The sequence below is a fragment of the Vibrio plantisponsor genome, assembly GCF_013041605.1.
Lineage (GTDB): Bacteria > Pseudomonadota > Gammaproteobacteria > Enterobacterales > Vibrionaceae > Vibrio > Vibrio plantisponsor.
The window spans coordinates 173015-275298 of sequence record NZ_JABEQC010000006.1 but is presented as its reverse complement, the minus strand read 5'-3'; the positions used below and the strand labels follow the sequence as shown (position 1 = coordinate 275298).

The 102284-nt window shown below is 43.9% G+C and carries 108 protein-coding genes and 1 riboswitch (1 of these 109 cut by a window edge); of the genes, 63 read left to right on the top strand and 45 right to left on the bottom strand.

The genetic code is table 11. The features are described 5' to 3' along the window. Positions 1-16: 16 nt before the first annotated feature. Together HKI82_RS20525 and HKI82_RS10985 are read left to right on the top strand one after the other, a co-directional pair. On the top strand, positions 17-712 hold the full coding sequence (locus tag HKI82_RS20525; RefSeq protein WP_240956706.1) for a hypothetical protein: 696 nt from the start codon (positions 17-19) through the stop codon (positions 710-712). After that, positions 696-1124, top strand: a complete 429-nt coding sequence (locus HKI82_RS10985; protein ID WP_171138007.1) for a hypothetical protein — start codon at positions 696-698, stop codon at positions 1122-1124. The genes HKI82_RS20525 and HKI82_RS10985 overlap by 17 nt, the downstream gene beginning before the upstream one ends. Positions 1125-1349: 225 nt before the next feature. Here HKI82_RS10985 and HKI82_RS10980 read toward each other — a convergent pair whose 3' ends face one another. Next, entirely contained in the window at positions 1350-1682 is a 333-nt protein-coding gene (locus tag HKI82_RS10980; protein ID WP_102941935.1) for a PBPRA1643 family SWIM/SEC-C metal-binding motif protein, read from the bottom strand. 134 nt (positions 1683-1816) lie between these two features. Between HKI82_RS10980 and HKI82_RS10975 the strand changes: the two genes are divergently transcribed. The 8 genes from HKI82_RS10975 (at position 1817) to HKI82_RS10945 (ending at position 6620) form a co-directional block, all read left to right on the top strand. After that, entirely contained in the window at positions 1817-2107 is a 291-nt protein-coding gene (locus HKI82_RS10975; protein WP_171138006.1) for a YkgJ family cysteine cluster protein, read from the top strand. Positions 2108-2311: 204 nt separating this feature from the next. Beyond that, complete coding sequence (locus tag HKI82_RS10970) at positions 2312-2929, top strand: HAD family hydrolase (protein ID WP_171138005.1); 618 nt, start codon at positions 2312-2314, stop codon at positions 2927-2929. A 68-nt stretch (positions 2930-2997) separates the two neighbouring features. Beyond that, a complete protein-coding gene (locus HKI82_RS10965; RefSeq protein WP_171138004.1) occupies positions 2998-3537 on the top strand; it encodes a hydrolase in 540 nt (179 codons plus the stop codon). Between the two features lie 90 nt (positions 3538-3627). After that, a complete protein-coding gene (locus HKI82_RS10960; RefSeq protein ID WP_171138003.1) occupies positions 3628-4158 on the top strand; it encodes a lipocalin family protein in 531 nt (176 codons plus the stop codon). Between the two features lie 50 nt (positions 4159-4208). Beyond that, positions 4209-4634 (top strand): N-acetyltransferase, encoded by a 426-nt coding sequence (locus tag HKI82_RS10955; RefSeq protein ID WP_171138002.1) that lies wholly within the window; start codon positions 4209-4211, stop codon positions 4632-4634. 151 nt (positions 4635-4785) lie between these two features. Further along, on the top strand, positions 4786-5244 hold the full coding sequence (locus HKI82_RS10950) for an exoribonuclease R (RefSeq protein WP_171138001.1): 459 nt from the start codon (positions 4786-4788) through the stop codon (positions 5242-5244). Positions 5245-5596: 352 nt separating this feature from the next. Next, complete coding sequence (locus tag HKI82_RS20620) at positions 5597-5722, top strand: hypothetical protein (protein WP_261881165.1); 126 nt, start codon at positions 5597-5599, stop codon at positions 5720-5722. An 82-nt stretch (positions 5723-5804) separates the two neighbouring features. Continuing rightward, positions 5805-6620, top strand: a complete 816-nt coding sequence (locus HKI82_RS10945; protein WP_171138000.1) for a PhzF family phenazine biosynthesis protein — start codon at positions 5805-5807, stop codon at positions 6618-6620. A 35-nt stretch (positions 6621-6655) separates the two neighbouring features. Here HKI82_RS10945 and HKI82_RS10940 read toward each other — a convergent pair whose 3' ends face one another. The 22 genes from HKI82_RS10940 to pduA all read right to left on the bottom strand — a co-directional run bounded on the left by HKI82_RS10940 (position 6656) and on the right by pduA (position 25259). Further along, entirely contained in the window at positions 6656-7519 is an 864-nt protein-coding gene (locus HKI82_RS10940) for a GHMP family kinase ATP-binding protein (protein ID WP_171137999.1), read from the bottom strand. Then, positions 7512-8591 carry a threonine-phosphate decarboxylase CobD gene (gene cobD, locus HKI82_RS10935; protein ID WP_171137998.1) on the bottom strand — a complete coding sequence of 360 codons (1080 nt, stop codon included), beginning with the start codon at positions 8589-8591 and terminating at the stop codon, positions 7512-7514. The genes HKI82_RS10940 and cobD overlap by 8 nt, the downstream gene beginning before the upstream one ends. Positions 8592-8602: 11 nt before the next feature. Continuing rightward, positions 8603-9388 (bottom strand): uroporphyrinogen-III C-methyltransferase, encoded by a 786-nt coding sequence (cobA, locus tag HKI82_RS10930; protein WP_171137997.1) that lies wholly within the window; start codon positions 9386-9388, stop codon positions 8603-8605. Next, positions 9385-10581 carry an acetate/propionate family kinase gene (locus HKI82_RS10925; RefSeq protein ID WP_171137996.1) on the bottom strand — a complete coding sequence of 399 codons (1197 nt, stop codon included), beginning with the start codon at positions 10579-10581 and terminating at the stop codon, positions 9385-9387. The genes cobA and HKI82_RS10925 overlap by 4 nt, the downstream gene beginning before the upstream one ends. 5 nt (positions 10582-10586) lie before the next feature. Continuing rightward, entirely contained in the window at positions 10587-11057 is a 471-nt protein-coding gene (locus HKI82_RS10920; protein ID WP_240956698.1) for a EutP/PduV family microcompartment system protein, read from the bottom strand. After that, positions 11058-11411: an ethanolamine utilization microcompartment protein EutS gene (eutS, locus tag HKI82_RS10915; protein WP_102941949.1), complete on the bottom strand. Its 354-nt coding sequence runs from the start codon at positions 11409-11411 to the stop codon at positions 11058-11060. A gap of 10 nt (positions 11412-11421) precedes the next feature. After that, positions 11422-11970, bottom strand: a complete 549-nt coding sequence (locus tag HKI82_RS10910) for a BMC domain-containing protein (protein ID WP_165311464.1) — start codon at positions 11968-11970, stop codon at positions 11422-11424. A gap of 3 nt (positions 11971-11973) precedes the next feature. Then, the gene (locus tag HKI82_RS10905) at positions 11974-13356 is read right to left on the bottom strand and encodes a 4Fe-4S dicluster domain-containing protein (protein ID WP_277349814.1); all 1383 of its coding nucleotides are present in this window, start codon (positions 13354-13356) and stop codon (positions 11974-11976) included. Further along, positions 13353-14465, bottom strand: a complete 1113-nt coding sequence (locus HKI82_RS10900; RefSeq protein WP_171137995.1) for a 1-propanol dehydrogenase PduQ — start codon at positions 14463-14465, stop codon at positions 13353-13355. The genes HKI82_RS10905 and HKI82_RS10900 overlap by 4 nt, the downstream gene beginning before the upstream one ends. A gap of 17 nt (positions 14466-14482) precedes the next feature. Further along, positions 14483-15889, bottom strand: a complete 1407-nt coding sequence (locus HKI82_RS10895; RefSeq protein WP_171137994.1) for an aldehyde dehydrogenase family protein — start codon at positions 15887-15889, stop codon at positions 14483-14485. Between the two features lie 9 nt (positions 15890-15898). Beyond that, positions 15899-16891, bottom strand: coding sequence for a cob(I)yrinic acid a,c-diamide adenosyltransferase (locus tag HKI82_RS20660; RefSeq protein ID WP_171137993.1), 993 nt, complete (start codon positions 16889-16891; stop codon positions 15899-15901). Between the two features lie 11 nt (positions 16892-16902). After that, positions 16903-17187, bottom strand: coding sequence for a EutN/CcmL family microcompartment protein (locus HKI82_RS10885; protein ID WP_102941954.1), 285 nt, complete (start codon positions 17185-17187; stop codon positions 16903-16905). After that, a complete protein-coding gene (pduM, locus tag HKI82_RS10880) occupies positions 17178-17693 on the bottom strand; it encodes a PduM family microcompartment protein (RefSeq protein WP_171137992.1) in 516 nt (171 codons plus the stop codon). The genes HKI82_RS10885 and pduM overlap by 10 nt, the downstream gene beginning before the upstream one ends. Further along, positions 17690-18325 carry a phosphate propanoyltransferase gene (locus tag HKI82_RS10875; protein WP_258004315.1) on the bottom strand — a complete coding sequence of 212 codons (636 nt, stop codon included), beginning with the start codon at positions 18323-18325 and terminating at the stop codon, positions 17690-17692. The genes pduM and HKI82_RS10875 overlap by 4 nt, the downstream gene beginning before the upstream one ends. Before the next feature lies 1 nt (position 18326). Continuing rightward, positions 18327-18926 carry a BMC domain-containing protein gene (locus HKI82_RS10870; RefSeq protein ID WP_171137991.1) on the bottom strand — a complete coding sequence of 200 codons (600 nt, stop codon included), beginning with the start codon at positions 18924-18926 and terminating at the stop codon, positions 18327-18329. Between the two features lie 113 nt (positions 18927-19039). After that, positions 19040-19420, bottom strand: coding sequence for a glycerol dehydratase reactivase beta/small subunit family protein (locus tag HKI82_RS10865; protein WP_171137990.1), 381 nt, complete (start codon positions 19418-19420; stop codon positions 19040-19042). Next, the gene (locus HKI82_RS10860) at positions 19413-21245 is read right to left on the bottom strand and encodes a diol dehydratase reactivase subunit alpha (RefSeq protein ID WP_165311458.1); all 1833 of its coding nucleotides are present in this window, start codon (positions 21243-21245) and stop codon (positions 19413-19415) included. Before HKI82_RS10860 ends, HKI82_RS10865 begins: the two co-directional genes overlap by 8 nt. A 41-nt stretch (positions 21246-21286) precedes the next feature. Continuing rightward, complete coding sequence (pduE, locus tag HKI82_RS10855) at positions 21287-21802, bottom strand: propanediol dehydratase small subunit PduE (protein ID WP_171137989.1); 516 nt, start codon at positions 21800-21802, stop codon at positions 21287-21289. Positions 21803-21816: 14 nt separating this feature from the next. Then, on the bottom strand, positions 21817-22473 hold the full coding sequence (locus tag HKI82_RS10850) for a propanediol/glycerol family dehydratase medium subunit (protein ID WP_171137988.1): 657 nt from the start codon (positions 22471-22473) through the stop codon (positions 21817-21819). Positions 22474-22485: 12 nt separating this feature from the next. Beyond that, positions 22486-24150, bottom strand: coding sequence for a propanediol dehydratase large subunit PduC (gene pduC / locus HKI82_RS10845; protein WP_112404360.1), 1665 nt, complete (start codon positions 24148-24150; stop codon positions 22486-22488). A 21-nt stretch (positions 24151-24171) separates the two neighbouring features. Beyond that, positions 24172-24978 carry a propanediol utilization microcompartment protein PduB gene (gene pduB, locus HKI82_RS10840; RefSeq protein ID WP_102941962.1) on the bottom strand — a complete coding sequence of 269 codons (807 nt, stop codon included), beginning with the start codon at positions 24976-24978 and terminating at the stop codon, positions 24172-24174. Further along, positions 24975-25259, bottom strand: a complete 285-nt coding sequence (gene pduA / locus HKI82_RS10835) for a propanediol utilization microcompartment protein PduA (protein WP_102941963.1) — start codon at positions 25257-25259, stop codon at positions 24975-24977. The genes pduB and pduA overlap by 4 nt, the downstream gene beginning before the upstream one ends. Positions 25260-25844: 585 nt before the next feature. Between pduA and HKI82_RS10830 the strand changes: the two genes are divergently transcribed. From HKI82_RS10830 to HKI82_RS10715, 24 genes are all read left to right on the top strand, one after another. Further along, on the top strand, positions 25845-26663 hold the full coding sequence (locus HKI82_RS10830; RefSeq protein WP_102941964.1) for an MIP/aquaporin family protein: 819 nt from the start codon (positions 25845-25847) through the stop codon (positions 26661-26663). Between the two features lie 192 nt (positions 26664-26855). Then, a complete protein-coding gene (locus HKI82_RS10825; RefSeq protein WP_171137987.1) occupies positions 26856-27938 on the top strand; it encodes a glycerol dehydrogenase in 1083 nt (360 codons plus the stop codon). Positions 27939-28255: 317 nt separating this feature from the next. After that, complete coding sequence (gene pocR / locus HKI82_RS10820; protein WP_102941966.1) at positions 28256-29161, top strand: transcriptional regulator PocR; 906 nt, start codon at positions 28256-28258, stop codon at positions 29159-29161. Between the two features lie 286 nt (positions 29162-29447). Then, positions 29448-29647, top strand: a riboswitch (cobalamin riboswitch). Between the two features lie 102 nt (positions 29648-29749). Continuing rightward, positions 29750-31117, top strand: a complete 1368-nt coding sequence (locus HKI82_RS10815; RefSeq protein ID WP_171137986.1) for a cobyrinic acid a,c-diamide synthase CobB — start codon at positions 29750-29752, stop codon at positions 31115-31117. Then, positions 31114-32067 carry an adenosylcobinamide-phosphate synthase CbiB gene (gene cbiB, locus HKI82_RS10810; protein ID WP_206361873.1) on the top strand — a complete coding sequence of 318 codons (954 nt, stop codon included), beginning with the start codon at positions 31114-31116 and terminating at the stop codon, positions 32065-32067. The genes HKI82_RS10815 and cbiB overlap by 4 nt, the downstream gene beginning before the upstream one ends. Positions 32068-32077: 10 nt before the next feature. Beyond that, on the top strand, positions 32078-32713 hold the full coding sequence (locus HKI82_RS10805) for a cobalt-precorrin-8 methylmutase (RefSeq protein ID WP_171137985.1): 636 nt from the start codon (positions 32078-32080) through the stop codon (positions 32711-32713). Further along, a complete protein-coding gene (gene cbiD, locus HKI82_RS10800; RefSeq protein ID WP_171137984.1) occupies positions 32710-33846 on the top strand; it encodes a cobalt-precorrin-5B (C(1))-methyltransferase CbiD in 1137 nt (378 codons plus the stop codon). The genes HKI82_RS10805 and cbiD overlap by 4 nt, the downstream gene beginning before the upstream one ends. Further along, positions 33843-34448, top strand: coding sequence for a cobalt-precorrin-7 (C(5))-methyltransferase (locus HKI82_RS10795; RefSeq protein WP_171137983.1), 606 nt, complete (start codon positions 33843-33845; stop codon positions 34446-34448). The genes cbiD and HKI82_RS10795 overlap by 4 nt, the downstream gene beginning before the upstream one ends. After that, a complete protein-coding gene (locus HKI82_RS10790) occupies positions 34435-35007 on the top strand; it encodes a decarboxylating cobalt-precorrin-6B (C(15))-methyltransferase (RefSeq protein ID WP_171137982.1) in 573 nt (190 codons plus the stop codon). The genes HKI82_RS10795 and HKI82_RS10790 overlap by 14 nt, the downstream gene beginning before the upstream one ends. Next, positions 35000-35764 carry a cobalt-precorrin-4 methyltransferase gene (locus HKI82_RS10785; RefSeq protein ID WP_171137981.1) on the top strand — a complete coding sequence of 255 codons (765 nt, stop codon included), beginning with the start codon at positions 35000-35002 and terminating at the stop codon, positions 35762-35764. The genes HKI82_RS10790 and HKI82_RS10785 overlap by 8 nt, the downstream gene beginning before the upstream one ends. Then, a complete protein-coding gene (locus HKI82_RS10780; RefSeq protein WP_171137980.1) occupies positions 35751-36821 on the top strand; it encodes a cobalt-precorrin 5A hydrolase in 1071 nt (356 codons plus the stop codon). Before HKI82_RS10785 ends, HKI82_RS10780 begins: the two co-directional genes overlap by 14 nt. Further along, positions 36821-37546, top strand: a complete 726-nt coding sequence (locus HKI82_RS10775; RefSeq protein ID WP_171137979.1) for a precorrin-3B C(17)-methyltransferase — start codon at positions 36821-36823, stop codon at positions 37544-37546. Before HKI82_RS10780 ends, HKI82_RS10775 begins: the two co-directional genes overlap by 1 nt. Continuing rightward, complete coding sequence (locus HKI82_RS10770) at positions 37543-38424, top strand: precorrin-6A/cobalt-precorrin-6A reductase (RefSeq protein ID WP_171137978.1); 882 nt, start codon at positions 37543-37545, stop codon at positions 38422-38424. The genes HKI82_RS10775 and HKI82_RS10770 overlap by 4 nt, the downstream gene beginning before the upstream one ends. Beyond that, positions 38421-39227: a sirohydrochlorin cobaltochelatase gene (gene cbiK / locus HKI82_RS10765; RefSeq protein WP_171137977.1), complete on the top strand. Its 807-nt coding sequence runs from the start codon at positions 38421-38423 to the stop codon at positions 39225-39227. The genes HKI82_RS10770 and cbiK overlap by 4 nt, the downstream gene beginning before the upstream one ends. Beyond that, a complete protein-coding gene (locus tag HKI82_RS10760) occupies positions 39224-39937 on the top strand; it encodes a cobalt-factor II C(20)-methyltransferase (protein WP_102941977.1) in 714 nt (237 codons plus the stop codon). The genes cbiK and HKI82_RS10760 overlap by 4 nt, the downstream gene beginning before the upstream one ends. Positions 39938-39950: 13 nt before the next feature. Next, positions 39951-40691: an energy-coupling factor ABC transporter permease gene (locus HKI82_RS10755; RefSeq protein ID WP_102941978.1), complete on the top strand. Its 741-nt coding sequence runs from the start codon at positions 39951-39953 to the stop codon at positions 40689-40691. Continuing rightward, positions 40688-40972 carry an energy-coupling factor ABC transporter substrate-binding protein gene (locus HKI82_RS10750; protein ID WP_171137976.1) on the top strand — a complete coding sequence of 95 codons (285 nt, stop codon included), beginning with the start codon at positions 40688-40690 and terminating at the stop codon, positions 40970-40972. The genes HKI82_RS10755 and HKI82_RS10750 overlap by 4 nt, the downstream gene beginning before the upstream one ends. Continuing rightward, positions 40956-41633, top strand: a complete 678-nt coding sequence (gene cbiQ, locus HKI82_RS10745; RefSeq protein ID WP_171137975.1) for a cobalt ECF transporter T component CbiQ — start codon at positions 40956-40958, stop codon at positions 41631-41633. The genes HKI82_RS10750 and cbiQ overlap by 17 nt, the downstream gene beginning before the upstream one ends. Further along, on the top strand, positions 41630-42445 hold the full coding sequence (locus HKI82_RS10740) for an ATP-binding cassette domain-containing protein (RefSeq protein ID WP_171137974.1): 816 nt from the start codon (positions 41630-41632) through the stop codon (positions 42443-42445). The genes cbiQ and HKI82_RS10740 overlap by 4 nt, the downstream gene beginning before the upstream one ends. Then, complete coding sequence (locus HKI82_RS10735) at positions 42442-44016, top strand: cobyric acid synthase (RefSeq protein WP_171137973.1); 1575 nt, start codon at positions 42442-42444, stop codon at positions 44014-44016. The genes HKI82_RS10740 and HKI82_RS10735 overlap by 4 nt, the downstream gene beginning before the upstream one ends. Next, positions 44013-44780 carry an adenosylcobinamide-GDP ribazoletransferase gene (gene cobS / locus HKI82_RS10730; protein ID WP_102942060.1) on the top strand — a complete coding sequence of 256 codons (768 nt, stop codon included), beginning with the start codon at positions 44013-44015 and terminating at the stop codon, positions 44778-44780. Before HKI82_RS10735 ends, cobS begins: the two co-directional genes overlap by 4 nt. A gap of 84 nt (positions 44781-44864) precedes the next feature. Continuing rightward, positions 44865-45926, top strand: a complete 1062-nt coding sequence (gene cobT, locus HKI82_RS10725) for a nicotinate-nucleotide--dimethylbenzimidazole phosphoribosyltransferase (protein WP_171137972.1) — start codon at positions 44865-44867, stop codon at positions 45924-45926. 165 nt (positions 45927-46091) lie between these two features. Then, positions 46092-47021, top strand: coding sequence for a homocysteine S-methyltransferase family protein (locus tag HKI82_RS10720; protein ID WP_206361872.1), 930 nt, complete (start codon positions 46092-46094; stop codon positions 47019-47021). Between the two features lie 370 nt (positions 47022-47391). Then, on the top strand, positions 47392-48129 hold the full coding sequence (locus tag HKI82_RS10715) for an EAL domain-containing protein (RefSeq protein WP_240956701.1): 738 nt from the start codon (positions 47392-47394) through the stop codon (positions 48127-48129). A 104-nt stretch (positions 48130-48233) separates the two neighbouring features. Here HKI82_RS10715 and HKI82_RS10710 read toward each other — a convergent pair whose 3' ends face one another. After that, complete coding sequence (locus HKI82_RS10710) at positions 48234-48431, bottom strand: hypothetical protein (RefSeq protein ID WP_171137970.1); 198 nt, start codon at positions 48429-48431, stop codon at positions 48234-48236. Positions 48432-48982: 551 nt separating this feature from the next. Here HKI82_RS10710 and HKI82_RS10705 point away from each other — a divergent pair. The 11 genes from HKI82_RS10705 to HKI82_RS10655 all read left to right on the top strand — a co-directional run bounded on the left by HKI82_RS10705 (position 48983) and on the right by HKI82_RS10655 (position 63254). Further along, positions 48983-49687 carry a GntR family transcriptional regulator gene (locus HKI82_RS10705; protein WP_171137969.1) on the top strand — a complete coding sequence of 235 codons (705 nt, stop codon included), beginning with the start codon at positions 48983-48985 and terminating at the stop codon, positions 49685-49687. A gap of 10 nt (positions 49688-49697) precedes the next feature. After that, a complete protein-coding gene (gene prpB, locus HKI82_RS10700; RefSeq protein ID WP_171137968.1) occupies positions 49698-50585 on the top strand; it encodes a methylisocitrate lyase in 888 nt (295 codons plus the stop codon). Between the two features lie 235 nt (positions 50586-50820). Beyond that, a complete protein-coding gene (prpC, locus tag HKI82_RS10695; RefSeq protein WP_171137967.1) occupies positions 50821-51960 on the top strand; it encodes a bifunctional 2-methylcitrate synthase/citrate synthase in 1140 nt (379 codons plus the stop codon). A 118-nt stretch (positions 51961-52078) separates the two neighbouring features. Then, positions 52079-54658, top strand: a complete 2580-nt coding sequence (gene acnD / locus HKI82_RS10690) for a Fe/S-dependent 2-methylisocitrate dehydratase AcnD (protein WP_171137966.1) — start codon at positions 52079-52081, stop codon at positions 54656-54658. Positions 54659-54668: 10 nt separating this feature from the next. Next, complete coding sequence (prpF, locus tag HKI82_RS10685) at positions 54669-55853, top strand: 2-methylaconitate cis-trans isomerase PrpF (protein WP_171137965.1); 1185 nt, start codon at positions 54669-54671, stop codon at positions 55851-55853. A 63-nt stretch (positions 55854-55916) separates the two neighbouring features. Then, complete coding sequence (locus tag HKI82_RS10680; protein ID WP_171137964.1) at positions 55917-57794, top strand: propionyl-CoA synthetase; 1878 nt, start codon at positions 55917-55919, stop codon at positions 57792-57794. Positions 57795-58079: 285 nt separating this feature from the next. Continuing rightward, positions 58080-58517 (top strand): MarR family winged helix-turn-helix transcriptional regulator, encoded by a 438-nt coding sequence (locus HKI82_RS10675; RefSeq protein ID WP_102954912.1) that lies wholly within the window; start codon positions 58080-58082, stop codon positions 58515-58517. 18 nt (positions 58518-58535) lie between these two features. Continuing rightward, a complete protein-coding gene (locus HKI82_RS10670) occupies positions 58536-59606 on the top strand; it encodes an HlyD family secretion protein (RefSeq protein ID WP_171137963.1) in 1071 nt (356 codons plus the stop codon). 13 nt (positions 59607-59619) lie between these two features. Further along, on the top strand, positions 59620-61143 hold the full coding sequence (locus HKI82_RS10665) for a DHA2 family efflux MFS transporter permease subunit (protein WP_102941994.1): 1524 nt from the start codon (positions 59620-59622) through the stop codon (positions 61141-61143). Between the two features lie 130 nt (positions 61144-61273). Then, positions 61274-61756: a GNAT family N-acetyltransferase gene (locus HKI82_RS10660; protein ID WP_102941995.1), complete on the top strand. Its 483-nt coding sequence runs from the start codon at positions 61274-61276 to the stop codon at positions 61754-61756. 31 nt (positions 61757-61787) lie between these two features. Further along, positions 61788-63254, top strand: coding sequence for a bifunctional NUDIX hydrolase/phosphatase PAP2 family protein (locus HKI82_RS10655; protein ID WP_261881139.1), 1467 nt, complete (start codon positions 61788-61790; stop codon positions 63252-63254). A 32-nt stretch (positions 63255-63286) separates the two neighbouring features. On the opposite strand, the gene HKI82_RS10650 is transcribed toward HKI82_RS10655, so the two are convergent. Next, positions 63287-64393 (bottom strand): M20/M25/M40 family metallo-hydrolase, encoded by a 1107-nt coding sequence (locus HKI82_RS10650; protein WP_171137962.1) that lies wholly within the window; start codon positions 64391-64393, stop codon positions 63287-63289. 241 nt (positions 64394-64634) lie between these two features. Here HKI82_RS10650 and HKI82_RS10645 point away from each other — a divergent pair, with 241 nt between their 5' ends. Beyond that, positions 64635-65105 carry a Dps family protein gene (locus tag HKI82_RS10645; protein ID WP_102941997.1) on the top strand — a complete coding sequence of 157 codons (471 nt, stop codon included), beginning with the start codon at positions 64635-64637 and terminating at the stop codon, positions 65103-65105. Positions 65106-65351: 246 nt separating this feature from the next. Next, complete coding sequence (locus tag HKI82_RS10640; protein ID WP_171137961.1) at positions 65352-65822, top strand: NanQ anomerase/TabA/YiaL family protein; 471 nt, start codon at positions 65352-65354, stop codon at positions 65820-65822. A 79-nt stretch (positions 65823-65901) separates the two neighbouring features. Here the strand turns inward: HKI82_RS10640 and HKI82_RS10635 are convergent, their stop codons facing one another. From HKI82_RS10635 to HKI82_RS10610, 6 genes are all read right to left on the bottom strand, one after another. After that, the gene (locus HKI82_RS10635; protein WP_171137960.1) at positions 65902-66609 is read right to left on the bottom strand and encodes a glycerophosphodiester phosphodiesterase family protein; all 708 of its coding nucleotides are present in this window, start codon (positions 66607-66609) and stop codon (positions 65902-65904) included. 36 nt (positions 66610-66645) lie between these two features. Then, positions 66646-67404: a DeoR/GlpR family DNA-binding transcription regulator gene (locus HKI82_RS10630; protein ID WP_171137959.1), complete on the bottom strand. Its 759-nt coding sequence runs from the start codon at positions 67402-67404 to the stop codon at positions 66646-66648. A gap of 8 nt (positions 67405-67412) precedes the next feature. Next, positions 67413-68561, bottom strand: a complete 1149-nt coding sequence (ugpC, locus tag HKI82_RS10625) for a sn-glycerol-3-phosphate ABC transporter ATP-binding protein UgpC (RefSeq protein ID WP_390632436.1) — start codon at positions 68559-68561, stop codon at positions 67413-67415. Positions 68562-68568: 7 nt separating this feature from the next. After that, the gene (gene ugpE, locus HKI82_RS10620; RefSeq protein WP_171137957.1) at positions 68569-69411 is read right to left on the bottom strand and encodes a sn-glycerol-3-phosphate ABC transporter permease UgpE; all 843 of its coding nucleotides are present in this window, start codon (positions 69409-69411) and stop codon (positions 68569-68571) included. Positions 69412-69420: 9 nt separating this feature from the next. Continuing rightward, positions 69421-70302 carry an ABC transporter permease subunit gene (locus HKI82_RS10615; protein ID WP_171137956.1) on the bottom strand — a complete coding sequence of 294 codons (882 nt, stop codon included), beginning with the start codon at positions 70300-70302 and terminating at the stop codon, positions 69421-69423. A 65-nt stretch (positions 70303-70367) separates the two neighbouring features. Then, positions 70368-71660 carry an extracellular solute-binding protein gene (locus HKI82_RS10610; RefSeq protein ID WP_042482264.1) on the bottom strand — a complete coding sequence of 431 codons (1293 nt, stop codon included), beginning with the start codon at positions 71658-71660 and terminating at the stop codon, positions 70368-70370. A 330-nt stretch (positions 71661-71990) separates the two neighbouring features. On the opposite strand from HKI82_RS10610, the gene HKI82_RS10605 reads away from it, so the two are divergent. The 9 genes from HKI82_RS10605 to HKI82_RS10565 all read left to right on the top strand — a co-directional run bounded on the left by HKI82_RS10605 (position 71991) and on the right by HKI82_RS10565 (position 79845). Further along, the gene (locus HKI82_RS10605) at positions 71991-72944 is read left to right on the top strand and encodes a lactate/malate family dehydrogenase (RefSeq protein ID WP_102942003.1); all 954 of its coding nucleotides are present in this window, start codon (positions 71991-71993) and stop codon (positions 72942-72944) included. Between the two features lie 225 nt (positions 72945-73169). Further along, positions 73170-73937 (top strand): DUF3450 domain-containing protein, encoded by a 768-nt coding sequence (locus HKI82_RS10600; protein WP_171138019.1) that lies wholly within the window; start codon positions 73170-73172, stop codon positions 73935-73937. A gap of 1 nt (position 73938) precedes the next feature. Continuing rightward, on the top strand, positions 73939-75306 hold the full coding sequence (locus HKI82_RS10595) for a MotA/TolQ/ExbB proton channel family protein (RefSeq protein ID WP_171137955.1): 1368 nt from the start codon (positions 73939-73941) through the stop codon (positions 75304-75306). 9 nt (positions 75307-75315) lie between these two features. After that, positions 75316-75858, top strand: coding sequence for a MotA/TolQ/ExbB proton channel family protein (locus tag HKI82_RS10590; RefSeq protein ID WP_171137954.1), 543 nt, complete (start codon positions 75316-75318; stop codon positions 75856-75858). Beyond that, on the top strand, positions 75855-76259 hold the full coding sequence (locus HKI82_RS10585; protein WP_042482271.1) for an ExbD/TolR family protein: 405 nt from the start codon (positions 75855-75857) through the stop codon (positions 76257-76259). Before HKI82_RS10590 ends, HKI82_RS10585 begins: the two co-directional genes overlap by 4 nt. Next, positions 76259-76879, top strand: coding sequence for an energy transducer TonB (locus tag HKI82_RS10580; protein WP_171137953.1), 621 nt, complete (start codon positions 76259-76261; stop codon positions 76877-76879). The genes HKI82_RS10585 and HKI82_RS10580 overlap by 1 nt, the downstream gene beginning before the upstream one ends. Further along, positions 76879-78054, top strand: coding sequence for a BTAD domain-containing putative transcriptional regulator (locus tag HKI82_RS10575; RefSeq protein ID WP_171138018.1), 1176 nt, complete (start codon positions 76879-76881; stop codon positions 78052-78054). The genes HKI82_RS10580 and HKI82_RS10575 overlap by 1 nt, the downstream gene beginning before the upstream one ends. A gap of 86 nt (positions 78055-78140) precedes the next feature. Continuing rightward, entirely contained in the window at positions 78141-78911 is a 771-nt protein-coding gene (locus HKI82_RS10570) for a siderophore ferric iron reductase (RefSeq protein ID WP_240956697.1), read from the top strand. Between the two features lie 97 nt (positions 78912-79008). Further along, positions 79009-79845 (top strand): patatin-like phospholipase family protein, encoded by an 837-nt coding sequence (locus HKI82_RS10565; RefSeq protein ID WP_171137952.1) that lies wholly within the window; start codon positions 79009-79011, stop codon positions 79843-79845. 171 nt (positions 79846-80016) lie between these two features. Here the strand turns inward: HKI82_RS10565 and HKI82_RS10560 are convergent, their stop codons facing one another. After that, positions 80017-81387 (bottom strand): MATE family efflux transporter, encoded by a 1371-nt coding sequence (locus tag HKI82_RS10560; RefSeq protein WP_102942010.1) that lies wholly within the window; start codon positions 81385-81387, stop codon positions 80017-80019. Between the two features lie 110 nt (positions 81388-81497). On the opposite strand from HKI82_RS10560, the gene HKI82_RS10555 reads away from it, so the two are divergent. Next, entirely contained in the window at positions 81498-82106 is a 609-nt protein-coding gene (locus tag HKI82_RS10555; protein ID WP_171137951.1) for a riboflavin synthase subunit alpha, read from the top strand. A 29-nt stretch (positions 82107-82135) separates the two neighbouring features. On the opposite strand, the gene HKI82_RS10550 is transcribed toward HKI82_RS10555, so the two are convergent. Both HKI82_RS10550 and HKI82_RS10545 read right to left on the bottom strand, forming a co-directional pair. Further along, positions 82136-82339, bottom strand: a complete 204-nt coding sequence (locus HKI82_RS10550) for a CPXCG motif-containing cysteine-rich protein (protein ID WP_102942012.1) — start codon at positions 82337-82339, stop codon at positions 82136-82138. A 169-nt stretch (positions 82340-82508) separates the two neighbouring features. Then, entirely contained in the window at positions 82509-83375 is an 867-nt protein-coding gene (locus HKI82_RS10545) for a fructosamine kinase family protein (protein WP_102964191.1), read from the bottom strand. 386 nt (positions 83376-83761) lie between these two features. Between HKI82_RS10545 and HKI82_RS10540 the strand changes: the two genes are divergently transcribed. After that, positions 83762-84103 (top strand): DUF3802 family protein, encoded by a 342-nt coding sequence (locus HKI82_RS10540; RefSeq protein ID WP_042482288.1) that lies wholly within the window; start codon positions 83762-83764, stop codon positions 84101-84103. Position 84104: 1 nt separating this feature from the next. On the opposite strand, the gene HKI82_RS10535 is transcribed toward HKI82_RS10540, so the two are convergent. Beyond that, on the bottom strand, positions 84105-84641 hold the full coding sequence (locus HKI82_RS10535; protein WP_240956696.1) for an NlpC/P60 family protein: 537 nt from the start codon (positions 84639-84641) through the stop codon (positions 84105-84107). Between the two features lie 57 nt (positions 84642-84698). Between HKI82_RS10535 and HKI82_RS10530 the strand changes: the two genes are divergently transcribed. After that, positions 84699-86732, top strand: a complete 2034-nt coding sequence (locus tag HKI82_RS10530; protein ID WP_171137950.1) for a methyl-accepting chemotaxis protein — start codon at positions 84699-84701, stop codon at positions 86730-86732. Positions 86733-86747: 15 nt separating this feature from the next. Here HKI82_RS10530 and HKI82_RS10525 read toward each other — a convergent pair whose 3' ends face one another. Continuing rightward, positions 86748-87539, bottom strand: a complete 792-nt coding sequence (locus HKI82_RS10525; protein WP_171137949.1) for a sterol desaturase family protein — start codon at positions 87537-87539, stop codon at positions 86748-86750. A 170-nt stretch (positions 87540-87709) separates the two neighbouring features. Between HKI82_RS10525 and HKI82_RS10520 the strand changes: the two genes are divergently transcribed. Together HKI82_RS10520 and nagK are read left to right on the top strand one after the other, a co-directional pair. Further along, positions 87710-88441 carry a tRNA-uridine aminocarboxypropyltransferase gene (locus HKI82_RS10520; RefSeq protein ID WP_171137948.1) on the top strand — a complete coding sequence of 244 codons (732 nt, stop codon included), beginning with the start codon at positions 87710-87712 and terminating at the stop codon, positions 88439-88441. Positions 88442-88685: 244 nt separating this feature from the next. Next, positions 88686-89597, top strand: a complete 912-nt coding sequence (nagK, locus tag HKI82_RS10515; RefSeq protein ID WP_042482296.1) for an N-acetylglucosamine kinase — start codon at positions 88686-88688, stop codon at positions 89595-89597. Positions 89598-89659: 62 nt separating this feature from the next. Here nagK and HKI82_RS10510 read toward each other — a convergent pair whose 3' ends face one another. From HKI82_RS10510 to HKI82_RS10485, 6 genes are read right to left on the bottom strand one after another with little or no spacing between them, the layout of a single operon-like run. Beyond that, positions 89660-89938, bottom strand: a complete 279-nt coding sequence (locus tag HKI82_RS10510) for a DUF2960 domain-containing protein (RefSeq protein ID WP_171137947.1) — start codon at positions 89936-89938, stop codon at positions 89660-89662. A 31-nt stretch (positions 89939-89969) separates the two neighbouring features. Further along, on the bottom strand, positions 89970-91739 hold the full coding sequence (locus HKI82_RS10505) for a bifunctional molybdopterin-guanine dinucleotide biosynthesis adaptor protein MobB/molybdopterin molybdotransferase MoeA (protein WP_171137946.1): 1770 nt from the start codon (positions 91737-91739) through the stop codon (positions 89970-89972). Further along, positions 91736-92323, bottom strand: a complete 588-nt coding sequence (gene mobA, locus HKI82_RS10500; RefSeq protein WP_102942018.1) for a molybdenum cofactor guanylyltransferase MobA — start codon at positions 92321-92323, stop codon at positions 91736-91738. Before mobA ends, HKI82_RS10505 begins: the two co-directional genes overlap by 4 nt. Then, a complete protein-coding gene (locus tag HKI82_RS10495) occupies positions 92301-93011 on the bottom strand; it encodes an energy-coupling factor ABC transporter ATP-binding protein (RefSeq protein WP_171137945.1) in 711 nt (236 codons plus the stop codon). The genes mobA and HKI82_RS10495 overlap by 23 nt, the downstream gene beginning before the upstream one ends. Positions 93012-93019: 8 nt before the next feature. Then, positions 93020-93718 carry an ABC transporter permease gene (locus HKI82_RS10490; RefSeq protein WP_171137944.1) on the bottom strand — a complete coding sequence of 233 codons (699 nt, stop codon included), beginning with the start codon at positions 93716-93718 and terminating at the stop codon, positions 93020-93022. Between the two features lie 9 nt (positions 93719-93727). Further along, positions 93728-94546 carry an ABC transporter substrate-binding protein gene (locus HKI82_RS10485; RefSeq protein ID WP_261881140.1) on the bottom strand — a complete coding sequence of 273 codons (819 nt, stop codon included), beginning with the start codon at positions 94544-94546 and terminating at the stop codon, positions 93728-93730. A gap of 291 nt (positions 94547-94837) precedes the next feature. Here HKI82_RS10485 and HKI82_RS10480 point away from each other — a divergent pair, with 291 nt between their 5' ends. Together HKI82_RS10480 and HKI82_RS10475 are read left to right on the top strand one after the other, a co-directional pair. Further along, positions 94838-96292, top strand: coding sequence for a sigma-54-dependent transcriptional regulator (locus HKI82_RS10480; RefSeq protein ID WP_171137942.1), 1455 nt, complete (start codon positions 94838-94840; stop codon positions 96290-96292). Then, complete coding sequence (locus HKI82_RS10475; protein WP_171137941.1) at positions 96282-98309, top strand: sensor histidine kinase; 2028 nt, start codon at positions 96282-96284, stop codon at positions 98307-98309. The genes HKI82_RS10480 and HKI82_RS10475 overlap by 11 nt, the downstream gene beginning before the upstream one ends. A 75-nt stretch (positions 98310-98384) precedes the next feature. Here the strand turns inward: HKI82_RS10475 and HKI82_RS10470 are convergent, their stop codons facing one another. The 3 genes from HKI82_RS10470 to fdhD form a co-directional block, all read right to left on the bottom strand. Then, positions 98385-99263: a mechanosensitive ion channel family protein gene (locus HKI82_RS10470; protein ID WP_390632438.1), complete on the bottom strand. Its 879-nt coding sequence runs from the start codon at positions 99261-99263 to the stop codon at positions 98385-98387. A 24-nt stretch (positions 99264-99287) separates the two neighbouring features. Beyond that, positions 99288-101636, bottom strand: coding sequence for an AAA family ATPase (locus tag HKI82_RS10465; protein ID WP_171137940.1), 2349 nt, complete (start codon positions 101634-101636; stop codon positions 99288-99290). A gap of 194 nt (positions 101637-101830) precedes the next feature. Continuing rightward, a protein-coding gene (gene fdhD, locus HKI82_RS10460) for a formate dehydrogenase accessory sulfurtransferase FdhD (RefSeq protein ID WP_171137939.1) crosses the window boundary here: on the bottom strand, positions 101831-102284 show its 3' portion. The gene runs 386 nt beyond the window's last position; only the last 454 of its 840 coding nucleotides appear in the window; its start codon lies off the right edge, out of view; its stop codon occupies positions 101831-101833.

The following is a 102284-nucleotide window of genomic DNA, read 5'->3' as shown; positions in this document are numbered from 1 at the left end:
TTTCACCTGTCATTCTATGAAGTGTATCTTAACACCTCTAATCAGGTGGCCAAATTCACTATGCCACTACACTCATAAGATTTTGCACAATATATGGTTGGAGTATGGTCGCGATGCTGCTGTCCTTGCCACAAGCATCAATACTTCTAAATCATGGTTCAACCATACAGAACCAATGTTTAATGCCCATTCTATCGCTAAGCAATTTGGTGATATGGGTATTAAAGCAGATTTAGTTGAGAGTAAAGGAAAAACCTTTGTGGCATTTGCTGGTACGGATAAAAACGGCAAAACCCTAAAACATGCCTTTGTTAACGGTACTCGTATCAATATGAACGGCAAAAAGTATCCACTGAACTCTTTCAAATCTATGCAAGCAGGATTCAGTCCCAAATCAAAAGCGTCCGACTTTAAAGGTGCAGCCGCATTAACGTTTGTGGTGTCTGCAAGCTTAGCGACATCGGATCTTGTGTTTAAGGATGACTATCACTTGGTTAATTGGTTTGGAAATGTGGGCTCCGACATGTTTAAAGCGTTAGTACAATTTGGGGCTGGAGAGGCTGCGTTGTGGATCGCGGCTTCCTATAGTGCTCCTATTCTTATTGGTGCAATAGCATGTGTTGCCGTCTACACTCTAATCGAGATGGCTTGGAGCGATCTTAAGATTTCCGATCATTTAGTGGAGACCTTAGAAAATGTCATCTCAAATTAAAGTTCGCCTAGCGGGATTTGCTCTAATTGCTTTGATGCTAACCTGTTGGGTCTATCCTTCCTACGGGGTATTTTGCGATTATTTAGATTTATTGAACAATGAGGTAGTGGTAAGGGTATCTGTTTTAACTCTTTGGGCTCCTTTTGGGTGTCTAGGTGCAGTGCTTTGCTTACTTTGGATGTCGCCAAAAGCTCTCTATTATGGGAAAGGAATTGGAAAAGTTTATTCTCCTAAAGCGATGCAACTGGCTAACAAGGTTTGTATGTACTTTGCATTGATAGGTATAGCCTTCGCGGTAGGTTGGACATATCACTCTATTGATTTATTAGAACGATATGGGTATGTCTACAGCAGAGATCTAACAAAGATAACGCCAACGGGTATTCATTTAATGTATGTTCGACCAAATTAAAACGTACAACGTGTAGGCACCAACATCACTAATAGTTAGCTGAAATGTTCAAGTTTGGGTTTTGTATTTACGATGCAAAGATTTAAAGGTTTCTATGGTGGATAGTGGTGTTTGTTTCTTAATGTAGCTTTTTACGAATTCAACTAATACGCTAAGTATCAAGTGAAGTCAGAAGATCTTAAAAAACCGTCGCAAGACGGTTTTTTTAACGTAATTAGAAAGAGCTTAAGCACAGCACTTTTTGTACTTTTTCCCGCTTCCGCAAATGCATGGTTCATTGCGGTTTGGTGTTTTGTCAAAGGTAACAGTTTTAGGTTTATTCAATAGCGTATCTAATTCAACCGTGTTCTCTGGTTGCTCAGAGTCTACGACAATATTCGCCACAATTGAGTGCTCAGAAAGCAACGTTTCAATCTCTGCTTTACGAGTTTCGCTTGGAACGACAACATTGATTGGAGCTTCCTCAGTGCCTGCTTTTACATCACGTTTTACGTTGTAGCCTGAAATGACGTGGTTTTGCCTAGCATCGATTCGACCTTTGAAAAATAGTTTGGACATTTGAAACTCACTGATAGGTTGGTGTGGCGTAATTTTGGTCGCGATTATACGGAACTATTCCAATTGATAAAGAAGTTCCTACCATATGTATTGGATTACGGTATCATGCACAATTGCCCAAATTGTAGTACTTCATGATTATACCAACTAAAAATCTCCCTTCCTCCGATGTATCTTGTTCGAACTGCAAAGCATGTTGTTGCCGTCTTGAAGTTATGATTATTTCAGATACTGGCGTGCCAGAAGAATTTATCAAGCGTGACCAGTATGGTGGTGAGACAATGATGCGCCTGCATGACGGCTGGTGTGCTGCCTTAGACAGAGACACATTTATGTGCACGATTTATGAAAATCGCCCTTGGATATGTCGTGAATTCGAAATGGGTTCAAATGAATGCCTGGACGAACGAATTGAACTCCAGTAAGACTATCATTTGATTATGCAACCCGTTTTTTAATGTATGATTTCTTTGTTTACCATGAATTTGAATACTGCTGCTTGGGGTATCACTCAAGCTAGTTCGGGGTTGGAAACCTGCTTCAATGAATGAGCGGTAATTAATAACACTAGTAATGGCTTGTTAGTTTCCGGTGTTTTTTTGTTCGTCAATTTTAAGAAGGGATCTTAAATGAGTTCTGTTGAGATTAAAAACGTAGTCTTTGATATCGGCAATGTTGTCGTTCGTTGGGCTCCTTTGGAGATTATCAGGCTCACATTTGGAGACAACGACGCTGTTGAAGAGAAAGCAAAATCGATCTTTCAGTCTGAAACTTGGCTAAAGCTGAATAAAGGCCAAATCACAGAAAATGATGCGAAAACTCAATATAAGGAAGCTCTGGGGCTTACTGAGTTAGAGTGTGAGCGGCTGTTTTATTACGTTAAGCAAACTCAAATACTCATTCATGGTTCTGTTGACCTAATAAAGCGCTGCAAATCTACCGGTTATAATGTTCTAGCGTTAACTGATAATGTTCATGAAATTGTTTCCCACTTAAAATCAACCTACACGTTCTGGGATTTGTTCGACGGTGCAGTAGTTTCTGCAGACGTTGGATTATTGAAACCTCAGCCAGAAATCTACCAGACTCTGCTTTCTCAATATGATCTAAAAGCGTCACAAACTGTGTTCATCGATGATATGCCACATAATGTGAGAGGAGCGGAATGTGTCGGTATCGCCGCAATCCAGTTTGCAAACGTTAGCCAGTGTGAACAAGCATTAAGGTCTTTAGGTGTGCAAATCTAATTGCATAACTATAAACTTTTCGAAAAATCTAGGTGACTAATAGTAATAGGTTTGGCTAAGGAGTGCTCATGCTTAATAAGGAAAATACTGGGCTTATTATCGTAGATGTTCAGGGGAAGCTGGCCAGATTAGTGTCTAACAGTGACGTGGTGATATCAAACTGTGCAAAACTAATTCAAGGGGCCCAAGTCCTTGGTTTACCGATAATCTGGTTAGAACAAAATCCAGAAAAACTGGGGCAAACCGTTAATGAGTTGCAAGCTCTACTGATTGATCACAGCCCTATAGCTAAATTTACTTTTGATGCCTATCGAGATCCCAATTTTGTCGAAGCTATTAAAACATCCGGTAAAACCTCTTGGCTGATTTGTGGAATTGAGGCGCATATATGCGTCTATCAAACGGCTGTCCACCTCAAAAACATGGGTTTTGAAGTGAATCTAGTCTCTGATTGTGTTTCTTCTCGAGACCAATCGAATAAAGATCTCGCGATACACAAGTTAGCTGGTTCAGGTGTCGATATCACAGGATTAGAAATGTGTCTCTACGAGTTAGTTGAAGATTGCCGCGCACCAGAGTTTAAAGAGATACTTAACTTAATTAAGTAGATAGTGTTTTACTATCAATTGGTTGCGAGTAACCTTAATCTCTGGATTGATTGGGTGATCGTAAGCAATACCTAGGTTTTGGAGACTTCAATGAAAAAATGTTTGCTCATCATTAGTGCGTTAATTTTAGGTGGCTGTTTGGGAATGCCGCAAACAGTAAAGCCTGTTACTGGCTTTGAACTTCAAAACTACCTTGGCAAATGGTATGAAATAGCACGTTTAGATCACTCTTTCGAAGAGGGATTAAGTCAAGTGACTGCTGAGTACTCTCTTCGTGATGATGGCGGTGTGTCTGTGCTAAACAGGGGCTATTTGGCAAGCGATGATGAATGGAAAGAAGCAGAAGGGAAAGCTTACTTTGTAAAAAGCGAATCAGAAGGCTATCTCAAAGTTTCTTTCTTCGGCCCTTTTTACGGCTCTTATGTGGTCTTTGCTTTAGAGCGTGACAATTACGACTATGCATTTATCTCTGGCCCTAATACTGACTACCTTTGGCTATTGGCGAGAACGCCAACTGTAGAACCTGAAGTGATAACTCAATTTGTCCAAATGGCGAAAGAGCGTGGTTTTGATACAGATAAGCTAATTTTTGTTGAGCAGGAACAAAGCCTGTTTGACTGAAATGCTATGCCAAGACTGTTCTCAATATGTCGATGAAATAGAGTTTAAAAATGATTAGAAAATACAGCGATAACGACCTAGATTCCGTCATCGAAATTTGGCTAGAAGCTTCGATTAAAGCTCATAGCTTTGTAGCAGAAGATTTTTGGCGCTCGCAAATAGGCAATATGCGTGACCTCTACATTCCTGCTTCAGAAACCTACGTTTATGAACTTGACTCTGAAGTCGTTGGCTTTTATGCATTGTATGAGAACAACCTAGCTGCAATCTTTGTCAAACCAGAACTGCAAGGTAAAGGTATTGGCAAGCAACTCATCAATCACGCTAAAACTCTACGCCAAACAATAAATCTTAATGTGTATAAAGAAAACCAAGCGAGCTATGACTTTTATCGATCGCAAGGTTTCAAATTGGTGAACGAACAAACCGATCCTCATACTGGACATCAAGAATTCACCTTGAGTTTTAATGGGTAAGCGGTAAATGACGTTAAACTGTGAATTATTCACTCTCTGCTGAGCTTGATTTTATGTGTTGTTAAACGAGCTACAGCTGCAAAAAGGGTGGTAAACCTAACACTAACGATTAGAATACGCGCTCAGAATAACTATCCGCCAGAAGGCCACTATGCTTCGTGACTATACTTTTGACTGCCTTGTAACCATGCCTCGCCACGAACTGGAAGAATTCGCCGTTCGAATGATCAGTAAAATGGTTCCAGAAGACGTGATGAGCGAAATTTTTACTTTCGAACAGGAAGAGGTCGACAGTGAAGAGCGCATGATGTCTGCACGACTAGACGCAATGCTTCGCATGACTGCAATTGCACTGAGTGAAATTCAGCAAGCGTTTGATGATTCAGACAACGCGAAACAAAACAGTGAAAGAATGACCCGCTTAGTGCTTTGGCATTTCTACGCCATCTCTTTCAATTTGGAGCAAGCTATTACGCTTGAAACTCATTGTGAATTGGTTGAAAAGCTGCTGGTAAATGCGCCTGTAGATGCATTCGGTTGGGTGAATACGTTAACCGAGCTGTTGCACACCTATGCTGATATCAATGCTAAAGAAAATTCACAACCATAATGGCGCGGATGGTTAAAATTTCAAATATAGCGAACTGAAGAGTGATTCCAGAAAAAATTACCTTCCATGGAACTCTTATTAGAACGATAAGAAACTAACAACAGAGAGGATAATCGACTCTAATATGTCTGTTGTTGTAAGTATTACAGCGGTAATAGTGGCTTTAATTGTTAGCACGTAAGTCATGAAAGTATCAGTGTTCATTTTCATTCGAGCAGTTCTCTAGTTAGCTATAGTTTCAGTATTTACTGGTGTTGTATCAGTCGTAAAATTGGACTCAGTGAAGGCAGCGAGTTTGTTAATAGCCTGAATCGCTGCTTGCCCTGAACTTAACTAAACCAAAGAAAGTACAATGGCTGATACCGCCAAAATTGCAGATTTCATCGCTACTTGTTCTCCTAAAGATCAACGGAAGAACAAGGCTATTCTTAAAGTGCGTTTAATGGTTGTTATTAAAATTAATAATATTTATTCATAATAAATTCAGTTGGTTGTAAGGTTTGTGTTAAGGCAACTTCTTGCTCGCTATGAAGGCGCTTTTCTCAGTTAAAGGAGTTCTTGTGGAAGTTAACGTATATCAAGTCGATTCATTCACATCTGAAGTGTTCAAAGGGAATCCTGCTGGTGTATGTATTACAGACTCTGCTCTTGATGAGTCCCAGATGTATGCAATTGCCGCGGAAATGGCGGTATCTGAAACCGCTTTTCTAGCCATGGATACGATGCAGCTTCGCTGGTTTACGCCCGAAGTGGAGGTCAAACTTTGTGGACATGGCACGTTGGCGGTTGCGCATATCTTAAAACAACTGGATTTATATAAGACAGGTGACACTATTGGATTTCATACCTTGTCAGGTTTGCTCACCGCTGAGCTGGATATTGATGAAATTCATCTTACCTTTCCTGCACCAGTTCTAGAATTCGATGCTGAAATCAACGTGGAGCTGATTGAAAGAATCGGACTACATAAATCTAACATCTTGGATTATGGGATTTTTGACACTAAACAGTTCATAGTGATTAGCGATGAAGCACTTCTTTATCAACTTGAGCCTGATTTTAGCTCAATGGCAAAATTGCAAGGACGAGGTGTGTTGATTACGACTCAAAAGAGTCAGACTAACGAAATTGAGGGTGTTGATTTTGTTTCACGCTACTTTGCACCTTGGGTAGGCGTTAACGAAGATCCAGTAACAGGTTCAGCGCATTGTGCATTGAGTGTCTATTGGTCAAAAGCTCTCAATAAAACAAAGTTAAAAGCGTATCAAGCATCGCGTCGAGGTGGTTATGTCGACGTAGAGCAGCTTGACGCAAACACCGTCAAACTTTCAGGAAAAGCAGTCACTGTTCTACAAGGGCAGATGCGAATTGCTTAAGAAAAAGCAGTTTAGTGGTGTTCGCTTGATTGATACTAGCGAACACCGCCGTCAACCATCTTGCATTGATGAAAATGGGGATAACAATCTCTTATTCCCAGATTTTCCATATCGAAAATAGCGTGTTCAATATCGTGTATTTTCGCGTCAAAAAGTAGCCCAACCACACTGCCACTGTGAGCAACATTCAACCCGTACAGGTCGTGTTTTTCAACGATGTTGAGTAGTTGTTCAAAGCGGGGTTTAGGCAAAATGATCTGGCTTTCAATAGCGCTGGCAGTTGCTGCTCTGCCAAGTTGACTCGGGTTGTGCAGTTTAATGGCATCTGCCAGATCAGTGTTCGCCGTATCTAATCTCAATGAAGAGCTCATCAATGAATGGCGGTGATCCACCTTGTGGTATGCCGCCGTATCGAGCTGTATTGGGCTTTCTAATACCAACACATCAAGACTTGTCATCGAACCGTATTGCGCTGCCACAACTCCTTGGTTGTGATCAAATAAGGTTAGGGCGTTGAACATGGTGCTGTCGGTGGGTTCGAGTTGAGCGCAAAGTGAAGCAAGGTGTTCTGCTGTGTAGTCACATTGAAAGTAGCGATAGGTTGCAGCGACTGCGGCTGCGATATCGGCGGTGCTGCTTGCCATTCCTTTTGCTACGGGAATAGTAGAGTGAAAGTCGATCTTTAATTGCTGAGATTCTGCGCTTGGTATATTGAGCTGCTTTAGGGTTAATTCCAGCGCTTTGCGCATCATCGGTCTTTGATTACTTAGTGTAGCCAAACCAGAGCTGACTTCGACGGTACTGAACCAATCAATAGGGCAAGACACCAGCTTTTCACCACCGGAAATCCACCCTTGAATTAGTTCTCCGCACGAAGCTGGGCAGCTCGCTTCAGCCATGATTAAACACCTTCTTAAGGGCCGACACTAGACGCTCATTGTCTGCTCTTGATTTGATTGCCACACGGTAAAAGCTCTTGTCCAAACCTAGGTAGTTAGCGCAACTACGAATCAAAATGCCGTGTTTCATTAGCTGTGATTGCAGCGCCGACTGATTATCCAAGTGTTTAAAAAAAATGTAGTTCGCTGAAGGTTTATAGAGTTTGATTTTTTCAAACTGTTGCAATTCACCTAATAGATAAGTTTGCTCTTTGAAAAGCCAGTTGTAGGTTGCTTGGTGATAGGTGATGAAATCAAACAGCACTTCTCCTGCTAATGCAGCAAGGGCATTGATAGTCCAAGGTTCTCTTTGCTCGCGGATCTGTTGTAAAAGCTCTGCGTCGGAAGAGAGCATGTAGCCTAAACGTAAACCGGGCAGGGCATAAAACTTGGTCAGTGAACGCAAGATGTAAAGATTGTCGTGACAGGGCAGATACCTACAAAGACTCTTCGTTTCGGGCATAAAGTCGAGAAACGACTCATCAACAAACAGCTTGATGCCCATAACGTCACAACGATTTAAGATTTCAGTCAACAAGTCTGGGTCAGGTTGCAGACCTGTCGGGTTATTAGGTGTACACAAGAATAAGCAATCAAGATCGGGCGAAAGAGCAGTAAGAATACGTTTGGTAACGCGAAACTCTTCCTCTTCACACAGCAAGTAGTTGGTGATTTTGCAACCAACGCGTGTGAGTGCGCGGCGATACTCGCCAAAACTTGGTTCCACAAGTAGTGCTTTTTGGGGTTTTACGTATTGCGCCCAAAGGAAGATCAGCTCAGTTGCGCCATTGCCAGCAATTACATGGCTTTGTGAACACTGATGGTGACGAGCCAACTGACGATGCAGCAGGTGGTAATCAATATCGGGATATTGCTCTAAGCGCGATAAGTTTTCTACAAGCAGATGCTTTAATCCTCCGGGCATACCCAGAGGATTGATGTTTGCACTGAAATCAATGACATCGCTGGGAGCGAGACCAAATTGATTTGCCATTTGCAGGACATTACCACCGTGTTGTCCACTTATCGCCATATTGACTGCCTTTAAGCTAAATCGAGTTGAAGTTGTGCTAACTCGCTAATTTGACGACATGTGGCTTTAAACGAAAGTGTTGCGTGTTTCTGAGCAACGCCGCCAATCACTATCAAGGCTGGCGAAGTAATGCCTTCTTCTTTCACGCGCTGTGCTATATCAGTAACGGTTCCTGTAACCACTTGTTGGTTATCACGGCTAGCATAACGAACCACCGCTGCGGGAGTATCCGTAGCTTTGCCGCTGTCGACCAATTGCTGACAGATGTTTTCGATTTGACTCATACCCATCAAAATAACGAGAGTGCCATCTAGTTTAGAATACAAAGACCAATCGAGTGGATCTTTACCTTGCTTTAGATGTCCTGTTACTACGTGAAAGGAGGAGGCATGATCTCTGTGAGTGACAGGGATACCCGCATAAGCTAAACCACCAATGGCAGAACTAATTCCCGGAACCACTTCAAATTCAATTCCGTGTTCTACCAAGGCATCTGCTTCTTCACCACCACGACCAAACACATAGGGGTCACCACCTTTCAAACGCACGACATTGTAGCCCTGTTGGGCGAAATTCACTAAGGTTTCATTGATGTCATCTTGAGGAATTGGGTGAAAATTCGGTAACTTACCCACATTGACCATTTGGCAACTGCTTGGTGCTTGCTGCAATATCTCTTTGCTTACCAGCCTATCGTAAACAATGACGTCAGCCTCACGGATACAATACAGCGCTTTTACTGTTAATAGTGTTGGGTCGCCCGGACCTGCACCCACTAACCAAACTTTCCCTTTCATAGTGATACCCTCATGACGTCTTTAGCAATCATTAGTTCTTCATTAGTCTCAATTACCGCTAAAGAAATTGAACTCTCTTGTGTAGAAAAAATCGTTGATTTAGAGCGGTTTTTGTTCACATCGACGCATATTCCTAGTGGTTCTAGCGAACAACATACACTTTCTCGGATATCGGTAGAGTTTTCCCCGATACCTCCGGTAAATAAAATGGCGTCAACACGACCTAGCTTAACCAGATACTGACCAACATAAGCTCGGACACGTTCGACAAACATATCCAACGCTAACTTGGCTTGTTGATCGGTTTTTGATGCTTGCTGTATATCGCGGCAATCGTGAGATAGTTCTGATACTCCCAGAAAACCTGAGCGGCTATTCATCATCTCGTTTAACTGAGACAAAGTTAGCGATTCTTTTTCAGCTAGGAACGGCAGAATAGAAGGATCGATGTCTCCACAACGTGTCCCCATCATTACTCCAGCAAGCGGTGTAAATCCCATCGAAGTATGAACCGATTTACCACCTTTAATGGCACAAATACTGGAGCCGTTTCCTAAATGGCAGGTGATGAGATTCAATTCAGTAACGGGTTTGCCAATCATTTCGGCATAATGGTTCGCCACGTACTTGTGGCTCGTGCCATGAAACCCATAACGACGAATACCGTGCTTACGGTAATACTCATACGGAATAGGGTAGATGTAATCAGGTTTTGCCATGGTCTGATGAAAAGAGGTGTCAAATACGGCGACTGCTTTTGCATCGGGCAACGTCTGTTTAAACGCGTGTATTCCGGTTAAGTTGACAGGGTTATGTAACGGTGCCAAGTCACTTAATCGAGTGATTTTTTCAATCGTGTCTTCATTGATGATGGCGCTATCAGGGAAGTATTCTCCTCCGTGTGCCACTCGATGACCCACTCCTTGTATCTCTTTTAAATCAGCAACAATTCGGTACTCAATTAAACTGGTAAGCAGCATATCCACCGCTTGCTGGTGGTTGGCTATGCTGATGGTCTTACTCACTTTTTGTCCGTTGAACTTCATGGTAAAAATCGCATCGGCTAAACCTATACGTTCAACCAAACCTTGGCATAGAGAAACTTCATCAGGCATTGAAAACAACTGAAATTTAAGAGAAGAGCTGCCAGCGTTAATGGCGATAATTTTCTGAGATGCTTCGTTAAGTGACATCGTGCTTAATTCCTTTCTGTAACAAGTGCTAAAGCTTGTTGATCCTTAGTTTCACTGAGGTAATCCACCAAATCGTCAATACCATCGCCATTGAATGAGGAGGTAACAAAAATGGGGTCTGCACCTGCATTAGCTAAATGGGCGATGGCTTCTCCAATACTGGCATCAGGGGCGTCGGCTTTAGTGACAATACCGATCACAGGCTTGGTGAAAGCACTGGAAAACAAAGGGGAGAACATTTGTTGAATGGCTGTTGCGCTGTGAACTAAACCTATGATGTCGGCATCGTAGGATGTGGTGATCAGAGCGCTGTTGAGACAGCGATTTTCCAAGTATTCCCCAGGGGTATCAATGGACAGATCTTCACATTCCAACGACTGAGTTTTTTGATAACGTAATGGTAAGCCGCGTAGTTTTTGCAGCAGCGTGGTTTTGCCACTCAGTGTTTGACCTACCAACATCAGACGTTTCATCATTTAGGTCCTAGTAATGTCGCATGGGGTGAACTTGAGTTGATTGCTCAGCACATGAATCACCTGTTTAAGCGCATATTCCACCGCAGATACGTCGCCGGTGATCACTACCGCACCGGTGAAACGGTCAATAAAGCCGATTTCGACATTGCCGGATTTGGTCGTTACATCACTGGCGATGATTGCACCTTCACTAGGCGTTATCGTCATAATACCGATAGCATTTGCGGCTTCATTCAGTCCAAGTTTCTTGTAAACCGCTTTATTCGGATTGGCGATAAGATGCGCCAGTGTCACCTGTTTACCCGGTACGTATTCCTGAATAACGCGCTCTTTTTTTTCTAAGTTATCGAACATAGCAACCTCGTTACATCAACTGACGCCATAACTCAGGGTGTGGTTTTGCAATCACAGAGCCGTGAACCAGTAAGCCTTTGTCGCTTGCTCGGTTACTGCCGACAGTGACGGCGGTTTGCACATCAGAAACATCACCATTTACGACGAAATAGCATTTACCACCTATACCAAACGCCATATGAATTCTGAGCAGTTCGATGTTGGAGGCTTTAATAGCAGCGTCTGCGGCTTCAATACAAGTTGCTACGCTGTAGGTTTCCACTACGCCAATAGACTGCTTATGGTCGGTGACTGTGACACCGCTTAAAGCGGGTAGAATAGAGGCGTGAACGTTAGGCAGCACAAAGCTATCAATTGCCATGTGTTCACCTTGTCGTTCTCCATTTTCTACCGACTGTTTTACAGCAGCGATTTCTCCGCCAACCATAATGATGTATTTACCCGGACAGATGGTTTTCGCTGTCAATAGCTCTACATTGGCGCTTTTTAGCATCGTATCGGTAACTTCGATTCCTTTGGCGATACTGTTGAGTTCAACTAATCCAATTGCATGATGCATACATTACCCCCGACGCATTGTGATAACTTTGGTGCCAACTTCTGTTATGGTGCCTGTGATACTGGCATGCTGAGCAACGCTGAGCGCATCAGGTGCTGCTTTTGCAATACAATCTCCGGCTTCAACATGATCACCAACACTGACAACAGGAACAGAAGGAGCACCGATATGCTGTTGCAGTGGGATGGAAACAAACTCTGGTTGCCACAAAGGTTCAACCATTGGTGCTTCATGGTAGTAAGGCAGTAAATTAAGACGCTTAACCAGACGTCCGATAGGGACTAAACGATGTTCAGCCATCGGATCTTGTGGCTCTATTTCACCTTCGTATCTTGCTTTTTGAGCGCGTAATTCACCTTTTAAGATCTGGTTAATACGCATAGGCGAAATCTCAACAGGGCATGCGTAGCTTTCACAAACACTGCATTCCGAGCAGGTTAGCGCCGATAGCAAGGTTGATGGTTTAGCAAACTGTTTGTAACTCATCGACTTAACCAGTTCATGCGGTGATAGTTCATGACCGATGATGTGTCTTGGGCATAAGTCGGTACAAAGGCGGCATTGCTCGCACACGGTTTTCGCCATCGCGATGATCTGTTGATCGGTTTTAAGACGACGCTGAATAAGCAGATGTTCTCTGGGAAATACCAAAATTCCCCCTGTGGTTTTAGTAACAGGAGCATCGATATCAGAGATGTATTTGCCCATCATGGGACCACCATTGATGAACTCTGGATGGTCGACAGTGCAACCTCCAGCTAGCTCAATCAACTCACTCATTTTTGTACCGATAGGAACAGTAAGCGTCATTGGTTTGTTTACTGCACCATTGATGGTGAGCGTTCTATGGGTGACGGGCTTTTCTTCATCAATCGCTTTGGCTAGGTTAATTAGGGTTTGAACATTGTTTACTACTACGCCAATGCTGATCGGAATTTGTGCCGGTGGCACGCGTCGACCTGTAGCAAGCCAAATGGTGATGACTTCGTCTCCCGCAGGGTACACATCTGGCAGAATGTGGATACGGATGTTGTCGGTAAGCAGAGGGGTAAGTGTGGCAATTGCTTTTTTGTATTTAGCTTTGAGAGCAATGATGCCTTCTTTCGCACCAGTTGCTTTCATTCCATAACGAATGCCTTGAATCAGCTTACGGGCGTGGCTCACCATGAGCTGTTGGTCGACTTTCAGCATCGGTTCACATTCAGCGGCATTGACCAGAAATATTTCAGCTTTCGATTGCAGCTTCACATAGGTCGGAAACCCCGCGCCTCCTGCACCGACGATGCCAGATTCACGCGCAATATCCGCGATTTTTTCAGCGGATAGAGATTTCATTTCACGTAACGGTGCTTCCTTCGTTTCCGTCATACTATTAGTTAGGGTCATAGGATTGCCTCTATGATTTGTTTCACCTGCAGCGGGTTCGCTTTATACGGAGTAGTTGTCATGGTGGAATCTTGTAATGTGGATTCCACTAACGCATCCATTTGGGCGAGAACGTCTCTGCGGGTAATTTTTAATACGTGTAATGAAGTGGCTATCTTCACTTCTTTTTGTAATCTGACGATGTTGTGGATCAGTTGATTCACAGCGGCTTCAGCGGACGCATCTGGATGACAGAAGCGGCACGCTTTTGCGATGCGTGCGTAACGTTTGCGAGCGCGAATATCGTTTTTGGCGTTGAAACGAATCACGTGGGGCAACAAAATTGCGTTCGCCAACCCATGAGCAACGTGGAACTTACCACCTAACTGATGCGCGATAGCGTGGTTTATTCCTAAGCCTGACTGGCTAAATGCCATGCCTGCCATGCACGATGCGTTGTGCATTTTTTCCCGTGTTTTCTCACAATTGCCTTTGACACAAGCGGTGGGTAGGTACTCAAACACTAAAGATATGGTTTTCTCTGCTAAAGCATCGCTAAAGTCATTGGCTGTGGTCGATACATAAGCTTCGATGGCGTGTGTTAGCACATCCATCCCCGTATTGGCAGTGATATGGGGAGGCACAGTAACGACAAACGAAGGGTCCAGTATCGCTTCATCAGGGTAGATAGTGGCATCAAATATTGGGTATTTAATGCCTTTGTTTTCATCGGTGATCACGGTTGCATTAGTGACTTCAGAGCCTGTACCGCTGGTGGTTGGTATGGCGATGCAACGTTCAAGCTTGATATCGAATTTGGTGGCGAAGAAGACCATCGCTTTAGCTGCATCAATGGCAGATCCTCCACCAAAACCGATCACTACATCAGGTTTAAACGCGATGAGGTCTTTCATGCCTGAAACAACCGTCAACACATTCGGATCAGGCTGAATATCGGTATAGACTCTGATTTCATTGCCTTTGAGTTCCGCTTTGACACGCTCAATAGGCGTGCCTTTAGCGAGAAACTCATCGCAGACAATCCAAACGCGCTTGTTCTGATATTTGTTCAAGCGTTTCAGGCTGTTTTCACCACTAAATATGGCGGTTGATATAGAAAAACGTTTCATGGTAGTCGCCACCAAAATCAACGGATTGAAAAGCCGTTAGTTAACGTGCAACGTCTTAGTCGGCAGAAGGTTCTGGCAGACGTTGTTCCTTCACCCGTTGGCGTTGCAATCGTAAAGGTGTTAAACCCTTCAGCTCCGAAACCGATACCTGCGTATGAAGGTCCGTTTTTAACAAATATCGATGTTTGCATCAGCTGTGCGACTTTGTTTAAACGCGACACGTTCTGTGAATGCATGACCGCAGTGTGGTGCAGTCCGTTTTCGACTTTGAGCGATATCGCTAAGGCTTCTTCAAAATCTTTTGCTCGAACTATTGGCAACACTGGCATGAGCTGCTCATGAATCACAAGTGGATCATCTTTTGCGGTTTCGACGATGATCAGTTTTGGCTCTTTTAATGGAACTGGCAGACCTGCTGCTTCAAGAATGGTTGTGGTGCTTTTACCAATCAGTTTTTTATTGATTCCACCGTCAATAATGCAGGCTGCATTAAGCGCTTTGACATCTTCTGCACTGCGAATCAGCAGGGCTCCGTAATCCACCATCTGCGTGATGAGTTCGTCGGCGACTTGATTGACTACCACAACCGCTTTTTCTGCAATACATGGGATGTTGTTATCAAGGGAAGCGCCAGAAACGATGTCCTGCGCGGCTTTAGTAATCTCGGCAGTTTCGTCAACTAAGCACGGCGGGTTACCCGCTCCGGCGCCAATAGTTTTCTTACCGCTTTTTAGACCCATGGTTACAATTGCAGGTCCACCGGTAATGGCTAATACAGCAATATCGGGGTGCTGCATCATTAACTGGGTGTTCTCAAAACTTGGCGTAGAAACCGTTACGACTAAGTTATGAACACCGCAGGTTTTATAGATTAGGTTCTCAATACGTTTGATTAACCAGATTGAAAGATTTTTCGCACCCGGATGAGGGCTGAAGTAAATCGCATTACCCGCCGCGAGCATACTGATACTGTTGTTGATGATAGTTTCCGTTGGGTTGGTACTTGGTGTGATTGAACCAATCACGCCAAATGGCGAATATTCAAATAACACCATACCGTCATCGCCAGTCAGCGCTGTGGTTTTGAGATCTTCAATACCCGGTGTTTTTTCCAGAGCCAGTTTGTTCTTTAAGATCTTATGACCCACATTACCCATACCAGTCTCTTTGACGGCTTCTTCTGCAAGATAAGGAATGTCAGCATCCAGCTCTGCGCGTAGCGTTGCGATGATTGCACTACGGCATTTCAATGGCAGTTCATGGTAACGACGATAGGCATCGTTAGCCGCTTTGATTGCGCTGTCAACATCGTCAAAGATAGCGATGCTTTTAGGCGCTTCACTGTTTGATACTTTCCCTGTTTCACTGGCAAGCTTTTCAGTCAGGATGGTACGAATGATTCCTTCGAGTTCTGTGCTATTCATAATAATTCCTTAGAGTCCTTTTAATGCGGCTTGCGCTATTTGCATATCTTCTTCAACCGAGCCGCCACTAATACCAATGCCGCCTATGATTTTTCCATCAGCGAAAATAGGGTAGCCGCCACCGAAAGAGACCAATTGATCACTGCAACTGGCTTCGATTTGGAACAGAGGTTGACCCGGTTGAACAAGGTTATGTAATTCGTGAGTTGCCATTTTTAGAGCCACGGCGGTATAGGCTTTTTTGAGCGCCAATTCGCTGCTGACTAAGAGAGCGTGTGGCATGCGATAACTTAAAATGGTGTTGCCATGGGCATCGACCAGCGCAAAAACAATAGGAATGCCGATCTGTTTGGCTTCTGCTATTGCGAGCTGTAACAGTTTCAACGCAGTCTGTGTTGCCTTGTCTTGAGCCGAAGAGTGGTGTACGCCGTTTGCTGTAAGCGTTTGGTAACGCTGAGCAACTTTGCTAATCACACATTTAATTTGATTCTCGTGGTCTTCGAGTCGCGCTAAGGCATAGAGCGCATCAGAGAGTCGATTGAGATATTTCATTAGCTCTGGGCGAACAGGCTTGATTTCGTTCACTGCCAGTACTCTTCTTTCTGCACGGCGAGATACTGCGCGAGCAAGATGCATTTGGCTCCCTGAAACCGAACTTCCCGGTAACACAAAGCTGTGCAGTGCTGGCACTTGAGCCATAGCAGCATCAATTGCGTCTTCTAATGCTTTGATCTCTTGTTCACCCACTTGCTGCTGATTGTCTGATTTAACGTTGAGATCTGGGGAAGCTAGCTCAGCGCCGATATAGAACAGTTGATATTGAATGCTATCAAGCAGCTGTTTTGTGCTTACAACCGTCGCCATTTTCTGAGCGACACTGATGTTGGCATTGAGTTCATCGACGGTTCCGTAAGCTTCAACCTGTATGTCGGTTTTTGCTATGCGAACGCCACCTACAAGAGAAGTAGTGCCTTTGTCTCCGGTTTTGGTGTAAATGCCCACGAGACTTCTCCTTACTTATCCGACACAGACAAAGAGTCTAAGATGGCAACCACACATAAATCGGCTGCGGAGCGATCGTTATTCAGGCAAGCTCTGGCTGACGATCCTCTGGTGAGCAGCACAAATTCACCGTCACCTGCGCCCACACAATCAACGGCTACTTCAGGTGGAAAACCGGGCATTTTAGGGCTCTGACCGTCGGTTCCAACTGGCTGTACAAGCAGCAATTTGCGTCCAACTAAGCTTTCTGATTTTTGAGTCGAAACCACTGAGCCGACTACTTTTGCTAAATCCATAATGTGTCCTCCGAGCAGGACCAAATGATGTGATTTTTGGTCATTACGTCTTTTGCCATTGCTGTAACTATGGTGTTTGGTCTGGTTACCACGACGGAATGGGTAAGTTGGCAGACATCGCCGTAAGCCAGAACAGAACGCCCCCATAAAACAACGGGCTGACCATCTTTGGTTTGCCAAATAAATGGCAAGTTAGTCAAAGCCTTAACAGGCAGCATTGAACAAAGAGAAGGGTGGATGACTAAAGTAACCTCAACACCAAAACTGACGACTTTCAGTAAGTGTTTCACTTCTGGTGTCTCTGTTTGGCAACGAGCCAGTGCCAAAATGCTATTGGCATCAACAGACTCGACCATCATCTTGCCATGACGAGCGAGAACACCGAGTTCAACAGGAGAAGCCAGCGCTGGAAGTGTGGTGGTGTAGACAGCATGTTCACGCTCGCTTAGTAGGATTGCGATACGTTCAACAATGGCTGCAATAACTTTGTCATCCAGTTTCATCATGATGACACCTTCAATATTTTGGCGAACGCTTTCGGATTGTCCGCGTCCGCAGCGTTGGCTTCATCAGTATCGAGGTGCATCTCTAACACCATATCTGGAGACACGCGAATCGATACTTCTTCAAACACAGTTCCTCTTGGTGTGCCTTCAATAGCAACCGATACTGAATCACCGTGTTTTACCCCAAACAACAAAGCATCAAGAGGCGACATGTGAATATGTCTTAGCGCGACAATGACGCCTTTAGTCAGGTTCACTTCACCCATATCGCTGACCAGCTTGATTCCAGGAGTATCGTTAAGGTCACCAGACAAACGGATCGGAGCAGGAATACCTAAGGTGCGCGCATCGGTTTTGGATATTTCTACCTGAGTAGAGCTACGCACAGGACCAAGAATACGAACCTTTTCCAATTTTCCTTTTGGACCAACGAGCGTTACGGTTTGATCCGCAGCGTATTGCCCAGGTTGCTTTAACTCTTTGCGAACCGACATCGCTTGGTTTGGAAACAAGCAGTCGTAATCGCGTTGAGACAGATGCAAATGGCGATTAGAAATACCCACGGGGATCGGTCTTTCTCGCATCTGGGTCAACACGTTGCAAACTGCTTGTTTAACTTCAACAATATTCACGTTATTTCACCTTGGTATTGTGGATGCACTTGGTGTGAGGTTCGCCTTTCACGCGTTCACAAAGCGGGTCTCCACATAAATTACAAGTCGCTTCTACACTTGCTGGTGGTTGATTTTCAGCAATAACTTCTTCGACAACGATGTCATATTCCGAAACGGGTTCGTTTTCAGAAACTGGTTCGTTTTTGGAAACACTTTCGTTTTTAATAACAGGAGCATTTTCTAGAACAGGTTCGCTGTTTTCAGTCTTTTGAACATCAGTAGGTTCAATGGCTTGCTCAACTTTAGGAGGCGTAGTTTTTGGCTTTTTCAACTCAGCTTTTTTTACTGGCGTGCCCCACGTATCCATAATGGTTTGATCGGGTCTGGAGAGCGTTTTCATTGCTACGAATGCGTTGTGACGTTTTGCCAGTTCACAACCAGAAGAAAGTGATGCTTGAACTGCTGCCACATCACCCACCACCTTGATGGTTTGCCAACCGCCACCTTTACAGGTTTCGATCCCCACAATAGTGACAGATGCGGTTTTAGCCATTGCATCTGCTACTAAAATAGCGCTAGCTAACCCTTTGATTTCTAATAATCCTAATGACTTTCTCACACGTGCCTCCTTGGTTTGAATGTCACGTTATTGGTTGCTAGGGAAGAGGGTTTCAAAATGCTTAAATATGTTGTTCATCTCGTTCTCCTAGAGCGCTCTTAACTTAAATAGCTTCACTGGTTTGCATCGTTCACAGGTTTAAAAGGCAGACCTTTTACTAAACGGGCAGCATTACAGCCTAGATTGCGTAACTGGTTGTAAAGCTCGCCTTGAGCGCCGAGTGTGTGCAGTGAAACTTGAAATAGCGGGTTTTCAGGAGTGAGGTTGCGCGAGTGCACCACGATCTCCTGATGAGTACATGCAATCCCAACCGCTAGAGGTGAGAGTGATGCCGCGTTATGTGCTTCTTTTCTTATGTCGGTTATCTGTTTTTCAGTTGTTTTGAAGGGAATGCCTTCTTCTTCTATTCCCCAAAGCATCTGATGAAGTTGTTTGTTGTCTACTTGTTCCAGATAAACCCAAATGGCTGGAACTTCTTGTAATTGGCTATGCATGGGCTTCTCCTTTGCTAGTGTGATAGGAAAGGATCAACCCAGTCGCTACAGCGTTACGTGGACCTTCAGTTCCACGAACATTGCCTCGACCAGCAACAAGGTTGTAGTGCGATAATGCATCTGTGACTAATTGTGGAACTTCAAAGTCGAGTGAAGAACCACCGACAAGGACAACAAAAGGTATATCTCGAATATTGCCTGTTGGGCTGACTGCGCGAAGCGCGCGTATAGCGTTAGTAACGAAGACTCGTTGTTTCGCCGTGCGTCTAATCATGCGCACTTTTTCAATCGATTCTTCGCCTGCTAATGGAATAAATCCGGTTTCTTTTACGACGACAACGCGTGCGAAAATTTCGCTTGGTAAAGGTTTATCAAAGAATTGCACCGTGCCGTCTTCATGGCGTAAGTGGAACAAGCTTTCTACTTTAGCCAGTGGGTATTTTTTTATGTCTTCGGCTAAATAGGTATCATCTAATCCCAGTTCGGAAGCAATGATCATCGTGACCATGTCACCTGCACCTGCTAGGTGTATGGCTGTCATTCTGCCTTGTCCGTCGATGATGGAAGCGTCTGTCGAACCTGCACCTAAATCGAGAATCGCTAACGGCGTTTGTGTACCGGGAGTTGTAAGTGCACCGAGAATAGCCGCTTCTGCTTCCGCACCGCCTATTTGGACTTTGACGTTGAGAGTGCCGTGTATTTCTTCTGCGATACGTGCCATTTGCAAGTGATCCGATTTCACCATTGAGGCGATACCGACCGCGTGCTCAAGAGAAAACTCGCCGGCTAAACCACCAGTGACATTAATAGGTACTAAAGTATCTACAGCTAACAAGTCTTGGATGTAGATTTCATTGCTAGGTTTGTTGGTCAGTTCTGCCATGGTTTGGCGAACGTTTTCCAACATACCGCCGATGTTACTGCCAGCTTCACCCGTCACGTTGTCTAATGTTTTGCAGGCAGAAACCCCTTGCATGATTTTTTCGCTGCCTTGAGCAACGTCGATGGTTGTTGTTCTACCTTCCGAATAAAGAGTGATGTGGCCCGCGGGAATCGTACGGGCTTTCACATCACCTTCAGGCGTTTTGACAACAACGGCTGAACGAGTACCGATAAGTGCTCTTGCCACTGGCACTACGTTTTTGGTTTCGTCTGCGTCGAGTTCGAACACAGTTGCAATGCCGTAGGGGTTGGATAGGGTAGAGATCACTTGTCCAGGCATGGCGACTTCAACAGCAGCGGGCATGCCCATCGGAATTCTGTCGATGTATTTCACTTCATCGACAATAGGAATAATTTTATTGAGGCGGTTACTGACCAGTACGCCGTCGTCTTTTTGCAAAATTGCAGCTTCGATTTTGTAGCCTGCTTGTGTTGCGGCATTGATCATGGCAGCAATGTCTGCGAAATCGAGCTCGCCGGGTGCGACGAGTATGTAAGCTTTACTTTTGTCGCAATGCAGTAAGTCGTTAAAGGTGATGGTGATGCCAACCCCAAGTCCTAAACCACCGGGTGTTTTGGGGTTGTGTCCGATCATTGTTGATTCAGTAATGATGGTTTCCGTAATGGTTTCCATCGCTACATCACCAATTACGGGCGTGGCTTCATTGATGCGGATTATGTCAATGTCTTCACGTGTTAAATTGGCTTTTTTAACCACCAGATCCAGCGCAGTATAGATACCAAACAAATTACGCTTGGTGCCTTTGATACCAGTTGTTTCTGTAATTGCACTTGCCACAAAGCGAGTTTCCCCGGCTTGCTGAACTGCTAATGCAACTTCGGTCGTAGAGTTACCGATATCAATGCCCACTATATACGCCATCACCATACTCCTTTAACGTCAACTTCTTATGCGCTTTCAGATTAATCATCGCCTTTGAGTTTTTTACGCTCGACGTACAAATCAGCCGCTTCACGAACGTACTGCGAACAGATCGTCGCGTGGTATTTGGATTTGAGTTCGTCAGAGATTGCAATCAGCTCTCCTTTGGTGGAGCGATAAGGGCGGAGTGCGTTGTAAATCTCAAGAACACGATCATCAGGTACAGCAGTCAGTTCTGCCGCGCGTTCAAAGTTAATCGCCAAGCGTTCACGTCCAGCACTGCGAGCGATGTCTGCCTGAATTCTTAGAATTTCAGGAGTGATACGCATGTCTGCTGATTTCACGCTGCCGTTTAACACGTTCGCGAGAGTGATATCGTCTAGTGTTTTACCTGTGCTGGTTTTAACCCAGTCAGGGTGTTTGTTCGCTAGAGGATAATCTTTAACAGTCACTGAACTGTTAGATTGAGCTGTGCTTGACGAAACCGGCGCATCGCTTGTGTTGCTCATCTTGTACAACACGTCGCGAACTAAGGATTCGATAGATTCAGAATTCATAGCATTTCCTTTCGTTAATCTAAGACCTCAAGTTCCACAGCACCTTTGCCTTGCACAACGTGTTTGGTTTCTTTGATGTGCAATACCGCAGATTTTGCTTGGTACTTAGGACGAGCCATTTGGTCGTTCAGTGTTGGAACAGGTTGTGGCGATTCACCTTTTGCATACTTAGCGGCGTTTTTCCCGATTTGACGGTAAGTTTCTAGCGTCAAAAGTGGTGCTTGTGGGAAAAGCTCTAAGTTAGAAAGCGGTGGAAGACCGTTTTGGTGAATTACCGTAGTACCTTTTGACTGGATACCGATACAAATACCGGAACCACTCAAGCGGTCACCTTCAACGGCAATAAACGCAACGTCTGAAGATTTGAAGCAGCGAATAACACGTGCTTTTAAACCTTCTTCTTCGATGCCTGCTTTGAGCTCACGAATGATTGCTTTATGCGGTGTGCCAACCATGTTGGTTGTTTGGCTTAAACCAAATGCTGGGCCAACTGCGATAATCACTTCATCCTTGCTGCTACCGTTTTTGGCTGGTGCTAACTCACGTAGGAATGAGTCTTCATTGCCAGCTGGAGCTGATTTAGCAAAAGAAACTGGCTTATCAGCGCTTGCCATTTCTCTTAGTACGTCTTCAACAATCTGACGCAACAGTGTTTCATTGATATCAACCATCTTTCGCCTTCCTTATCCAAGATCTTGAGGATCAAGGGCATTTGGAATGTTCTTAATTTCTTCCCAACGTTCACCCTGTAAACGATATCCCGTAGCGGGACCTGCGTAGTCGTTGACATCGTTAATGGCGGATAGCACTTGACCGTCACCCACGATGATGGCTGAGGTGTGCAAGTAGTCGCCTGAGATCTTCGCTTTCTGAATGTTCAGCATGTCGGTTGCCACATCTTCGAAACCGCCTTTCGCTAACGCTTTCACTACGTCTAAACCACTCAAGCTCTTCTCAATCACTTCTTGAGCTGCTTTCAAGTCTTCAACGATGTTGCGTTCTGGCATGTCTTTCGAACCGTGAGCGTAAGTCGCTGCTGTTACTTCTTCATCGGTGATCACTGGGAAACCAAGACCGGCGAATACAGCTTGCATTGCACGTGCTGCTTTATTACGAACCGCAACGACTTCCTCTTCGCGAACTGGGCGTAAGCCACCATCGACTTTAAGGTCACGTTGGATAACGTTGTAATCGTCAAAGTCTTCAGCGTCTTCGTTCGAACCTGCGAACATGTTGTCGTAGTTAGGAACAGCAGAGTAACCGGAAGAAATGAAGTCAGTACCTGGCAAGAACTGCATCAACAAACGTGCGGTACGACGCATGTCCGAGTGCGTAAATGTTTGGTCGTTACTGGATGCACATTCAAGATCGAGAGCTGCACAGATAAGGTTCTCTGCAAGTACTGCACGAATACCTGATGGCACCGCTGATGGTACACCGATACAGCTTACTGAGCCGTTTTGCAGACCTTGTACGCCAGCACCTTTAGTGATGTAAATACAGCGTGCTTCTAGGTAGAGCATGGATTTGCCTTCCGCATAACCCATTTGTACTTCAGAACCTGAGCCCGAAGTGAAGCGCATTTTCAAGCCGCGTGATGCGTAAGATGATGCCAAGAAACCTTTAGACCAAGGCGTGTCATCACCGTCGGTAAATACAGGTTCAGTACCGTAAACAGAGATAGTTTCTGCATAACAGGTGTGACCCAACATACCCAGTTTTAGCTCAGTTGCTTCTTCCAATGAACACTGAGTTAGTACGCCTGGGCGACCGACTTGAGAGCCAATAAGTAGCGCAATAGCGTTAAATGGTGCATAACGCGCAACGGCTACTGTGGTCTCTTGTTCATCAAAACCACGCAACGCACCTTCTGCTGCATCGGCAGCGATCTGCACAGGGTTGTCGCGCACGTTGGTAACGTGAGCTTGTTGAGATGGTGTACGGCGAGCACGCATTTTTTGCATGGCCATCATCATCTCTACCACGTTCATGTGCGACATGACTTCAACAATTTTTGCTGGTGTCATTGCGGTAGTGAGCGGAATGATGTCTGCGCGCTTAACGTTAGGGTCGCAAAGCATGTTCGCGACTTTAACGGAGTCCATCGCCATTGCTTTTTCTGCATTGGCAAGGTTAATACCGTAACGTGCAATATAGTGATCGATTAAATCGAATTTAGATTCGGGTTTACCATCCAGTTCAACAACCTTTCCGTTTACTATTTTTATGGATGGCGTTGGATCATTCGGGCTTTCCATTGCAATAAAGCCTTCTTCGACCCAATCTTTTACAAATCCATCTTGGTTAACTGGGCGTTTTGCCAGTGCTTCAAATCTTTTTGAACGCATGAACCAACCTCGTTAATTTGATTAGATGTAAGAAGGACGATCGTTAGTTGGCTCGTCACCCAATGCACCTAGTAGTGTTTTACCGATTTCACGAGCAGAGATAACTGCTTGGCGAACTGCGCCTGAATCACCGGAAACTACTAAGATGGCTTCGTTACTGAAACTTGTGCCGTTTGCTGGAGTGCTGTACGCGATTACGTCAACATTTGCAGATTTCACTGCAGTATCTGCCATCAAAACACCCACAGAAGCAGGAGCACCCACGATGACGCCACAAGATTTACCTAGCGGTGCGCCAAATGCTTTTTCTAGTGCGTAGCTTGCGCGAGCGGTGTATTGAAGTTCGATGTGACCAGCAGCGTTTGCATATACGTCACCGAATGTGCGATCCAATTCTTTAAGTGCAACTTCAACAGCGCGACGAACGTCAGAAACATCATCACCACCAAACACAATTAAAGAACCATGACCTGCGCCGCCTTTGGTGTCGCGAGGAAGTTCAATACAAACCACTTCAGTGTTTGTACCTTTAACTGCTTCGTCTGCTGCCATGATGTGGGGACCAGCACCAGTACGAGCACCCATGATGCCGATAGAGCGGTAGCGTTTTTCCAGTTTCATAGCATCCAAAAGAGCCGTGTCGACGTTTGCTATGACTAACCCGATGGTGTCGCCAATAGCAGTACCGACAAACTCAGTAAGACTGCATGTTTTTTTATCCATTGTTTCACCTCGATTTTTTTTCGCTGAGGAGACATCAGGTGAACCATTCTGAACCCGAGCGATCACCTGATTCATGATTTGTTCAACTAATGGGTTGTCACTCATTCGTTAAGTCCTTTTGGAAGAATTTTTTCAACGTCCGTATGAGGGCGAGGAATAACGTGTGTTGCGACAACTTCACCAACATTGGCAGCAGAAGATGCGCCTGCGTCAGTTGCAGCTTTAACCGCACCCACATCGCCACGAACAACCACTGTTACCAAGCCAGAGCCGATTTTTTCGTATCCGACAAGGACTACGTTTGCCGATTTGACCATTGTGTCTGCAGCTTCAATTGCAGCGGTTAGACCACGGGTCTCGACCATTCCTAGTGCTTCTTGTTGCATATTTATACCTCGTAGTATTTTCATAATGTTGCGCAGAGATATTAGAAAAGTCGGACGAAAAATAATGGTTTAGTTTGAGGGATTTAATTGCGACTAATTAGTGCTATATGTGAAAAAATTGCACTTTAAAAATGGAGGTATAAGTAATTTCAGGGTTCATGAGGAATAGGCTATTGGTAAAAAATTGCTATTTGGCTATTTTTTTATTGTTTATTTTTGTGACATTTAGCAAAGTTACAAATAATTTGAAGTTAGTCATAAATAACGGATTTATGGGACTTCCGTATCAATAATTGAAAATTAATCTAAGCAATTTTTTACCTTTCTCTGTGTAATATAAGTAGTTGTTATTAAACGTTATTTAATCTAATTTTGGGTATTTTTATTAATGGGTATTTAAAAAATACCTATAAAGTGTGAATTGATGGCAAAAAAGTAACAAATTAAAAAAATATACTTTATGTCGAAGTTTTTCATTTCATGAACCGTAAGTTGGCTTCGTGGAATAGGGGTTATATTTATATTTAATTAAATAAACACCTTATATAAGGCAGCGTTTATTTCTATAAAAAGGAACATAATGTCATGAGTAACCTACGAAACGAATGTATATCTGAGTTCTTCGGAACTGGGCTATTTTTATTTTTTGGTGCAAGTTGTTTGTCTGCTATCAAAGTCGCTGGAGCGTCTTATGGTTTGTGGGAAATTTGTATTGTGTGGGGCTTGGGGATCTCTCTAGCTGTTTATCTAACTGCAGGTGTCTCAGGTGCACACTTGAATCCAGCGGTAACCATTGGCCTTTGGCTGTTTGCGAACTTTGACAAACGTAAAGTGATTCCTTACAGCTTGTCTCAAACTGCGGGCGCTTTCTTTGGTGTTGCAATGTGTTACCTAATTTACAAAGACCTTTTCACCGCATATGAAACGGCAAACAATATGGTGCGTGGTTCTGAAGAGAGTCTCTACTTGGCCGGTATTTTTAGTACCTATCCTCATCCTGCCATTTCCGTTTTCCAAGCAGCCTTTGTAGAAATCATTATTACCGCAACACTTATGTCATTGATCCTTGCTTTGACCGACGATGGTAACGGTGTTCCTAGAGGTGCTTTGGCTCCGCTATTAATCGGTATTCTTGTTGCAGTTATCGGTGCATCAACAGCCCCATTAACAGGATTTGCGATGAACCCTGCACGTGATTTCGGACCAAAACTATTCGCTTATTTAGCAGGATGGGGAAATGTTGCCATGACTGGCGCACGCGATATTCCTTATTTCTTGGTGCCAATCATTGCTCCGATCATCGGCGCATGCGTAGGTGGTGCTGGCTACAAATTCTTTATTGGTAAAGGTTTAGAAGCGGAGAAACCTTCAGCAAAGGAGGTTGAGGGCCAGACACAACTTTAACGTGTACAGAAGTCGTTCTGGATTCATCGTTTTGCTAATGAGTAGAACCAACAAAATATAATCCTATGCACAGGTATTTAAAGCTGCGAGTTGTAAAAGGTGAGGCATCATTTTTTACAACAGCAGCTTTAAGTATGACGTTGAGATTACTTTTAACGTGAAACTAGGGTCTTAAAGCCCTAAGGAGCAACAATGGATAACATTATTATTTGCCCAAGTAAGTACGTACAAGGACCAAACGTGATGGATAACTTAGGGGCGTACGTTAAGCCTTTAGGGAGTTCTGTTATTGTGCTTGCCGATAACTTCGTTACTCAGTTAGTAGAAAAAAGAGTGAGCGTAAGTTTCAGTGAGCAAAATATAGAAGGGTACTTTGCACTTTTTGGTGGTGAATGTTCACAGCCAGAAATTGAACGTTTAACTGCCGTTGCAAAAGATCAGCGAGTTGAAGCTGTGGTGGGTATTGGTGGCGGCAAAACACTGGATACTGCGAAAGCCGTTGGTGCGGAGCTTAGTATTCCTGTGGTAATTGTGCCGACGATAGCGTCAACTGATGCACCCACCAGCGCATTGTCAGTAATTTATACGCCAGAAGGCGAGTTCAGCGAATATCGCTTCTACACCAAAAACCCTGACGTTGTGATTATGGATACTCAGATCGTAGCGCAAGCGCCGACACGTCTACTTGTTTCTGGTATGGGGGATGCACTCTCTACCTATTTTGAAGCAAGGGCAAACGAGCGTTCCGGCAAAGGAACTATGGCTGGCGGAGCACCAACAAAAGCGGCGCAAGCGTTAGCAAAACTCTGCTTCCAAATTCTGATGAGCGATGGGTTGAAAGCTAAAGTGGCGTGTGACAACAACCTTTCAAGCCGTGCTCTGGAAAATATTGTTGAAGCCAATACCTATCTTTCCGGAATTGGATTTGAAAGCTCTGGCTTGGCTGCTGCACATGCGATTCATAATGGTTTGACACTTCTAGAAGAGTGCCATCATTTGTACCATGGTGAAAAAGTGGCGTTTGGTACCATTACTCAGTTGGTTTTAGAAAATGCACCAATGGAAGAAATCAATGAAGTGATCGAATTCTGCTGTAATGTTGGGCTACCAACAAACCTAACCGATATGGGGGTTCTGCACATAGACAAAGATAAGCTACTCAACGTGGCGAAAGCAGCATGTGCAGAAGGGGAAACTATCCACAACATGCCATTTAAAGTGACCCCAGAATTAGTCCTTTCTGCGATTCTCACTGCTCATGAATTAGGTAGTTAAAATATTGGAATAAACGTCTATTTTATTTCTTGTCTGGGTGATATGAATAAATTTTTTCACATTTATGTCACTTAGACAGGTTTTTTAATTTCGTTATATGAATAAATTAAAGTGTTTCCTTTCTCTAAGTAAATTAGTTGCATGTAACAATTAATTATCAAAATATTAACCATCAAAGTTTCTTTACATAAATCTGACGAAATAAATTAGTTAATTTAGTTACTGATCACTTATTTGTTTCCATCTTGGTGCTACATATAAACTCGAATTTCGGGACGAAGTATTTTGTATCGTATCAATGGACTAAGAAGGTGGTTATGTCTTCTGTTACCTCATTAGACTCAGCATTAATAAGAAAGATCGCTTCAGATTTTGCACAAGCGACAGAATTAGCCGTGGTCGTCGTAAATATACATGGAGAGGAAATATCAGAACGATTTAACTTTTCAGATTTCTGTCAAAAGATCAGACAGAACCCCGAACTCTACAATCAATGCATGCTCAGTGATAAAAGAGGTGGCCTCAAAGCCTCTGTTGATAACAAACCATGTGTGTACCAATGCCATGCTGGGCTTACGGATTTCTCAATTCCTTTGATCGTTGAAGGGCACTTGGTTGGCTTTGTGTTGTGCGGACAGGTAAGACTTATCGGCCATGAAGATGAGTCCATTGAAGGGATGGCTCACACCCAAAATATGTGGGAAAAAGACGAGGAGCTTCGTCATTGCTTTGAAGATATTCCAGTCGTTGATTACCAAAAAGTCCTGGCTTCTGCCGAGTTACTGCAACTGATTGTTGAGAACTGTATTCGTAAGCACATTAACCTTGTAGTGATTGACGATACTGGCATTAACGACCAACAAAAGCTCTCTATCAATAACAATGATCATAAGATCAAAAAGGCGTTGCGCTTTATTGAGCACCATTTTAGTGACGACATTAAATTGGAAGATGTCGCTGCCCATATCTATCTTAGCCCTTACTACTTTTCGAAGTTATTCAAGAAACATCTTGGCATTGGTTTCAATGCGTACTTAAATAATTGCCGTATTATGCACGCCAAGAAAATGTTAAAAAGCAGTGGTATCCCTGTGGCGACAATTGCGAAAAATTTGGGATTTTCTCAGACCAGTTATTTCTGCAAAGTATTTAGAAAAAATTGCAGTATGAGTCCGCAAGAATATAGAGATAAACATTATCAAGATGCGGTAATTCACGATTAGTTGATCTAGAAAATAAGTGATTTAATTTTTAAGTGGCACTTGAGTTTAATAACCGGTGCCACTTAACATATTTGAATATTGCACAATGACAATAAATTACCATTTGTATGTTTTAATTAACTCTGTAAGATACTGTTTTAAATGGTTGTTTTGGTTAGCATGACAATTTATTACCATTGGAGGTGATAATTTGGCAGAAATTCATCATCATGGTAGCCAGAATTTATTTACTAGAAGCCTATAGTGAGATTTAGGAACAAGATATGTAGTTAGTTTTAGTTGTCGAAACACGATATTTCAATTTGGTTATGCCCCAGACTGGGCATATATCCCGCAAGGGATTACGGAAGTGAGGTGAGAATCCTCCGCAGCCCCCGCTGCTGTAATGCTGACGACTTGGTTATACCACTGTTTCATAGGTGAAACGGGAAGGAATCAAGAAGGATGAAGCTAAGCCAGAAGACGAATCAAGTTGAACTCAATAACTCCTTCGGTGGGAAGAGAGTGAGAGAAGTAGGTTCCTCTCTTAAGACCCTACGACTTTTCACCTGCCCACCGTCCGTTCAGAAACGTAACTGAAAGTGGACTATGAAAGCATTACTTATAGCGGGCACAAACAGCGGAAGCGGCAAAACAACATTCACATTAGGTTTACTAAGAACCTTGTGTCGCCGTGAGCTAAAAGTTCAGCCATTTAAGGTTGGCCCGGACTACATTGATACCGCTTGGCACAGCAAAGTCGCCAACGTTCCATCCCATAATTTAGATTCCTTTATGCTCGATGAGCAGACTGTTAACGCCTTATTCCATCAACAAACACAAAATGCCGACATCGCAGTGATAGAAGGTGTTATGGGGTTATTCGATGGCTATGGCACCGATCCATACTATTGCAGCAGCGCAGGTACAGCCAAAGCACTCAAATGCCCAGTGATTTTAGTTGTAGACGGTAAAGCTATGTCGACATCAGCTGCCGCGATTGTTATGGGCTTTCAGCAGTTCGGCAAAGAGATCAACATTGCAGGTGTTGTATTTAATAACGTCAATTCAGATAAGCACTACCAGCTTCTTAAACAGGCCGTAGAAACCTATTGCCACATTCCAGCGTTTGGTCGATTACCTAAGTTACCCAATATTGAACTTCCTTCTCGTCACTTAGGTTTGATGACTGCTCAAGAATCACAAGATATGGATTCTCAATGGGATGAACTGGCTGACGCTATTGAACAGTATGTTGATGTTGATGGTTTGCTTAGTGTTGCTTGCTCCCAACTTTACCAAGGTACAACGCAGACGATTTATCAAGCGATGGAAGGTAAGGGTAAAGGCTTAGTTGTGGCAGTCGCGATGGATAAGGCATTCAACTTCTATTACCAAGCAAATCTTGATCTCCTAACGAGCTGCGGTGTTGAAATTCGATATTTTAGCCCTCTAACGGACTCACAATTACCTGAATGCGATTTGGTGTATATCGGTGGCGGATACCCTGAGCTATACGCTGAGAAGCTGTCGAAAAACCGTTCGATGTTGCAATCAATCCTTGCGGCTCATCAAGCCAATTTGCCCATTTATGCAGAGTGTGGCGGATTGATGTATTTAGGGAGCTCACTTTCTGACAGTGAAGAAAACATCTATCCCATGGTCGGTATCTTGTCAGGTCAAAGCGTTATGACTAACAAGCTGAATCGCTTTGGATACTGCAATGCAAAAGCAGACGTAGACACTTTGTTGTGCCTGTCTGGAAATGAGTTACGTGGTCACGAATTTCATTATTCCGATTTTGTTACGGATATGGAGCCTGCATTCACACTGAGTAAAGTCCATGAAGGCGAAGTGCTTGCAACATGGCGTGGTGGTTATCAAGTAGGTAACACATTAGCGATGTATCTCCATGTGCATTTTGCGCAGTCTCCGGAGATGTTGCTTGAGTGGTTTAAGAGGGCGCGAAGCCTATGATGACCTTAACTCTATATTTCACCGCATTCTTTATGGATCTGTTGATTGGTGATCCTCACAGTTGGCCGCATCCTGTACGTTTGATCGGGATTTCAATATCCAATATGGAGAAACGAATCCGACAAATATTTAGCAGCAAAATATGGCTCTATATCGCTGGCGGCATTTTGTGGCTCTGGATTGTTGGCACTGCAGGTTTAATTACTTGGGCAGTGATTCATTTGAGTTATGACATCCACTGGCTACTTGGGACAGCTGTCGAGCTTTGGCTTGCATTCACTGTGCTCGCCACAGGCTGCTTAAAAGATGCGGCTTATGAAGTGCTAATCCCACTGCGTGCTCACAACCTTGAAGAAGCACGACTCAAAGTCTCTTACATTGTTGGACGTGATACCAGCCAACTGGATGAAAAACAGATCACCAGAGCGACAGTCGAAACTGTGGCTGAAAACACGGTAGATGGTGTGATTGCACCGATGCTCTATCTGTTTATTGGCGGTGTACCACTTGCGATGGCATACAAAGCGATCAATACCCTCGATTCTATGGTTGGCTACAAAAACGATCGCTACAGAGAGTTGGGTTTTGTCTCTGCGCGTATGGACGATGTGGCGAATTTTATTCCTGCTCGTATTTCTTGGCTGCTGTTTTCTTTGTCTGCTTTCCTAATGGGGTGCAATGGCAAATCTGCATTTACCGTTGGTTGGCGAGACCGATATCAACATAAAAGCCCTAACAGCGCTTGGTCTGAAGCGACGGTCGCGGGAGCGCTTGGTGTGCAACTTGGTGGTCCAAGCAACTACTTTGGTCAATTGGTCGAAAAACCTTGGATTGGAGATTTCCTTAGAGAAATCGAGCCAGAGGACATCGGTCAATCAACGCGCTTAATGTACTTAACGTCAACCTTAGCTCTACTTCTATTTTCACTCGCTTACATCATAGTTATTTAGGGATAGCCGTATGAACTTTATTCAGCAGCCACAACGAATTGAATCGACGAGTTTTGAAATCATCGACGAGATCATTGCCACTGAATTTCCTGATTATCAGTTTGCTAATGAACTTGAAAAGAAAGTCATTACTCGTGCAGTGCATACTACTGCCGATTTCGACTGGCTGGAGATATTAAAGTTCTCACCGGATGCTTTAGCGACGTTGCAAACGGCTATTTATGAAGGCTGCACATTCTACACCGATACCACAATGGCTCTCTCTGGCATCAATAAGAGCCTTTTGAAACAGTTTGACTGTGACATTAAATGCTACATCGCTGACCCTTGGGTGGCAGAGCAAGCGAAAGCGCAATCTAAAACACGCTCAATGATTGCGGTAGAAAAGGCGTTAAAAGATGAAGGCAATAAAGTTTTTGTGTTCGGCAATGCACCCACAGCTTTGTTTCAACTGCTAGAAAGAGCGGTCAATAAACCTGTCATGACCATAGGTGTCCCCGTTGGTTTTGTTGGTGCGGCAGAATCCAAACAAGCGCTTTACGAGAGCAATTTCCCGTTTATCACGGCTCTGGGCAGAAAAGGTGGAAGCAATGTTGCAGCTGCCATCGTCAATGCTGTGCTTTACCACATGCGGGAGGCGTTATGAGTCAAACAGCTGAAGCGGATATTGTCTGGCACAGAGGTAAATCTTATCGCAAGGGCTATACCACAGGCTCTTGTGCGACTGCCGCAGCCAAAGTGGCAGCACTAATGGTGATGCGTCAGCAACTCATTCATCAGGTTTCCATTGTGACACCATCAGGTGTGGCGCTAAATCTGAATGTGGAAGATGCTTCCGTGGAATTGCATAGTGCTGTCGCCGCGATACGTAAAGATGGCGGTGATGATGTGGATGCTACCCATGGAATGTTGATCTACGCCCAAGTAACGGTGAACGATACTCAAACTATTGAAATACTTGGCGGTGAAGGTGTGGGCGTGGTGACACGCAAAGGCGTGGGTTTACCCGTTGGTGTTGCAGCGATTAACAAAACGCCACGCCACACAATAGAACAAGAAGTGCGTGATGTGATTGGCCCTAACAAAGGCGTGGTTGTCACCATTTTTGCACCTGAAGGAAAAGAACGCGCTGAGAGAACCTACAACTCACGATTGGGGATTGAAAACGGAATCTCGATCATCGGTACTTCAGGCATTGTGACTCCTATGTCGGAAGAAAGCTGGAAACGCTCCCTTGCGATAGAACTCGAACAAAAACGCGCATTAGGACACAGTAAAATCGTCTTAGTCCCAGGCAACCACGGCGAGCGTTTTGTTCAGCAACAACTCAATATCGAACAAGACATTGTGGTGACGATGAGCAATTTCGTGGGCTACATGTTGCAAGAAGCGAATCGCTTGAACTTCGAACAAGTTCTTATCGTGGGACACTTAGGTAAGCTTATCAAAATCGCAGCTGGGGTTTTTCACACCCATTCCCATATTGCTGATGCACGTTTAGAAACTTTGGTCACCCACTTGGCGTTACTCAATGCGCCCCATGATTTACTTCGCCAAATCTATCACTGCTTAACCACCGAAGAAGCGCTTGAGCTGATTGAAGAACATGGCTATCAGGCGGTTTACCAAAATATCGCTCAAGAGATAGAACGCAGAGTTGTGGCAATGTTGAAGTATGCCAAGCATCAGTTTAAGTGTGACGTAGTGTTGTTTTCTTTTGATAACCAAGTGTTAGGTAGTAATCGTCCTGTTGAACAAATCGTGGAGGATTTCCAATGATTTACGTAGTAGGAACTGGGCCGGGACGCAGAGATCTTATGACTGTCGCTGGAGAAAACTTAATAGCGAAGGCCGATATCCTCGTAGGTTGGCCTCGCTTATTAAGTGTTTTTAGCGATTTCAAAGGGCAACGAATTGAACTCTCGGGAAGCATTGAGAGCACGTTAGCCACATTAGAAGAATTCAAATCACAACTGGTGGTTGTATTGGCGTCCGGCGATCCAATGTTATTTGGTATCGGTAAGCGTATTAGCGAGCATTTTGCGCCAGACCAACGCAGATGTCTTCCAGGCATAAGCTCTATTCAAATGCTGTTTTCGGAAGTAGGGATTGATATGAACGATCTTTACATTACCAGCAGCCACGGCAAACAGCCTGACTTCGACTTTCTCTTCTTACATAAAAAGATTGCTCTGGTGACAGACAAGATTCTCGGTCCTTATGAAATTGCTCAGGAAGCGATAAAACGCAATCTCAAATGCAGCGTCATCGTTGGTGAAAACTTGGGGTATGAAAACCAGACAATTTCAGTACTTAAACCTGAGCAAGTACAGCGTGAGTATGACATGAACGTGGTGGTGGTGATGAATGAGAGACAGTGAATTTCTGAGAGCAGAAAAAGTGCCTATGACAAAGCAAGAAGTACGTACCATCGTGCTTGATAAGTTGCAGTTAGGTTCTGCAAGCCGTTTTGTCGATGTGGGGGCGGGAACAGGAAGCATCGCTTTAGAAGCAGCATTAAGCTTTGAACGCTTACACGTGTATGCCATTGAAAAGAATGAGCATGCTGTAGAAATCATGCACAAAAACATGGAGCGCTTTGGCTGTAACCATATTCACCTAATCAACAAAATGGCGCCCTGTGAACTGACCGGAAAATTCGACGCGGTGTTTATTGGCGGCTCTGGCGGCAATTTAGAACAGATTATTGATTGGGCGTTAGACCATTTATTAGAGGGCGGTCGTCTTGTGATGAACTTCATTTTGCACGGCAGTCTTAACCAAGCACTAGACCATTTAAAAACGTGCGCTATCGACGAATTTGAGTGTAGCCAAATCCAAGTCTCTTCTATGACTTCTCTCGGCACTAGCTACTACTTCAAGCCAAATAATCCAACATTTATCGTTTCATGTATTAAGGGGAATCAACGTCATGGATAACTTTGATCATTCTAAAGTCTACTTTGTTGGCGCAGGTCCAGGTGATCCAGAGCTGATTACTTTGAAAGGTTACAACTTGCTAAAACAGGCTGATATTGTCATCTATGCGGGTTCGTTGATAAATCCTGAGTTGCTTAATTACTGTAAACCGACTGCCCAATGCCATGACAGTGCCTATATGCATTTGGAGCAGATCATCACCATGATGGCAGAGGGAGTAAACGCAGGAAAATTGGTGGTTCGTCTGCAAACCGGCGATCTCTCTTTGTATGGCTCAATCCGCGAACAAGGTGAAGAGTTGGAAAAACTGGGCATTGGTTTTCGTTCAGTGGCGGGTGTTTCGTCTTTCCTTGGTGCAGCGTCTGAACTTGGTGTTGAATACACCGTTCCAGAAGTCTCTCAAAGTCTCATCATCACACGTATGGCTGGCAGAACACCAACACCGGAACTGGAGTCACTGGAAAGTTTTGCTCAGCATCAAACCTCTATGGCGATTTTCTTATCAGTGAAAGGGATTGGGGAAGTCGTCGATAAGCTGATGACGGGCGGTTATCCCTCAGATACTCCAGTCTCTATCGTTTACAAAGCCACGTGGAAAGATTGCCAAATTTTGAGAGGCACACTGGCTGATATCGCACAACAGGTAACGGAAGCGGGCATCTATAAAACAGCATTGATTCTGGTTGGGCGTTTCCTCGGTGAAGAGTATCACTACTCCAAACTGTATGACGCGGAGTTCTGCCATGAATACCGTTAGGTGTGAATCGGTCTCTTTATTCACGTTAACACCGGGTGGTCAGCAGGTGGCGAATAAGCTGCGCGAACACCTGCCGATGGAGTGCTACTGCTCTGAAAAATATCTGCAGGATGGGTTCAAACCGTTTGTCGATAGCTTCAAAAACACACTGAGTCAGGCATTTCTACGTGACAGTGCCATCATAGTGATTGGAGCGTGTGGCATCGTCGTTCGAACTATTGCGCCGCTGCTTCAGGATAAGTTTACCGATCCCGCGGTGTTGGTTATTGATGAAAAAGGTAAGCATGTCATCAGCCTATTATCTGGTCATGTCGGTGGTGCGAATGAGCTAGCCCGTTATCTGTCTCACCTGATTGACGGTACGGCTGTGATTACCACATCAACCGATGTTAATCAGACATGCTCGTTTGATTTGCTAGCCAAGCAGATGTGTGCCGACACCATCGATTTTCGTGTCGCTACCAAAACCATTAACCAGATGTTGGTCAGTGGTAAGCAGGTAGGCATCATTGTTGACCCGTTTCTTGTTAACCAACTGGATTTCGATATTCACAGCTTTGATATACGTGGTTTGACGATTGTTGATGACGAGACAATTTCTCAGCATTCACTGGATGCTTTGATTGACGTGTCTATGCAATCAACACGTCCAAATTGGTCTGTACCTACATTCCAATTAATTCCTAAACGCTTAGTGGCAGGTATCGGTTGCCGCAAAGGTGTTGAACCAGACCTCTTGAAGTCGCTTTTCAATAGCCAGTTGCAGGCTTTGAATATTCATCCTAAAGCGTTGAGCATCATTGGCAGCATTGATGTTAAACGCAATGAAGATGCCATCGTTAATTTGGCGAAATCTTATGATGTGCCTTTTGAAGTGTTTAGCGCCGATGAGTTAAATCAGTGCGCAGACCGTTTTCCTCATTCTGATTTTGTTGCCAAAACCGTGGGCGTAGGTGCTGTATCTCAGCCTGCAGCGTGGTTATTGAGCAACGGCTCTCTGCTGGGTGACACCATTAAACAGCAAGGAATCACTATTACCTATGGAGTATTGAACTGATGTTATACGTGGTAGGAATTGGTCCGGGTGGACTCGACATGATGACTTACCAAGCTCGAGAAGCCATAGAAGCGGCTGAAGTGATTGTGGGTTACAAAACATACACCCATTTAGTCAAAGAGTTGGTGGGCGATAAGCCGGTAATTAAAACCGGAATGTGTAAAGAAATTGAGCGTTGTCAGACCGCATTGGAATTGGCTCAATCTGGAAAAACGGTCGCCATTATTAGCAGTGGTGATTCCGGCGTGTACGGTATGGCTGGATTAATTCTTGAAATGGTCACTAAGCAAAAATGGGACGTTGAAGTCAAAGTGATACCGGGAATGACTGCGAGTATTGCAGCAGGTTCCGTACTTGGCGCACCACTGATGCACGACTTCTGTCACATCAGTTTGAGTGACTTATTAACGCCTTGGGAGCTAATTGAAAAACGCATCATTAATGCAGCAGAGGCCGATTTCGTTATCTGTTTCTACAACCCGAGAAGTCACGGTAGAGAAGGTCATCTAAAACGTGCTTTTGAGCTGATGGCACCGTTCAAAAATCCCAATACGCCTGTTGGCATCGTAAAAGAAGCGGGCAGACGTAAAGAGGAAAAATGGATTATGCCTTTCGAAGAGATGGATTTTGAATTGGTCGACATGCGTACTTTGGTTGTTGTGGGTAATCAGTCTACTTATTTCGATCAGGGCATGATGATTACGCCGAGAGGGTATTCATTGTGAAACCAAACCATGTGCTTGTTTTTGGAGGAACTTCTGACGCTTTGATGTTGTGCGAGGCACTGGCTGCGCGCAGCATTCACTTTACGTTGTCAGTCGCAACCGAAGAAGGTAAACACAGCGCAAAACAATTTGAATCCAACGTTATCTTAGGGCGTATGGACAGCTCCGCCATGCGCGAATTTATTCAACGCAACCACGTGGATTACGTTATTGATGCTGCTCATCCCTACGCACAGGTTCTTCGACTCACGATAGTGGTGGCATGTGAAGGTATCAAGTGTCCGGTCATGCGTTATGAGCGCCCCAGCTACGAGCTTCCTAGTTACGAACGTCCTAGTTACGAGTCACAAATAACACACTCCACATTGGAGAGAGTTACAAACGAAAAGTCTCAATCTATTCATGATTCGCCTTTGGTTATCAAGGCAACCAATGTGATGGACGCGTGCAGAAAAATCACAGACAGCCAGCAACGGGTTTTACTCACCACTGGCAGTAAAGATTTGGAAACGTTCAAGCGAATGCTGAGAGACAAAGTGCTGTTTGCACGAGTGTTGCCAGTTGCAGAAGTGATCAGTGAGTGCAACGCATTAGGACTTGGTATTGAAAATATCATCGCGATGAAAGGTCCTTTTACTCGAAACATGAATCATGCGCTGTATGAAATGCTTCAGCCGGATGTCGTGATCACAAAGGAATCGGGCAGCGTTGGTGGCTTTGGAGAAAAAGTAGAGCCGTGTATCGAGCTGGGTATCCCTTGCATTGTGATCGAACGGCCAAAGACAACAACGATTAACCAATACGTGAGTTATCAGACCAACTTATCTGGCTGTGAAGAGCTGTTTGACAGTTGGCAACAAGAGGCATGTTTAGTATGAAAAAAGCATTAGTTGTAATCAGCTTTGGCACCAGCTATACCCATGCGATGAAGAAAAACATCGAACCATGTGAAGCCGAACTTGCACGGGCTTATCCTAATCGAGATTTCTTCCGAGCATTTACGTCTTCGATGATCATCAGGAAACTGGAGAAGCGCGATGGGATTCATATCGATAACCCACAGCAGGTTCTGCAACGTCTGAAAGAGGCAGGTTATCGTGATGTGGTTGTTCAGTCTTTACACATCATCAATGGTGACGAATACGAAAAGATCTCTCAGCAAGTGGAATCTTATCGCGATGAATTTGAAAACTTGCAGCTAGGTCTGCCTCTGTTGAGTTGTATGGATGACTATGATCAGCTTGTTGAAGCCATTCAACATCAAGCGCCACAACTGAAGCACGATGAACGTTTGGTGCTTATGGGGCACGGAGCAACACACCATGCCTTCTCTGCTTACGCTTGTCTTGACCACATGATGATGGCGAGAAATTTACCCTATGTTGTTGGCGCGGTGGAGAGCTATCCAGAGATCGAGAGCGTGATTTCTAGGCTGGAAAATGAGTGCGTTAACAAAGTATACCTTATGCCGCTGATGCTGGTTGCCGGTGACCACGCAATCAATGACATGGCTTCTGATGAACCTGATTCATGGAAAACACTGATTCAAAAAGCGGGCATCGTTGCCGAACCGATCGTTCAGGGATTGGGAGAAAATCCGCTTATCAGACAGATGTTTGTCGATCACTTAGCTGCTACTGAATTAGCAAATAAGCCATTGGTTAAGGAGAAAGTCGCGTGAATAAAGGAAAACTCTATGCGATTGGAACGGGACCGGGCGCAAGCGACCTTATTACTGTAAGGGCAGCTCGACTTCTTGATAAGTTGGATGTTTTGTATGCACCTGCAGGTCGCAAAGGCGGCGATAGCCTTGCACTGTCGATTGTTCGTGAATACATCGGAAAACAAGTTCTGATCAAAGAGCGCCATTTCCCCATGACCAATGATGCGCAAGAAAAGCAGCAAGCGTGGGATGACGTTGCATTCGAAATTGAAGCAGATGTGAATCACGGGAAACAAGTGGGATTCATTACCTTAGGTGACAGCATGTTGTTTAGCACCTGGGTATTTCTGCTCGAACGTCTCGAAAGCAAAATTGATATAGACATCATTCCCGGAATTACCTCTTTCTCTTGTATCGCATCACAAGCGCACTTCCCACTGTGTATGGAACAACAGTCATTGGCGGTGATGTCATGTACTGCAGAGATAGAAGTACTTCGCCGTGCTTTGATAGACCACGAAGCTGTGGTGCTGATGAAAGTCTACGGGCGTTTTGACAAAGTGCGTCAGTTGTTGATTGAGCAGGGTTTGCTTGAACATGCTGTGTTGATGGCAAACGCCTCAATGGAGAATGAGATCTTTTATCCGGATTTGTCACAAGTAGAAGAGGGTGAAGCTCTGCCTTACTTCTCAACCATAGTGGTAAACCGTAGCTGGAAACATCACTAGAAGGAGTTCGTGTATGTCACTGAAGTTCAATACCAAACGCATGGCGCTCATGGCATGGGTAGGCGCTATTGCAATGTCACCACTCAATGCCAATGCAATGCACATTATGGAAGGTTTTTTACCGCCAACATGGGCTTTAACTTGGTGGGCTTTGTTCATTCCGTTTGTGATCATGAGCGTTAGGAATCTAAAACAGATCGTTACTGATGATGCCAATAAGAAAGTACTGCTAGCCCTTTGCGGCGCGTTTATTTTTGTACTTTCAGCGCTCAAGCTTCCTTCAGTTACGGGCAGTTGCTCCCATCCAACCGGAGTTGGTTTAGCTGTTATTTTATTTGGCTTTATGGTTGTGCCTGTACTTGGCGGTATTGCTCTACTGTTCCAAGCGTTGTTGCTTGCTCATGGCGGCATTTCAACGTTAGGTGCAAACGGTATGTCGATGGCGGTCATCGGTCCGATGATCGGTTACTTCGTCTGGGTTGCCGCTAACCGTTTGAATCTGCGCAAAGATATCGCTGTATTCTTAGTGGCGTTTGTCGCAGACATCTCTACTTATGCAGTCACCTCTTTGCAGCTTGGCGCTGCATTCCCAGACCCTGAGTTTGGTGTAATGGCTTCTATGAGTAAGTTCATGGGCATATTCCTGTTCACTCAGCTACCAATCGCGATCGCTGAAGGTTTGCTCACTGTTCTTATCTATGAACAACTGACTAAACGTTCGCTCATTTCGTTTCAAGAGAGAGTATTACGATGAAAAAGAATCTAGTTCTGATGGCTATGCTGTGTGCCTTAGTCGTTGTTCCATTACTAATGAATCCGAGCGCTGAGTTTTCTGGCTCTGATGGTCAAGCAGAGTCCTTGATAACTCAAGTAGCACCAAACTATAAACCATGGATTGAACCTTTAATTGAACCTGCGAGCGGAGAGATAGAAAGTTTACTGTTTACGCTGCAAGGTTCATTGGGTGCGGCTGTGATCTTTTACATTTTAGGCTTCTACCACGGTAGAAGAAGAACCGATGCTGATCATCGATAAGTACGCCTATCAAAACCGTTGGGTTGATGTTTCGCCAAGCTATAAATGGTGGGCATATCTTGCGGTTTTGGTGACAGCCATGATGACACCGATAGCGTGGCAATTCGCTCTGTTCATTTTGCTCAGTGTCGTCACTTGTTACGCAGGCAGGTTAACTTCGAAGCAGTATCTGCAATGGCTGAGTTTACCTTTTGGCTTTTTAGCCATGAGTCTTATCGCGATGCTTCTCACATACAGCGATAACTCAGCACACTTGATTGCAAGTTTGCCAATGTTCGATGGCTATGTTGGGGTAAGTGCTCAAACAGTTGATACGGCGCTGACAACACTGTTTCGGTGTTTATGTTCTATTGCCGCGACGTTGTGTTTCGTGATTATCACGCCCTTTAATCAGTGCGTGACGTTACTAAAAAAAGCGCGTTTACCCTCGGTTTTGGTTGAGCAAGTGTTATTAACCTACCGATTCATTTTTATCTTTATCGAAGAAGCTCATGCCATTTATACCGCTCAAACACTGAGGTTTGGGTATATCAAACGTGGGTTATGGTTGAAATCATTAGCGATGTTGGTGGGTGTGTTACTGCAAAGAGTGATGATTCGTCACCAGCATATGCAAAGTGCTCTGGCAGTTAAGTTGTATCAAGGAGAATTTCATCAATGACGTTATCAGTGAGCTCAATGAGTTTTGCTTATGAAAAAGATGAACGGGTGCTGAGGAATCTCAATATGGATTTTTCCACTCATCCGGTCATTGGTGTTGTTGGTGCAAACGGATGTGGTAAATCCACTTTATTCAAGCTACTACTTGGTCTGCATACGCCAACAGAAGGCAGTGTCAATTGGTCGCAGCAACCCATTGACTACAGTAAGAAAGCACTCATCGAACATCGCAAAAATGTCACTTTGCTATTTCAGGAGCCCGACCAGCAAATCTTCTATACCGATGTGTATAACGACATTGCGTTCAGTCTGAGAAATCTTGGAGTAGCTGAACATGAAATCGAACAAAGAATTCAACGAGCGTTAGAGCTGGTGGATGGCAAGAGTTTCTCCCATAAGCCTATTCAATATCTCAGTTATGGTCAGAAAAAACGTGTCGCACTGGCAGGTTCACTTGTCATGGATTCCGATTATTTGCTGTTAGATGAACCGACAGCGGGTTTGGATCCAAATGGAACTAAGCAGATGAAAGCTCTCATACGTTCTATTTCTGATCTCGGTAAGAACGTTGTGATGTCCAGTCACGACATCAATTTGATTTACGACGTATGTGATTACGTCTACGTCATGAGTCAGGGAGAGATGGTTTCTCAAGGTGAACCACAGAACGTTTTCCTTGATAAACACTTTATTGAGCAAGTCGGTCTGGAACAGCCTTGGTTAGTAAAAATGCACCAAGAGTTTGGTATGCCATTGTTTCGCCACGAACATGAAATGGTCGCTGGGAGTAGTCTAATTAAGGAGTCGATATGAGTCGTGCAATCATGTTTCAAGGAACCGCTTCTGACGTTGGCAAAAGTGTGTTGGTGGCGGGTATTTGTCGAATTCTGGCACAAAATGGATATCGCTGTGTGCCATTCAAAGCACAAAACATGGCGTTGAATTCAGGGATCACGCGCAGCGGTGATGAAATGGGCAGAGCGCAAATCTTTCAGGCTGAAGCAGCAGGCGTAGAGCCTGATGTAAGAATGAATCCTGTCTTACTCAAACCTACTGGTGATCGTCATTCGCAAGTGATTGTGATGGGAAAAGTTCTGACCAACATGGATGCGGTGACTTATCACGAATTCAAACCCCAACTGCAACAAAAGATTTTCCGTGCATTTACAGAGCTTGCCGAGCAAAACGACATCGTAGTTCTGGAGGGAGCAGGTAGCCCAGCTGAGATTAACTTACGCGACCGTGATATCGTCAACATGGGCATGGCTGAGCTGATCAATGCGCCTGTGATCCTTATTGCTGATATTGACCGAGGTGGTGTGTTTGCTTCCATTTACGGCACGTTGATGTTGTTGTCAGAACAAGAACGGCAGCGTGTTCGAGGTGTGATTATTAACAAGTTTCGCGGCGATGTAGAACTGCTCAAACCGGGAATAAAGCAAATTGAAGCACTGACACAAGTTCCGGTTATCGGAGTCGTTCCTTATCTTGATGTGGACTTGGAAGAAGAAGATGGTGTGGCATTACAACCCGAAAAGTTACGCCATCAACTAGGAATAGAAAGTGACGCGGATAAACTTGATATCGCCGTGATCAAAGTTCCTCGTATTTCCAATTTCACAGACTTCAATGCGTTAGCTGCTCAGCCCGACGTGAATTTACGTTACGTTGCTAAAGTGTCTCAACTTGGCAATCCAGACTTGATTATCCTGCCCGGAAGCAAAAATACCTTAGCTGATCTCACTCATCTGAATGAGTGCGGTTTGTCATCTGCGATTGTCAACAAAGCGAAACAGGGCTGTGCGGTATTGGGTGTCTGCGGTGGCTATCAGATGCTTGGTAAGACACTGATTGATGGTGTTGAATCAGGCATTGATCAGATGGATGGACTTGGTTTGCTTGATACGGTGACCAAGTTCGCGCAATCCAAACACACTACGCAAGTAAAAGGGAAGATCCTCAGCCATAGTCGTGGTTTGTTCTGCGATGTTGACGGAATGGAGCTAAGTGGGTACGAGATCCACATGGGGGAAACTGAGGTGATCGGTGACATGAAACCGTTCGTTGAAATACGGTCTCGTAATCAGCAAAACGTAAGCATTTTGGATGGCGCAGTGACAGCGGATGGTTTGATTGCGGGTACGTATATTCACGGTTTATTTGACCATGGTCTTTTCACTCGACACTTCTTAAATCAACTGCGGTTAAGAAAAGGTCTAACTCAGTTAGCGGAGGATGCTTTCGATTATGCAAGTTACAAGAGTGCGCAGTTTGATCTTCTGGCGGATGGTTTAAGAGAAGTCTTAGATATCGACCAGCTAGAGAGAATCATGGATGAGTTCTCGCTAACACTGGCTAATAAAGAGCAGGAATGCATGGTATGAAGCCATTTTTAGTTACTCTGCAATTTATTACACGGATTCCCGTTCCCCAAAGATGGACCAGCGATTACGATTTTGAACAGACATATCGTGGTGTGGTGACATTTCCGATTGTCGGCGCGATTCTGGGTATTATCGCTGCCGCTATATCGGTCACCCTGTATATGGGGCTTGGCTGGAATAGCCCCCTAAGTGCAGCGACTTACGTGTTCTCACTGGCACTGTTAACGGGTGGTTTTCATCTGGACGGACTTGCGGACACTTGTGATGGAATATTTTCTGCCAGAACCCCAGAACGTATGTTAGAAATCATGAAAGACAGCCGTTTGGGAACGCATGGAGCGCTGGCACTGTTTTTTGTTCTTACGTTAAAGATTCTCACCGTCACACAGATTCTAGATACTGAGCCCGAAGAAGCGCTACTTATATTAGTGATTGCACCGTGCATTAGTCGCGCTTGGATGTCACTTCTTATGTATAAGCAAAACTATGCTCGTGAATCTGGGTTAGGACATATCTACATCAACAGAATTTCGTCCCATCAATTTTATTTCACCCTCGCTATTGGCGCTGCTATCGCGTCTTGGATGCTAGGCTGGCAAAGCCTGATTGCATTTTGTGTAACTGGGGGATTCGCTTTGATTTATCGCCGCTATATCAATAACACCATCGGTGGGCAAACTGGGGACACGCTTGGTGCTGGTAACGAATTGTTTGAATTATGTTTTTTAATGGCTATGACCAGTGTATGGACGCTTAGTATCTAGACCTTTTTATCACTAGAACGATGTTCACATACTGATGTTCAGGATCGCTATGCCCAGCCAGCATACATGGAAGGAGAATAGCTTGTGAGTACGTTATTAAATGATTTGAAAGAATCGATTATCCCTGTCGATGAAAAGGTTCGGAAACGAGCACAACATCATATTGATCAACTGTTTAAGCCAATTGGCAGTTTAGGGCAATTAGAGCAACTGGCTTGTCAGTTAGCTGCGATTTATCGCACCATCAAATGGCAGACCGGAAAGAAAAAAATCTTCGTCATGGCAGGTGATCACGGTGTCTTTGAAGAAGGTGTAGCGGTTACGCCTAAAGAAGTCACAACCATGCAAGCAGTGAATACGGTAAAAGGTTTAACGGGGGTTGCTGCGCTGAGTTATACCACGGGTGTTGATGTTGAAATGGTGGATGTTGGGATTGATTGTGACCCAATCGATGGCATCACTAATATGAAAGTGGCGCGTGGTTGTGGAAACATAGCTAAAGGTCCGGCAATGAGCTACGACCAAGCAGAGCAGCTTATTCTAGATACGGCAAACTATGTAAAACAAGTTATCGACCGTGAACAGTTAAGCGTAATTGGTGTAGGGGAGTTAGGCATTGCCAATACTACACCCGCTGCTGCTATTGTCAGTATTGTGACCAATCAGTTACCGATGCATGTGGTTGGTCTTGGCGCAAACTTGCCGAGTAGCCAACTTCAACACAAAGTCGATGTTGTTTCCGTTGCGATTGCACTTAATCACCCAGACCCTGCCGATCCTATCGATATCATGGCGAAAGTGGGCGGATTTGATTTAGCGGGTATGACCGGTGCGATTCTAGGTGCAGCTGCCATGCGTATTCCTGTGGTGTTAGATGGCTTTTTATCTTACTCGTCGGCAATGATTGCCTGCATGATTGAACCGAATGTCTGGGATTATTTGATTCCATCACATCAATCTGCAGAAAAAGGAGCAGTGGTTGCGTTAGAACATTTACGCTTAAAACCGTTTATACATATGGAGTTACGGTTAGGGGAAGGCAGCGGTGCTACGCTTGCAATGCCTTTTATTGATGCTGCGCACTCGATGATGAATCGCATGGGCATGATGCAAGATGATGGCGTCGAACTGCCGAGCCCTGCTTAATATCTATCCACATTTTCAAATCAAAGATCTACGTTTGTGGGGCTAATAATTGGTGATTATTAGCCTTTGCTATTTATTTCACTTATACAAAAGTATTGCTGTTATTGATAAATCAATTTAGTCTGCAGACGTCTATACATCTAAAAAGAATATAAGGGAGTTTGTATGTCAGGTCAGCAGTTGGTTACCATATTAGATGGCGGTATGGGCAGAGAGTTGAAGCGTCGTGGTGCGCCGTTTCGTCAACCAGAATGGTCAGCGTTGGCTATGATGGAAGCGCCAGAAGTTGTCGGCGAAGTTCACCGCTCATTCATTCAAAATGGCGCACAAGTTATTACTACCAACAGTTATGCACTTGTGCCTTTCCACATCGGACAAGAGTGCTTCGATTCTCAAGCTGAGGTGCTAGCAGACAGAGCAGGCAAGGTAGCCAGAGACGCGGTGATTGCTGAAGGTAAGCAGACGTTGGTTGCGGGTTCTATTCCTCCACTGTTTGGCTCTTATCGTGCAGATCTCTATCAACCTGAAAATGCAGAAAAGATTGCGTCGCCACTTATCAAAGGGCTTGATGCTCATATCGATATATGGCTAGCTGAAACACAGAGTTTGATTGCAGAATCCAGTACTATTTATCAGCAGGTAAGGGCGCTAGGTACTGGAAATAAACCGTTTTGGGTTTCTTTTACTCTAGATGACAGTGAGAAAACGGAAGTACCAAAGCTTCGTTCTGGTGAGACGGTTAAGCAAGCGGTTGAAGCGATGGCAGCATTGAATGTGAACGCGATTTTGTTCAATTGTAGCCAACCTGAAATTATGGAAGACGCTTTGATTGTTGCAAGAACGACGTTGGAATCGCTTGATGCTGAAGGGATTCAACTTGGCGTTTATGCCAACGCATTTCCTCCAACAACAAAAGATGCAACAGCAAATGATGGCTTAGATGAACTCCGTGATGATCTCAATCTAACTGTGTACGCAGAAATTGCAGACAAATGGCACAAACAAGGAGCGAGTTTGATTGGCGGCTGCTGTGGCATAGGTCCGGAACATATCAACGAATTGAGTAAACATTTTTCCGATTATCTGCGCCCATAAAAGCAGATTGGACAAACGAAGCCTTAAATCAACATTAGTAAGTTAGTTAAACAGCTTATTCGTTATTAATGTTGGCTGTTTATAGGGGAGAGTTAACCTGCGTAGCTCTTCCTTGTTTGCGCCCAATCATCAAGCCCTCTCTAAAGGGTTTAAATCAGTGAGGTCGAATGACCACATATACATGCCATATCAGCTACTTGGTATGTAATCCTTGTTCAATAGGTAGTTAATACAAATTGTGCTCTTTGTTGAGTGAACATCTAATAGGCTTTGCTTAAAACTCGTCTAACAGCTAACTTCAATATAAATAACGTTTTAAAAACGAAAAGATATGGTTGATAAAACAGTAAAACTTGCGGATCACGATAAGATGTCATGCAAACAGTGTTTAGAGAGAAAAGATCTTGGTTTTGATTTTACGATGGCGTTTCAGCCATTAATTCAATACTCGACCCAAACGATATTTGGTTACGAAGCTCTAGTTAGGGGAACACAAAATGAATCGGCCTTCTCTGTCATTGAGAAGGTGAATGATGAAAACAGATATCGGTTTGATCAACTTTGTCGAGTTAAGGCAATTGCTTTAGCATCAAAGCTTAATATTGATTCTGTGTTGAGTATTAACTTCCTGCCTAATGCTGTGTATCAACCTGAACTTTGTATTCGTACCACGTTAGAAGCCGCGAAGGAGTATAACTTTCCAATCGAAAACATTATGTTTGAATTTACGGAAGTAGAGAAAGTTAAAGATCATGAACACATAAAACACATTGTTGAGTGTTACAAAAACTTGGGGTTTAGGACGGCGATAGATGATTTTGGCTCGGGTTACTCAGGGTTAAATCTTCTGGCGGGTTTTCAAACAGACATCGCTAAACTGGATATGGAGTTAATCCGAAACATAGATAAAGACCCTGTTAAACAAGTGATCATAAAACACTGTTTAGCTATGTTTGCAGAATTGAATATTACGCCACTTGCTGAGGGTATCGAGACCAAGGAAGAGATGATTTTCTTGAGAGATGCCGGTATCGATTTAATGCAAGGGTACTATTTTGCCAAACCCGGATTCGAATCCCTTCCTAGTGTCGATTTTACTCTTCTTTGATTTTGTTCTTTACAAGGCCTTTGCTTTCACGCAATAGGTCTTGTCATCACGTTTATTACTATTACCTACAATTTAAGTGATGTTAAAGATACTTTATTAGTCGCTTAAGAGATGTAGTTAAAGTGTGCCATGTCACAACCAATGCGTTGTGCAGTTGTCATCACAGATGAGAACGATTCACCTTTATAGCTTGTTTTAGGCGCTTTGCTTTTGTTTTCAGATGTGAAAAATGAAGCAATGAAGTTAGCAAATTTAGTAGCTAGACGGTTTGATGCTTGGGTTTCAATATTTAAAGTGTTCATTACGCAACCTCGACTTAGTATCTATTTCTATTTTTTTGAACTAGACAATGAAGCGAAACATACTTGATGTCTTCATTGTGACCGTGTTCACACTTTATTCCTAAATATGATCGAGATCAATAGTTTAAAAGCTGTTTTTTTTGAAGTAAAACGGCTTTTCATTTAATTAACCAATAAATACAAATAGTTATATTTTAAAAATAATTTTAACGCACTCAAAAATAGTTGATTGAAAGCGAGTTCCTTTCACGACGACTTCTGTGTCCACTCTCATATTTTCCTAAAGGACAAAATCTAGTTCTACTTAAACTGTCGACATGTCGATTGTTTCCAACGCGTTGCCTAACTTGCCTATGTTAAATCTAATTTAAATATTATTATTTAAATACAGGTAGATAGAGTAAATATATTGAATTATTGAAACGATGTAGGGTTTATACCTTAGTCTAATTTGTCGACAATTATCTTGATTGTCGACAATCTGTGCATCTATAGTGTGTTCATTCCTTAGTGAGCTTCCTAAAAGAACTCGCAAGTACGATTAAGAAGACATGATGAACAGTGAATTGAGAAAACCGCTTGTTGGTGAAAAAGAAAATACCAAATCAGAAAACCTGACTGAGTATTTGATTGAAGCGATTGTAGAAGGGCAAATTGCTCCTGGTAGCAAAATATCTGAGCCTGAGCTAGCTAAGCGTTTTGAAGTAAGCCGTGGTCCTTTACGAGAAGCATTAATGCGTATCGAAGGATTAGGCTTAATCGAGCGTATTCCGCACGTTGGTGCGCGCGTCATTCAATTCTCTTCTGAAAAGCTGGTCGAATTATATGCGGTGCGTGAAGCATTAGAGGGCATGGCGGCACGCCTTGCTGCCCGTAATATTACTGAAATCGAAATTGCTGGCTTAGAAACGCTATTGTCGACACATTCTGCGCATATTGATCAAGTAGATGGTGCATCTTACTTTCATCAACAAGGCGATTTTGACTTTCACTATCGCATCATAAAGGCAAGCCGTAACAGTCAATTGATTTCATTGCTGTGTGATGAACTGTATCACTTGCTGCGTATGTATCGATATCAGTCACCACGTGCACAGTCTCGTCCGGTAGAAGCGTTGGACGAACACAAATTTATCCTGCAAGCCATTCGTAACAGAGATGAAGAGCTGGCAGAAATGCTGATGCGTCGCCATATATCAAGAAGTCGACGTTTAATAGAACAACAGATTCTAAGCGAAGCTAAAGATCTAGATTAAGGAGAATCAAATGTTAAGCCCAGGAGCAAAGTTTCGACTTGCAGTTAAAACCAATAACCCGTTGCAAATTGTAGGCACCATAAACCCATACTGCGCCATGATGGCGAAGAAACTGGGTCATCAAGCTATTTATCTTTCCGGCGGAGGTATTGCTAATGCTTCTTATGGTTTACCGGATCTGGGTATTACAACCTTGAACGATGTTCTGGTCGATGTTGACCGCATTACTAACGCCTGTGATTTACCACTTCTTGTGGATATTGATACTGGTTTTGGTGGTGCATTCAATATTGGCCGTACGATAAAAGCGATGGAAAAAGCGGGCGCTGCTGCGGTTCATATGGAAGATCAAGTGGCTCAAAAACGTTGTGGTCACCGTCCGAATAAAGCCATTGTCAGTTTGGAAGAGATGGCAGATCGCGTTAAAGCAGCGGTTGATGCGCGTCATAACCCAGAATTTGTCATCATGGCTCGTACCGATGCGCTTGCGGTTGAAGGTATGGATAGTGCGATTGAAAGAGCAATTGCCTGTGTTGAAGCTGGTGCGGATATGATTTTCCCAGAAGCTATGACGGAACTTCAACAATATGAACGTTTCTCAACGGCTCTGCATTCGGCAACAGGTAAACACGTACCAATTCTTGCCAACATTACTGAGTTTGGCCAAACGCCTTTGTACAACTGCGAAGAGTTGGCTAAATCGAAAGTCGATATGGTGCTTTATCCACTGAGTGCATTCCGTGCGATGAACAAAGCTGCTGAGATGGTGTATAGCCACATTTTAGAAAATGGTAATCAGGAAGCCATGCTCGATAATATGCAGACCCGTAAAGAGCTGTATGAATATCTGAACTATCACAGTTACGAAGACAAATTAGATCAACTGTTTAGCAAGTAGACATAATTAAAAATTAAATCCCTATTAATTGTCTTGCAGTGAGTAGGGAAGCCCAAGAAAACTGAAATAGTGTTTAGACAAGGCTTTTAAATAAGCTAAGAAACATAGAAAACGTAAAGCCTGCGTTTTCAAAAATAATCCAATAACGTGAAACCGCTGAGCTACAGCACCCAAGAGGTGGACCCAATGAGGTCGGCTTTTATAGCCCGAAGCAATGCGACAAAAGGAGTTCAACATGCCTCATTCCCCTAAAGGAGAGCTAGGCGGAGCTGGCCTACGTGGTCAAAGTGCTGGAAGCACCGCTTTATGTACGGTTGGTAAAACAGGTACAGGTCTAACTTATCGTGGTTACGACATCACAGATCTAGCCAACAATGCGCAGTTTGAAGAGGTTGCCCACTTACTATTAGTTGGGCATCTACCAAACCAAGCTGAATTAGACCAATACAAAACGCGCTTGATTGGTTTGCGCGGTCTGCCTAAACCTCTTAAGGATGTACTTGAATTGATTCCAGCCGACGCTCATCCAATGGATGTAATGCGTACCGGATGTTCAATGTTGGGCAATCTAGAAACTGAGCAAGATTTCTCACAACAAGTGGCTGCTACAGAACGCATGTTAGCTTTGTTCCCAGCGATTATCTGTTATTGGTATAGATTCAGCCATGATGGCGTACGCATTGATACAGAAGATCGCAGCGAAGATTCTATCGGCGGTTATTTCTTAAAAATGTTGACTGATAAAGCGCCAAGTGATTTGTTCAAACAGGTAATGCATACCTCTCTAATCGTTTACGCAGAACACGAATTTAATGCTTCAACCTTTGCTGCTCGTGTTTGCGCTTCTACTTTATCTGATTTGCATTCCTGTGTGACTGCTGCAATCGGCACGTTACGTGGACCACTTCACGGTGGTGCTAATGAAGCGGCAATGGAGATGATCGAGAACTGGCAGACACCTGATGAAGCGGAACAAAACATTCTGCGCATGCTGGCGAACAAAGACAAAATTATGGGCTTTGGTCATGCCATCTATCGAGAGAGCGACCCACGTAACGCACTGATTAAGCGTTGGTCAAAAGAGCTTTCTGAATTCGTTGGTGATAAACAACTTTACGCAGTTTCAGAACGTGTTGAAGCGGTGATGAAGCGTGAAAAAGACTTGTTCTGTAACGCGGACTTCTTCCACGCGTCGGCTTATCACTTTATGGATATTCCAACCAAGCTGTTCACACCTATTTTTGTGATGAGTCGTTTAACAGGTTGGGCAGCACACGTGTATGAACAACGCGCGAACAACCGAATTATTCGTCCAAGCGCTGATTACACAGGTCCTGAGCATCAAGATTGGGTTCCAATCGAAAAACGCAGTTAATCGTATACGTAGTTAACAGTATAGAAAGGCGCTGTGCTTGTAGGGAGTAGCGCCTTGTTTCATGCACCATAAAGTCACTCCTAAAAATTTGATAGGACGGAGTTAGAAGGAAGAAGCGATGAACAATACCTATAAAAAAACGCTTCCGGGAAGCCAGATTAGTTATTTTGACACTCGTGAAGCCGTTAATCAGATATCTCCCAATGCTTACGAAAAGCTGCCTTATACTTCGCGCGTGCTTGCAGAAAACTTAGTACGCCGCTGCGACCCTGAAACATTGGTCGATTCTCTGAAACAGATTATTGAACGTAAACGCGATATGGATTTCCCTTGGTATCCAGCGCGTGTTGTTTGCCACGATATCTTGGGACAAACAGCATTAGTTGACCTTGCAGGACTGCGCGATGCAATTGCCGATCAAGGCGGTGACCCAGCCAAAGTTAACCCAGTCGTCGAAACACAGCTGATTGTTGACCACTCTCTTGCTGTTGAACACGCTGGCTTCGATTCTGATGCGTTCGATAAAAACCGTGAGATTGAAGAGCGTCGTAACGAAGACAGATTCCACTTTATCGAATGGTGTAAGACCGCATTTGAGAATGTCAGTGTTATCCCAGCGGGTAACGGCATCATGCACCAGATTAACCTCGAAAAAATGTCGCCTGTCATTCAACTAAAAGATGGTGTCGCATTTCCTGATACTTGCGTAGGTACTGACAGCCATACACCACACGTGGATTCACTGGGTGTTATTGCAATCGGTGTTGGCGGTTTAGAAGCTGAAACCGTGATGCTCGGTCGTCCTTCAATGATGCGCTTACCTGACATCGTGGGTGTGAAACTGATAGGTAAGCGTAATCCGGGGATTACCGCTACGGATATCGTACTGGCTATTACCGAATTTCTGCGTAATCAAAAAGTGGTCTCCTGCTATTTGGAGTTCTATGGTGAAGGCGCCAAAGATCTTACCATCGGCGACCGTGCCACTATCTCTAACATGACGCCAGAATACGGTGCGAGTGCGGGTATGTTCTACATTGATGAGCAGACCATCAATTACCTAAAACTGACTGGTCGTGATGCTGAGCAGGTTGCTTTGGTAGAGCAATACGCAAAAGAAACCGGCTTATGGGCTGATAGTCTTACAAACGCTGAGTATGAACGTGTACTTGAATTTGACTTATCGACTGTAGAACGCAACCTAGCAGGTCCTTCCAACCCACATCGTCGTCTACCTACTTCTCAACTAGCCGCTCGCGGTATTGCCGGAAAATGGCAAGAAAAAGAAGGTGAGATGCCAGATGGCGCGGTGATCATCGCTGCAATAACTTCCTGCACTAACACCAGTAACCCTCGTAACGTGGTAGCTGCCGGTTTGTTAGCGAAAAAAGCCAATCAACTCGGGTTGGTTCGCAAACCTTGGGTGAAAACTTCGTTTGCACCAGGCTCTAAAGTGGCAAAACTCTATCTAGAAGAAGCGGGATTATTACCAGAATTAGAACAGCTTGGTTTTGGCATTGTCGGCTACGCATGTACCACGTGTAATGGTATGAGCGGCGCGTTAGATCCAGTTATTCAGCAAGAGATCATTGACCGTGACTTATACGCTACCGCGGTATTGTCTGGTAACCGTAACTTCGATGGTCGTATCCATCCTTATGCAAAACAAGCATTCCTAGCTTCTCCACCGCTTGTGGTTGCTTATGCTTTAGCTGGCACCATTCGTTTTGATATTGAACGTGACGCCTTAGGTCATGACGTTAACGGAAAGCCAATCTACCTTAATGATGTTTGGCCAAGTGATGAAGAGATTGACCAAGTTGTCAGTCAACACGTTAAGCCAGAACAATTTAACCAAGTCTATATTCAGATGTTTAAACTGGATGACGCACAAAAGAGCAGCAGTCCACTGTATGACTGGCGCCCAATGAGTACTTATATTCGTCGTCCGCCTTATTGGGAAGGTGCACTTGCGGGTGAGCGTACTTTGAAAGGTATGCGTCCTTTAGCTGTGCTCGGTGACAACATCACCACTGACCATTTGTCTCCTTCAAATGCGATTCTGGCATCCAGCGCTGCAGGGGAATACCTGACAAAGATGAAAGTGCCGGAAGAGGATTTTAACTCTTACGCGACACACCGTGGCGACCATTTGACTGCACAGCGAGCAACATTCGCAAACCCGAAACTGTTTAATGAAATGGTGAAGGAAAATGGTGAAGTGGTACAGGGCTCACTGGCTCGTATTGAACCTGAAGGCAAAGTAACTCGCATGTGGGAGGCGATAGAAACCTACATGGAGCGTAAACAACCGCTGATTATTGTGGCGGGAGCTGACTATGGGCAAGGTTCTTCACGAGATTGGGCTGCAAAAGGCGTTCGTCTTGCGGGCGTTGAAGCCATTGTCGCAGAGGGCTTTGAGCGTATTCACCGTACTAACTTAGTCGGCATGGGCGTATTACCGCTGCAGTTTAAAGATGGCGTTAATCGCAACACTTTAGCCTTAGATGGTACTGAACTCTACGATGTAGCGGGCGAGATAAAGCCGGGTGTGGATTTGGCATTAGTGATTACCCGTAGCAACGGTGAAAAATTGGATGTTGCAGTCACGTGTCGCCTAGATACCGCCGATGAAGTGAATGTGTACAACGCAGGTGGTGTGTTGCAGCGCTTTGCGCAAGACTTCTTAGCGCAGTAGGAGATAAAGAATGACTTCTCAAATCAAAGTTCCTGCTACCTACATGCGTGGTGGAACCAGTAAAGGCGTGTTTTTTAGGCTTGATGAGCTACCAAAAGCAGCGCAAGTCGCAGGTGAAGCGCGAGACAAACTTCTGATGCGTGTTATCGGTAGCCCAGACCCTTACGGCAAACAAATTGATGGTATGGGCGGCGCTACTTCAAGCACAAGCAAGACGGTCATTGTTTCGAAAAGCGATCGTGCTGACCACGATGTTGATTATCTTTTCGGTCAGGTATCTATCGACAAACCATTTGTTGATTGGAGTGGCAACTGCGGGAACTTGTCTGCAGCTATCGGTCCATTTGCGATTCATGCTGGTCTCATTCCAGAATCGCGGATTCCTGAAAACGGTATTTTGGAAGTGCGTGTATGGCAGGTGAACATCAGCAAAACCATCGTCGTTCATGTACCCATTGTTAATGGAATGGTTCAGGAAACAGGTGATTTTGAACTGGATGGAGTGACGTTTCCAGCCGCAGAAATTCAGGTCGATTTTATGGACCCAGCGGACGGTGAAGGTTCGATGTTCCCAACGGGCAATTTGGTTGATGATTTAATCGTACCTGAAGTTGGTACCTTGAATGTCACCATGATCAACGCTGGAATACCTACGATTTTTGTCGATGCTGCTGCTATTGGTTATCAGGGTACGGAATTACAAGAAGATATCAATAACGACGTAAAAGCATTGGCGATGTTTGAAAAAATACGTGCACATGGCGCGTTAAAGATGGGCTTAATCCAAAATTTAGAAGAGGCGAAAACCCGTCAACATACGCCTAAGGTGGCTTTTGTCGCCAAGCCAAAAACGTATCAATCGTCGAGTGGTAAAACCGTTCTAGAGTCAGATGTTGATGTACTGGTTAGAGCGCTCTCTATGGGTAAATTGCACCACGCAATGATGGGGACAGCTGCCGTCTCCATCGCTGCGGCGGCTTGCGTGCCCGGCACCTTAGTCAATTTGGCTGCAGGTGGTGGAGAAAAACAATCTGTTACTTTTGGTCACCCGTCCGGAACATTAAAGGTAGGGGCAAAAGCCAGTGCGACAGAACAAAGCGGCTGGAAAGTAGAAAAAGCCGTGATGAGTCGGAGCGCACGAGTGTTGATGGAAGGTTGGGTGAGAGTGCCTGCTGAAACCATCGAAACTTGTTAAGCCAGAACATTATTCCAAGTTGTCTTTGGCGATAAAACTTGGGGTATAAAAAGGAGAAGCACAATGTCTGCGTATTTGAAGGAATATCTATGGGCAAAAGAGCAACCGGAATCATTCTGGCATGCGCAAGCCCAGAAAATTGATTGGTTTGAATTTCCGCAAACTATTTTAAAGAAAGATGAAAATGGCATCGAACGCTGGTATCCAGATGGTTTGCTCAATACATCTTGGCTTGCCTTAGATTACCATTGTGAGCAAGGTCGAGGCGACCAAACTGCACTCATTTATGATTCGCCTGTAACAGGTAAGAAACAGCGTTATAGCTATTTCGCATTACGTGACACTGTAGCGCGTGTTGCTGGCATGCTGGCTGACCAAGGGGTCACAAAAGGCGATCGAGTGATTATCTATATGCCGATGATCCCGGAAGCCGCCATGGCTATGCTGGCTTGCGCACGTCTTGGTGCGATTCATTCGGTTGTTTTTGGCGGTTTTGCGCCCAATGAATTGGCTGTTCGTATTGAAGATGCAGAACCGAAAGTGATCATGACTGCTTCATGCGGTATTGAAATCAATAAGGTCATTCCATACAAGCCTATGGTCGATAAAGCAATCATGGATAGCCGCTGGAAACCTGAAAAAGTGATGGTATTCCAACGTCCTGAATGTTTAGCCGATCTCGACAACGAACGCGATTTAGATTGGAGTGCACAGTACGAGAAAGCATTGCCTCATGCCTGTGTACCAGTGTTGGCAACAGATCCGCTCTACATTCTTTATACATCAGGTACAACGGGCAAGCCTAAAGGCGTGGTTCGTGATAATGGTGGACACGCTGTTGCCATGAAGTACTCAATGAGTTGTATTTACGATATGCCGCAAGACGGCGTATTTTGGGCTGCGTCAGATGTAGGCTGGGTGGTGGGGCATTCCTACATTGTGTATGCGCCGCTTATTCATGGATGCACGACGATTTTGTACGAAGGTAAACCAGTAAGAACACCGGATCCGGGCGCTTTCTGGCGTGTTTGTCAGGAATACAAGGTGACGGCTTTGTTCTCTGCGCCAACCGCTTTCCGTGCCATTAAGAAAGAAGACCCTAATGGCGAACTTTTAGAGAAGTACAATCTGAATCATCTTAAAACCATTTTTATGGCTGGTGAGCGATTAGATCCTCCAACGCTAGAATGGGTGCAAGAGAAAACCAACAAACCCGTTATTGATCACTGGTGGCAAACCGAAACAGGTTGGGCTATTGCGGGTAACCCGACAGGTATTGAATTAATGCCTGTAAAAGCAGGCTCTGCGACTAAGCCAATTCCGGGCTATCAAGTTGAAATCTTGAACGAAGTGGGAGAGGTTCTTCCTCCCAATCAACAGGGTTTTGTTGCACTGAAAAGACCGTTACCACCAAGTTGTTTGACCACAGTTTGGCGTAACCATGATCGATTCGAAACGGGGTATTTGGCTCAGTTCCCTGATTACTATGTTTCTGGCGATGGCGGTTATCTGGATGAAGACGGATATCTGTTCATTATGGGACGAATCGATGATGTGATTAACGTTGCTGGACATCGACTCTCGACTGGTGAGATGGAAGAGATTGTTGGTGCCCACCCAGCCGTAGCTGAGTGTGCGGTTGTCGGAGTGCATGACGAACTCAAAGGCCAGCTTCCATTAGGGTTGGTTGTGTTGAAAGACGGTGTGAAAGTTGATCTCGAATCGCTGGAATCTGAACTGGTCAATAGTGTTCGTAGCCATATCGGTGCCGTCGCATGCTTTAAACATGCTTTGGTCGTGGAGCGTTTACCGAAGACGCGTTCAGGAAAGATATTGCGCCGTATTATCCGTCAGATTGCAGACGGAGAAAGTTACACTGTCCCTTCTACCATTGATGACCCAAGCAGTTTGAATGAGCTAGAGAAAATTCTGCACGTTTAATCTGCTGTTGTTGGTACATATTTTCTACTTCTATGTTCATGGCGAACGTTTGTGCTCCGATATCGGGGCACTTTTTTTGCCTTTGGTTTTCCACCTCTCTCTTATCCAGCTCGACTCTAAAAAATTTACACTTTGAAACATATGTAAAAACAGAGAGTTAGCATTTAACGCATAAATTCTATGAATCTATAGGCTTTACATATAATAAGTAATGCTTACTATATGTAATAACTTGTTACATATACCATCCTGTAAACCTCAAAAACATCCAACATAGGTAATGTTATGACAACTCCATCGATAGGGTATTTGCTTTGGGATGTGACGCGAATCGTACGAAAACGCTACGAATCTGCGTCGAGTTCTACATGCTTAACGCTCGCTCAAGCAAAAGCTTTGTCGCATATCGCTTGTCGCCAAGGTGTTAAACAGGTCGATTTGGCGGAAGTGTTAGACATCAAGCCTATGACGTTAGTCAGAGTGATCGACTCACTGGTCGAGGAAGGTTTTGTTGAAAGACGTCCTGACCCTACAGACAGACGAGCTCATCTCATCTATTTGCTTCCGGCAGCGGATGAGCAACTTAAAAAAGTGAAAAGTGTCGCCAATGGTATCTGGGCAGAAGCGCTGGACGGCCTTTCAGAACAAGAAATCGAGCAGTTTGTTAAAACGCTCAATCATATACATAGCAATCTTTCTTTAGAAAACAAACCAAAGTCTTAATTTTCAGGAACACCTCGTATGTCTAATTCCAAACCAGAGCATGAAAAACCGGTTTCAACATTAGTGCCTAAATCGCGTCGTAAAACCAAGCGTGCCGTTATGCTCTTTCTCGTCCCTTTACTCGCTGTGGCTGGCGGTGTCGCCATTTATCTGCATGGCGGTAGATATGTTGAAACAGAAAACGCTTATGTGAAAGCGGACAAAACGTCGATCACTTCCGAAGTATCTGGGCGTATTGTTGATGTGCCAGTGGAAGAGAACCAGTTAGTGAAAGCAGGGGACTTGCTGCTTCAAATTGACCCGACGTCATACAAAATTGCCGTCGAACAAGCGCGCGCCAATTTGAATGATGTAAAGACCACGCTAACGACATTGAAAGCAGAATACCAAAGCAAACTGGCTAATATTGATGTATCAAAAAGCCAGCACGAATACCTGAAGAAAGAAGAAAAGCGTCAACTTGATCTGCTCAAGAAAAAGTACACCTCTCAATCTCAATATGATTCAGCTCGTCAAAATACGCTGCTGGTTGAGCTTGAAGTGAACGCGCTTAAAAAAGGGTTAAAGCAGGTTGAAGAGAGTCTGGGCGGTGATGTTAACGCACCGATTGAACTTCACCCTAAATATCGTGCAGCGGTAGCGGCGCTAGACAAAGCGGAAAACGATCTTGCTCACGTGAATCTGTATGCGCCGGCTGACGGCGTTGTGACTAAAGTGGTTGAAAAAGGTCAGTACATCTCACCGGGAAGTTTGGCAATGATGTTGGTGTCGGATTCTGATATCTGGATTGAGGCAAACTTTACCGAAACTGAATTAACACACGTGAAAACCGGTCAAGATGTCGAAGTGAAGGTGGACTATGCACCGGGCTTTACTTGGAAAGGTACAGTGGAAAGCTTGAGTCCCGCAACTGGTGCTGAGTTCTCAGTTATTCCTGCACAAAACGCAACGGGTAACTGGGTGAAGATCGCGCAACGCTTGCCAATTCGCATTCGTTTAGAGCAAGAAGAAGGTGCGCCTAAACTGCGTGCGGGTTTAAGTGCCGTAGTCACTGTCGACACTCACCATCAACGTCACCTGTCTTTGTAAGTGGAGTTAGACGATGACTTCTCACGTCGAAACGAATGCAGATGATACCCAAGGTAGTAAACGCCTGTTTATTACCTTGTCGGTCATGCTTGCAACCATCATTCAAGTACTGGATACCACGATTGCAAACGTAGCGTTACCACATATGAGAGGCACAATGAGTGCCACTCAAGACCAAATATCCTGGGTTTTAACGTCTTATATCGTAGCATCAGCTATTGCTATGCCTTTGACGGGCTTTGTGGCGGCAAGAATCGGTCGTAAACGTCTATTTTTGTATTCAGTGCTCGGATTCACTTTTGCTTCAGTGCTTTGTGGTGCGGCACAATCTTTAGAGCAGATCATTTTATTCCGAATTTTACAGGGCATTTTTGGTGCAAGCTTGGTTCCTTTGTCACAGTCTGTGCTGTTGGATACATACCCAACCGAACAGCACGGCTCGGCAATGGCAATGTGGGGTGTAGGTGTGATGGTGGGACCGATCCTTGGTCCATCACTAGGCGGTTGGTTAACGGAGTATTACAACTGGCGTTGGGTTTTTTATATCAACGTACCGTTTGGCATTATGGCTTGGATGGGCATAGCAGCTTACGTAAAAGAGACGGCAATCGATACTACACGACGGTTCGACATGTTTGGCTTTGCTTTACTCGGGCTTGCTATCGGTAGCTTACAGATGTTCTTGGATAGAGGTGAATCACTGAACTGGTTTTCGAGCTTGGAAGTGATTATCGAAGCCTCACTAGCGGTATTAGCGTTCTATATGTTCACTGTGCATATGTTTACGCATAAAGCGCCATTTCTTGAACCTATGATGTTTAAAGATCGCAACTATGTGGTGGGTTTGCTATTCGGGTTTATGATCGGGGTCATTTTGCTTGCGACTATGGCACTGTTGCCGCCATTTTTGCAAAACTACATGGGCTATCCAGTACTCGATGTGGGGCTTTTACTCACACCTCGTGGCTTTGGAACCATGACGGGGATGATGATCGTTGGACGTGTTGCGAGAAAAGTAGATCTGCGTTACCTCGTAGCTACGGGGCTAGTTCTGATGATTATCTCTTTGTGGCAGATGACCAAATTCTCTGTCGATATTACTCGTTGGGAAATTATTTGGACGGGGATTGTTCAAGGGTTAGGCTTAGGTTTAGTGTTTGTTCCCCTTTCCACATTGAGTTTCTCGACTCTTGCACCACGCTATCGTAATGAAGCGACCGCGCTCTACAGCTTAGTCAGAAATATTGGTAGTAGTATTGGTATCTCTGTGGTGACAACCTATTTGTCTCATCGAGTTCAGATCAATCATGCTGTTTATGCCGAGCACATCAATAACTTCAATCCAGCTTTGCAGGATGCAGTTCAGAAAGGTGCCTATGATTTATCAACCACGGCTGGATTGGTTAGTTTAAATAACGTAGTGACCAACCAAGCAGCAATTTTCGGCTACCTGCAAGATTTTAGATTGATGATGTATGTGTGTATCTTTACCTTGCCTTTGCTGGTCTTACTGCGCAGACCGGGAGCCAGTAAATAACGTCTAGTAACAGAAACGTCCTTAATTGGACGTTTTTCTTTTTTAGTTTCAAATAACCGCAGTTGGCAGTGCTCTTTTGAACGTTATCTTATAAAATCCGAATAAGCTTATTTTTTAACGGCATACAAACATGTCCAACCTTTCGATTGTTGCTGCTCGCGCAGATGATTTAGAAATGCTCAATGATTTGATGTATGAGTTGCATCATGAGCACCATTCCGCTTGTCCTGAGCATTTTAAAACTGCTGAAGACATCGAACAGGAAAAAAGCATTGCTCGCTATCTCGATTCACCGGAATGTCTGGTTTATGTCGCCAAGCAGAATGATTCGATCATAGGGTTTATCACTGGCCATTTTTGCGAACTAATTTCTACAGTTAGCAAACCAGTGCCAATGGGCAGTATCGATGAACTGTATGTTTTACCGGAATTTCGAAAACAGGGTGTCGCAACCATGCTCTATAAGAAGCTTGAAACGACCTTGATAGATTATGGCGTTGAACAAGTGTTCGTAGAGGTTTGGGCATTTAATAAAAATGCTCATCGATTCTATGAAGATTCGGGGTTTGAGCCTCATATCGCATGGCTGAGAAAATCGGTTAAGCACCGCTAATATAACGAATAAATAACGTAGAGTGAGTTTAGTGTTTCAACGTCGGTTGCTAGAAGTTATTGCCGCTTTTTGGCTTTTATACCTGTTGCCTGCTTATGCTCAAGAGCAGGGGAATATTGCTGCGCCAAATATGGCGAGTCCGTATAAAGGCGCTTTGTGTCTGATTAAGGCGGACAACAAGATTGTTCTGGTCAAAGAAATCATTACCAAACAACTGTCGATTCCCGGTGGCACCATTAAACCCGGTGAGCCACCACAACTCGCTGCCCAAAGAGAAACTTGGGAAGAAACAGGTATTGTTGTTACGGTTGGGGAAGAGCTAGGTCATACCGATAAGGCCATTTTCTTCGATTGCGTCAGCTCATCAGAAATCATTGCCTATCAACACCAAAACTCGATGGGTGGGTATGAATTACCTGTCTGGTTTGCTCCCGACTATGGCGTTGAAGTGTCTAGTGCAATGCTGATAGATCCGTCCTATGTAAATTCAGAGCAATATCGTTATCCCAAAGAGTGGGATTCAACCATTGAGATGTTTCAACGGGCTACCGATCAGCCAATCAGAATTGTTGCAGATCTGATTCAGGCTGCGCCAAGTTTCCATCAATCCGAATTGAAATGGATTCAAGCGTTTCAGCTCTGGGTAAATAAGTTGCCTCAACAGTGGGGTAGCTTTATCCACAACCTGCTGTTGAGCGGCAACCTATTCGCTTCACCTGTTTGCGGCATTATTCTCTTTCCGTTGCTCTATTGGCGTTGCGGCAAGTCGGTTTGCTACAAGGTAAGTTTCGCTATCAGTATTAGTTCATTGATTTGTCTGTTTGCTCAGCAAGGTTTTACGTTTCCTCGGCCACATGTTTATCTTCCATCACTACAGCTTGTATCAAGTTACGGAAAAGGTTTTCCAAGCTTACCCGTCGCGGTATGGAGCAGTATTGGTATTTTGCTGATGACGGAAAAGGAGAGGCTAGGCGGTCATTGGTTTGGCGTAGCTTACTGGCTTTCCGCTGTTTGGTTGATACTGTCAAAGTTCTATTCAGGAAGTGCATTTCTAACGGACATGGCCGTGGGTGCGTTTCTCGGTCTGTTAATTACTTGGAATATCATTCGTTTCGACATCAAGAGAACCGAGAAAGCTCGCACCATTATGGGCTCGCGCCGCGTTTGGTGGGGGATCAGTTTGGTTGCTGCAATTTTTGCTTACTACTGGCAGCTGCCTGTTTTCTCCGCTTGGTTGGTGGTATTGATCGTAATGTCGCTTGTTACGACTACCTTGAAGAATCAAAGAGAACATCTGACCTTGTTTCAAGGTTTACTGTTTACGCTGATATTGGCCGCGGTATATATGGTGATCTCCTACCTTGCGGCACAGGTATCTTCGAGTGGCATTTTGTCTCTGGTGGTCGAAATTTCGCGATATCCGACCATTATTATCGTATTTGTTGCGATGATTAAACTTACCTCATCGGCTACAACAGAGACTAAAAAGCCCAGTTAAACTGGGCTTTTGCTTATCATTGGCAATTAGTATTAACGCGTCAGATAGGTTTTGATGAATTCACTGATCTTGATGAGATCCGCAACTGCGATGAACTCTTCGGTAGTGTGCACTTTTGACATGCCCGTTGACAGGTTAACCGTAGTTAAACCTTTTTCATTGAAGTTATTCGCATCACTACCGCCGCCTGTACTCTTAGTTCTAGGCTCAATATCCATAGACTCGAACACTTGCTTGATAGTCGCGATGTGTGGGTGACTATCATCCATAACAAAGGCGTTGTAAGAGCGCTGAGAATCGATCTCTACCGTTGCACCGTGCTTTTCAGCTACAGCTTCAAAGGTATCCACCATATGTTTTACCTGAGCGGCCAGTTTTTCGTTATTGAGAGAACGTGCTTCAGCAACGATTGTGAGTTCAGGCATTACGATGTTTGTTGCCAAACCGCCGTTTACCATACCGATGTTAGCCGTGGTTTCTTCATCAATACGCAATAAGTTCATTTGCGTAATGGCTTCCGCTGCAACGGAAATTGCGCTGATACCTTCTTCTGGCGCTAATCCTGCGTGTGCAGGTTTACCGTGAACAGTTACTTTTAGTTTTTGTTGGCCAGGTGCCGCAGTAATAATGGTGCCAATTGGGCCGCCAGTATCAAGAACAATCGCTTTGTCCGACTGAATGTAGTTCATATCAAAGTGTTTAGAACCCATTAAACCGCCTTCTTCATGAACGGTAAAAGCGATTTCAATAGTTTGATGCGCGGTATTTTCTTCTTTCAGAGTTTTAACAGCTTCAAGAATTGCAGCGATACCAGATTTGTCGTCACCACCCAAAATAGTGTTACCCGCAGAACGGATAATGCCATCTTCAATGACAGGTTGAATTCCATTTCCCGGACTTACCGTATCCATATGGCATGAGAAAACTGTGCTGCCAGCAAGCGAACCTTCTAGACGAGCATAGATGTTGTAGCCGTTTGAAACACTCTCAGGAACAGGAAGTTTGTGCACTTCGAATCCAAGGCCTTCAAGTTGAGCTGAAAGGATATCGGCAAATACCTTCTCTTTTCCTGACTCACTGTCGATTTGGATGATTTCTAGAAAGTGTTCAATAAGACGCTGATCGTTAATAACAGGCATAACATAATCTCTAAGGAAAACAGGACATGTACCATGCCTCTCGACGCTTCGCTTAGCCCTGAGTTAAATCAAGAAATGTTCGAAAAATAATGCCGCTATCGATAGTGAGTGCGAAAATGAGAGCCTCATTTAATAGTATATTCCTATTGAATTAATGGATTCATACGATTTCTATTTAACATCACGAGCGAATATTATTCTCTCAACGAAACGAAGAATATAAACATTAAGAGGTGATGTTATGAAAAAGAATCTAATTGGTCTCGATAAAGAACAAAGCCTACAGCTAGCAGAAGCACTGAACAACTTGCTGGCAAATTATCAGGTGTTTTACATGAACACTCGTGGTTATCATTGGAATATTAAAGGCAAAAAATTCTTTGAATTACATGCAAAATTTGAAGAAATCTATACTGATCTACAACTGAAGATTGATGAAATCGCAGAACGTATCCTGACTCTTGAAGTTCAGCCAGTGCATAGCTTTAGCCAGTATGTAGAGCGATCAAAAATTAGCGAACACACCAATGCTACTGATGGCGACAGCACCATGAAAGGGTTAGTGGAAGGTTTCAGCCTACTGATTGGACAACAACGCAAGGTTTTGAGTTACGCATCAGAAGTGGGTGATGAAGGCACTGCGGCATTAATGAGTGACTATATCCGTGAGCAAGAAAAGCTAATCTGGATGTTAAGTGCATGGCTTGATTAATACTTGTTTGCTCAGCAGATAATCTTTGGAACGCCAATCATTTGTTGATTGGCGTTTTTGCGTTTGCCCCTAAGTTATATCGTGTAATGCCTTGGAAATTGACCTTGTGATTGACCTACATCAGAATGTCGTCAAATAATCTCGGGCTTTTAAAATAAATTAAAACATTGTTTTAATTATCACGTTTTATCTTAGTGAATAGAGGTAAACTACGTGCAGTTGTAACACTTATATAGGATCATTGTCGTGTTTGTAGGTAAAACGTCACACCGTGAGTTTGCTGGCTTCTTAGCGCCAGAACTTAAAAAAATCATCGCATCAGTATTGGAACGTTTAGAGACTCCGCTTGAAAATGGCCGTCACGAAATTGATGGTTCCAATGTATTCTTCATGCTGGTGGATGACCACACTCAGCTTTTAGAACAACGAAAATCTGAATGCCATAGCCGCTATTTAGACGTGCAAATTCTGCTTGAAGGTAAAGAGTCGTTTGGCTACAGCCTAACGCCATTTAAAGCTTTGGATGAAGATTTCCTTGCGGAAAAAGATCTCGCATTCAGTGAGCTATTAGAGGAAGAACACTTTGCATCACTTACTGCCGGTGAGTTTATTGTTTTCTACCCTGGTCAGCCTCATCGACCGTTGGTAGCAACGGATAACAAACCGATGCCAGTGCGTAAAGCGATCATCAAAGTGGATAAGTCGCTGTTGTCGTAATTATTCAGCAACTTTAAATTAATAGAACGCCCGCAATCGCGGGCGTTTTTGCAAGCTAATAATCAGTTAACGATTTCAGTTAAATAAAGCGACTTGGCCAGTCAGAGAATATAGCATCGACTTTGTCGAGATGTTGGAAGCGTTCTGCTTCATTGACCGTATAACACCAAATTTGGTATTGGTGTTGTTTCAAATACTGGATGTGCTTTTCAGTGATCCACTTGTAGTTCAGGTTACAGCTGAAGGCACTCACTTCATCAAGCAGCGCTTTGTCTTTTGTCGATAAACGCTCACTCAATACACCCAATTTATAGCCAGAGCAGTGCTGGTGTAGTTCGCGGATGATATCGTGGCTAAAGCTCGACAACACGATCTGCTCTTTAGCGATAGGGTGCTGATCCAATTGCTGTTTGAGTTGAGAAACCACACTGGTGACATCGTGTTTATCCACTTTGACTTCGAGATTCAAACCTAACTGGTGCTGCTGAGCCAGTTCAAGTAACTCATCCAGCGTCATTATGCTTTCACCTGCAAATTGCTCAGAGAACCACGCGCCAAAATCGAAATTCTTTAGCTCTGCAAGGGTATAAGCATCCACGCGACCTTTACCATTACTACAACGATTAATGGTGTGGTCATGACAAACGATAAGTATGTTGTCCTTGGTGGGTTGAATATCAACTTCGACCCACGATAAACCCATATCGATAGCCGCTTGAACACTCACACGAGTATTTTCCGGATAGGTGCCTGCAACACCTCTGTGACCGACAACGATCAGAGACATACAAATTCCTTTATTGAAAACGAGAGCTGAACAGTTCTACGCAACCACCAGTTCGACTTGGTGAGAGTGGCATAACGTCATAAATTCATTGGTGGCTTCATCGGCAAACAGTCGCTTCATTTCTGATAGTTCACCACTAACAACGGGAGCATAGCGCCCAAATTTCGTTTTGTCTGCAACTAACCAACATTGCTGACTTTGTTCGATAATTGCACGCGTAAGCCCTGACTCTTCTGGCGTAAAATCCAGTAATTGTCCTTTATCGTTGAAGCCTCCGACACCGAAAATTCCAATTTTAATATTGAATTGTCGGTAAAAGCGGGTAGTGGTTTCACCCACGGTATCTTCATCGGAAGGGCGAACAGCGCCGCCCGCTAGATAGACAGCAATATTCGGATTGCGGCTTAAGGTTAACGCCGCATTGATGTTGTTGGTTACAACCGTTAGACCGGGATGATCAAGTAGAGCCTGCGCAACGTATTTGGGCGTCGTTCCAATACCGAGAAAAATACTGGTGCCTTCGGGCAGCTCTTTTACCACTCGTTGTGCGATTTTCTGCTTAGCAGAGAGGTTAACTAACTCGCGATTGGTGAATGATAGATTGTCATTTGGACTGGGTAGCGAAATACCACCGTGAACTCGTCGAACCATACCTTTGTCGCTCAAGTCATTCATATCTTTACGAATCGTCTGAACGGACACATCAAAGCGCTGTGACAATAGGTCGCTGGACAACACGCCGTGAGCGTGTTGCAAGTACTCCAAAATCTGTTTTTGTCTGGTAGATAAACTCACATCAATCCTTACGCAATAGCTCGTTTAGCAAGAGAGACAGGGCAGAGACGTTTGCCTTGCTCATCAAACAGATGAAGATTGGTGCGAGAGACCGAAATACTCAGCGGAGCGTTGTTATCCAGATTCATTTCAGGTGTCACGGCAATAAAACTGTCGTCGCTATCTATACTGTTTAGGCTGCCATGAACCAGTTGGTTTGGCCCGAGCGGTTCAACAACATGAATGGATAGTGTAAGTGTAATTGCATCATTACTTGAATTTGAATGCGTAATCTCCGCGTGTTCAGGACGAACGCCCAGCGTGAGATTTTCCATACTGAGACCTTCATACTCAGGAAGGAAGAATTGCTTACCAGCGACATGCAACTGACCATGAACTAAGGATGCGGGCATAAAGTTCATGGCTGGGCTACCAATAAAGCTTGCAACAAAAGTACTCGCTGGTTTGTGATACACCTCGGCAGGGGTGCCAACTTGTTCAATTTCACCCAGTTTGAGAACTACGATGCGATCGGCCAGCGTCATCGCTTCCACTTGGTCATGGGTAACATACACACTGGTTACCCCCAGTTCTCTTTGCAGCTTTTTGATCTCTAGTCGCATGTGCGCGCGAAGAGCAGCATCAAGATTTGATAAAGGCTCATCAAATAAAAATAGCTGAGGATCACGAACGATCGCGCGTCCCATGGCAACACGCTGACGCTGTCCGCCAGACAGTTTTGCTGGTTTGCGGTCGAGGTATTCTTCTATTTTCAGTGTTTTAGCAACTTTTTGAATCTTTTGCTCTATGGTGCTTTTATCAACGCCGCGATTCTTCAAACCATAGGCTAAGTTATTGTATACACTCATGTGCGGGTAGAGCGCGTAGTTCTGGAATACCATTGCAATATCGCGTTTTGCTGGTTTTTCTGTATCCACGCGACGCCCAGCCAAATGTATTTCACCGCTGCTAATGCTTTCTAAACCGGCAATTGAACGTAGGATCGAAGACTTACCACAGCCAGATGGCCCCACGAGTACCAAAAACTCGCCTTCGTTAATGGAAAGGTCTACGCCTTTCACTGCTTGATGGCCATTTTCGTATGTTTTTACTAATTGTTTGATATCTAACATTACGTTGTCCTGCTTAATGCTCGCAGAGCTATGTACGAGATGCATTGAGTTATTATTTTTCACTTTCAATTAATCCTTTAACGAACCAACGTTGGAATATCACCACAACCAATACAGGCGGTAGCATAGCGAGGATGACCATGGCAAAGGCATAGTCGTATCTTGGGCTATTGGTTTCATTGATGTTATTGAGAATCTGTTTGATGCCCATAACTATGGTGTTGTACTGCTCATCTGTGGTCATCATGATTGGCCACAAGTACTGGTTCCAACCCACAACAAACATGATGATAAAGATGGCGGTCATCATCGTTTTCGATAGCGGAAACAAGATATCGATAAAAAATCGAATTGGGCCTGCGTTATCTAATTGCGCCGCTTCCAGCAGCTCATCCGGAATGGTTTTAAAAAACTGACGAAAGAAGAAAGTGGCCGTGGCCGAAGCTATTAAAGGCAGGATTAATCCTGAATAACTGTTGAGCATGCCTAAGCTCGACACCACCTCGTAAGAGGGAATGATTCGAACTTCGAGAGGTAGAAGTAGGGTGACAAAGATCAGCCAAAACCACGCACTTGCATAAGGCAGGCGGAAATAGACCAGAGCATAAGCCGCCATCATTGAAATGATGATCTTACCTATAGCAAAACCAAGCCCCATGATGACGGAGTTGAAGATCATGGTTTTTGCAGTGACATCACCAGTAAAACCAAGGCTTTTGTTCCACGCTTCGCTATACACAGCTGACAGGTTGTTGCCGATATCCCATTGCAGACCTTGGCTCACCAGCACGTTAGGCTCATGAGTTGAACTGGCAAAAATCAACCATAGCGGCAGCAGCATAAACAGAGCGCCGAGAATCAAAATTAAATGATCGGAGAGAGAATTACTTTTCATCAGGTTCCCTTAGTAGTGCACGCGCTTTTCAACAAAACGGAACTGTATAAAGGTCAATGCCAATACCAGTAGTAACAGCACCACAGATTGTGCTGAGCTGCCGCCTAAATCTGCGCCAACAAAGCCGTCACGGTAGACTTTGTAAACCAGCGAAGTGGTTGAGCCTCCGGGGCCGCCATCGGTCAAAGTGTCAATAACGCCAAAGGTGTCGAAGAATGCGTAGGTGAGATTAATCACCAGCAGGAAAAATCCGGTTGGAGCGAGAAGCGGGAAGGTAATGGTCCAGAAGCGTTTGCTGTCACTGACGCAATCCAGTGTTGCAGCCTCTTTTACGGCGTACGAAATCGATTGAAGACCTGCGAGAAAGTAAACAAAGTTCACCGCAACCTGTTTCCACACCGAAACCAAAATGAGTGCCATGGTGGCATCAATAGGATCGGTTTGTACGCTGAATTTCCAACCCAGATGTTCTAAGAAATCAGTAAGAACGCCAATGTGTGGGTTAAATAAGAAACCACCGATGATACCAGCGATTGCCGGTGCAACCGCATACACCCATGTGAGAGTGACTTTATAGGCGCTTTGTCCGTGAATAATGTTGTCGGCTTTTACAGCTAGTAAGAGCGCAATCGCTAGTGACAAAAACGATACTAGGATTGAAAAAATGAGAGTGAATCCGAGTGATTCTAAATAGTCTGAAGACTGAAAAAGAATTTGGTAATTTTCAAACCAGACAAACGTTGAAGACATGCCCCATGGGTCTTCAAGCATGAAAGAGAGATAAACGGCTTTTGCTGCTGGATAAACGAAAAAAATAGCAATAATTGCGATTTGCGGAGCTAGCAAAAAGTAGGGCATTGGAGAGTGAAAAAATTGTTGTCGACGTTCCACAAGCTTTGTCCAATTGATAAAAAGAAATGCCCACTGAGCTAAACATTCAGTGGGCTGATACAGCGTTATTTCACTGTGCGTGCAAAACGATCCAGCAGTTTGTCACTTTCGTCTTCCACTTTGTCCAGACTCGCCTGAACGGTTGAACGACCTGCGAAAATGTTGTCGAATTCACGGTGCATTACTTCACGAATCTGTGGGTAGAAACCTAGACGATAGCCCTTGTTCCATTCACCTGAGGCTAAGCTCAACTGTTTAACGCCCACTTCCGCATCTGGTTGTTCATTGTAGTAACCAGATTGTTTAGTTAGCTCGTAAGCTGCATTGGTAACAGGCACATATCCTGTTGTTTTGTGCCAATACATTTGTACTTCTGGTTTAGTCAGGTAAGCAAAGAAGTTCGCAACACCTTTGTCTTGTTCTTTACTGTGACCACTCATTGCAAATAGCGCAGCGCCACCAATGAAGGTATGAACGCCTTTGTCATTCAGTTTTTCCCAGTAAGGAAGGTAAGTTGTGCCCAGCTCAAACTTCACGCGACTGCGCAGGCCGCCGAATGAACCTGAAGAACCCATCCACATAGCCACTTCTTGACGTTCGAATGGTGTTTGGTTTGCATCCCAGTCACTGCCGTAATACTTGAAGTAACCTTTGTCCGACCACTCTTTAAGTTTGCTGAAATGCATCACCATGTCTTTGGTGTTGAACATGATTTTTGAAGACAGATCTTTATAGCCATTTTCTTTATCAGCTAGAGGTAGGTTATGACGAGACTTAAAGTTCTCGAACATGATCCAAGGCGTGTGTGATTCTGAAAATGCAACATAGCCTTTTGCTTTAAGCTTTTCAGCTAATGCTTCTAGCTGCTCATAAGTCTTAGGTGCTTCGGCACCCACTTTCGCTAAGATATCTTTGTTGTAATAAAGAACAGGTGTAGAGCTGTTAAATGGCATGCCAACCATTTTGCCGTTTTGGTCCGCATAGAAATTGCGAACACCTGCTAAGTAGTCTTGTGCAGAGAATGGGAAACCTGCATCAATCATGATGTCCTGAACAGGTTTCGCTACGCCCGGAGCATTCATAATCGTTGCAGCGCCAGCATCAAACACTTGAAGAATGTTTGGCGATTGGCCCGCACGAAACGAAGCGATACCCGCGGTTAATGTCTCTGTGTAAGAACCTTTAAAGACAGGCGTGATTTTGTATTCGGTTTGCGAAGCGTTAAAGTCCGAAGCGATTTTGTTTACTGTTTCGCCCAGTTGTCCGCCCATTGCGTGCCACCACGTAATTTCAGTCGCTGCAAAAGAAGTTCCTGAAACTGTTGCCGAAAGCAACCCTGCTACCCATAGCTTATTCATTGACTTTATTCCTTGTTAAGTTTCGAACGATACTGTTTGTGTTTCGTTTGATGCTATGGTGGCGAAGAAATGTTTCACCTAGGTGGACGAAAAATGTCACTAAGGTTAAAGATTTATGGAACAGGTGACTTAAATCACATTAATAAACGACAGGATCGCTGCACCAATCTGGATCGTAATGATTGATTGATGAACTATAAAAGAGCGATATTGCAGCCAATAAAGCCATAATATGGCTATATTGCAAAATATAATTGGAATGAATGTTGCTAATACTAGTAAAATCTACAATCCTAAATTTGATCTTGCTAAGTTGTTCAAGGAACGAATATGAAAATTGGTGTTATTGGTGCTGGTGCTGTTGGAGTAGGTATCTGTAACTACTTATTAACCTTAGGTAGTGTGAGTGAGCTGACTATTCTTGACCTCGATGTGAAAAGAGCAGAAGGCGAAGCTTTCGATTTCAGACACACAGCGGCGCTAACTTTCTCTAAAAATACTCGTATTACACCGACCGATGATTACATGGAGTTGATTGGTGCTGATATTGTGGTCATTACCGCAGGTGCACAAATTCAACAAGGCCAGACTCGTATGGACTTGGCTGAAATCAACGCAAAGATTGGTGTCGATATTGCGAAGAAAATAGAACGTGTTGCACCTAAAGCAATACTTATTGTGGTGACTAACCCTTGTGACATTGTCACTCATAGTATTGTGGCGAACACGGGTTACAGTCCTTCGCGCGTTATTTCTGCGGGTTGTGTTATTGATACTGCACGTTTGATGGCGATTGTCGCTCATCGTGTCAACTTAGATCCTAAAAACGTGTTTGGTTACGTGCTAGGCGAACACGGCAGTGAGTGTTTTACACCTAAGAGTTTGATCAGCATTGCTGGGCAACCGGCTGACTACTACTGTGATTCAAACAATATTCCACGAATTGATGCTGATGAACTGTTGGAATCGGTTAAACAAGCAGGGTTTGAAATCTTCAAACGCAAAAACAATACCGTACATGGTATCGCTGCGAGTGTGTTCCGTATCATTCAGGCAATTATGATCAACGAACACTCAGTACTGCCAGTCGGAACACTGTTACGTGGTGAATACGGCTACAAAGATGTTGTTCTGAGCTTACCTGCTGTCATCGGTAAGAATGGGGTAGAGAAGATTCTCATCCATCCATTTACAGAAGAAGAAAAACAGCGTTTGGACGAAATCGCTGCAAACTTACGTAATCAAATGATCCATGTAGCTAAACTTACTGGATTAAGTTACTAAAATAAGCAGATTCTAAAAGGTGGTTCTTGCCACCTTTTTTCATTCCTAACCCCATAACTTATCTCTATTCTCTTTAAACACTTTCCATCGCTGCAAATTCAGCACATATTGTCTATAGCCATAAATTTTGTAAGTAAAAAAGAACGGATATTTCAAATTACAGTTGATAATGAGAGTTTTTATCATTACCATCCCAACACAACAATGCGCTATCTGATTAACATGATGAATTTTCTAAAATCCAGTTTTATCCTTATTTCTGCATCAATAGCTTTGCCCATTCACGCCAATACGCTGGATGATGCAAAAGCGATTCAAAATAAAACCAACGAAGCTTCTGCTGCAAGTCAAAAGAAAATCGACAAGAGTTCAAATTCTGCAATCGAACTGCAGGCTGAAATTGAACAGCTAAGCGAGCAAGTAAAAAACTTAGAAGTGTATCGAAATCACTTGCAGGCTTTGGTGGATAACCAGAAACAAGAAATGGTGAGTCTGGATAAACAAATTGAAGAGATCAAAGATACTCGTCAGGGCATTGTGCCTCTTATGTACCAGATGATTGATGGTTTGCAGACCATTCTTGAGCAAGATAAACCTATCCGTTTACAAGCGCGTACTGATCGTCTTGAGCAGTTAAAGTCTCTTATGCCAAGAGCAGATGTCAGCGATGCTGAAAAATTCAGAAGAATTCTCGAAGCCTACCAAATCGAAATGGATTACGGCCGTAAGCTTGGTTCTTATCAAGGCCAAATTAGCTTAACTGACAATGAGTCAGTCGATGCCGATATTCTCTATCTTGGTCGAGTGGCTTTAATTGCCCGTAATCCAAATGCAACCCAATACTGGACTTGGAATCAAGCTCAGAAGCAATGGCAACCGCTTGAAAGCAGTTATAAATCAGACCTTGATACAGCTTATAGTTTAGCGGCGAAACAAATCGCGCCAACGCTAGTAACTCTGCCAGTGTCACTTGTTAATGCGGAGGCAAACTAATATGAACAACAAATTTGCTCCGTTACTCTGCGCTGCGTTATTGATTGGTGCTAACACATCTGCAGTTGCTGCGACGGATATTGTTAGCCAAGCGAAAACAGAAAATACAGTTCAACGTAATCACGATGCTAAACGTGAAGCGGAGTTCAAGCTTACTGAACAACAACTGAAGGATAAAAAAGCTCAGTTGTTGGCGAAGCGAAACAATCTACAAAGCCAAGCGGACAAACTTTCTGCAGAATTTTCTAAAAATGAAGATTCGCTGGCTCGTTTAGAAGAAAAACTTCGTCTGGAGACGGGGAGTCTCGGCGAAATTTTTGGTGTTGTTCGTCAAAACGCGAAAGAAATCCAAGGGGATCTTTCGCAATCTGTAACAGGTGTTGATCGTCAAACGAATGCTGGCGTGATTGAAGATATCGTTGCCGCTAAATCTTTGCCTTCGATGAAACAGCTGACGGGTTTGTGGCAAGCAATGCAAGAGCAGATCACCGCAAGTGGCGAAACTTCTACCACAAACGTAACCTTGATTGATGGTGAAGGTCGTAAACAAACGGTTCAAGCTACACGTCTTGGTGCTTTTGGACTGGTTTCAGAGCAAGGTTATTTGCAGTGGAATAATGGTCGCAAAGATGCTGTCGCGTATTCGGTTCAGCCTGAAAATGCACCAACACTGAACTCGTTAAAAGCTTTAGAAAACGGCAATGTTTCTTCCGTTGTTGTGGATCCGTCACACGGCATTCTGCTGGAGCAGTTAGCCTTGACGCCTACGCTTGAACAGCGCCTTGAAGCGGGTGGTGTAGTCGGAAAGATCATACTTGTGCTATTGGCTATCGGTTTAGTGATTGCTCTATATCGTGGTGCTTCACTGGCTATTGCTCGACAAAAAATTTCCGCGCAGCTTAAAAATCCACAGCAGCCCGGAAACAATCCGCTGGGTCGAGTTCTTTCTGTTCACGACAAAGAAAAGCATCGCAGCGTTGAAGCTTTAGAACTGCGTCTATTAGAAGCCGTTGTTGATGAACAAACAGGTTTAGAAAAAGGTTTGTCCATGCTCAAACTGCTGGCAGCACTTGCGCCAATGCTTGGATTGCTCGGAACGGTGACGGGTATGATTGAGACTTTCCAAGTCATTACTCAGTTCGGTAATGGTGACCCTAAAGTAATGGCGGGTGGTATTTCGATGGCACTAGTGACGACTGTATTAGGCCTTGTAGCTGCTATGCCATTGTTACTTGCACACAATATTCTAAGTACTCAGGCAGAGAACATCCGCAATATTTTGGAAAAACAGGGTATTGGTTTAGTGGCAGAGCAAGCTGAGCGTGAAAGCAGCGAAACGGGTTCTGCGAAAATGGTCAATGCGGCGTAAGGGTTGAAAATGCAAGCTGACTGGTTAATGCCACTCAATGATCTGTTCTTACCACTGACTGAATTTATGGATCAGGGTGGCGCAGTATTGTGGTGGTTGGCTGCGGTTGTTGCGGTGTATTGGTTGTTGGTTATCGAGCGTATTCTTTATCTGGTGTTTACTTTTCCTAAGCAGCGTAAGAAGTGGATTGAGCAGTGGCATCAACGTAGTGAGCATCACTCATGGCATGCTCACGCCATTAAGCAAGGTTGGATCGGGCAAGCACACATCGCATTAACTCAGAATCTTAATGTTATTAAAGTGATGGTTTCTATCTGCCCAATGCTGGGTTTACTAGGCACAGTGACGGGGATGATCTCAGTCTTTGATGTGATGGCAACTCAGGGCAGCAGCGATCCAAAATTAATGGCGTCAGGTATTTCACTGGCCACACTGCCGACTATGGCTGGTATGGTTGCTGCGTTAGCAGGTATGTTTGTTCATGCTCGTCTAGTGAAAACCTGTCGTCTGTTAGAAATGAAATTAGAAAAATCTTTAAGGAGTCAACGATGAGACTCGGTCGACGTCAATCTCAGCAAGAAGAGGCACAAATAGATCTAACGTCTATGCTGGATATCGTATTTATCATGTTGATTTTTTTCATCGTGACTAGCTCTTTTGTTCGTGAATCAGGCGTGGAAGTTAACCGTCCTACGGCTTCGAATGTGGTTAGTCAAAAAGATGCGGGTATTTTCGTAGCGATTACCTCTGCGAACGACATTTTTATTGATAAACGACAAGTGGATGTAGAAAGAGTACAGGCGACACTAGAGCACCTGCTGCTGGAACAACCTGAAGCTTCGTTGGTGATTCAAGCTGACGAACATGCGTATAACGGAACTGTCGTGCAAGTGATGGATGCAGCCAAAGGTGCAGGGGTTAAAAGTATTGCACTTGCCGCGGAGAAGCGTTAATGCTGCGTTTATTGTTCGCTACGCCGATAGCTGCACTTATCTCTCTCAGCTTGTTCGCATTTATGGCTTGGATGGTTGATAACGGCAATCAAGGTGCACCTAAAGCGAGCCAACCTCTTAGCTTCAACATGGTGATGTTAGAGCAAGAAAATCAAGTGCAACGCAGACAAAGAAGTGTTCCAGAACAACCAGAATTACCAGAGCCGCCGCCAGAATCGCCAGTTTCGCAAAAGCAGACTGCTGTAGCAAACAGTTCTCAGCTTTCGAGTGTTCCATTATTAGGTTTAGATACAGCGATCAATGGTATTGCTATTAATGCACCAACCTTTGGTGATATTGGTGCGAATCAACAAGCGATGCCGCTGCATCGTGTCGAGCCAACATACCCAGCCCGCGCTTTACAAAGGGGCATTGAAGGCTATGTGGTGATGAGTTTTACCATTGACGAAACAGGTCAACCAACAGATATCGAAGTTCTGGAAGCTGAACCTAAGCGAGTGTTTGAGCGTGAAGCGATACGAGCGTTAAGAAACTGGAAGTATCAACCTAAACTGGTAGATGGCAAAGCGGTTACTCAACCCGGACAATCTGTAAAATTGGAGTTTAAGTTAGCCAAATGATGAAACGAATGATCATCTGTCTATTACTGATAAGTTCCGCATCTTGGAGTGTTGCTGCGGAACTGAGTCAGTATGCGGCAAATAAAGCGCTGAAAGCCAATCAGTTGGCGCAAGAGAACAAATTGCCTCAGGCGATTGAAACGCTGAGAACAGCCGATGTTTCGCGAGCTTATGACAAGGCTTATTTTTCTCGAATGCTTGGTGTTTTCTATTGGCAGAATGAACAGCTCAAACCGGCTATCACGGCTTTGGAACAAGCAGTTGAAAGTGGCGAACTCAAAGATGATCAAGGTTGGTTAACAGAGCGTATGTTAGCAGACCTGCTTCTGATGAATCAGCAGTATAAGCAAGCGTTGCCTCATTACTATCAGTTAAGCAAAAACATACCAACGACCCAGAACGCCAGCGAACTATGGTTGCGAATTGGGCAAGTTCATTACCAGATGGAGCAGTGGCAAAAAACACTGGCTGCAATCTCTGAATATGACAAGTTCAAACAACCGGATAGCGTGACTCCACTTTCGGTTAAGTTGGGAGCACAGCTTCAGCTTGAGCGCTGGGAGCAAGCTATTCCAACCCTTAAGAAGCTGATTAATCTGGAGCCACAACGTAGTAACTGGTGGTTGCAACTGGTTAACTTGGAGCTCCGAACTGGCAAGAAAAAAGATGCATTAAGCAGTTTAGGTTTAGCTCAATTGCAAAAAATCGAATTGAGTGATGCGGATTTACGTTTATTAGCTCAGCTTTATGCGCATAACGGTATTCCTGAGCGTGCAGGGCTTGTATTAGAGCACTTGAAAGAAGCGCAAACGAATGTGGATTTAATCACTGAGCGTGCTTATTACTGGCAACAAGCAAAAGAGTGGGATAAAGCAATCGATGCTTGGGCATTAGCTTCTAAATTCGATGCGAAATACCACTGGAATATTGCTCAGATACTCATGCAACAAGCCCGCTATGATGATGCATTATCTGAGTTGGATCATGTAAAAGAGAAGGGCAAACAAGCTCAGGTTGCTTTAGCCCGAACCAAGGCTCTGTATAAACTTAACCAGCTCGAACCAGCATTGATTGAAGCGAAGAAAGCCAACAATCTTGAGCCTTCAGAAGAAGCAAAAAGCTGGATAAAGTATTTAACGCAGCTACGCAAAGTAAAAGACAACCAAACTTCTTAATAGATGGCCTATTTATAGGCCATCTTCTTGTAATGATAATAATTTGCACATGGTAATGATAATAGATACTATTTGATAAATTCTTAATGTTACAGCTATTATCAATGGGTTTATCCACTCTACATTTCGAAAAATTATTCCTTCATGCCAGACAGATAACGCCATACTTGGATGGCTGTCTTGAAGAGACAACCGCATTCAAAGAGCCACCTCCTTCTTTAAGTCCTGAGTCGATTGAACGGCTTTACAATGAACTCGCCGAGCGCAATCCAGAAGCTGGTCAACCGTATTGGTTAACTCGCACATGGGATTTGCTTTGCTGGCAGCCAGTTTTTGTTTCCTTTGTCGCGATTTATACACAGCGAGCACTACCAGACGTTTCAACCATTTCTCAAAACAAACAGAACTGTTTTATCGCAGGGTTTAGTTTTAGAGATCATGAATGGACACATGCTTGTCGCGCAACACTGATTAAAAAAGCGGGGCAGCAATTGTCTCATCTGTTTGAAACTTATAGAGATGCTATCAATAAGTGGGGAAGAATTCGTCCGGGGTTCACGCATCATCTACTTGCAGATCATCTGTTAAATTGTTTAGTACGTTTACAAGAAATCAGACCAAGCTACTCAAACACCACCATCCTTAGACATGCGGAACTTTGGCTAGAGGCCTTCGATTTGCCACAAAAGCATATCAGTAACCTCAAAATTGATAGCACCACCAACAAGTTAAAGCTGGTCAGAACCAGTTGTTGTCTGGTCTATAAATGTGAAGGGCGGTCACTATGCGCAAACTGTCCACGCCTTGAAGCAAACAAATTGACGAAACTGATTACAGCTAAAGAAGTTACTGCTTAATCGGTAATATCTATCCAATTGATAAATCAAACCCATTTGCGAGCTTAACCACTAAGATTTATCTTTATACGGTTAGAACAATAATAAGGGTTTAATAATGGCAGGACAGAAAGCGTTAGTAGTAGAAGGTGGGGCGATGCGTGGCATATTTGCTAGCGGCGTACTTGATTCGTTTATGGAACTAAACCACTGTCCATATGATTTTGTTATGGGTGTTTCTGCTGGTGCCTCTAATCTTGTCGGCTATTTGTCCAATCAACCGTTACGCAGTTACCAAGTGATTACACAATTGGCTACCAGTAGCGAGTTCTATAATCCGCGCCGTTTTCTGAAAGGTGGAGATTTGGTTGATGTCCGTTGGTTGATTGATGAAGCGAACAAACGTTATCCGATCAATGAAGGTGCACTTTTTTCTTCTGTACCGTTCTATGCTGCCGCGACAAATATTCAAACGGGTAAGCCAGACTACTATCAAGTGACGCCCGACAATTTTGTTACGGCTATAGAGGCAACCTCTGCGTTACCACTCGTGTATAAGAAAACCCCTTGTTTTGATGGACAGTGCTATACCGATGGTGGTGTTTCAGATTCCATTCCTGTTAGAGAAGCTTATCGTCGAGGAGCCAGAGATATTACCGTCGTACTTTCACACCCAGAAAGTTACGAAATGCCGAAAGTGAAAAGTGAATGGATGATGAAAAAACTCTTTGCTCGCTATCCGGAAGTAGCGAAAGCCGTCACCGCGCGAGCTGAAAAATATAATGGTTCGCTTGAATTTATTCGCAATCCTCCGAAAGACGCCAACATTCGAGTGATTGCGCCACCAGAGCATTTTGCCGTTAAACGCCTAACCATGAACAAGGCATTACTGGATCATGGATACAGCATGGGATTGATTGCAGGCCGTATGCATGTTCACGGTTTGAAAGAGTAGGAGCGCATTATGAGTTTTATTGAAAAGATGATCGTGTTTGTGTGTGAAATTGACACATACCAGAGTGTCATCGCAGGGTTAGAAGATACCTATTTAGAAAGTGAAAACGACTAAACCACATATGAAAAAGGTCAGCAAATGCTGACCTTTAAACTACTCTTGCAACGCAAACTATTTAGATGCGAAATCCAGCTGAATTTGTTCATCCTGCTTTTGTATCCAAAGTAGTCTCAAGCTCAGCATAATTGCAGCAGAGCTCAGCCCTACGATAAAGCCGATCCAGAAACCTTTGGCTCCCATTGGTTCAACAATCCAGTCTGTCATTGCCAGTGCATATCCGGTTGGTAAACCAAGCAACCAATACGCTATAAAAGTTCGCACAAAAATAGCATTCATGTCTTTATAACCACGCAGAGAGCCAGCAGCGATAACCTGAATTGCGTCGGTACATTGATAAATAGACGCAAAGATCAGCAGTTGCATCGTCAAGTTAATCACTTCTCTGTTATCGGTATAAAGATACGCGATTTGTTCGCGGAATATCAACGTAAAAGCCGCGGTCATTAGTGCCGTTGCAACACCGAAAAATAGCCCCACGTGCGACGCGACAGCGGCACCCTTCACATCTTCTTCACCCAGAGTATGTCCTACTCGAATGGATACTGCCGCACCGATACTCATAGGTAACATAAAAATCAACGAAGAGAAGTTAATCGATACCTGGTGTGCTGCAACAACCAACGAACCTAAAGGAGCTAAAGCCACAGCTACAACAGCGAAGAGTGTTACCTCAAAAAATATAGATGCTGCAACAGGTAATCCCAGCTTGAACAAGCGCCATTGAGGTTTGAATTCAGGCTTATGGAAGCGTTCGAACAACTTAATGTGCGCAAGACGGTTCGATGTCGCTACATAGAACAACAACATCAGGAACATCAGCCAGTACACAATCAGAGTTGCTACGCCACAACCAACACCGCCAAGAGCAGGAGCTCCCAACTTACCATATACGAAGATCCAGTTGAGCGGGATGTTGATCAATAGACCAAAGAAACCAATCACCATCGCAGGCTTAGTCAGAGACATACCTTCGGCGAAACTACGTAATACCTGAAACAGCAAGAATGCAGGCACGGCAAAGATCATCGCAGTGATATAACCGATGGTTTTTTGCGCCATTAATACTTCAACTTCCATCACTTCCAAAATCGCGCCGGCTTGTAAAAGCACTATGATGGTTGGAATCGAAACAATTAAAGCTAAAAATCCACCTTGGTGTATCACGGATGCGATTTTATGTTGCCTTCCAGATCCATTTAACTGAGCGACGACAGGCACTAATGCCATCAAAAGCCCAATACCAAATAGAATAGTCGGCATCCAAATGCTAGAAGCAACGGACACTGCCGCTAAGTCGGTAGCGCTTACGCCACCAGCCATAACGGTATCGACGAAACTCATACCGGTTTGAGCAATGGAAGCAATGAGAACTGGCGTTGATAACTTTACTAATTTTTTTATTTCATTTTTATAATGTTGCACAAACTTCTCCGAACGGAATATTTACTGCTTAATTAATCGGCGGGTCGTACTGGTGGGAATGATAAAGAAATGTCACACTGATCACCACGAAAAACTATCGGAAATACTAAATGTTTACTGGGATTGTGCAAGGCATGGCGAAAGTCGTGGCTATTGATAAAAAAGACAAATTTCAAACCCATGTTATTGAGCTAGAACCCTTATTAAATCAAGGGATATCGATTGGTGCTTCGATCGCTCACAACGGATGCTGTTTAACCGTCACTCATATCGATGAAAATCGTGTTTCATTCGATTTAATGCAAGAAACGCTTAAGTTAACCAATTTAGGAGAGCTGGAAGTCGGCTCGTTGGTCAACGTAGAAAGAGCAGCAAAATTTGGTGATGAAATTGGTGGCCATACGATGTCTGGTCACATTATGGATACCGCTATTATTAAAGACGCGATCGAAACACCAAACAATAAGACAATTTGGTTTGAGTTATCACCTCGATATATGAAGTATGTTTTGCCGAAAGGGTTTATTGGCTTAGATGGTTGCTCGCTGACAATTGGGGAAGTCAGGGAGAATAGTTTTAATGTTCACCTCATTCCTGAAACGTTACAGAGAACGCTCTTTGGTCAACGCGCAGTGGGTGACAAAGTGAATGTTGAACTTGATCCACAAACTCAAGCGATTGTAGATACCGTTGAACGAGTGCTGGCTGCCAAACAATAGATTTTTACCAGTTCAAAAATCAAAAGCGGTTAGAAGATTTGTTCGTCATCCGCATCAACTTGAAGTTCTACTGTGTCTAATTGTTCGTTGACCATCAAATTCATGTGAATCGGATTGCAACAAGCAGGGCAGTCATCATAAAACTCTTGGCTGCCGTTTGAGGAATCTAATGTCACAGGAACATGGTGCCCGCAGTGGGGGCATAGAATCGATTTTTGTATAAAGTTTTTCATTTTGATTCTCGCTCTTTTTCTTTTGTTCTCATTTTAATAGTAAGACGAGAAGTTGATTCTGAACGAGAAATAAGTGCAAATTTAAACTTTGTCACAAAGAAAAAAGAGCTAAAGTTTATTAGCTCTTTTTTTGTTTATTTTTAACAACATAGATGCCTAATTAATAAGTTTAGAACGACAGAATTTTCTTAACTAGATACTCTGCTTCATCTAAGTAATGACCACCAAAATGATTGTAGTGATTCAGTATGTGATAGAGATTATAGATGTCTTTTCGTTCGACGTAGCCAAAGTCTAAAGGCAGCACTTCTTCATAGGCTTGATAGAACTCTGGTTGGAAGCCATTAAACAGCTCGGTCATGGCAATGTCACACTCTCTGTCTCCCCAATAAGTTGCAGGGTCATAACAAATTGGGCCTATTGGCGAATTTGCGACATTTTCGTTCCACAAATTGCCATGTAGCAACGCCGGTCGGGGAGTGTGGTTCGCAAGTCTTTGCTTAATCACTTCTACGAACTCATCGATGTTGACCAAATGCACGCCTTTTTCATGCATCAGTTGAAGTTGCCAGCCGATTCTTTGTTCCGCGAAAAACTGACACCATTTCTTGGTCCAATTGTTCGGTTGAACAATACAGCCCAAGTAGTTATCAATGTCGAAACCGTATTCTTTCTGGTCACCCCATTGGTGTAACTTAGCCAGTTCAAGTCCGAATTTAAAACTGTTCGTCGCGTCATCAAGAGGTTTGGTGACGAGATAGTTCAGGATAATAAAAGAGTGATCTTTGGTACTGCCGGTAAGAACATGTTCAGGAACATGAATACTGCTGCTTTCTCTCAGGACTCGGAGGTTTTCAGCTTCGGCTTCAAAGTTAGGTAAAAAATTGCGGTCATTAAGCTTCACAAAATACCGCTCTTTACCGTCGGTAATCATATAACTTTCACTAATGTCACCACCTTGTAGCTTTGTTTTTTCTACAAGGTCGAATTGAAACATTAAAGTATCTGAGAGTTGCTGGGTGATAGCTTGCCACATAGTATGAACTCCATGACCGTCTTCTAGTCCATATTAGTTTAGAACAATCGATGTGACTTTACTGAACCGTAAAGCAAATAATTTCATAAACTTAGTTTTGCTATGCCGTTAATCGGCATATTTGTGAACTTACTCATAAAACGTTTCACGAACGATATTGCCTTTTGATTGAATAGAAAGTCACAATGAGTTTAACAAATGGTTTAGTTGCAGATTATGAGCGTTAAACCGATAGCTTTCTTGTACTAAGTTAGATTTTTATCAATGAATCGTTTGAAATTTCATCAAGCAAACATATCAAATGTGTGAAATTTCCCTCACATGGCTTAGTATTATTGAAGGTACAGTGAGTTACTGGTGACGAAGCAGTAAAGCGGAGAATTAAAGTGGTTGTAGAAACCGATGGTTATTTAGCGCTAATAGAACATCTTGCGTTCAACATGGATGTATTCACCCGTGGCGGTGACACCGGTAAAGAGAGCGTAGAAGATGTCGTTACTGATATGGTAGCGAGTAACATTATGGCTGTTTTTGAACAGAATCCTGAACTTCATTCAAGTGTACGTTTTCAACTTCTTAAAGAAGCGGATTCTGTCGTAGAAGATTTGGGTGAAGTGTTAGCTGGTGTATGGGCAAAACCTGCGACTAATGATCAAATCATTTTTCTGGATGAATACATTGCGTTAGTCAAAAACTTATTTGATACAGCGGTAGCGACTTACGATTAAGTCAATCAGTCAAGCTGTCTACTCTTCTGAATTGCCAAAATTTGGATGCCCAATAGGGGTTATCAAGACGAGATATGATGACCCCTTGTGATGTGGATGCATGCATAAATCTAAGATTCCCCAGATAAACGCCAACATGATTCGTTGTTTTTGAGGTTTTAAAGAAGACTAAATCACCGTATTTAGCAGCATCATACTTAACGCTCTCACCAATTTTACTTTGAGACTTAGTCGTTCTTGGCAAAGGAAGCTGCCAGGCATCACGATAGGCTATTTGCACAAAGGCCGAACAATCAATTCCATTCTTGTTATTCCCACCCAAACGGTACGGCACACCTTGCCACTGGTTATAGACGCTAAAAAATGACGCTTCTCGCTCGGTCACTTTTTCTATTGCACTATTTGACCCCAACAGAACGTTATCTTGAGTTGTTGAATATTTCGAACTCTGATTCTGAGCACACCCAGTAACCAAAGAAACCATAAAAACCCAATACATAGGGCGTCTAATTATTGGTTTATGAAATAAATGTGTCATAAAAATTACCTAATATACCGTTCGTTATATTTGAACTGGTACTGGACTACCTTTGAAATGAATAATTCTGCCAAGCACCGAATAACGTTTTCACTTATTCAAACACTTTCCGTTATTTTTATCACCATAACCATACTTGTCATAGCGCTTTCTGTCACCAGTGTTCGTGGTATAGACAAAATCGGCTATCAATTTAGCCACTTATCAGAGCGAGCATTACCGCTATCAAACAATAATGCAGCGCTAACACAAAACATTCTTGAGCAAGCAAAATATATTGGTTATAGCACCCGAGCAAAAACAGTCGATGAACTGAATAATATCCGCTCTGAATTAGTAACGTTGGTTCAAAATGCAGATCTCCGCTTGGAAGAGATGAAAGGAATTACTCAGGAATTCGGAGCGTTAATTGACCCAACGGTTCAACAGCAACTGACAAATAATATTGAGAAGTTTTCTGAATATTCCGCAGCAATTATACAGTCACAGCAAACTCAGCTTGAGCAAACAGCAAAGATTGCCGAACAAGCCACAGGGTTCCGATATGGTTTAAGTTCAATTGGGCCTGAAATGAACCGTATTGCGTCTTTCTTAGCGATTGATAATCCAGAGTCAATGGATGCAGCAAACCGCTTTGTCGCCGCTTCTGGAGTGATGGAAAGCACCTTCCTTCTTTTTATGGTTCAAGAAGACATGGAACTGGCGCAAAAAGAGTATAAAGAGCTGAAAACTCGTATTTCTGGTTTAGAGCTGGCGTTTGATGATTTCAAAGAGTGGCATCCTGACGTCAAAGAGTTTGCTAGCCTGACAGCTCCTTACCAAATGGTTCTCGATGGGTTCAAATCTGGCGGCATTTTGGATCAAATCATGGTTCGTTTGGAAACGGCACAAACGCAAAACGCGGATTTTACTCAAGCGGCTTTGATGGCGGATACTGTTGCAGCACAGCTTTCAGAACTGTCAGACATCACAACCAGCATCATTCAAACCAAAGAAACGGAAGTGCAAAATACCATCAGCGAAATTACGATGGCGTTACTTATCGGCGGTGGAGTATTGGTTGCTATCGTTGTGCTCTCTTGGCTTGGCTTGCGTGTTTGGGTAAACAAAGGGATGCGTAACATTACAAATCATCTTACGTATATGACAGAGCACGATTTCAGCCACACCGCTCAGTTGGTAGGGCCTATGGAATTTCATGATATTTCAGGCAAGCTCAATCAGGTTATCCAATCTACCAACGAGTCACTGACAACAGTCACTTCCAACTGTGAATCGCTCTATCAGACAGCGCAGTTTAGTCACGATGCGGCGGAGCATTCGAATCAAGGATTAACCATCCAGAACGAAGCTCTGTTAAGTATGGTAACAACCATCAACCAACTAGAAGCCTCTATTCGAGAAATCGCAGGGGTTACCAATGATTCCTATACAGATTCTGTCACAGCGGCAGAGCATTCTTCCCAAGGCGTTAAAGCCGTGGAGCAGAATCGTTACAGATTGGAAGCATTAGAAGATTCTCTGAATACCAATGAATCTGCGATGTCTGAATTAGACACCAGCGTTTCACGAATTAGTGAGTTGGTTGACCTCATTACCGGAATTGCAGAAAGTACAAACTTGCTGGCATTAAACGCGGCCATCGAAGCCGCACGAGCAGGCGATCACGGTCGTGGTTTTGCTGTAGTTGCAGATGAAGTACGCAAACTGGCAAAAGATACAACACAGCAAACCGGTAGTATTCGCGACATGATGAGTCAGCTTGAAGCTTCTGCAGCTAAATCGCGTCAAGCAGTGATAGATTCGAGAAATGAAATGGTGTCGGCGCTTCAATCAAGCGAAGAAGTAAAACTGACCTTTGCCGATATCGAAAGTGCTGTTAACCATATCAGAGCGAGAATAGAGCAGATTTCAGTTGCTACTGAAGAGCAAGAGCGTGCGACCGCGGATGTTAGCCGTTCAATCGTACAGATTTCAGATCAGGCAACACAAACAAAGCAGCAGATAGAGTCTATGGTTGATAGCTCACAACAAGTGGCAAACATCGCAGGACAACAGAAAGCGATGCTTGATAAATATGCTCTGAGCTAAACAACTCGTCCTTCTTTACTTCTCTCTAAAGGGTTGGGTAAGCATCTTATCCAACCATTGTTCTCTAGAGCGCTTGAACATCGGTAAGCCAATTCTCATTTCATCATGCCCCAAATAAGGCTGCGCGATGTAAGTACCAAACAAGCGATCCCAGATAGATAAGAAAAAGCCAAAATTGGAGTGGGTTTCTCGCTCAATTACCGAGTGGTGAACTCGATGCATATCCGGTGTCACGATCAGTTTGCGTAGCCATGAATCCAGTTTTAACGGCAGTCTCGCGTTGCTGTGATTGAACATAGCGCTGGCGTTGAGCACAATTTCAAACGTAACCACAGCCCAAACTGGCGCACCGATTAAGGTGACGGCTCCGATTTTGATCCACATGGAAATCAATATTTCGATAGGGTGGAATCGTGCACCAGTCGTCACGTCAATATCCTGATCAGCATGATGCATGCGATGGAGTCGCCATAGAAAAGGGATGCTGTGGAACATGATGTGCTGCCAATAAATCACGCCATCAAGTAGCATAACAGATAAGATAAGCGCCCAGGTCGGAGAGACATTTAGCCAGTTCATAAGACCAAACGAGTGAGCTTCTGCCCAACTTGCCGCTGAAATCGCGACAATCGGCATTAACAGAGCGATCAACACACTGTTTAACCCGACTAGACCTAAGTTATTTATCCAACGGATCGACTTGCTCTGAGAGAGGTGTTTACGAGGTGCATTTGACTCCCAAAATGCACAAATCAATAGCACAAGAACAAAAAACGCTAGCCTGATGGTTTCTGGTTGGTAGGACATATCCACCTCCGTGTGATACCCATTTACAGTTTTACTATGCTTATGTAATCCAATCATCGTCCCCAGTTCAAATTGCGCTGGAGAACTCAAGTAACAGCAGTTAAACTCTGCGCCACTTTTAGTCACTTTAAGTATTCAGTACTTCGAACGTTTCAGTACTTCTACAAAATATGAGAATCCATGCTTTCCATCGTTTGTACCAATATCGGCTCGAACGATCAACAAAACCTTTTCTTGCTCGCGGTTGTAAAATTCAACGTTGCGCTTATTGTAATGTCGGTTTGACGCATTGTTTGTGTCAACATCAGCCTGACATTGAAACGCAAGTTGCGGTTTTACTTATTGTTTCTCAGCAGGAAGTCTTTAAGCCAAGTAACACGGGCAGACTTATTGCCGATACAGTGAAAGAAACTTATGTCTATCAGTGGAGTCGCACGGATCCTGATTCTCAGATGTTAGATCTTTTACAAGATCCTGCTTATTTTCCGGTGCTCGTTTTTCCTGCGGAAACAGAAGAAGAACATTCAAGAGTCATGCATCAGGTTGAGAGTATAGCTTCTGGCAAAAAGCCACTGCTTATTTTTGTCGATGGCAGCTGGCGCGAAGCAAAGCGAATCGTTCGAAAATCTCCTTATCTCGCTGACTTGCCATTGATCTCCATCGAACCGCAGGTACTTTCACAATATGTGATGAGAAAGTCGGACAATGAACAGCATCTAGCCACCGCTGAAGTGGCCAGTCTCGTACTGGACAAGTTTGGTGAGCGTCTTGGCGCAGAAACTTTACGTTTATGGTTTGAAACGTTCAAAGAAAGCTATCTGTTAGGTAAAACAAGAATTAAACCGAAAGAAGAAAAAACCGCACTGAGAGATTATTTGCTGTTTAAGCAAAATTTAGATTGAGACTCAGCACTCAATACTGCTTCACATTTGCGCAATCAGCACTTGTAGCCGGATAAATAAGTGTTTGGTCACGGATTGCATAGGGTCGGTTATGGATAATAAGCCAATATTTTTTAATCGCGAATTAATTGTGCAGATATCAGATAGATACCTTGAATTGAAATCAGATAACAGATGATGCAATTGGTGAGTGAGTCGATTTTAATGATTTCCCTATTACCGGGATAGAGTAGGAGAGGTTTGCATGTATTACGGCTTTGATGTCGGTGGCACTAAGATTGAATTTGGTGCGTTCAACGAGAAACTTGAACGTGTGGCAACTGAACGTGTTCCGACACCAACTGAAGATTACCAACAGCTTGTTGAAACCATTGCTGGTCTTGTCGCTAAGTATGATGCTGAATTTGGTGTAGAAGGCACGATTGGTTTAGGTTTACCGGGTATGGAAGATGCTGACGATGCAACTGTGCTGACAGTAAACGTTCCATCTGCAAAAGGTAAACCACTACGTGCCGATCTAGAAGCTAAGATTGGTCGCAGTGTAAAAATTGAAAACGATGCGAACTGTTTCGCTCTTTCCGAAGCATGGGATGATGAGCTAAAAGACGAACCATCAGTGCTAGGTTTGATCCTAGGTACTGGATTCGGCGGCGGTCTTATCTATAACGGTAAGGTATTTTCCGGTCGGAACCACGTAGCGGGTGAAATCGGTCATATGCGTCTTCCTATTGATGCTTGGTTCCATCTAGGCGGTGATAAAGCACCACTTCTAGAATGTGGCTGTGGCAATAAAGGCTGTATGGATAACTATCTTTCAGGACGTGGTTTTGAGCTGATTTATGCTCACAACAATGGCGAGAAAAAGAAAGCTATCGACATCATCAACGCTTATAACGAAGGTGAAGAGAAAGCAGTAAAACATGTTGATTTGTTCATGGAACTGTTAGCAATCTGCTTTGGCAACATCTTCACTGCACATGATCCACATGTTGTGGTTCTTGGTGGCGGTTTATCAAACTTTGAGTTGATTTACCAAGAAGTGCCTAAACGCATTTCTAAGCATCTACTTTCTGTTGCTAAATGTCCGAAAATCATCAAAGCAAAACACGGTGATTCAGGCGGTGTACGTGGTGCAGCATTCTTGAATATCAAGTAATGCAGTAGAGAATAAAAACGAAGAAGGGCTTGATTATTCAAGCCCTTCTTTTTTACTTCTAATTACTTAACTTGAGGTTTTGGTTTCTTACCCACACCTAAGTTTTCTTTTGGTTTCAACGTGATGACACCAAAACCTAGCTTTTTGAAATGGTTGTCGCGATAGTTGCGAACTGCTTTAGAGTCAGAAATAAGTTCTAGCTGCTGCTCCATTTTCAGAAAGTCTGTAATGTCTATGCCTTCTGCTTCAGCAACAGCTTCGTGGATATTTCTGTGCTGTTGGTAAGAGAAAGTCAGCGTCTTCTCTTCATCTTTGTAGGTATAAATAATTGTGCGAGCCATAGCTTCTCTCGTTTGCAGCAAATTCTAAGCGCTAGATTCTGCCTTGAAGTGGGATAATTGTCACGCTTTCGCCGACTTTAACTGTGTCTACTGCCGGAGATATTTCAATTAAGCAGTTGGCTTCACTCATCGAGCGTAAAATCCCTGAACCTTGTTTCCCTGTCGATTTTACTATCAGCTGTCCACGTTCATTAAAGCTGTATATGCCACGAGTAAACTCAGTTCGCCCTTGGCGAGAACGGAGATCTTCTGTTGCGACCGCAGGAACTTTCAATGGATTCCAGTTTACTTCACCTTGCATTTTACGCAGTGCTGGCTCAACAAAATTAATGAACGAGACCATAACGGCAACTGGGTTACCCGGCAAACCAAAGATAGGTGTGTTGTTAATTTTGCCAAACGCGAGAGGGCGGCCGGGACGCATGTTGATGCGCCAGAATTCTATTGTGCCTAAAGACTCTAGTGCAGACTTAATGAAATCGGCATCACCAACCGATACACCACCAGAGGTCAAAACAACGTCTGCCGATTGAGAAGCGTTGTTCAAAGCATTCACCATGGATTGCTCATCATCTTCGATGATTCCAAGGTCAATGGTCTCACAGCCTAAATGGGCTAACAGCCCCATGAGTGTGTATCGATTAGAATCAAAGATATGTGACTCACTGGCAGGTGTACCAGGAGCCTGAACCTCGTTGCCTGTAGAAAAAATAGCAACTTTTAATTTTCGATAAACCGGAGCATGATTCATCCCTAATGACGCCAACATGCCTATTTCAGGTGAAGATAAACGCTGACCGATGGAAAAAACATTCTGGCCAATGGATAAATCTTCGCCCGCTTGGCGGACATTCTGACCTGCTTTGATTGTTGCACTGCCAAAAGTTACTGTTTCGCCAGTTACGCTTGCTTGTTCACGCATGATGACAGTGTCAGCGCCTTCCGGAAGCGCAGCACCGGTCATGATTTTCACTGCCTGACCATGTTCAACAACGTTAGCGTAGCTGTCACCAGCCATTATCTCTGCGACAACTTGATAGTGTTCACGATTTAAGTCATCGCTACGTATAGCAAAACCATCCATAGCAGAGTTTCTGTAGCTCGGCACATTCACTGGTGACGTAATGTCTCTCGCCAATACTCGGTTATATGCGTTCGGCAACTCAGTAGTCTCAATATCCGTCAGCGTCTGAACGCGTTCGAGTATCGCTTGTCGTCCTTGTTCTACCGATAAAAAAGCAGGAGACAAGGTATCACAGCTACCCGAGGCTGGCTTTTCTGTGCCAAAACATTTTGCGTAATCGACAACAAACTGCGCGATAGCATCTAAATCGTTGATGTTGAGCTGCGGGAGTTCGCTTTCAACTACTTCGTCTGCAGCAATCGCAATGATGTTTTTATCGTTTGGATACAACCACGGTTTATTGAGTTCGTTTCTGTGTAACTCAACTTTAGGGAAGGCAATGTTTTTACAACCTTCGACCAAGATTATGTCTAGTTTTTCGCAGTCAAAACGACTAAGCAGATAATTGAATTCTGCTTCTGCATCTGGAGTTTCCGTCATCATTACATGACGATTACGCGATGCGATGAGCATTTGGCTTGCACCAGCTTTGCGCAATCGATAGCTGTCTTTGCCTGGAATATCGACATCAAAGTCATGATGAGCATGCTTTAAAACACCTAAGCGCAGCCCTGCATTCGTTAATTTCGGGATGAGCGCTTCAAGTAATGTCGTTTTGCCTGTTCCTGAGTATGCGGCGAAACCTAATAGAGGCAGTGAAGGGCGTTGAGGACTCATATTTGTAACGCTCCGAATTGCGCCAGTTCATCTGGCGTATTTAAATTGACAAAACACTGTGGCGAATCACTGAAGTCGACGTAGTCAGTGTGGCAGTCGTTATAAAGCAAGATTATCTTTCTGTCGCCACGCTCTAAGAATGCAGTGAGTTTTGGCAAAACACGTTTATGGTAGAGCGTAAATACGGGCTGAGAATGCTCTCCATCGTGGGCAACAATAATATCGCTTTCGTCGTTGACAGCGTGACAGAAACGCTCAACAAGATCATCGGAAATTAACGGACTATCACAAGGGACAAAACCGACCCAATCTGTCTGCGCGTTAACTAAACCACTGTGAATCCCCCCTAAAGGTCCGGGGAAACCAGTGAAACTGTCGCTAATGACGGTTCCATAGTGACTATATTTATCGAGATTACGATTGGCATTGATCAGAATTTGCGAAGCCTGTGGCTGCAATCGTTCGATGACATGCTCAATTAGCGGTTTGTTATTAAGCTTAATAAGCCCTTTATCATTTCCACCCATTCGAGTCGCTTGCCCACCGGCAAGAATGACCCAACTAGTTTGAGAGGGAAGTAACATTGGTTCTCTCTTTTTCTGGTTTTACTATGTGTAGCAATGGTGTTTCGATCAGTGTGCAATCATTAATCCACCACTGCTTTTTGCATATTGCGGTTAGTGCGTTGGCTTGATGGCTGGTGATAACAAGGCTTGAACCTCTGGCCAACAAATCTTTTGCCATTATAACCAGTCTGTCGATAGATTCCTGATCAAGTGACGCACTCGGCTCGTCCATGAGCAAAATAGAAGGGTTAAGAATCCAAGCGCGTGCCATTGCCACACGCTGCTTCTCACCGCCAGATAAAACCGAGATATGTTCATCTGCCAGCGTTTCTAAACCGACCATTCGCAGCGCATTTATCACGGTAGAGCGTTTTTCTTTTGCACTCAGTGCCGAAAATTTAATTCCGTACAGCACGTTTTGATACACGGTAGCATCAAACAGGTAAGGGGTTTGATGCAGATAGATAACTTGATGACGGGCGGACGAATGAACAACGCGCCGCCACCAAGGCAGTGAGTTTGAAACACTTCCAGTGGAAGGTTTCTGCAAACCCGCCAAAATTTTAAGTAAGGTTGTTTTTCCGACACCATTATCGCCTTTTAGGTAAATAGCATCGTTTGGCCCAATAGACAGATGATCGATGTGGAACAGCACTCGATCTTTAAAGCGCATTGATAACTTTTGAGCGTTAAGTGTTATTGTCATTCTTATCCTTACGTTCTCAAAAAGCCTTTTCCACGCATTGCGGAAAGTGCAAAGTTCAAGGCCAGTGCTAAGCATAGTAGCACCATTCCTAATGCAACTCCTTGAGCAAAAGCGCCTTTATGGCTCTCCATAGCAATGGCTGTAGGGATGTTTCGCGTTAAGCCCATAATATTTCCGCCAACCATCATAGAACAGCCCACCTCGGTCACTATTCTGGAAAAGCTTGCGATCACGGCTGCTAATAACGGGAAACGTGTTTCCCAGATAATGGTCACTGCAATCCTTGGTGTCGAAGCGCCAAGAGTCATAGCGGTTTCAACAGAACGTCGGTCACTGGATTGAAGAGTGCCGTGCATCATAGACACCAGAATAGGGAAGCAAATCAGCATCTGACCTAAGATCATTGCCTTTTGGGTGAAAAGTAATGACCAGTTTCCCAAAGGCCCAGATCGTGAAAGCAACATATACAAAAGCAAGCCGATCACGACGGTTGGAACCGCTTGAAGTGTGTTTATCACTGACAGCAAAAGCCATTTGCCGCGAAAGTTGCTGTAAGCAAGCAAAAACGAAAAAAGCATCGCTGGAATTAACACCACACAAATAGCTGATAATGAAACGCTAAAGGAGACCGCAACGATCTCCCAGAGTTCAGCGTCAAAATTAATCAGTAATGTCAGTGCGTCTTGGGTAGTTTGCCAAAGGCTCATACACGACCGTTATTTGTCTGCGTTCGCAACAAAAAGTTGTTGTCCGTTAAGAGTAAAACTGTTGATTTTCTGTTGTCCTTCTTCAGAAACTAGCCAATCACTAAACGCTTTTGCTGCTTGATAATTGGTAGCAGGGTACCGTTCTGGATTGATAAGAATCACTTGGTATGGGTTAAACAGTTTGTCATCGCCTTCAAAAACAATTTTAAGGTCAAGTTTGTTCTGATAGGCCAACCACGTACCACGGTCAGTCAGTGTATAAGCTTGCAGCTCAGAAGCCATGTTAAGCGTTGGCCCCATGCCTTGTCCTACAGACTTATAACCACCAAAGTTTGGTTCAATTTTAGCCTGAGCCCAGATGCCCAATTCTTTCTTATGTGTGCCAGAATCGTCACCACGAGAAATGAATGTCACACCGTCTTTGGCAATATGGCTAAAAGCATCAAGGACATTTTTCTGTTGCGCGATTTTAGCGGGATCGCTGTTTGGACCAACTAAAACAAAATCGTTGTACATCAGTTTGCGAGGCAGCACACCGAATCCTTTATCAACAAAGTCTGCTTCTGCTTTAGGTGCGTGTGTCATTACCAAATCAACATCACCGTTTTCACCCATTTTTAGCGCTTTACCGGTTCCTGTCGCGATGACATCCACTTTATAACCGGCTTCTTTTTCAAAAACTGGCAATAGGTAGTCTAACAAGCCTGAATGGTAGGTACTGGTGGTGGTGGCTAAACGAATACGTTGTGTATCATCCGCACTGGATGCGGAATAGCTGACTAAAACCAGTGACGTTGCTGCAAGAGCAAGAGAAATCTTATTATTCATTATGAAATCCATTTTAATTTTACAATTTAATTTAATAGTGGGCTGAGCTAGATTGACCGCCAAATTACGTCTTAACGATAATTGAATCTGACTTATAGCAGATCAGACATAGCAAACTGGATGCCACATTTAAAGCTAGGCTTTTTGTATGGGAAATAGACAATATCATGATTAATCTTACAAAATTAGGCGATAGCGCACATTTGTAGGGACAAAATGTCTCAACATGGGCACATCAGTAGTATGGTTATGTGAGTCGTTCTGTCCTAATGAATTATCGTTGAGAAACTCATGAGCAATACAATAGATTCAAAGCAAGCTCCTTTATATCAGGCGTTTTCGGTTCTTGTTGTCGATGACGAAATGGGTATGCAGGCCATTTTGAAGAAAGCCTTAAGCAAATGGTTTTCTAAAGTTGATTGTGCGAGCTCTATTGAAGACGCGGAATCACTGCGTACCGCCAATCATTACGATTTAATCATTCTCGATATCAATTTACCTGGCCGATCTGGCATTGAATGGGAAGAAGCCTTCACCGACGAGTATCATAAAGCCGAAGTGATCTTTATGACCGGTTATGCCGACTTAGAAACAGCAATCAGAGCGCTAAAACTCGGTGCCTCAGACTTCATTCTTAAACCATTTAACCTAGAACAGATGATGCAGGCTGTTAAACGCTGTATGGACAAATGCTTAAGTGCCCGCATGCAATATGCGTTAAAGCATGACTTTGAGCGCCATACCACAAGCCAGATTATTGGCCAGTCTGAAAAAACCAAACAACTCAAGCAGCTAATTTTGCAGTTTGCCCCTTCAAGAGCTTCGGTTTTAATTGAAGGTGAATCGGGAACAGGTAAGGAGTTGGTAGCGCGTGGTATTCACGAGGCCAGTGGCCGAAAAGGGCCATTTGTTCCTGTTAACTGCGGCGCAATTGCTCCTGAGTTGTTGGAAAGCGAATTGTTTGGACATACTTCAGGCGCATTTACTGGAGCGAAGAAAAGCCGTGAAGGTCTGTTCCGAGTGGCTAATGGTGGCACTTTGTTTCTCGATGAAATTGGAGAGATGCCACTCACCATGCAATCTTCTTTGTTGAGAGTATTAGAGCAACGAGCCATTCGCCCTGTAGGTTCTGAGAAAGAGATAAACGTTGATGTTCGAATCGTTGCAGCGACAAACCGAAATCTGCAAAAAGAAGTTGAAAATGGTCGTTTCCGAAGCGATCTCTATTACCGTCTAAACGTGCTCAAAATTGATGTCACACCTTTACGTGATCGTAAAAGCGACTTAAGAGAGTTGGTACCATTTTTTACGCAAAAACTGTGTAAAGAGCTAGCAGTGCCTGTTCCGAAGTGGGCGCATGAAGATGTCAGTGCGATGAACGATTATGATTGGCCGGGCAATATCCGAGAACTGAAAAACCTTATAGAACGCTGCATTTTGCTGGGTAAACCGCCTGCCCATTATTGGCGTGAGATGAATGGTATCGCACATCCAACCAATGTGTCAGTGACGGTGTCACATGTTGCAGGCGTGCCTGAGTACATTGAAAACAAAAAGCGTGATAAGGCAACGGGTTATCCTAATGCTTGGACACTTAAAGATGTAGAGCGTGCGCATATTGAACAACTGGTTGATTTCCATGAAGGAAATAAATCAGCTGCTGCGAGAGATCTGGGCGTCGCAAGAAAAACGTTAGAACGTAAGTATAAAGAGTGGGAAAGCGAAGGTACTGAAAATGTGGAATGATTTTCCGCTGTGGCGTAAATGGAAGCACCGCTTTCAGACCATGGTTCGCTATCGTCTTTTGATTCTGACGTCCGTTCCCATAGGCTTTACCTTACTCGCGTTGATTGCAATTTCGGTCTATTGGTCACTTCATTACACATGGCAGAGTACACTTGTTGACGTTGCCGAAAGACTGGGCGTTGCCAATAAATCAATTTCAATCCAACAACAGAATCAGATGAATAGGATTCAGGCGCTAACGGATTCTTATGAGTTTCGCGTGCGTTTGAACGGTCAGTCCATAAGTTCTGTAGACGTTTGGGTGAAAAACCAAAAACAGCGCTATCAACTCGATTTCCTGACTTTCCACCCCATTAACTCACCAGAAAATGAGGCTCACTATAATCTGAGCCAAAATAAAACGTTTTTTGATGTGCTTAGTGATGAAGAACTGCAAAAGCTAGAACCGAGCCTAGCGCAACGTGCAAAAGTTCAAGAATTGAGCGGCGACGCAGTCGAGAGTAGAGGTTTAGTCAGCCGCACAGTAGTGACGGTATATGACAGCAACAATAAGGCAATTGGCTTTCTTGATGGTGGTGAGTTACTGAACAACAGTAGCGGATTAATCGACGAAATCCGCGATATTGTTTATCCCTATACACACAATAAGTTAAGACCAGTGGGCACCGTCACTTTATTCTTAGATGACTTACGCGTCAGTACCAATGTGCCGCTCAATAGCGATGAGAGAGAAGGGCGAGCAATAGGTACCCGAGTCTCTAACGAAGTGAAACAAGCCGTCCTTGTTCGTGGTGAAGACTGGATTGATCGAGCGTATGTATACGATGCTTGGTATATCACGGCTTATCAACCCATTCGCAATCAAAACAATCAAGTGATTGGTATGCTTTATACCGGCTATCTGATGTGGCCGTTTGTTAAAACTTACCTTACCAACATCTTTGAAATCGCAGTGACTACCTTAGTACTGTTGGCGATATCAAGTCTGTTTGTCTATCGCGGGTCACGTGATCTTTTCCGACCGATTGAGCGTATACATCGCGTAGTAAAGCTTGTTCAATTGGGGAAGAACCAGCGCATTGGTCCGCTTGGCTTAGATGAAAAGCACGAGCTAGCACAACTGGCGAAGCAGTTCGACAACATGCTTGATCTGCTCCAACAGCGAAATGACGAAATTCAGAATGCGGCTAACGAACTGGAAGAAAAAGTTCACTCTAGAACGACGAAGCTGAGAGAGAAAACCGAACAGCTCGAACACCATATTGAATTGCTTCATACCACGCGGGATAAACTGATTGTGCATGAAAAGCTGGCGGCTCTCGGTGAACTGACCGCGGGGATAGCCCATGAGATCAATAACCCAACCGCGGTGATCTTGGGTAACACGGAGCTTATTCAATTTGAATTAGGTGAAGAAGGCGCTCGCATTGAGGAAGAGATTCAGGCGATTTTGGAGCAGGTGGACAGAATCCGAAATATTACTCGCAGTTTGCTTCAATACAGCCGACAAGGTGGTGTACAGGATGAAATTACCTGGCAGCACGTTAACCCAATCATTGAAGAAAGTATCACGCTAGTTAAAACCGGCGCCAAAAAGCGAGATATTGAGTTTGTTGTCGACCTTAACGCTCGTAAGTCCGTTGAAGTCAATCGCCATCTGCTGTTGCAGATTCTGGTTAACTTACAGATGAATGCTATCCATGCCATGAATGGTAAAGGCAAACTGACGATTCAGAGTAAAGACTGGTTTGAAGAAGATCGCTGTTGTGGAGCTATCATTACGATTGAAGACGAAGGATGCGGTATTAAGCCAGAAAATCTCAAACGTATCTTTGATCCTTTCTATACCACTAAGCGTGATGGTACGGGGTTAGGATTATCGGTATCTCAAAGTATGCTCAGCCAAACTGGTGGCGAGATCAGAGTCCAATCTGAAGTCGGTAAGGGCAGTGTGTTCAGCGTCTTCCTTCCAGTGAAGGCTGAGACAGACCTGATTATCGCTAAATCAGTCTCTTAATTTCGATAACGCAGAAAAGCAAAATGCCTCGATTCCGAGGCATTTTGTTATCAGTCTAAAACTAGCATTTCAGGTCTATTGTGCGTGAATCGCAATCTTGGGTGGTTTAATCCCGTGTTGTTTGAACTCATCCATGACCCGCAAAGTAATGTCTGTCTCAAACAACTTCTCATACGCCGTATCGACCACATAAGCTTTACAGGTTAACTGAACCGCCAAATAGTTATCTGTAATGGTCTGCTTCACCAATACAGTGACAGGCTTGGGTAAATGAATGTAGCGACTGGAAGAGGCGGCCTCTTGGATAAGATTGCGCGCTAGAACGATGTCCTCATCCATACCGACATAAAATGGAATCACCACCTGCATATCAAGAGCACCATAGTTACCACTGACGGCCACTTCGTTTAAGAACTTGTTATTTGGGATGGTAATAATGTCGTCTGAGAGAGTACGCATACGAACTGAACGCAAACCAATAGTGATGATGTCGCCATAATGCCCCTCAAATGTGACGCGGTCACCAACTTGAAACGGGCGGTCAATCATAACCGTCATGCCTGCGATAAACGATGCTGCCAAGTCTTTTAAAGCAAAGCCCACAGACACCGCTAACGTACCGCCGATTAAAGCTAAAATATGGTCGTTGATCCTGAAACTTAGGACAAACACCACCACACCAGCCCCCATGTAAATAAAGAACTGGAGAAACGACTGAAGCTTTTGTAGCAACATTCGATATTGCGCGAACTGACTACCAATCGTCTCAACGAGTGAACTCATAAACTTAAGCAGCAGCCAAGTACCCGCAATGATCAGAATAGAGAAGAATACGCCGCTCCATCGAACTAAGCTGGCGATCTGTTGAAAGCTCTCCGCGCTGACAGACTCTTCGGTCGCATAACTGGGTAATGCAAGACCGAGTAAGAGCAAAGCAATAAAACGTGAATACATGTGAGTCATACTTTTCTTCATTGTTTATTTCACCAGTAGATGTTGGCGATCAAGAACGTTGGTAATCGTGCGATACCAGTGATCAGAAACACGAGCCTTATCTTCTGCCCATTCCAAATATCCGCGACTTTGAAAATAACGCACGATACCAATGACTTCAGCAATACTTAGCTGAGTACACTTAGACAACTCTTCACTAGAAGCCACCTCAAGCTGCACAATAGAACGTAGAACCGCCAGCATAGGCTTAGGCATCTGTTCCAGATCTTGTGAGTCAGGAACATGGAACAAATTGACATTAACCACTCCAGTTTCTTTATTGCGGTTCAAAGAGCGGCGGAAGAAACGCAACGCAACCGTAGGGTTCCCGTCGGAATAGTGCCAAAGAATACGGTAAAAACCTTGTTTCGCGCGTTCGTCATCGCTGGAATCGTCCTGATCCCATTGACGGGGTACAACAAGCCCTTCAAAACTGACAGGTGATTCAATCTCTCGGTTAATCCGGCTATCAAGCAGTTTTACCATCTGCTTCTCATTCCAGCGAGGAAGAACCGTAACCCAGTCAAACAACAAGCGTTCGCCACGCGCTCTGTCGACGAAGCGCCAGTTCGACTTCTCGATGGCCATAATCACACGATGATTTTTCTTAGAGCGACGAAGTAGGTTGGTGAGTTTCATTAAACTGTTTAATCCACCGACCATAGGTTTTACCAAACGTTGAGCGTTATCTATTGCAATCAGATAGGTTTGTTCACTCTTACGTAAATGGGAAAGAATTTGAATCTCGGATGACTCCGCTTCTAAACCTAGGCTTAATGCAAGCAGTTCAAGCAGTTCTGTGTAGCCTGAATACGGACAGCTCAGGTACAAAGGTTCAGCGTTCTTTACCTTATGCAGCAAGGTATAAAGTAAAGTTGTGGTGCCGATACCTCGTTCACCCGTTACAACGCAGATTGCCGGACTGTCGGTCAGCAGGTAGCGCGACAACTGCTTTATTTCGTCAGCGGCATAATCAATCAGTTCGCTATCCATAGACCCCGGTAGAATGTACTCAAAAGCTTCATCACCTTTGATACGGACGTGGTTATGGTCAGAAGAAATATTTTCATTTTGTTTAGCTACTTCGATTCTAAACAGATAAGCAAGGGCTTGACTGAAGAAGGTGTAGTTTGAAAGCGCTGCAATAAGTCGGTATTGCAACGTATGCATTAACAGCCACGCTAAGGTTATGGTGGTGGCGAACACTCTGACGGCGAACGCATCTTTCTTACTGATGGTCCAGTTGACCCAAAGTGGTCTGTCTGAAGCCTTTTCCGCATAAGCGAAAATTCGTTCACGCCACAGGTTTAGCACCGACACTATCATGACAAAGAACCAAGCATACATGGTATTGAGAATCCAGTAATAGATGGTTCCTTTACCCAATGTGCGCATAGAAAGCTGGAGAATCACACCCGTAATGATCACCGTCCAAACAATGCGACGAATAGTGCTGAGCCTTAACGCCATTAGCGCCTTATTCGAGGTATGACTGGTTCTGTAGGTAAATTCCAGAATCAAGCTGACGGCGATAGAACCGCCCCAGATCCACCAAATAAAAATTTCGAGATAGACGAGGTGCTGCAAACTCTTAATTTCCGCGAGTACTTGCAGTGAGAAAGTTATCGCAATCAGCCACGCTATTGCTTTGTTTGCCTTGCTGGCGTACCAGACAATACGTGCCCAAAGCGAAGGTTCTGATTTATCTTTTAAATAGGTGTTACGAAACAGTTCAATGAGTCGCTTGCTGTGTCTTAGCCACCACACCAATAAAAAGTAGATAAACAGTACCTTACACACTGACCAAATAAAAGGTACAGGGGAGATCAGCAAATCGTCGATAAGGGATTGAAAACTGCGTATCTGGAAATAAAACAGGTATTCGGCGCTCAGTTGAGCCACTTTCCATTCCTGCTTGAACTGAAGAACGCCAGTAGGGCCAAATCCGGTAACTTCTGCACTCGTATGTTCATCCGCCAAACGAAGCAATTGTTGCTTTGAATGGGTTAAGCTCACCTGAGTGAGATAGCGTTGCTCCAAATTAAACCAATTGAAGTCATCATCTTGATTGCGGTAGGCAACTAAAGCCTGTGAGAAATCATTAATGTTATTCGATTGAAGAGAGAGGGTTGAATGCAACAGTCTAGAGACCTCAAGATATTCATTTGGGGTCATGAACAATGAGTCTGGCAGTTTTTTTATCTGCTGCTCGATTTCTAAAGCACTGTTGTTCGCTGTTGGTATTGTGTTGATATTATTCACATCCCATTCGGCATGGGCTGCTTGTCCACTCACTAGCCAAAACATCAGAAAAAGACGTAACAAATTTTGCATATGCGTTATCGTTAAAGTAAGCCATTGATTTCATAAAATAGTGTAGTTCGAATATCCGGTTTTAGATACAGATATCCAGACTAAAAAATGCAATCAAAATAACGCAGTATCAAATCTGATACGCCCTTGTATGTAAGGTTGTATAAAGAGTTTTTACTTTTTTGAATGAGTCATTTGTTGAGTAATTGAATCCATTATTCGGATTCATCGGCCAAATGACCTTTAACATCAAATTCTATTTTCTCAACGCCACTGTAGACCTGAAAACGACGTCCTTTCGCTCGAGCAATAGTGGTAATACCAAACTGATGAGCAAGCTCTAATCCCATTTGTGTCACCCCAGAACGAGATAACAAAACAGGTATGCCCATTTGAGCAACTTTGATGACCATCTCTGAGGTTAATCTTCCGGTGGTGTAGAAAATCTTGTCATCACCGCTTTCACCTTGAAGCCACATTTCACCCGCCAAAGTATCAACAGCGTTATGACGACCAACATCTTCGACAAAAGAGAGCACAGAGTTGCCTTGGCAAACAGCACAGCCATGAACAGCTCCTGCTGCTTTGTAAGTATCATTGTGATGGGTGAGTGCTTCGAGCGCGTCGTAAATTTCAGACTGTTTAATTTCAGTTTGAGGAACTTTGTAA

Coding starts and splice junctions, on each gene's coding strand:
- HKI82_RS20525 (WP_240956706.1), top strand. CDS start 17: ATGAAGTGTATCTTAACACCTCTAATCAGGTGGCCAAATTCACTATGC.
- HKI82_RS10985 (WP_171138007.1), top strand. CDS start 696: ATGTCATCTCAAATTAAAGTTCGCCTAGCGGGATTTGCTCTAATTGCT.
- HKI82_RS10980 (WP_102941935.1), bottom strand. CDS start 1,682: ATGTCCAAACTATTTTTCAAAGGTCGAATCGATGCTAGGCAAAACCAC.
- HKI82_RS10975 (WP_171138006.1), top strand. CDS start 1,817: ATGATTATACCAACTAAAAATCTCCCTTCCTCCGATGTATCTTGTTCG.
- HKI82_RS10970 (WP_171138005.1), top strand. CDS start 2,312: ATGAGTTCTGTTGAGATTAAAAACGTAGTCTTTGATATCGGCAATGTT.
- HKI82_RS10965 (WP_171138004.1), top strand. CDS start 2,998: ATGCTTAATAAGGAAAATACTGGGCTTATTATCGTAGATGTTCAGGGG.
- HKI82_RS10960 (WP_171138003.1), top strand. CDS start 3,628: ATGAAAAAATGTTTGCTCATCATTAGTGCGTTAATTTTAGGTGGCTGT.
- HKI82_RS10955 (WP_171138002.1), top strand. CDS start 4,209: ATGATTAGAAAATACAGCGATAACGACCTAGATTCCGTCATCGAAATT.
- HKI82_RS10950 (WP_171138001.1), top strand. CDS start 4,786: ATGCTTCGTGACTATACTTTTGACTGCCTTGTAACCATGCCTCGCCAC.
- HKI82_RS20620 (WP_261881165.1), top strand. CDS start 5,597: ATGGCTGATACCGCCAAAATTGCAGATTTCATCGCTACTTGTTCTCCT.
- HKI82_RS10940 (WP_171137999.1), bottom strand. CDS start 7,519: ATGGCTGAAGCGAGCTGCCCAGCTTCGTGCGGAGAACTAATTCAAGGG.
- cobD (WP_171137998.1), bottom strand. CDS start 8,591: ATGGCGATAAGTGGACAACACGGTGGTAATGTCCTGCAAATGGCAAAT.
- cobA (WP_171137997.1), bottom strand. CDS start 9,388: ATGAAAGGGAAAGTTTGGTTAGTGGGTGCAGGTCCGGGCGACCCAACA.
- HKI82_RS10925 (WP_171137996.1), bottom strand. CDS start 10,581: ATGTCACTTAACGAAGCATCTCAGAAAATTATCGCCATTAACGCTGGC.
- HKI82_RS10920 (WP_240956698.1), bottom strand. CDS start 11,057: ATGATGAAACGTCTGATGTTGGTAGGTCAAACACTGAGTGGCAAAACC.
- eutS (WP_102941949.1), bottom strand. CDS start 11,411: ATGTTCGATAACTTAGAAAAAAAAGAGCGCGTTATTCAGGAATACGTA.
- HKI82_RS10910 (WP_165311464.1), bottom strand. CDS start 11,970: ATGCATCATGCAATTGGATTAGTTGAACTCAACAGTATCGCCAAAGGA.
- HKI82_RS10905 (WP_277349814.1), bottom strand. CDS start 13,356: ATGACCCTAACTAATAGTATGACGGAAACGAAGGAAGCACCGTTACGT.
- HKI82_RS10900 (WP_171137995.1), bottom strand. CDS start 14,465: ATGAAACGTTTTTCTATATCAACCGCCATATTTAGTGGTGAAAACAGC.
- HKI82_RS10895 (WP_171137994.1), bottom strand. CDS start 15,889: ATGAATAGCACAGAACTCGAAGGAATCATTCGTACCATCCTGACTGAA.
- HKI82_RS10885 (WP_102941954.1), bottom strand. CDS start 17,187: ATGGATTTAGCAAAAGTAGTCGGCTCAGTGGTTTCGACTCAAAAATCA.
- pduM (WP_171137992.1), bottom strand. CDS start 17,693: ATGATGAAACTGGATGACAAAGTTATTGCAGCCATTGTTGAACGTATC.
- HKI82_RS10865 (WP_171137990.1), bottom strand. CDS start 19,420: ATGCATAGCCAATTACAAGAAGTTCCAGCCATTTGGGTTTATCTGGAA.
- HKI82_RS10860 (WP_165311458.1), bottom strand. CDS start 21,245: ATGGCGTATATAGTGGGCATTGATATCGGTAACTCTACGACCGAAGTT.
- pduE (WP_171137989.1), bottom strand. CDS start 21,802: ATGAATTCTGAATCTATCGAATCCTTAGTTCGCGACGTGTTGTACAAG.
- HKI82_RS10850 (WP_171137988.1), bottom strand. CDS start 22,473: ATGGTTGATATCAATGAAACACTGTTGCGTCAGATTGTTGAAGACGTA.
- pduC (WP_112404360.1), bottom strand. CDS start 24,150: ATGCGTTCAAAAAGATTTGAAGCACTGGCAAAACGCCCAGTTAACCAA.
- pduB (WP_102941962.1), bottom strand. CDS start 24,978: ATGAGTGACAACCCATTAGTTGAACAAATCATGAATCAGGTGATCGCT.
- pduA (WP_102941963.1), bottom strand. CDS start 25,259: ATGCAACAAGAAGCACTAGGAATGGTCGAGACCCGTGGTCTAACCGCT.
- HKI82_RS10830 (WP_102941964.1), top strand. CDS start 25,845: ATGAGTAACCTACGAAACGAATGTATATCTGAGTTCTTCGGAACTGGG.
- HKI82_RS10825 (WP_171137987.1), top strand. CDS start 26,856: ATGGATAACATTATTATTTGCCCAAGTAAGTACGTACAAGGACCAAAC.
- pocR (WP_102941966.1), top strand. CDS start 28,256: ATGTCTTCTGTTACCTCATTAGACTCAGCATTAATAAGAAAGATCGCT.
- HKI82_RS10815 (WP_171137986.1), top strand. CDS start 29,750: ATGAAAGCATTACTTATAGCGGGCACAAACAGCGGAAGCGGCAAAACA.
- cbiB (WP_206361873.1), top strand. CDS start 31,114: ATGATGACCTTAACTCTATATTTCACCGCATTCTTTATGGATCTGTTG.
- HKI82_RS10805 (WP_171137985.1), top strand. CDS start 32,078: ATGAACTTTATTCAGCAGCCACAACGAATTGAATCGACGAGTTTTGAA.
- cbiD (WP_171137984.1), top strand. CDS start 32,710: ATGAGTCAAACAGCTGAAGCGGATATTGTCTGGCACAGAGGTAAATCT.
- HKI82_RS10795 (WP_171137983.1), top strand. CDS start 33,843: ATGATTTACGTAGTAGGAACTGGGCCGGGACGCAGAGATCTTATGACT.
- HKI82_RS10790 (WP_171137982.1), top strand. CDS start 34,435: ATGAGAGACAGTGAATTTCTGAGAGCAGAAAAAGTGCCTATGACAAAG.
- HKI82_RS10785 (WP_171137981.1), top strand. CDS start 35,000: ATGGATAACTTTGATCATTCTAAAGTCTACTTTGTTGGCGCAGGTCCA.
- HKI82_RS10780 (WP_171137980.1), top strand. CDS start 35,751: ATGAATACCGTTAGGTGTGAATCGGTCTCTTTATTCACGTTAACACCG.
- HKI82_RS10775 (WP_171137979.1), top strand. CDS start 36,821: ATGTTATACGTGGTAGGAATTGGTCCGGGTGGACTCGACATGATGACT.
- cbiK (WP_171137977.1), top strand. CDS start 38,421: ATGAAAAAAGCATTAGTTGTAATCAGCTTTGGCACCAGCTATACCCAT.
- HKI82_RS10755 (WP_102941978.1), top strand. CDS start 39,951: ATGTCACTGAAGTTCAATACCAAACGCATGGCGCTCATGGCATGGGTA.
- HKI82_RS10750 (WP_171137976.1), top strand. CDS start 40,688: ATGAAAAAGAATCTAGTTCTGATGGCTATGCTGTGTGCCTTAGTCGTT.
- cbiQ (WP_171137975.1), top strand. CDS start 40,956: ATGCTGATCATCGATAAGTACGCCTATCAAAACCGTTGGGTTGATGTT.
- HKI82_RS10740 (WP_171137974.1), top strand. CDS start 41,630: ATGACGTTATCAGTGAGCTCAATGAGTTTTGCTTATGAAAAAGATGAA.
- HKI82_RS10735 (WP_171137973.1), top strand. CDS start 42,442: ATGAGTCGTGCAATCATGTTTCAAGGAACCGCTTCTGACGTTGGCAAA.
- cobS (WP_102942060.1), top strand. CDS start 44,013: ATGAAGCCATTTTTAGTTACTCTGCAATTTATTACACGGATTCCCGTT.
- HKI82_RS10720 (WP_206361872.1), top strand. CDS start 46,092: ATGTCAGGTCAGCAGTTGGTTACCATATTAGATGGCGGTATGGGCAGA.
- HKI82_RS10715 (WP_240956701.1), top strand. CDS start 47,392: ATGTCATGCAAACAGTGTTTAGAGAGAAAAGATCTTGGTTTTGATTTT.
- HKI82_RS10710 (WP_171137970.1), bottom strand. CDS start 48,431: ATGAACACTTTAAATATTGAAACCCAAGCATCAAACCGTCTAGCTACT.
- HKI82_RS10705 (WP_171137969.1), top strand. CDS start 48,983: ATGATGAACAGTGAATTGAGAAAACCGCTTGTTGGTGAAAAAGAAAAT.
- prpB (WP_171137968.1), top strand. CDS start 49,698: ATGTTAAGCCCAGGAGCAAAGTTTCGACTTGCAGTTAAAACCAATAAC.
- prpC (WP_171137967.1), top strand. CDS start 50,821: ATGCCTCATTCCCCTAAAGGAGAGCTAGGCGGAGCTGGCCTACGTGGT.
- acnD (WP_171137966.1), top strand. CDS start 52,079: ATGAACAATACCTATAAAAAAACGCTTCCGGGAAGCCAGATTAGTTAT.
- prpF (WP_171137965.1), top strand. CDS start 54,669: ATGACTTCTCAAATCAAAGTTCCTGCTACCTACATGCGTGGTGGAACC.
- HKI82_RS10680 (WP_171137964.1), top strand. CDS start 55,917: ATGTCTGCGTATTTGAAGGAATATCTATGGGCAAAAGAGCAACCGGAA.
- HKI82_RS10675 (WP_102954912.1), top strand. CDS start 58,080: ATGACAACTCCATCGATAGGGTATTTGCTTTGGGATGTGACGCGAATC.
- HKI82_RS10670 (WP_171137963.1), top strand. CDS start 58,536: ATGTCTAATTCCAAACCAGAGCATGAAAAACCGGTTTCAACATTAGTG.
- HKI82_RS10665 (WP_102941994.1), top strand. CDS start 59,620: ATGACTTCTCACGTCGAAACGAATGCAGATGATACCCAAGGTAGTAAA.
- HKI82_RS10660 (WP_102941995.1), top strand. CDS start 61,274: ATGTCCAACCTTTCGATTGTTGCTGCTCGCGCAGATGATTTAGAAATG.
- HKI82_RS10650 (WP_171137962.1), bottom strand. CDS start 64,393: ATGCCTGTTATTAACGATCAGCGTCTTATTGAACACTTTCTAGAAATC.
- HKI82_RS10645 (WP_102941997.1), top strand. CDS start 64,635: ATGAAAAAGAATCTAATTGGTCTCGATAAAGAACAAAGCCTACAGCTA.
- HKI82_RS10635 (WP_171137960.1), bottom strand. CDS start 66,609: ATGTCTCTGATCGTTGTCGGTCACAGAGGTGTTGCAGGCACCTATCCG.
- ugpC (WP_390632436.1), bottom strand. CDS start 68,561: ATGCATCTCGTACATAGCTCTGCGAGCATTAAGCAGGACAACGTAATG.
- ugpE (WP_171137957.1), bottom strand. CDS start 69,411: ATGAAAAGTAATTCTCTCTCCGATCATTTAATTTTGATTCTCGGCGCT.
- HKI82_RS10610 (WP_042482264.1), bottom strand. CDS start 71,660: ATGAATAAGCTATGGGTAGCAGGGTTGCTTTCGGCAACAGTTTCAGGA.
- HKI82_RS10605 (WP_102942003.1), top strand. CDS start 71,991: ATGAAAATTGGTGTTATTGGTGCTGGTGCTGTTGGAGTAGGTATCTGT.
- HKI82_RS10600 (WP_171138019.1), top strand. CDS start 73,170: ATGAATTTTCTAAAATCCAGTTTTATCCTTATTTCTGCATCAATAGCT.
- HKI82_RS10595 (WP_171137955.1), top strand. CDS start 73,939: ATGAACAACAAATTTGCTCCGTTACTCTGCGCTGCGTTATTGATTGGT.
- HKI82_RS10590 (WP_171137954.1), top strand. CDS start 75,316: ATGCAAGCTGACTGGTTAATGCCACTCAATGATCTGTTCTTACCACTG.
- HKI82_RS10585 (WP_042482271.1), top strand. CDS start 75,855: ATGAGACTCGGTCGACGTCAATCTCAGCAAGAAGAGGCACAAATAGAT.
- HKI82_RS10580 (WP_171137953.1), top strand. CDS start 76,259: ATGCTGCGTTTATTGTTCGCTACGCCGATAGCTGCACTTATCTCTCTC.
- HKI82_RS10575 (WP_171138018.1), top strand. CDS start 76,879: ATGAAACGAATGATCATCTGTCTATTACTGATAAGTTCCGCATCTTGG.
- HKI82_RS10570 (WP_240956697.1), top strand. CDS start 78,141: ATGTTACAGCTATTATCAATGGGTTTATCCACTCTACATTTCGAAAAA.
- HKI82_RS10565 (WP_171137952.1), top strand. CDS start 79,009: ATGGCAGGACAGAAAGCGTTAGTAGTAGAAGGTGGGGCGATGCGTGGC.
- HKI82_RS10555 (WP_171137951.1), top strand. CDS start 81,498: ATGTTTACTGGGATTGTGCAAGGCATGGCGAAAGTCGTGGCTATTGAT.
- HKI82_RS10550 (WP_102942012.1), bottom strand. CDS start 82,339: ATGAAAAACTTTATACAAAAATCGATTCTATGCCCCCACTGCGGGCAC.
- HKI82_RS10545 (WP_102964191.1), bottom strand. CDS start 83,375: ATGTGGCAAGCTATCACCCAGCAACTCTCAGATACTTTAATGTTTCAA.
- HKI82_RS10535 (WP_240956696.1), bottom strand. CDS start 84,641: ATGACACATTTATTTCATAAACCAATAATTAGACGCCCTATGTATTGG.
- HKI82_RS10530 (WP_171137950.1), top strand. CDS start 84,699: ATGAATAATTCTGCCAAGCACCGAATAACGTTTTCACTTATTCAAACA.
- HKI82_RS10525 (WP_171137949.1), bottom strand. CDS start 87,539: ATGTCCTACCAACCAGAAACCATCAGGCTAGCGTTTTTTGTTCTTGTG.
- HKI82_RS10520 (WP_171137948.1), top strand. CDS start 87,710: ATGAGAATCCATGCTTTCCATCGTTTGTACCAATATCGGCTCGAACGA.
- nagK (WP_042482296.1), top strand. CDS start 88,686: ATGTATTACGGCTTTGATGTCGGTGGCACTAAGATTGAATTTGGTGCG.
- HKI82_RS10510 (WP_171137947.1), bottom strand. CDS start 89,938: ATGGCTCGCACAATTATTTATACCTACAAAGATGAAGAGAAGACGCTG.
- HKI82_RS10505 (WP_171137946.1), bottom strand. CDS start 91,739: ATGAGTCCTCAACGCCCTTCACTGCCTCTATTAGGTTTCGCCGCATAC.
- mobA (WP_102942018.1), bottom strand. CDS start 92,323: ATGTTACTTCCCTCTCAAACTAGTTGGGTCATTCTTGCCGGTGGGCAA.
- HKI82_RS10495 (WP_171137945.1), bottom strand. CDS start 93,011: ATGACAATAACACTTAACGCTCAAAAGTTATCAATGCGCTTTAAAGAT.
- HKI82_RS10490 (WP_171137944.1), bottom strand. CDS start 93,718: ATGAGCCTTTGGCAAACTACCCAAGACGCACTGACATTACTGATTAAT.
- HKI82_RS10485 (WP_261881140.1), bottom strand. CDS start 94,546: ATGAATAATAAGATTTCTCTTGCTCTTGCAGCAACGTCACTGGTTTTA.
- HKI82_RS10480 (WP_171137942.1), top strand. CDS start 94,838: ATGAGCAATACAATAGATTCAAAGCAAGCTCCTTTATATCAGGCGTTT.
- HKI82_RS10475 (WP_171137941.1), top strand. CDS start 96,282: ATGTGGAATGATTTTCCGCTGTGGCGTAAATGGAAGCACCGCTTTCAG.
- HKI82_RS10470 (WP_390632438.1), bottom strand. CDS start 99,263: ATGTATTCACGTTTTATTGCTTTGCTCTTACTCGGTCTTGCATTACCC.
- HKI82_RS10465 (WP_171137940.1), bottom strand. CDS start 101,636: ATGCAAAATTTGTTACGTCTTTTTCTGATGTTTTGGCTAGTGAGTGGA.